The organism is Veillonella sp. 6_1_27 (genome assembly GCF_000163735.1).
GTDB classification, from domain to species: domain Bacteria; phylum Bacillota; class Negativicutes; order Veillonellales; family Veillonellaceae; genus Veillonella; species Veillonella parvula_A.
Map to the genome: position 1 here is coordinate 87,654 of NZ_GG770217.1, position 115,343 is coordinate 202,996.

Below are 115,343 nucleotides of genomic sequence, written 5' to 3' on the forward strand. Positions count from 1 at the left end.
ATTTGCATGTTCAGTAATAGCCTTTGTTAACAACTGAGCAACCTCTACATAGCGTTTAATCACGTGTTCTGTACTAGGCTTCGTTTTATAGTTAGTAAACAGCCAATTCAACTCTTTTGTGCCACCAAGGCCAAGTCTAATGGGGGCTCCTGAAGCTAATAGTACCAGCCCTGTTATGAGTCGCCCTTGCACATCAACGGCTACATCAAATTTATAAGGCTCTAATTTGGCCTTAAGATCCCACCACATGTGCCACATTGTAGGAATATGTAGTTTTTTAGAATGTGCCTCGTATTCATCCCGTTCCCAGGGAATTATTTTATCTACATAGGGATTGCCCTGCAGGAGCTCTACCATACTAGGCGTTACAATCCAATGCAACTTAGCATCAGGATACTGTTCCTTAATCCACCGCGCAGCAGGTGTAGCATGCAAAACATCACCTATGTAACTAAGGCGTACAAATAATATATTCATAGATATCCTTAGGGTACATACTATTATAGGAATAAAGCCTTTATAATGAAAGAACATTATAAAGGCTTTTTCTTAAGATTTCTTTTTACTACCACTACTATTTGATGATTTAGAAGATGTAGTATCTTCTGTTACCTTAGTAGTTTCTTCACTACCATTCTTAATGATGTTTTTTACATCTGATAATGTCAACTCATTAAATGTAGTAGGGTGGTTGTATTTGTAAACTGGATTGAAGCCTACACCTAATTTACCAGTGTAAACAGTCAATGCATTATTGTCCTCATCAACACGGGCGATATAGATAGTTTTGTCCATATCAACACCGATAAAGCGGAAACGCCCTTCAGGGTTGATAACACGCCATCCCCCTTCAATGCCGTTGAACATGAATACATCCCCAGTTCTCACATTATCGTAGAAGAAGTTATCTTCATCGTAGAATACACCGATATGACCGATATCAGTAGCTTGCATGTAAACGCGACGTGTATCGTAGTTAGCATCGGTACGATAAATGCGATATGTGTGTTCTTGAACTTTTACCTTCATATACACCACATTTGTCGCTTCAGAGTACGCAGCATCTACAATTTTACTGCCCCGAGGCAAGTCTTCAAGTTTCGTATCAACTTCGTGTTCTGGATCATCCGCATTAAGACGAGCCATGACAACATCTCTGGAGTCATATAAACCCATGACAGCATAGTTACGGTCTGGCATCCAGTTGAAGTAACTAATCGAGCGACCCTTCAAATCGATATTTGTGGGCTTGCTTTCATTAGCCTTGTAAATTTTCAAAGAGTTCTCTGTAACAACGGCCATAAATTGACGGTCATAAGATACATACTTAGTACCTTCCTTCACATCAGGGAAGTTTTTAGTATCATCTTTTGATGCGCCTGCTACGTTAAACTCTGTAGTCGGTGCAAATATATATTGATCAAGGTATAGGTATACCCCACCTTGCAGAAGAATACCTACCGCAAAGGCGCTCAGTACACGCGTAAAAGGTTTCATCTGTCCTCCTATTTCACGATAAACGCCGTTGGGATCATGCGTTCCCCTAACAAATCGGCAGGTTTATTTACGACTTTACCATTTAGGTACAAAGTAGAACTAGAACCGCCATCTAAATTTGCTGCAATGTAGCAACCCTTTTCAAAAAGAATATCTTGTACGTCACGCAAGGTAGCACCAATGGAATACCCTGGTTGACGACCATCGATTACGAGAAATAGCACTGTACCATCTTTCTTTTGACCGATAGCAGTACGAGGACCTACGCCCCAGCCACCATCACCTTCGGTAATCATCTTCTTACCATCAACGATAAGAGGTGGACCAAAGGTAATACCTTCCATGGCCTTCATATCACTAAGCTGAGTTTTATCATAGTTACCAGCGATAAGATTACCAGATTTAGAGAAACCTACAAAGTCTACGTCTTCATCAGGGCCTACATCCTTACCGATAACGTACTCACCATCATGCAAGATGAAACCATATGGCAAACGGCCTGTACCAGTACCATTAGGGTCGTGGAAACCACCGCCATTAATCGCTGCTACAGCATTATTCATTTTTGCAATATTACTTGTAGTATCGCCTTTTTCTTGAATATTAGCCGCTGTACCTACTTGAATACGACGAGGATCAGGAATTTCTAAAATATAGCCTACATAACGAGCAGACTGGATTTTTTCAAGATTTAAAGTCTTATCTTCACGAGCATTAAACTTGAACAAATCTTGGCTTTTAACAACCCCTACAGTCCCCAAAATAGATTGTAACTCGTCTTCATTAAACAACCATGTAATGTAATGAGGATGGCGAGATTGTAAGATAGCACCAATTACAGCGCGCTTTACATTATTAAATGGTCCAAAGAGCACCACGAAGGGTGATGTGACAACGGTAAATAAGAACACCATAATGATGAACTTTACCCAATTCTTTTTGAACAATGTATTTCTCCTTATAAATCAGTGAAATGTTCAGTGCTAATGCGTTCTTCAAAATGCTTGATATCCACCGCATTACCTACCCAAACACGCAAAATATTATATGGATTATCACCAGTATGAGCCCAGCCAGATTTCATAGCCATCCCCATTTTAATACCAGCTTTCTTAGATGCTGAGTCGGTGAATTCATTTTTATCTCCATATGGATAGCAGAACCAAGGATTATCCTTAATGCCTACTTCTTTAGCAAGTGCCTCTTGGGCCTTTGTAATATTTTCAATTTGTTTTGCTTCTGACAATTGGCCCATTTCTATATGTTGGAAACCATGGTTTGAAATAGTAATACCATTTTTGTGCATTTCACGCACCTGATCCCAAGTTAGACGCGTCCCAACATCGCCAGGATTGATAAATACAGTCGCCGGGAATCCATATTCTTTCATAATTGGATATACGATAGAATATGTATCTGCATAACCGTCATCAAAGGTTAAAACAACAGGTTTTTCAGGCACCGCAGCACCATTTACAACATAATCATACAATTGATCCATCGTCAATGGATTATAGCCATTATCCTTGAGGAACTTCATTTGTTCTCTAAACAAATCCTCCCGAATAACTGCATCATTATCTTTGTCGTCGCCGACTTTATGATACATAAGAACAGGAATACCCGTTGGATGTACCATCTTAACTTCTTTTGCAGGCGGTACTGAACTAGTAGGTTCTGTTTTTTGTGAAAGCAATCCACAACCTGCCACAACCATTGCCAATACCAAAACTAACAGTGTTACCAACGGAATCCGTTTCATAGGTCCTCCTCTATTAGAACACAATTATATACAGAATATTATAACATTTCCATGAAGAATAGTAAAAATTAACGCTTTATTAGTACTTCATCAATCGATTTTCGAGGTCTAGGATACATAGTTTCATCTGGAATACCTATAGCAATGATTGCCTGTACATCGTGAGGAATATTTAAAAAGGTTTTGCTTTCACACTGCATAAAATACACATCATTCATCCATAGTGTACCTAACCCAATTGCTTTTGCCCCCAATAAAATATGTTCTATAAAAGCGCCAATAGCTTGTAAGTCACTTTTCTCCCACACGCGAGTATAGTCAGGCAAGTGATCATAAGGATTAAACACAAATAGCAAGTCACTAGCAGTTTGCATAGCCTTAAGACTAATCTCTAAACTACCAAAATGTTCCTTATGTTCTTTATATTGCTCTAACACCTGAAAGCCTAAATTCACAAAATGTTCTTTCTCCACTGTCGTCACATGAATAACCTGCCAGGGCTGACGATTTTTAGGCGATGGAGCTCGCATACCAAGAGATACTAACTCCTGAATTATGTTGACCCCTACTGATTGAGTTTCTTTATATTTACGTACGCTAGTACGAGAGTTTATAACTTCTGTTAATTCCATAATATTTCACCAAAACATCTAAATTCATATAAATCTTCGGTATCTAAAATCATTCAAAACTTCTACGATTATTTAGAGCTATATTGTAATCCGTTCAATAATGCTTTAATATTCTAATTATAATACATATTTCTAAAATTATGCTTATCCAATAGACAAAGGATTTCTTATGAAAAAACGCTTAAGCCTTATACAAATGGACGTCTATGTAAACGAAGTGGAATACAATTATGCGCGCGTCCAAGAATTACTTTCACAAGCCCTATCAGAAAAGCCTGACATTATCGTCTTGCCCGAAACATGGAATACAGGATTTCATCCATCTAAGGATTTAATCAATATTTCTGACAGAAATGGAGAAAGAACAAAAGCTTTATTAAGTACATTCGCAAAAGAACACAATGTAAACATTGTGGGCGGTTCTGTAGCCGTAGCAAAAGAGGATTTAGTATTTAATACATCCTATGCTTACAACCGTGAAGGCAAGCTCGTAGGAGAGTATTCCAAAATGCACGGATTTAGTCCTGCTAAAGAGGACCAATACTTCGCTAGCGGTACGCATACCACTCATTTTGAATTGGATGGCATTCCTTGTAGTACGGTTATCTGTTACGACATTCGCTTCCCTGAGCTCGTAAGAATGGCTGCATTATCAAATACAGAGCTATTATTTGTACCTGCTCAATGGCCTACTATGCGTTTACGCCACTGGCAAGTATTAAACGAAGTGCGAGCTATTGAAAACCAACTCTTCTTATGTGCTGTCAACGGCTGTGGTACAGTAGGTCGAGTTCAAAGCACTGGTCACTCCGCTGTATACGATCCATGGGGTACAAACCTCCTCGAAATGGACACTAGGGAGGGCATCTCATCTGTAGATATCGACCTCACCGTAGTAGAGGATATTCGCAATAAAATTAACATTTTTAGAGATCGCAAACCTGAACTCTACAAACTATAAAACAAAGGCACATTGTTTTTAACTACCATCTTAAACAATTCATTTATAGATGGTCTGCGCATAAAACAATGTGCCTTTTTATTGTATGGAATTCATATACATTAAAACTCAATAAGCTTCCACATATCCTCTGGAACCTGTTCTAGAGGTTTATTTTTTGCAATTGCTTCTTTTAGAATATCAATAGTATCTTGCACCTCTTGTTTATCCTTTGTATCAGGATCATGAAGGATGACACGATTTAAAGAATCTTCACCAAATTGTTTTACATATTCTTTTTCCACTTGATTAAGTTCACGGCGTAAATATTTCATAGATAATAACCTCCCAATATATTTAATCTAATATATTAAGAAGTACTTGTCTATAATTCAAATATTTTCTATACACATTTTCAGCTAATAATAAGCAATTTAAAGTTACAAATTAATATTTTTATCTCATAAATCATTTACATGAATTCTATAGAAATGGTAGTATTAACAATGCAATAGGATTTAGTTATTAAGAAAGAAAGGTAATAACTATGTTTTCATTTCTACAACCTAAAGAGGCAAAATCATCAGTTCCACAAAGCATGATTATGAATCTATATTATAAATATAGATTGCAATCATTAATTGGTATTTTTATAGGTTATGCTGCGTACTATATTGTTCGTAATAACTTTGCCTTATCAACACACTTTTTATCAGATATCCTCCATATGAGCAAAACAGAAATTGGTTTGCTATCTAGTGGTATGCTTATCGCTTATGGTTTAAGTAAAGGCTTTATGAGTAGTCTTGCGGACAAAGCAAGTCCTGCCAAGTTTATGGCTTTCGGTCTCATTTGCTGTGCAATTATCAATATCTTTATGAGCTTTGCCGATAGTCTCGCCTTCTTCTTAGTTTTAGTAGTACTAAATGGCTTTTTCCAAGGATTTGGTGTAGGACCATCCTTTATCACCTTAGCTAAATGGTACCCAAAACAGGAACGTGGCCGTTATGGAGCTATCTGGAATATTTCACACAATCTCGGTGGTGGTATCGTAGCACCAATCGTAGCCGCCGCATTATATTTCACTACTACAGATCACTGGCAATTAGGGAGTTATGGTGTACCAGCGCTTATTGCAGTTATCATAGCAATTGCCATTTCTTTCTTAATCAAAGAAAGCCCTGAACGTGAAGGCTTACCACCAACAAGTGAAATCATCGCCGACACAGCTCATAAGGCGCACAGAAGTTCTGAAGCACCGCATATGAGCACAAGAGAAATCTTTGTAAAATACGTATTAAAAAATAAAAACGCTTGGTATGTATCATTAGTTGACACCTTTGTTTACATGATTCGCTTTGGTATGCTTACTTGGCTTCCAATTTATTTATTACAAGTAAAGGGTTTCTCCAAAGCAGAAATGTCTGTTGCCTTTTTATTCTTTGAATGGGCGGCTATCCCTTCAACTATTTTTGCAGGTTACATTTCCGATAAATTCTTTAAAGGTTATCGCATGCCACCTGCAATCATTGCTATAAGTATTATCTTCTTCTGTATATTTGGTTATTGGCAAAGCGAGTCTCTCTTATGGGTTACTTTCTTCGCTGCTATTGTAGGTTGTTTAATCTACATTCCTCAATTCTTAGCTTCAGTACAAACTATGGATATTGTACCACCATTTGCAGTAGGTTCTGCTGTTGGTCTTCGTGGATTCATGAGTTACATTGTTGGTGCAAACTTAGGTACAACACTATTTGGTGTTTTAGCAGATAAATTTGGTTGGAATGCAGGTTTCTATCTTTTATTAGTAGCATGTGTTCTTTGTATTACATTCTGTGTATTGGCTCATTTTGGCGCCAAAGAATTAGATGCTAAAGAAGCTGAACTTGAACAACTTCAACCAGCTGAAGCTAATAGCTAACCCCTAACAAATAAATCCTATAGTAAAAAGGTCGTAATATGTATTAAATACATGTTACGACCTTTTATTTACCCCACGAAAGGGACTCCTATATAACCGATGTGTTTTCATCAACGCATAGTTCTGGAAATAATGAAAGCACAAACCACAATGATACCAAGGACTATACTCCCAGCTACTATATAAGGCCAGGTAAGTACATCCCGTACATCATTCAATATTTTTATATCAAAGATTGGCATATAAAGTAGTAAGTTCCCCAAAATCCAACCGATTGGTCCTATGAACTTTAGCTTCTTAATCGTATCCATTTTATCTAGAATAGACTCGGTTACCTCTGAATCCTTTTCGACAGATACGTATTCTTTATTAATGTAAAAGCCTTTTGAATATTCCGTTTCAAAAGCCCACTCTTGAACAGAAAACGTAGCAGTACCATCAGCATTTTCATACTCTTTATATTTAGCAGTATCAGTAGTACCTACGTCTACCTCACCCCAAGTGCCCGTTACCATCTCATAACCACTATCTATGAGTTTCATATCGGCTGGTAGTGCTTTTCCACACAACTTGGAAAACTGGTACGCATCTCGCTTCTTATCCCAACTGAGCCAAAACTCTGCATTATTCTTATGTCTAACTAACTTATACTCATACCCAATTTTTCCATGAGTATCAATATAGCGTATCTTGCCTAAAATCGTATATAGATCCCTTCGGATACGTAACGTCTCACCATAATTAAAAACCATAATCTTCTCTCATATTGAAAACTATATATATAAATGTATATTACTAATTACTATGATTGTACACGGATTGTGAAAACCTGCCAACACTTCTCAGGTTTAAAAGGAGAAGATAAACTCATTAAATATATTTTAATATCAAAATAACGAAAAAAAGACCTACAGTAAACTGTAGGTCCTTATATTTGGTGCGGTTGGCGGGACTTGAACCCGCACGAGCGTTAGCTCACCACCCCCTCAAGATGGCGTGTCTGCCATTCCACCACAACCGCATGGAATACAAATGGTGCCTCAGGACAGAATCGAACTGTCGACACACGGATTTTCAGTCCGTTGCTCTACCAACTGAGCTACCGAGGCATGATTTTTTGTAAAAAAAAAATGGCGACCCCGATCAGATTTGAACTGACGATCTTCGCCGTGACAGGGCGACATGTTAACCGCTACACCACGGGGCCGCGTATCAACTCGCGTTGACTACTTGTACATAATATCATGGATTTTAGAGCAATGCAACTATTTTTTTAAAAAATATTATTACAAATCTATGAAAATAATTGATTATATTTGATAATCGTTATTTTATAGCTTTTATAAAAGTATCTCTATATTATATTACAGGAATCCACCCTTTATCGTCATAATTCGTCAGTTTTCGTAATAGTACAATTTTCTCTCTAAGCTATAATAGGTATACCCTTTACTAGAAATCATCCTATTCTTTACTCAATATGCTACAATATGTATATATTCAGTATGAAAATGCCTCTATAGAAACATGAAAGGATTCGCTGTGAATAAGTTCAATTCAAAAGGTGTTATTATCGCTCTTATCATAGCTATTGTAGGAGCGATGGCCGCAGCATGGTATTTCTTATGGTATGTACCACATACACCAGCCTACACATTAAAAATCATTCACCAAGCAGTACAAGATAAAGATGCAGACGAAGCATTACGCCACATAGATATAAAATCCATTGTAAAAAACATTGTAGAACGAGAAGGCAATAAATATGTCGATACATCTACCCCACTTGGTAAAGCTACAATAGCAGCTACCAAAACATTTGGACCAGCTCTTATCGAAGACGTAATACGAACATATATCGAAGATCCTGACAGCTTTAAATCTGAATCACCTACCAATAATACCACTACAGCAAATGATGATAATAAGTCTATGGTAGATCGTCTTGTAGAAGGTCGCCTATTTAAGGAACATGATGTAGAGGTTAAAAACCTAAAGTCAGAAGATAATGGTGATAAGGCTACTGTGACTGTAACGATACAAAATAATAAAAAGAATATGACAAAAGATATAAAAGTTTTGATGCGTCATTTAGGAGATGGAACATGGGTAATTTACGATATTCCTGATATTGAAGACCTATATACTATCACTAGAAAATAAATATCTTTGTCTTTCCTAACATTTTAAATTGCAGATCTTAAAAAACGTAAAAAAGAGCTATGTCTTTTTTCTAGACGAGCCATTTACATTGTAAATCCAACAAAGGACAGTATCTACTGAAAAGTAGATACTGTCCTTTTATTATCCTATAATCTTAACAATCGTAAGTTCTCATGTAAGACGAAATTATACATAACTTAATTAGCAAATATAACTAAATCCTTTAAAAATGGGATTTTATCTATCAAAATCTACAATAGCCAAGGTTACAGTCACTTGTGAAATAAGGCGTTGTGCATCATCTATCATATCAAAGCGCCATACATGGGATGTTTTGCCTTTCACTAGTAATGTTCCTAAGGCTGTTAATGTTCCTTCGCATTTCACAGGACGCAAGTGATTCGCAGTTATAGACTGACCTACTCCAAATTTATGAGAGCCTACCAGCTCATTGCTCATCATACCTGCAATAATTTCTGCAAAAGCTAATGTAGCACCACCATTTAAATAGCCTTGCGGTTGTTTATGAAATTCATTTAAATTCATTTTTGCAATACATGTAGTATCGCTCGTCATACGAGGTACATCGATTTGTAAGGATTCAATTAGATTCATAGTGTTCGTTTCTCCATACAATAAGTTTCTAGCCGGTCATCAAAAACTGTTACACCTAGTCCATCACCATCAGGGACCTGCATAACACCCTCATTAAAGGTTAAATCTGGGAAAATAAGATCTTGTTCAAAATATCGATTTGAATCGGACAAATCCCCTGCCATATAGGAATCTCCTAATGCGGCTAACTGAACATGAAGCATTTTAGAAACCCCTGATTCTACCATGCTACCAATCCAATATGGAATATGACGTTCTCTACATAGATTAATAGCTGCTTTTGTTGGAATAAGCCCCCCCATGCGCCCTACTTTTATATTAAGCACATCAATCAAACCATATTCGATAGCATAAGACAGGTCATCATATCCCAAAATGGACTCATCCAAACAAATTGGCGTATAAATTTTCCAATCACCATGATTAAGACGTTCCCACTTCCAATCTTTATAAGATTGAAGGTTTGTCATCGCAAAGGGCTCTTCAATACAAACTAGACCTAAATCATCATACTGACGCACCTTATCTATTGCTTGATAGGAATAGCTACGATTTGCATCAGCCGCTAAGACTAAATCAGGATACTGTTTGCGAACTAAAGCTACTCGTTCATAACCATCTATAGGATTTACCTTTAATTTAATCCGCTTACAACCATTTATTACATGATGAGCTACAACATCAAGTAATTGGTCTATTGGTACATCACCGACGACGACACCACTTTCAATAGTCTCTTGTAAAGGTTGATCCATAATGTAGGAAACAGAATTTACACCTAACCGTTCACAATGAAGGTGAATGAGCGCATTTTCTAGAGCCGCAATAGCCATAGGCATATTGTCTCGATTGAGCCAAAATTGTAATTGTCGTACATAGGTCATCAGTGGCTTAGGCCGCATCAAGCGCAGATTAAAGATATAATCATCTACCATAGCTTTCCAACAGGTTTCTACGGTCTCAAATGTGTAGAATGGATCTATGAAAGCTACGCATTCCCCATATCCTACATACCCTTGTTGGTCTTCAATGCGAACGACGATAGTCTCTCTTTCTTTCACCTCGCCCTTGGCAGTCTTAAAATTGAACTTCAGTGGCAATTTAAGGCGATATGTAGTTATACTTTTAAAGTTTAAAATATCATTCATAGGCGCCTCAATTTTATAATTTCAATTCATTACGCAATATTTTGCCAATTCCATTTCGAGGCAATGCGGTTAATACTTTTACATATTTCGGAATCTTATATTTTGCTAAAGAGTCCGTCATAAAGTCTAGAATATCCTCTGGTGGCAAACTTTTACCATCATGAAAGGCCACAAAGAGGGCTGGAACTTGTCCCCATTTAGCATCGAATACTGGTACAACGGCACATTCCTTCACTGATGGCAACGTATAGACCAAATCCTCTAGTTCCTTAGGGTAAATATTTTCACCCCCAGAAATGATGAGATCCTTACGACGATTCAAAATATAAACGAAACCGTCCTCATCGATGTAACCAATATCATCTGTATTAAAGTCTCCATCAATAGGTTCCTTGTTGATGTAACCAGTCATAACCATAGGGCCCGTCAAATGAATTTCACCTACCCCATCTGTATCAGGATTATCGATACGAACCTGCATGTCAGGCAGGGGCTTACCTACAGATTCTCGTTTATGAGGATACTCCAATACAGAGAAGGTCACACTTTGACTAAAGGTTTCCGTCATGCCGTAGGTCTTATAGATAGGCAAAGATTTCTTTTCACAAGCTTCGATGAGCGCCATGGGAATGAATTCTCCACCGAGCAATATAACACGTAATGCATGGTGCGTAATATGTGGCTCTAATTGAGTCAAAATAGTGGGCACTAAGGACATCATATTGATTTGCTCAGATTCTATAAGTTTGAGAACTTGAGCTTCATCATATTTAGGCAAAATAGTGATAGCCGTCCCGTTATAAAGAGACCTCATCAAGATAGATAAACCACTCACATGAAACAGAGGCAGTACCATTAGCCAATTATCCTGCTCTGTTTTCCCTAGTACCTCATGGGATGCTTGTACATGAGCTTTAATCTGCCCCCATCGAAGCGGTACAGACTTAAATTGCCCCGTAGTAGCGCTCGTATTCATGATAGCAGCTATGTCTGTGTCCACAAATACCCAATCAAAGGAGTCCTCGACCGCTAAATCCGATAGAATATCTTCTAGAGTTTCAAACTCATTTGTAACAATTGAATTAGAGGCCTTCGAATCAACGAAATGAGATAATTGATTACGTCGTTCTTTACTATGTAATACGGTGGTAACACCTAGTTGATCCAATTGGTTTTCTATTTCCTTTGGCTTAAGATGTACATTAAGTAAAAGTACCTCTTTATGAACTAGCATAGCAGCCAACACATACATTGCCATGGTCACAGAGTTATCAGACAAGATAGCCACACGAGATGCGTCTAAAGGCACTAAATTACGAGCTACATGGAGTACACCACGGTATATATCGTTATAGGTATATTCATTTATACATTTACGATTAGGGTAGTGCTGTGCACCATAACGTAACCACTCCATCATCTCACCTCGTATCTAAACCTAATGACTAATAAGTAATCACTAATTACCAATAAATAGTAAATAATAAGTAAAAACTAAAAAAATAATAATTGAAATATGATAAATAAAGAAATATTACAAGAAAGGCGCCTCCTATAGAGGCGCACTTGTCGTTTTAACCGTTAATATAGTCCGTCATATAGGACTGTATCGACTCCCGATTAAGGGAATTTAGGGAATTGTTTGAAGTTAGGTTTCCGTTTTTCTTTGAACGCGTCACGACCTTCTTTCGCTTCATCAATTGTATAGTACATCAATGTAGCGTCCCCTGCGAATTGTTGTAAACCTGCAAGGCCATCTGTGTCGGCATTGAAAGCGCCTTTCAACATGCGCAATGCCATTGGAGATAATTCAAGTATTTCGCTACACCATTGAACTGTTTCTTCTTCCAATTTGTCAAATGGTACCACAGTATTAACCATGCCCATTTCATATGCTTGAGCTGCTGTGTATTGACGGCACAAGAACCATACTTCGCGAGCGCGTTTGTGACCGATCATACGAGCCAAGTAACCTGCGCCATAACCAGCATCGAAGGAGCCTACACGAGGACCAGTTTGACCGAACTTAGCATTTTCAGAAGCGATTGTAAGGTCACATACGATGTGCAATACATGACCGCCACCGATAGCATAACCATTAACCATTGCAATAACAGGTTTAGGGATGACGCGAATTAAGCGTTGTAAATCGAGAACGTTCAAGCGAGGCACATTATCTTCACCTACATAACCACCGTGACCACGTACGCTTTGGTCACCGCCGGAGCAGAATGCCTCTTTATCTTCGCCCTTACCGTGGTTAGCACCAGTCAATACGATTACGCCTACTTCGTTATCTTCACGAGCTACTGTGAAAGCATCAATTAACTCCATTACCGTTTTAGGACGGAATGCGTTGCGCACTTCTGGACGGTTAATAGTAATCTTTGCAATGCCATTATATGTCTCGTAAATTACATCTTCATAATTACGATCCAATACTTTCCAATCAAATTTGCTCATGGACTTAACCTTTCTTCTGTAAAAAATCCAATACCGCTTGTTCAAAAATCTGCGGTTTTTCTATATGTACATTATGCCCCGCCCCTTCGACGATGACATGATTAAAACTTGGCAACTTGCCAAATACGTCTCTTCCTATTGTAGTATATTTTGTATCTAATGCGCCACTCACATATAAACCTTTAACAGAGAATTTGTCTAATTTATCCCCTACATAAGGCATGATACCCTGCCCTGAGCCACGCAATGTGCAGGCTAATGCATATGGGCTATTATTGGAACGGCGTAAATAAATTAATTCTTCTACCCCCTCTGAAAGCTGTTTTTGACTCTCAAAAATAGGTGCTTCCGCCCATCGTGCAGCAAACCAAGCACCATCATGCTCTTCGATATGAACTGCTAAGTCTTCATCCGCCTTGCGGCGTGCTTCTCGGTCAGCTTCAGAAGCGATGCCTACCGAGCCACTTTCAAGAATAAGACCTTGGATTTCACGTTCATATTGTAAAGCATAGGAAAGTGCAATACGAGCCCCCATAGAATAGCCCATGAGGTAATAGCTTTCACCAACCATGTGGTAGATAACTGTGTGCAAGTCCTCTATCATTTGAGGAATGGTGTAAGCCTGATTCTCATCAGGAATATCTGAATCGCCATGTCCAATCAAATCAATACGAACCACGCGATACCCCGGCAGATTAATAGCATCCCAAGTATAGCTCGATTCAGAGAAGCCGTGTAAACATACAATAGGTTCCCCTTCACCTACCACAGTCAAACCGTAGCGATACTCTCCCAAGTCAAAATACATGCGCTGAGCTGGATTACACAAAGCATTATCTACAATACTGCAAAAATACTGACTCATAGTAATGCCTCCATATCAACTGAAACGTTTGTATATTTCCTATGTAACTGACGACTATATTCCCGGTCTGTTGGTATTTCAATAATATGAACGCCAGATTCCTCGCTAACTTTAGCTAATACAGGGACCAATTCATCAGGACTAGAGATTTTAGTGTACCCACAGCCATAGAGTTTAGCAGCCCCACTATAATCTAAACCTTGTGACGTAGAGAACAAATAATCAAAATATTTCGTTCCCTTTTGCGGTAAATATTCAAAAATACCGCCTCCATCGTTATTATGCAAAATAATCGTCAAATTGAGATTGTGCGTTTTAGCGACCGCTAAACTGTTTAGATCATGGAATAAAGACAAATCACCCATTACGAGATATGTAGGCTGATGATTCGTTGCAAGTCCAAGCGCAGTTGAAACGGTACCATCAATACCATTAACACCACGATTACCGTAAAGAACAGCATCTGACTCCCCAGAGAACCAGAAGTAATCAAAGTCGCGAATGGTCATACTATTCGCCACTAGCACTTGGCTATTGTCAGAAATATGCTGTTGCAACTCGCGTATCGTGCGTCCTTCAAAGCAACTTGGTTCTTCTATGGCTGTACTTAGTTGAGCTTTACCAGCTACGTCTAAACATTGCCATCTATTAAGATATGCATTAGATTCGTTCTTTACAGCGAACAAATGCGTAAACATATCTATGCTTGCTTGCATGTGTATGGTGGTTTTCCCCATAGGGTTCATGGAGTCCATTGTGGGATTTACCTCAATATACTCCACATTATCCCAACTTGCCACCATTTGCTGTACCCGTTTTGACACAACGATTTGGCCAAACTGAATCACGCAATCTGGCTTTAGTACAGGCCATAGGTCTTTATCCGCTAAAAATGCATCATACGTAGAAATGACAACATCAGAGAAATGTTTTTTCTGAATCATATCTGTATCATTATTAAGATTGCTAGCAATTTCATGATTGGCAACAATAGCACCAGTCTTATGACAGCGTCTTACATTGGACAATGGATCCGCCAAGATAGGAGCTTGTAAATTCTCCGCAAAGGAATGAATAGACTCAACTTCATCTACATTAATTTGTGGACCAGCTAAAATAAGGACTCTCTTATACTGTGCAAGCAATAGATTAAAGTTATTAGCATTATTAGTGTTATTAAAGTTATTAGTGTTATTAGCACTATTATCAGTAGTATTTTTAGTATAGCTTACGTTACTTGCTTTACTTACGTTACTTGGATTACTTGTGTTATTACTTCTATTCTGATAGCTAAATACATCACCGTAATTAGGTTTAAATACTTTGTAAGGGCTACGTCCCGCTTCAAAGTGCTTACGATCTAGTTCAGGCACTAATGGCTCAAAGAGGGGTACATTGATATGAACTGGTCCCTTTTTGATGTCCATAGCTTTCATATACGCCTTGCGAGCTACTTGGCGTGGATATGTGTAGTAATGGTCCTCTTGCGGCACCGCTAATTCTTCGTAATAGTTTACGGCTGTACCAAAAATCTTTTGTTGATCTACTGTCTGTGGAGCCCCTACATGCAACAAGGTATGAGGTCGATCAGCAGACAATACGATAAGAGGTACCCCACTATATTGAGCCTCTAAAATAGCGGGCAAATAATGAGCCACTGCCGAACCAGATGTACAAACTAACACAGTTGGTTCTTTATAAGCCTTTGCAATGCCAAGTGCCATAAAGCTAGCAGAGCGCTCATCTATATTCATATATGTTTCAAAGCCTTCATACTCCGTGAAAAGCATAGCCATCGTCGTAGAACGAGAACCAGGGCTAAACACAGCATGCCGGACGCCGAGTTGGTAAAACTCATCTACCAAGGCAGCAATATATTCGTTCATTATATTCCCTTTCAACAACTCCTAAGGGTTTGGAAATTTATCATAATGCATCCAAAATGGTGCGCATTTTATTATTAGTTTCTGCGTACTCTTCATCCGCATCAGAATCGGCTACGACGCCACATCCTGCATAGGCATAAAGAACATTATCCATAATGAGGGCAGATCGAATAGCAACGATGACAATGCCGTCCCCCATATCTTTCATAAAGCCAAAAGGTGCTGCATACATGCCGCGCTCATGAGTTTCGTACTTTTGTAACAATGTCAACGCCTTTTCTCGCGGTTCACCACCGAGAGCCGGTGTAGGATGGAGCAACTTTGCCCATTCCACGAGGGATTTTGTGCTATCCTTTGCAGTAATAATGGTGCGCAAATGATATAGATGCGCCAGCTCCATGATACCCGTTTCACCTATTATAACCTCCGGAGTAATAGATTTCATGATATCCACAATACGGTCACGGACGATATTATGTTCAAAGAGATTTTTCTTATCTGTTAACAGTTGTTCCTTAGTCCACGCATTTGGTCCATGTTTAGGCGCTGTCCCCGCCAAGGCATAGCTGAGAATTTCACTACCTCGATGGCGAACTAGAATCTCTGGCGATGCACCCACAAAGGTGCGTCCATCCTTTTCGTAACCAAAGATAAAGCAATTTGGATTATTATCTACTAAATTTGCTAAAATACTTGCCACATTGTATGGTGTTTCACTAGTAAACTGTACCTCTCGAGAAGAAACGACCTTCGTCATTTCACCACTACTAATACCATCAGCGATAGCGTTCATCAAACTATCCCAAGCCGCCTTATCATCACTGGTTTCCTTGTAGTTATGGCGAACTCGAGGCACCTCGAAATCCGTAATAGGGACGCTTTCACCAGCGTGCAAGTAGAAAGACTCCCCATTTTCTACGATGTAATAATGGGTGAAAGCAATCATTTCATGACCCATGCCAGCCCATTTAGGGTCCTTAGAGTTCTCAAAAAAAGTATCTCCATAAAACACGTAAGCGTAATTATGGCGATCTTCATCATCTTTGACCGTCGCCAAACGTTTAGCGCCTACAACGATGCGGTCACTTTGACGATCCACCCAAAATACGCGTTCTTCGTTTGGAAAATTCAGCCAAAAGGCTACCGGACTATTCAGTTCTAACGGTTCTTTATTATATATCATAGTTGTATATCGCTATTAAGAAATAAAATAGACTATAGTAAAAACACCTAACGTGTAGAAGATTTACTTCTACACGTCAGGCGTCATCAATAAGTTTCCAAATTTTTGAGATGAGCCTAACGCCATCACACGTCGATGGGCCCTCTTTATATCTAATTTATTATATCATAGGTAACAGTTAAAAGGTAGAAAATAAAACCTCTACACCGCATGCGTCGTGCATGAATGTAGAGGTTTTCATTATATTCAAAATGTTGTTACTTTATTTAAAAGCCTTAGCCCCAATATCTGTACGATATTGCATGCCTTCAAAGTCGATATGCTCTATACGTTCATAGGCTCTATCAAGTGCCGTTCTAAGGTCTTTGCCAAGTCCGACAACACCAAGCACACGACCGCCATTAGTGACATAATTTTCACCAACAAGCTTTGTACCAGAGTGGAATACAATGGTTGTGTCATATTGTTTAATATCCCCACTGATGACATCGCCCTTAGATGAAGTTTCAGGATAGCCCTTAGAAGCAAGGATAACGCAAGCCGCTGAGGAGTCTTTCCATTTCACCATATTAGAGGTTAATGTGCCCTTAGCACAGGCCATCATAATCTCACCTAAATCACTATCCAGTAGCGGCAATACAACTTGTGTTTCAGGATCACCAAAGCGCGCATTGAATTCTACCACCTTAGGACCTTCGTCAGTAATCATAAGCCCCGCGTAAAGGCAGCCTACATACGGCATGCCTTCTTTTTCCATAGCCGCTACCATAGGTTCTAAGATGGTTTTCATCGCTGCGTCCCGCAATGCATCTGTAAGAACGGGGGCCGGTGCATAGGTCCCCATGCCACCTGTATTAGGCCCTTTATCACCATCAAAGATGCGTTTATGATCTTGAGAGGCAATCATAGGAACTACGGTCTTGCCATCTACAAAGGCTAATAAACTAGCCTCTTCGCCTTCCATAAACTCTTCGATAACAACGGTGCTGCCTGCATCACCGAATCGATTACCACTGAGCATATCTTCTACGGCTACATTCGCTTCATCGATGGTCATGGCTACTACAACACCCTTCCCTGCTGCCAAGCCGTCAGCTTTAACAACGATAGGAGCTCCTGTTTGAGCAATAAAAGCTTTCGCTTCATCTACCTTGTGGAATACACCATACGCAGCAGTGGGAATATTGTATTTTTTCATGAGGTCTTTAGCAAATACCTTTGAGCCCTCTAGTTGAGCGGCTGCTTTAGATGGACCAAAAACTGGAATCCCCGCCTTATTAAGTACATCTGCTAAGCCCGCTACTAAAGGAGCCTCAGGCCCAACAACACCTAAATCAACTTGATTATCTTTCAAAAAGCTAATTAAATGATCGCTTTGTTGCCAATCGATGCCAACTAGCTCTGCACAATCTGACATAGCCGCGCTACCAGGAATAGCATATACCTTTGTTACGCTAGGGCTGATGGACAATCGCCACGCCAATGCATGTTCACGGCCGCCGCTACCGATTACACATACTTTCATAAGTCCTCCATCGGCGCCTAAACGCCATCAAATCCATAATAATATAAACACATAACGGGCTTACTCCAAACATCAATAATTGTTGTGACCGTTCAATAGATATTTTGCCCTAATCGTGTTTAACAATCCGCTAAAAATTCTTAACTAGTTAATGTTTAAAGTGACGAATGTTTGTAAATACCATAGCGATGCCCGCTTCATCAGCCGCTTTGATGGACTCTTCGTCGCGAATAGAGCCACCTGGTTGAATAATAGCTGCAATGCCATGCTTTGCCGCTGTTTCTACGGTATCTCCAAATGGGAAGAATGCATCGGATGCTAATACAGCGCCTTTAGCGGCTTCCCCGGCTTGTTCAAGAGCAATTTTTGCAGAACCTACGCGATTCATTTGACCGGCCCCAACTCCAAGAGTACGCTTTTCATTAGAAATCAAAATCGCATTGGATTTTACATGTTTTACGAGTTTCCATGCAAATTCAAGAGCTTTCCATTGTTCCTCTGTCGGTTGTACCTTCGTAACAACTTTATAATTGGCGCGGTCTTCTAAGATATCGTCTTCTGTTTGCACTAATAAACCACCAGACACCTTCTTTACTGTCACTTGGCCAGATTCCGGCTTAGATAGTTCAATGAGACGAATATTCTTCTTAGCTTCAAGAATTTCTAATGCTTCTTTTGTGAAAGCAGGTGCCATAATAACTTCTAAGAAAATTTTGCTCATTTCCTCCGCTGTACTTGCATCTACTTCACGGTTTAAGGCTACGATACCACCAAAGGCGGATACGGAATCAGCTTCGTAAGCATTTACATAGGCATCATGTAATGTAGCTGCAGTAGCGGCACCACATGGGTTCGTATGCTTAATAATACATGCAGCTGGCCCAGTAAACTCCCATACCATATTCCATGCCGCTTCCATGTCTACAATATTGTTATAGGAAAGCTCTTTGCCATGTAATTGTTTCAATGCCCCCATGCCATGAGCTGTACCAATTTCTTTGTAGAATGCAGCTTGTTGATGCGGATTTTCGCCATATCTAAGATCTGTTACCTTCTCATAGGCACTCAAATATTCTGGAGGTGTAGGGCCTTCATTCAAAATTCCACTCATATAACTAGCGATAGCTACATCGTAAGCCGCTGTATGAGCAAAGGCTTCTTTGGCAAGTCCAAAGCGATATTCTTTAGTCAATTCACCTTGATCCTTGAGCATCGTAATGATTTCATCGTAATGATTTGGATTTACTACGATGCCTACGTACGCATGATTTTTTGCTGCAGAACGAACCATCGTAGGACCACCAATATCAATATTTTCAATGGCCTCTTCTAGGGACACATTAGGTTTTGCAATGGTTTCACGGAACGGGTAAAGATTCACCACAACAAGGTCGATTGGTTCGATACCATGTTCTGCCATAGCTTGTTTATGCTCCGCATTATCACGGATAGCCAAAATACCACCATGCACCTTAGGATGTAAAGTTTTCACTCGGCCATCCATCATTTCTGGAAACCCTGTCAAAGACTCTACAGCTTTTGCAGAAATGCCTGCATCGGTAATCGCCTTAAGCGTACCACCTGTAGAATAAATGGTTACACCTAAGTCAACTAAACCTTTTGCAAAATCTACAATACCCGTTTTATCAGAAACACTAAGCAATGCATTTTTAATCATGTAACCTCTCCATTTGCTTACGCATATCAATCTTCAATATAAACCGTACGACCTTTTATAGTGAGCTTATCCTCACAAAATAGTCGCAACGCCTCTTTATATGTTTTATGTTCAATAGGCAATAATCTATCACTCAGGGTATCCTCTGTATCCTCCGGTAATAAAGGAACCGTATTCTGCATAATGATAGGCCCCGTATCCATTCCGGCATCAACAAAGTGTACCGTACAACCGGTTACCTTTACTCCCGCATCAATAGCTTGTTGATGTCCATGTAGTCCCGGAAAGGATGGCAACAAGGCAGGATGGATATTTAAAATTCTATGCTCATAGTGCTCAATCAATGGAGTCCCTACAATGCGCATATATCCAGCCAAAACGATACCATCTACCTTATAGAGCTCTAACGCATCTAACTGGGCTTGTTCAAAGCTAGCTTTAGAATCATAGTCACTACGCTCGATGACAATGAGTGGAATATTCCAAGGTTTAGAACGTTCAACAATCCCTGCATCACCGTGATCTGTAATGATAACTACAAACTCACCATTAATATATCCTTCTTGCATGGCTTTATAAAGGGCTTCCCCATTGGATCCTCTACCGCTTGCGAATAGAGCTAGACGCTTTTTAGCTACGGAACTAGTCATTAAATACCGCCCCTTTTACAACAACTGGACCTTCGACTTTAACGATATGACCAATTTCATATACCGCTTCATTACGACTTTCAAGATTTGCCTTTACTCGATCCACATCCGCAGCGTCCACTATGAGGATCATGCCAATGCCCATATTAAAAGTGCGGTACATTTCATGCCAATCTACATTGCCCCATTCTTGTAGCTTTTCAAAAACTGGAAGGCGAGGCCATGTATCACAATCGATCTCTGCCGTTACTCCCGTAGGTAAGACGCGAGGAATATTTTCATAGAAACCGCCGCCCGTAATATGAACCATACCTTTAATTAAATCTTCTTTAATCAACGGTAATACAGCTTTAGGGTATAAGCGCGTTGGCGTTAATAATTCTTCTCCCAGTGTTTTGCCAAATTCAGGAATATCTTGACCAATGGAGAAACCCTTGTGATCAAATACAATTTTACGAACTAACGAGAAACCATTAGAATGAACCCCAGAAGATGGTAACCCAAGAATAACGTCTCCTGCCTTGATACTTTCACCAGTAATCAATTTAGGACGATCTACGATACCAACGGCAAAACCAGCTACATCATAATCCTCATCATCGTAGAAACCTGCCATCTCAGCAGTTTCACCGCCTAGTAAAGCGCAGCCTGATTCTTCGCACGCCTCAGCTACACCACGTACGATATCCGCCACTTTTACAGGCTCTAGTTTGCCAACCGCAATATAATCAAGGAAGAATAAAGGTGTAGCCCCTTGTACGAGGATATCATTAACACTCATAGCTACACAGTCTTGACCGATAGTATCATGTTTATCCATCATAATAGCGAGACGTAATTTGGTGCCCACCCCATCTGTACCAGATACGAGCATAGGATCAGACATAGCATGACCAGCTAAGGAATAGAGTCCCCCAAAACCACCTAAATCACCAACAACACCCTGTGTATACGTGCGTTTAACAGATTCTTTCATCAGTTCTACGGCGCGATTACCTGCATCGATATCAACACCTGCATCACGATAGGTTAAACTAGTTTTATTCGAGCACATATTTGACCCCTTCCTCTTGGTCCGCAGGAACCGCTACACTATAATCACCATTGAAACATGCAAAACATAAATCATCTGGCTTTACATCAGATACAGCACGACATAGGCCTTCACGAGACAAGTAATGTAATTTATCAGCCTTGATAAAATCTCTAATTTCATCCACTGTATGAGTAGCTGCTATAAGTTCTTTACGCACTGATGTATCAATGCCATAGTGACAGGAATACTCAATAGTTGGAGAACTAATACACATATAAATCTCTTTAGCACCAGCCTCTTTTAGCATTTTTACAATGATACCACTCGTAGTACCGCGCACAATAGAATCATCAATAAGGACGATACGCTTACCTCCAACAATATGTGGCAATGCATTTAGCTTCATACGAACAGCTAGTTCTCGTTCCTCTTGATTTGGTTTAATAAAGGTACGGCCGCTATAACGGTTCTTAACTAAACCTTCCGCAAAAGGGATACCCGATGCACGAGCATAACCTAATGCAGCTGTTGTACCGGAATCCGGAATGGACATTACGATGTCTGCATCATACTTAGTTTCGTTATATAGTTCGCGACCCATATTTAGCCGAGATTGATATACGGATTGACCATCGATATGACTATCGCCACGTGCAAAATAGATGTATTCAAAGACGCAAAGTTTTTTGTCGATTTTTTCTGGTTCCGCATACATAGTACTACGCACACCAGAGTCATCGATGATAACCATTTCACCAGGATCTATATGACGAATAAACTCTGCCTTAATCGCATCAAAAGCACAGCTTTCACTAGAGAGCACATAACCATTTTCAGTTTTACCTAAACAAAGTGGTCTAAATCCTTGAGGGTCTCGTACACCTACTAAAGAGTCGTTCGTAGTAATGACTAAAGAGAACGCCCCTTCAATTTGACGCGCCGCATCGGCAATCCGTTCCGCTTGTGTTTCTGCTTTAGAACGGGCTATCAAATTTACGATAACCTCAGAATCCATCGTCGTTTGAAAGATGGAACCATCGGCTTCAAGACGTTTTCGAATAGATAAGGCATTCGTTAAGTTTCCATTGTGAGCCACCGCAATTTGACCGCCTTGGTAGTGAATAACCAAAGGCTGGATATTACGCGGATTATTGGACCCAGTCGTAGAGTACCGCACATGACCAGTCCCCATATAGCTTGGCAAAGATGGTAATTCTTTGATAGCCTCGGTCAACAAGCCCATGCCTTTTTTCAGTTCAACATCATGACCATCGGTAACAGCAATGCCCGCACTTTCTTGACCACGATGTTGGAGAGCAAATAACCCCCAATATACATAGCGTGCTACATCAACGGTCCTATCATAGATGCCGAACACACCACACTCTTCGTGCCATTTATCAAAAACAGAATCGTAGTTCATCTTCCCCCCTATTAGGCACGCTCACCTGTAAGACGGAATAACATTTCCTTATATGCTTCTTCAATATTACCAAGATCTCGACGGAAACGGTCTTTGTCAAGTTTTTCACCAGTTGTAGCATCCCAGAAACGGCATGTATCAGGAGAAATTTCATCACCCAATAAAACTTCACCATTATGGGTACCAAATTCTACCTTGAAATCTACAAGGGTCACATTTTTAGTAGCCAAAAATTTCTTCAATATATCATTTACCTTTAAAGTAATTGTAGAAATTACATCAAGTTGTTCTTGAGTAGCCCAACCAAGTGCTGTGATTTGGGATTCATTGGCAAATGGATCGCCTAATTCATCATTTTTGTAGCAGAATTCAAGGATTGGATGTTTAAGTGGTGTACCTTCTTCAATGCCAAAGCGTTTAGCCATAGAGCCAGCCGCAATATTACGAACAATAACTTCAAGAGGAACTATTTTCAATGCAAGTACTGTTTGGTTGCGATCATCTTCACGACGAACAAAATGAGTTGGTACGCCTTCTTTTTTCAACAATTCAAAGAAGAAAGAGGAAATTTTATTGTTCAAAACACCTTTTCCAAGAATGGTATCATGTTTCTCGCCATTAAATGCAGTGGCATCATCTTTGTAATGAACGATGTACTCATCTTTGTTATCTGTTGCATATACTTGTTTTGCTTTGCCTTCGTATAATAATGTTAATTTTTCCAAATCGATGTTAGCCATGATCTTTCTCCTTTATCATAAATTAATGATACAAACTAATTAATGATACAAACTATGTAATAGATATCTAAATAAACTGTTTTTCTTAACCAATATTTAATCGCCGATGATTTACATGATTAAATATGAATAGCACCTTGTAATTCTGCATTGTCTGCTAAGACTTTTTCAGCCATATCTTTACGATATTGTTGATATTGTTCTTTCAGGTCTTTATTGAAAGCTGCTCCAATTTGTACTGCAAAGAGCGCTGCATTTTTAGCACCATCTACAGCCATAGTTGCTACAGGCATACCAGATGGCATTTGAACGATAGCAAGCAAAGAATCAATGCCTTTTAGAGCCGTTGCATTAAGAGGAATGCCGATAACAGGTAATGTAGTGAAGCTCGCCACCACACCAGGTAAATGAGCCGCCGCGCCAGCACCAGCAATAAAAGCGATAGCCCCTTCATCTTCAAGTCGTGTGACAAAGTTCTTCACAGCCTCTGGGGTACGATGAGCTGAGGCAATAACCATTTCATAAGGGATTTTGAATTCATCAAGTACGGCAGATGCCTTTTTCATTGTGTCTAGGTCAGACTTGCTGCCCATGATAATACCGACCTTCATAGATCCTCCTAATAAAAAAGCCCAGCCAAAACAGACTGGGACAAATACGCGCAAATAGCCTCCGTAGACTTGCTTTGAGTTTGTTGATTTGCATAGTTCACGGTGCTACCTCCTTCTTGTACTCAAATTGTAACACCTAACATTTACAAAATCAATACTATTTTCGAATATTTTTTTATTAAATATTTTTATCATTCGTTATATTCCGAACTATCGAAATAATATAGATTGCATCATATAAAATAATTTTAAATAAATCTGTAAAATAAAATACTGCCTTTTCAATCTTATAATAACACAAACTTACTCTATCAATTAAAATATTTATATATTTTTTCTTATCCATACAAAAAGAGGATAACCCATTTATAAACAGGTTATCCTCTTTTCATAATTCCGAACATTAGATCACTTAACTTGTATCTATTATTGATTAGTGAGTACCACTTTCAAAGGCAGCTTTCAATTCACCTACAGATTCAGGAATATAATCTACGATAGAAGACATTAACGCATACATCAATGCAGGCTCGAACGCATCATCACCACACATATATACGCAATCCAAGTATAGGCTAGAATCTTGTTCATCAATATATAGTTTGTAATTTTTATATGTCGCATTGTCTCGATTAATTAATGCATTCAAGACATTCATATTTTGTGCCGTTACCTTTTCAGGACCTAACACTAAACGAACTACACTATAAATACTGTTATCGAGAATGACGAATAAAGGCATATCCCATAAAGGAGACTTGATATAAGAACGATATACTACTGTACCGTCTTCATCATCAAAATCCTTCCGTTCAAAAGATATGATTTCTTCTTCTTTCAAAAACTTATCAAATAATAAGGATTTAGGATTCATAACAACCTCTATTAAGCTAAGCCAGCTACTTTAAGAATATCTTTATGTACAGTATCTAAATGCGGTTGAATAACTTCAAGCATAAGATTTACTACTACAGTAGGATCAAATTGTTCATTTAAACATGGTATAGACACATCCATATAAATGTTATTATCTTCATTGCTCACGTAATATTTAGATATCTTGTAATCTTGATTTAACGTGTTAAGTTCTTTCAATACCGCAGGAATCACTTTTTTATCAATAGATGTTGTTGTGATAGCGATGCGTACATAGGTGAACGCAGAATCGTCTACAACGATGAACACAGGCAAGCTATGCTCATGAACATCCAAACGACCATGATATACAACTGTGTTAAGATCGTCTGTCATTTCTTCCTTTGTAAACCAAGTGTTACCGCCTTTATTAAGGTCAGCAACGAGTAAGTCGAATTTTTCTGCTTTTTTATTCATAATTCCCTCTAACAATAATCAGACTAATTAGTCTTCGATAAACACACAACCATTATCTTTGAATTCTTTAATGCGAACTAAAGACTCTACACGGTAGCCCGCATTTTCCAAGCGTTCACGACCAGGTTGGAAGGACTTTTCGATAGCAATCGCAATGCCAACTACTTCATCACCTGCGTCTTGAACCAACTTAGCAAGGCCCATAGCCGCCTCGCCAGACGCCAAGAAATCGTCGATAATCAACACTTTTTCGCCAGCTGGTAAGAATTTTTTAGAAATAGTGATATCATAATTCTCTTCTTTTGTATAAGAGTACACAACACTATGATATACATCATCTACCATAAGGATGGATTTTTTCTTACGCGCAAATACCAATGGCACGTCTAGTTCAAGCGCGGCCATCAACGCCAACGCAATACCAGATGCTTCGATGGTAACAATACGTTGTACACCTGCATCACGGTAACGATCCGCGATTTCTTTACCAATCGCCTTAAACAATTGTGGATCGATTTGATGGTTTAAGAACCCATCTACTTTCAGCACTCGATTATTGAGGACAATCCCCTCTTCACGAATGCGTTCTTTTAATAATTCCATGTGCTCATACCTCCGCATAACTATCTTTAAATTTTAACGTAAACAACCCCTTAGGGTCAACCTATATCTAGTAAAAGTCTTATAATATACCCCATAAATATCATTGCAAATAAGACTTAAATATTTCATATATGAATTATATAACTCAACTGCTTTATAGGAATATAATATAGCACGGTAAAACTCACACTAATATATAAAAAGACACACTTTAAGAAATTTTCCTAAAGTATGTCTTTAAACATGTCTTTTTCTTATAAAACTTTATCTCGAGTACTTTCACGATTAACTAGCAAGGACGTAAATCTTGCAGCCCCTTCAGATTGAGGAACCAAGCGAGAACGCACAAGCACAATGTCGCGTGTTGGTACCGGAATATCTGTATCGATGCGCACAATAGTCCCTTCTTGCATTTTTTGTTGTACCACATGATTAGGTAACATGGAAATACCCATGTTGATTTCTACAAGATCTAGTAATACATCGACGCTACCCAATTCAAAGCGAGGCTTACGACAAGCACCATGTGTTACATCGTCAAAGAATGTACGACTAGCAGAGCCTTTATGCAAGAGTAAAATAGGCTCGTTAAGAAGGCGCCCTTGATCAAAGAATCCTGCCCCTTTATAGTCAGGACCGCCAACAAAGACATCTTGAATGGTAGCTAGCGTAGTTACCTCTAACTGAGGATTATCTCTCAAGCCCTCATAATCATTAACCACGGCTAATTGCGCCTCTTTATTGAGTACTAATTCTACACAATCAGGAGACGGACGATTAATGATATGTAAGCCAATTTCACTTTCTTGTAATTGCCATTTGTGGAAATAAGGCAATAGGAAATGGCGACACAAAGTATCTGTGGCAGCCAAATTTAAACTTTCATAAGCTTGACTAACCCGTTCTTGTAATTGGGTAACACCATTATCAAGAATGGAGAAAGCTTTAGCTACCGTATCAAACAATTCTTTACCTTCTGGCGTGAACCCTACAGATTTTGTAGTACGCACGAAGAGAGGCATATTAAGTTCTCCTTCTAATTGTTTAATACTTTGACTGATGGCGGATTGGGACACGCCTAATTCTTTTGCGGCACGGGAAAAAGATAAATATAAGCCTACCCCTAGAAAGGTTCTATATAAATCTGCAGATACTGCCATTTTATTCACCTCTGTTATATACTAATAGTAACGTCTTACTTTTAAATACACATATCATTACCTTATTATAACTATAGACTCTCAATATATAATGAATATGTAGAAATCTTCATGAAAGTTAGGTCTTATGACCTTCATGAACTTTTCATATTTATTAGTATTTCTAATCTTTTCATTAGTAAGATTATCTTTACTTATAAGTCTAGACCGACTATACTTAATTTGTCAATATCCCATAGGGAATTATATACATTACAGGAGGCTACAATGGCTATACAACGATTATTCGTAACAAAACGAGAATCTTTCAACCTAGAAGCGCAACGCATGTTACAAACCTTACAACAGGAATTATCTATGCCTGCTACAGATGTGACAATCTATGAGCGATACGACATCGAAAATTTAGATGCAAAAGATCTAGAGTCTGCTAAAAATTTAATTTTTTCTGAACCTCCTGTAGATACTGTATTAGAAGAAATTCCAAGTGTACAAGGCTTTGTATTTGCTGTTGAATATGTGCCAGGTCAATACGATCAACGTGCTGATAGCGCAGAGCAATGTATTTCTATGCTCACACTTACATCCGGCCACATCGTGCGTTGTGCTCGCGTATATGCTATCGAAGGCACCTTTACAAAAGAACAAGAAAATGTCATTAAGGCCTACTACATTAACCCTGTTGATTCCCGCGAAGCGAGCCTTGACGTACCAAATACCTTAGCTCTCGATTTAGAAGATCCAAAACCGGTAGCAACAATCGATGGCTTTACTACGATGAGCAATGATGATTTAGAAGCTCTCATCAAGAACTACGGTCTTGCTATGACATTAGCAGACCTTCAAATGATTAGACAACAATACGCAGAGGTGGAACACCGCGATCCTACGATTACAGAAATTCGCCTCTTCGATACATATTGGTCTGACCATTGCCGTCACACTACCTTTATGACCGAGTTAACAGATATTACCATTGAAGACAGCCGCTTCACCGGTTCTATAAAGGAAGCCTTCGAAGAATATATGGAAGGCCGTGCTGAGCTCTACACGACTAAGAAAAAAGCTCGCTCCCTCATGGACATGGCTACATTGGCTGTAAAAGAATTACGCCACGCTGGAGGACTTACAAATCTCGATGAATCTGATGAAATCAATGCATGTACAATCATCGTCCCTGTCGATGTAAATGGCAAGACTGAAGAATGGTTGTTACTATTCAAAAACGAAACCCATAACCACCCTACTGAAATCGAACCATTTGGTGGCGCAGCTACCTGCTTAGGTGGTTGTATTCGCGACCCATTGAGCGGTCGCGCTTATGTATACCAAGCTATGCGCATCACAGGCTCTGGCGATCCACATACAAAACTTGAAGATACATTGGAAGGCAAATTACCACAAAGAAAGATCACCCAAGAAGCAGCTCGTGGTTACTCCTCTTACGGCAACCAAATCGGCCTTGCTACAGGTGAAGTAAAAGAATATTACCATCCTGGCTACGTAGCAAAGCGCATGGAAATCGGCGCAGTTATCGGTGCTGCACCTCGCAACCAAGTTCGCCGTGAGGTACCAGTTGCAGGCGATGTGGTAGTATTGCTAGGTGGTAAAACTGGCCGTGATGGCTGTGGTGGCGCTACAGGTTCCTCTAAAGAACATACCGTTGAATCTCTCTCCACATGCGGTGCAGAAGTCCAAAAAGGCAATGCTCTTACAGAGCGCAAAATCCAACGCTTATTCCGTCGTGGCGAAGTAACGACACTTATCAAACGTTGTAATGACTTCGGTGCAGGTGGTGTATCTGTTGCTATCGGTGAACTAACTGATGGTGTATCAATCAATCTCGACTTAGTCCCTAAAAAATATGCTGGCCTCGATGGTACAGAGTTAGCCATCTCTGAATCCCAAGAGCGCATGGCCTGTGTCATCGATGCTTCTGATGTAGAGGCATTCAAAGCATACTGCGACGAAGAAAACTTGGAGTGTACAGTTGTGGCAGAGGTAACTGATACAAATCGCCTTGTTATGAACTGGAATGGCGAAGCAATTGTAGATATTAGCCGCGACTTTTTAAATACAAATGGTGCTAGTCAACAACAAGAAGCTATCGTAAAAGCACCTACAGATCGATCCTACTTCTTACGTGGTTCAGCTAGTGCAGATAACTTCAAGGAAAAATGGATCGCAGCCGTATCCGATTTAAATGCAGCATCCCAACAAGGCTTAGCAGAACGCTTTGACAGCACTGTGGGCGCCAATACAGTCCTCATGCCATTCGGTGGCAAATTCCAAAAAACGCCTACCCAAGGCATGGTTGCTAAATTACCGGTTCTAAACGGTGAAACTACAACGGCTAGTATTATGACTCATGGTTTTGTGCCTGAGTTATCTGCATGGAGCCCTTATCATGGTGCGCAATATGCAGTACTTTTATCTGTAGCAAAATTAGTAGCTCTTGGCGGTCGCCGAGAAGACGCATACTTAACATTACAAGAATATTTTGAACGCCTCAACTCTAAAGAATCTTGGGGTAAGCCAGTAGCAGCTTTACTTGGTGCTTATAAAGCACAAAAAGAACTTGAAATCGGCGCTATCGGCGGCAAGGACTCTATGAGCGGTACATTTATGGATCTTACCGTTCCCCCTACCCTCGTATCCTTTGCAGTTGGTACAGCTCATGTAGATAATATCGTGAGCCAAGACCTTAAAGGCGTAGATCACCGCCTCGTATTCTTCGATGTACCTCGTACATACGATGACACCCCTGATTGGGATCGATTCAAAGAAAACTGCGATACACTACAAGAACAAATTGAAAAAGGTCGCGTTTACTCTGCCTATGTAGTTGATCAAGGCGGCATTCCTGAAGCAGTCACAAAAATGGCCCTTGGCAACAATATCGGTGTTAAATTCGATAAATACGCTGAACGTGGTATCTTCCAACCAGCCCTTGGTTCCTTCATCGTTGAAGTAGATATTACGGCTGTTAATTATCTTTTAGAATTACCTGATGTGAAAGTTATCGGCGTAACCCAAGCCACACCTGTTATCGAATGGGAAGGTCAATCCGTATCGCTCAAAGAAGTACAAGCGGCCTATGAAGCACCTCTAAACGATATCTTCCCAATGTACGCATCAAACGGCTTTGGTGAAGCAGTCGCTTACATCCATGACCAACACGCTAAGCCTCGTAGCACATCCTTAGGTGCAAAACCAAAAGTTCTCATCCCAGTATTTCCTGGTACAAACTGCGAATTTGACTCTGCTCGTGCCTTTGAACGAGCTGGTGCAGAAACAGATATCGTGCTCATTCGCAACCAAACTCCAGAACAATTAAAAGAATCTATCGACGTAATCAAAGCTAAATTAGCAGAGTCTCAAATTCTTATGTTCCCAGGAGGTTTCAGTGCTGGTGATGAGCCAGATGGTTCTGGTAAATTCATAGCCACCCTCTTCCGCAACCCATACCTTGCAGAAGGTTTAGAAAACCTCTTGTATAAACAAGATGGCCTTGTATTAGGTATTTGTAACGGCTTCCAAGCGCTCATCAAGTTAGGCTTGTTACCTGGTGGACATATTGAAACGTTAACTGCAGATCATCCTACATTGACATACAATACTATTGGTCGTCACTTATCTCGCATGGTTAATACGAAAGTTATTTCCACAAAGTCCCCTTGGATGAGTGATGCTAAAGCTGGAGAAATTTACACGGTACCAATTTCTCACGGCGAAGGTCGCTTTATAGCGTCTCCTCAACAAGTGTTGGAGTTCAATAAAACTGGCCAAATCGCTACACAATATGTAGACTTTGATGGTATCGCCTCCATGGATAGTCACTTCAATCCTAACCAATCTGTAGCTGCTATCGAAGGTATTTATAGCCCTGATGGTCGCGTATTCGGCAAAATGGCACACTCCGAACGCTGTGGTGCAGGCATCAGCAAAAATATTCCTGGCCAATTAGAAATGCCAATCTTTACATCTGGTGTAAAATACTTCAAATAATTGGTCACTATGAACTTTCATGTGAAAGCCTACTTCTTCAAGTAGGCTTTTTCAATATTGATTTTTTTCGAAAATATTAGTATTATAAATTGATACTATATTTACAGACATGAGTTCTCATGTAAAGCTATACATACCTAGTGTGGGTTAAGAAAGGATTTTATTATGCATTGTGCTCAGAAAATGACTCATAATATCTACTGGATTGGTAGTAATGACTGGACAACAGAACGTTTCGAAAACTTATTCCCTATTCCAAATGGTGTTAGCTATAACAGCTATTTCATCGACGATGAAAAGACTTGTGTGGTAGACTCCGTAGATGCTGAAATTCGCGAAGAGTACTTCGACAACTTGACTCACCTCTTAAATGGTCGTGAACTTGATTACATCGTCGTAAACCATATGGAGCCTGATCATTGCCAAACATTATTGGAAACATTGGAACGGTATCCAAATTGTAAAATGGTAGGTAATGCTACAACATTCCGCATGTTTGAGCAATTCTATAACACTCCAAAACCAGAACAATACCATCAAATTAAAGAAGGCGATGAAATCTGTTTAGGTAAACATACTTTGGTTTCTTACACTATGCCTATGGTTCACTGGCCTGAAGTAACTTGTACATACGAAAAATCTACAGGCACATTGTTCTCTGCAGATGCTTTTGGTACATTCGGTACAGTTAATGGTAATATCTTTGCTGATCAAACCGATTTCGTAGCTACATACGAAGAAGAAGCTCGCCGTTACTATACAAATATCGTTGGTAAATACGGACCGCAAGTACAAAATGCACTTCGCAAAATTTCTAGCCTTGATATCAAACGCATTGCTCCACTTCATGGTCCAATCTGGCGCACCCCTGAATCTATCCAATATATCACGCACAAATACTTACATTGGTCCAGCTATACAGCCGAGCAAAAAGGTGTTGTCATCGCTTTTGGTTCCATGTATGGCAATACTCGTGCTATTGCTCAACAATTGGCTAAACAACTCTCCAAACGTGGCGTTACAGATATCAAAATTTACGATGTTTCCAAAACTAATGCTTCCTACATCATCTCCGATGCTTGGAAATATACTAACTTGGTAACTATCGCACCTACATATAACTTGAATCTATACCTTACTATGGAAAACTTTATCCATGAATTAAAAGCCCTTAACTTCCAAAACCATAAGATATCCATCATCGGTAACCACTCTTGGGCTTCCGCTGCGATGAAAACAATGGTTTCCCATTTCGAAAATGACTTCAAAGACATTGAAATCGTTTCCGAACCACTAGATATCAAATCCTCTTTGAAAGAAGAAGATCTTCCATTAATTGAAAAAATGGCAGACGATATCAAAGCATCCATTGAAGCTGCTGAAATTAAAGACGTATTCTAATACCTAATACAAGAGCCGCCTATTTAGGCGGCTTTTTTCTTTTTATATACTAGATTTTATACGCCTAAAACCAGGCTATGTTTTTTGGTTTATATCCATTTATTGAGATCAAATACTATATTTTAAAAGCCTTGTAAATATGCAATAATTCTACTATTTTTTTGCTTGACATAAATCTAACTTTTTCATATACTATACAAGTACCTGTTACACAACAGAATACATGGAGAGGTGTCCGAGCGGCTGAAGGAGCATGATTGGAAATCATGTGTGCGGTTATCCCGTACCCAGGGTTCAAATCCCTGTCTCTCCGCCATAGTAAAAGCAGTGCTTTCGCACTGCTTTTTTATTTGCATATAAAGAAAAAGCTATTCGAATTATACTCGAATAGCTTTTTGTATGTCACACTATATTAGTTGTGAATTTTCTTTGCAATATCACCGATAATTTCAGGTGTCGTTCTACAACAGCCACCAATGATTTCAGCTCCAGCTTTTCGCCATACCTCAACGTAGTCTACAAATGATGCAGCATCGCCATACCAAGTTTTAGTTTTACTATCATAGCTTTCACCAAGATTAGGATATACAGCAATTGGTTTATCTGTAACGGTACGGATATCTTTTATCAATGATTCTACATATTCCGGTTTACTACAATTAATGCCAATCCCCGTAATAGGATGTACCTTATCGATCATTTGTGCACATTTAATAATGGTTTCGCCACTAGAAACATGGTGCCCATCTTTACAGGAAAAAGCAATCCATCCGGGAATACCTTTTGATGTAAATGGATCAGACATAGCTCTCGCAATAGCAATCGCTTCAGCATAAGACGGTATAGTTTCAAAGGATAATATGTCTGGATGTTCTTCGCAGAATAATGCTAGCCGTGGAATATGGAATATCTCTAGATATTCTGTTTGCACATCAGGATAACCACGGTATTCAGAGCCATCAGCCAAGAAAGCGCCATAAGGTCCTACAGAGGCTGCCACCAACGGTTTAGGTAAAGCACCTTCAGAAAAATATCTAACCCCCTCAGGAGTCTCTTCACCGAGCTTAATACCATGCAATGTAAGCGCCCCACTCGCCTTTGCTTCTAAAAACTCATTACGAGCTTGCACGGCTAAACGAACAGATAGTTTAACGAGCTCTATCGCTTCTTCCGTTCCATAACCTAAACCTTTAAAGCCTGCTACTGTCGCTTGATAGCCAGAGCTTTGAATGATATCGGCACCCGCAGCTAAATAAGAAATATGTATTTTCTTAATGATATCTGGCTGATCCATGAGAACCTTAGCAGACCACAACTTATGTTGAATATCACAGCCATAACGCTCTAATTCGGTCCCTAAAGCCCCATCTAAGACGAGGGCGCCCTTTTCCTTAATAATATCTAAAAATGCACTTCGTTTAGCCATCATACCACCCATTCTATACATACCTCTTATAACACGAGGCTTACCTAGCATATTATATCAAATAATACATTCTGGTACTATCTACAAACTATCTTAATACCTCTGCTGGAGGCTCCTTACCAAACCATTTCTTATAAATTTCTGCATATTTACCGTTTGCTTTGATCTTAGCCAAACCATCATTGATTTTGTTAAGCAATTCTGTATTGCCTTTTTTCACAGCAATACCTAGTGGTGCCGCATCATAGTCCTCTCCAGTAACCTTTGCGATACCTTTGCCCTTACCATTAACATAATATTCGTTTACTGGTGTATCATTGATAACTACATCGACGCCTTTATTTTGCAATTCTAAGAACGCATCGACAATTATATTAAACTGATGTACATCGGCATTGGGAATCTTGCTAGCAATCTCTGCACCAGTAGAGCCGATGGATACACCAATGCGTTTACCTTCTAGATCCTTAAAGCTATTAATATTGGTGTTATCTATGTTCACAACGAGACCATTACCTGCAATATAGTACGGTTTACTAAAATCAACGGATTTTGCTCGTTCTTCAGAAATAGTCATATCCGAAATAGCGATGTCGATGGTATTACTTTGTAATGCTGGTAAAAGCGCATCAAAGTTTAGATTTTGAATATCTGCTTCTATACCCTCTTCATTTGCAATCGCATTGATAATATCAATATCAAATCCAGCTAATTTACCACTATCTTTGTCTTTAAAACCAAATGGTGCATAGGTCGCATCAGTACCTACGCGCCATGCCTTCTGACTATTCCCCTCCTGACCACAGCCTGCGATTAATAAACTACTAGCAATGGTGAAAGCCCCTAATAGAGCTGCTATTTTCTTAAATTTCATATTATTATCCTTACTTCTCTCTGTTCTATCTAGAAACAGAGTTCTTCTTAATCAACTAATATATCTATACTTACACTTATGAGCATAATAAAAATAATACCTCTAAAGGTATTATAGTTTTATGATAACATTCGATATAGTACGGGTCAATAAATCCAACTATACCAATAGGTATTGAATTGATATAGTTTTTAGCTATATCAAAAATAACATTCCTAAGTATATAAAAAGACCGCCTTTACCAAGCATAGATGAAACTTGATAAAGGCGGTCATCTCCAAAATGGAGGATTCCTGGTTATTTATAGAATAAATAAGCTATTCAATTCATTTAGGATATATAGTATGTAATTTATTTAGCATGTTTAGCTTTTATATACATAGCTACCTTGTACAAGAACGTACAGAGTAATAAATACATTACGATACTGAGATATGTCGCTTCAGGTGTTTCTACCCAAGCTTGAGCAAATACATCAACACCTGCAATACGAAGCACTGCACTAAACAAGGAGCCAATAGCACCACCAGCTACGAGACCAGAGGCAATTGTACTACCTTTGGAGAAGCGAAGATCTGCCAATTCTTTGTCTTTTGTACTATTTTGTACAAGATACGCAATCAAACCTCCGATAAGTAATGGTGTATTAATTTCCATTGGCAAGTATGTGCCCAAGGCAAATGCCAACGGTGGAACTCTTACCATCCACAAGATAATTGCAAATAATGCACCAGCCATGTATAGAGGCCATTGAGCACTACCACCAGTCATCATTGGCTCAATGATGGCAGCCATAGCGTTCGCTTGAGGTGCATTTAATGCGTGATCTCCTACAAATCCATAAGCATCGTTCAAAAGAATCATAACACCTACAGAAAGTACGGCACAAAGAATAGTACCAACGATTTGCCATTGTTCCATTTTCTTAGGTGTAGCACCTGTCATATGTGCCACCTTAAGCTCAGACATGAAGTTACCAGCCATCCCAATAGTAGTACCAATAAAGGATGCCATCATGAGGACTGCTATCATACCGACCTTACCAGTCATACCTGCTGCGGTTAAGCATACAGCGGAGATAATAATCATAAAGATTGTCATACCTGAAACCGGTTCTGTACCTGTATAAGCGATGGAGCTAATCCCCACTACAGACAATAGGAAGGACATAATAAGAACGATTAAGAACGCTACAATTGTTTGTCCGAAGCTTTCAGCATACATAAAATGGAAATATGCTGCAAATAAAACTGTACATAACAAGATACCAGCACCAATCCAAGATGTAGGTACGTCACGTTGTGTACGAAGCAAATTAACATCTACAGTTTTAGAACTAAAGATGTCAAGCACTGCATTTTTAACAACATTTGCTACCACTTTAGACATTGTAATTAGACCGATGATGCCTGCCATAGCGAGCATGCCGATACCAATATGACGAACATAATCAAGGAATACCTTGCGAATTGGGGCCTCCCCTAATGGAACTGCATGGCCGCCAATTTGCATGATATGTTCAGGCGCTAAATAGTACACAATCGGAATACATACAAACCAAGAGAAGAAAGAACCGGCTGCAATGATAGCCGCATAGCGAAGTCCCGTAAAATAACCAAGGCCAAGCAATGCTGCATCAGTATCTACCGCTGCGGTTAGCTTAGTTTGATCTGCAAGGGCTGCCCCCCACTTAAAGGTAGCAGTGCGAATAACCTCTTGCCACCACCCCAAACTATTGAGAATAAAGTCATACACAAGAGCAATTAAACCAGAGCCAAGCATGAGTTTTGCTTTGCTACCTTCATTACTCATCAATACTTCCGCTGCAGCACGACCACTTGGGAACGGATACACATAGTGCATTTCCTCAACGAAATAGCGACGGAACATAACGCATAATAAAACACCTAAAACGCCGCCAAGAATGATAGGAATCGCCATTTGTACAAAGGATACATCTGTTACATTCCAGATGTAAAGAGCTGGCAAGAAGAACATAGCCCCTGCCAATGTGTTCGTACTAGAACTAGCGATAGCTTGAATGTGTACCGTTTCGGCAAAAGCATTTTGCCGCTTTAAAATAACTGCTGTACCCATAGCAAGTACAGATACTGGTGCAAAAGCATCTACTGTTTGACCGATTTTCAAACATAAATAGCCAACAGCCAGTGTGAAAACTGCCGCATAGAACAAGCCCCAGAAGACTACATATGAGTTAATCTCTACGTAATCTTTCTTAGGATCTAACACCGGTTCTATGGGTGGAATGGAACGAACCTCGTCCGACATAGTAAAACCTCCTCACAGAAAAAGTACAAACGTATAACTATTCACCTTTATACTAACACGGTACTACACATGGTTCAATGGTTTTCTATGCACTATGCGAATAAAACAATACACCCTCTATAAATAATTATTTTGCATTTTTGGCGTCCCTGTTCTACAATGAAAGTATATTAAGAATCTCTATTATTATGTAACGGTATCGTATACTGCCCTGTATAACACGTATGTTTACTTACGAGGAGGCTCATTATGGAATCAATGGTCGAACGTTTTGTACGCTATACGAGCATAAATACACGGTCTAATGAGGAAAGTACAACCATTCCTAGTACTCAAACTCAAGTAGACTTTGCTACGAATGTGCTCGTTCCCGATTTAAAGGCAATAGGTTTAGATGAGGTTATTTACAATCGTGAAAATGGTTTTGTCATCGGCACATTACATGCTAACACTGATGAGAAAGCTCCTTCCATCGGCTTCATTGCCCATATGGATACAGCTGATTATAATGCAGAAAATATTAAACCTCGTATCGTAGAAAACTATGATGGTAGTGATATTTGCCTCAACGAAGAACACCAAATCTTCACCCGACGTGCCGACTTTCCAAATCTAAAAAATTACATTGGCAAATCTTTAGTCGTAACTGACGGTTTAACACTCCTCGGTGGTGACGACAAGGCTGGAATCTGTGAAATCATGGAAGCTCTCGCCTATCTCGTATCTCATCCAGAAATCAAACACGGTAAAATCATGTGTGCTTTCGGTCCAGACGAAGAAATCGGTACTGGTGCAGACCACTTCGATGTTAAACAATTCCCTGTAGACTATGCTTACACTATTGATGGTGAAAGCCTAGGTCAACTCGAATACGAAACCTTTAATGCCGCAGGCGGTACCGTTATCCTTAAAGGCGTTTCTGTTCACACAGGAACAGCCAAGGGCATTATGATTAACTGTGCTAAACTAGCTATGCAATTTGACGCTTTATTACCAGGAGCAGCTGTTCCTGAACACACCTGCGGTCGCCAAGGCTTCTTTATGCTCATGAGCATGGAAACACAAGTAGATACCGGTAAAATGAACTACATTATCCGCGACCATGATAAGGAATTGTTTGAAGCGAAAAAAGCATTTTTCTTACAAGCAGGTCAAACATTGAACGAAATATATGGTCGTGAAGTATGTGAAGTATCTGTAAAAGACCAATACTACAACATGTACGATGTCATCAAAGATAATATGGAATGTGTAAATGTAGCCAAAGCAGCAATGGAAAAAGCTGGGATTACACCTATTTGTGATCCTATTCGCGGTGGCACAGATGGATCCAAAATCTCCTTCATGGGCATTCCTACACCAAATATTTTTACAGGCGTAGAAAACCTACATGGCCGTCATGAATTCGCATGTATCGATGATATGAAAAAAGCTGTTGAAGTTATCGTTAATATTGTAAATATTGAAAAATAATAGCATTAGCAAAGCAGTAGTAGATAACCAAAAGGACTATACGAGCCTAGGCTCGTATAGTCCTTTTAATTTACATATTACGCAAGCTTATTATTACGCTTACGATTTCTAATTTCTTCCTCTTCAGCGCGAGCTTTTAAAGAAAGATCTCTTTCAGTCCCCACATAACGACCATATAATAAATAATAAGCAACTAGTGCAAGGAGCGCCACAACAACGGTTACATGGAACATACTAGTATAACCTACAACCTCTTTAACAGCACCTAAAATATAGGGGCCAAAGCCTAGCCCCATGTCCAAGGCAATGAAGTATGTGGATGTAGCAACACCAATACGATGAACAGGTACTATTTTAACAGTAACAGCTTGTCCGTTGGACATAAATGTACCATATCCAAGACCAACAAACACAGCCGATAAAAGCACAAGCCATGTGGAGTGAGCGATGGATAATAAGAAAATACCAAGTGCTAAGGATACAAAACAAGGATAAAGAACAAAGTTTTCCCCTTTCATATCAAACACAATGCCAAGCAATGGTCTTGTTATAGTAATAACTACAGCATATACAACAAAGAAGAAGGTACCTGCCATAATAAGATCTAGGTCTTTTGTGTAGGCTGCCATAAAGCCAATAACACCAGAGTAGGCAAAACCGACTAGAATGGAAACAAGACTGATTGAATTCATCCGTGGTTCAATGTAGTCCGAGATTCTAATGCCCTTATGTGCTTCAGATTCGATACCAAGTTTAGGTTCATTAAATTTCATGATTACTGAGCCAATACCACAGAGGATGATAAGTGCAACACAGAATGCGATGATGAAATCATAACCAAGACTATGAAGCATCAAGATACCTAAGAATGGCCCTACTGCAGCTGCTAGAGAGGTAGATAAACCATAATAGTTAATCCCTTCCCCACGGCGTGACGTAGGAATAATAGCAGCTATGATAGTACTTGTAGCAGTAGATGTAATACCATAAGCAAAACCATTTAAGAAACGAACACTATCAAGCATTAGTAAATTAGGTGTGTAGAAATACATAGCCGTTGAAATCAAGTAAATCAATACCCCTAAATAGAGCATCTTGCGACACCCTAGGATACTGATAAACCGCCCTGCCAACAAACGGGCTACAACGGTGCCAATAATATATATACCAACAGCAAGTCCCGCTTGACTAGCCGTAGCATGAAGATTATCTTTTGCTACAACCGCAATAATAACGATTAATAAATAATAAATTAAAAATACTAAGAAATTAATCAAAGTATCAAGGACAAAGGATTTTGTCCACAAGGCCTCCTTAGCCTTATCCATATTATCAACTCCATTTTTTAAATTATTGTCAACCAGTTTGCGACAACGGTTAATTATAAACCTCTCATTATAAAAAACAAGAATTAAAATATTATATATCTCATCAATTTTATTTATAACAAACTACATATTCACAATAAATATGCATTAATTTCCATTTTAATACCTCATATATTTTTACGATATAAAAGCACCTTCAATAGCGACAGATGAGACCAAAAGACTCAAAGCCAACTATTAAAGGTGCTACTTTAAATATTTATTTTGTTTTTAGACCACAAGCTTTGAAGAAATTCTTGTACGCTTCAGCCTTTTTCGGTAGGCTCAACGGATAGGCACGTGATGTAGATGGCAAACGTGTCAATGTCAATTCCCGACCATTAAATACAAAAGGAATTGTTTCACCAGTTTTAGGTAATTTAACCTTTTCTGGTAAAAGGCTCAATAAAATCTCCGTAGCCTTGCCGCCTGTTGTACCAATATGCTTACAGTCAGGGATTTGCTCCAGTACGTCCGCAAGTGGAACTGGTTCAACGACCTTAAGAAATGCATCAGATGCATTCCCTTTTTCGCGAATAGCTTTCAAAACAGTAGGACAAGATGCAATTCCAGCTTCAGACAAAAAGGCTTTAATCTTCTCAGGATCCATCGCTTTTTCCTCACCATTTCTAAAATGATCCTTTTCATCAAAGAATACGAGGCCAAAAACACGCCACATATCATTTTGGAAATTTGGATAATGGAATTCCATAGCACGTTTTGATTGTTCTGGAGGAAATGTGCCCATCATCATGACTGTTGCCTTCTTTGGTAAGAATGGAGGGAATGGTCTTGTTTCAATTGTTTCTGCCATATAGCATCAACTCCTTTCACATTCTAATATGAACTTAATTTTCAATACAATATATGAGATATATCACACATTATAATCCAATTAGCTCCTAGGTGAAAGCAACTAAAGAACTTATTAAAATATATCAACAGACTTACATTATCTATTATTATTGGCCAATTGGTTGAGAAACTAAGGTATTAATATGATCAAAACCAACTGGTGTCGGAGATACGAGATACAAGCAAATTACAGCAGCCACGGCAAAACCGATTGCTAAATAAGAGAAACTGCCATTCCGAGGAAATTCATACATACCAAAGAGGCGTATCCCTATAGCAGCACCAATAGCTGTAATCAAAGACGGTATAGAAAAAATGTTATAAAAGCCGAATACTACCATAAGGCCTGCATAGCCACCTACTACAGTAACCATAGGCAACATGCGATCCATTGGATTTGGAATAGATCGCGTAAGTGCAGCTGGATAATATGAAGCCTCTACGCCAAACATGCCTAAGAATATATTAAAACCAGCCCAAATGCTATCCCATACGCTTCTAAAAGCATCTCTATGCTTGCCGGCATACCATGCAAAGTCCGTAACGATTAAAATGGATAAGCCTACACAGACAAAATAGAATTCACTAGGAATTTTAGGACCTATATAAGCACCTACAGCTGTTGCAACAGCACTCAAAATCGATGCTACTATTACGCGCTGTAAACGAGGTCGTTTATTTTCAGGAATGCGTTTATACACAGTAGCCAATAACTCTAAAACAAAGCAAGCCATAAAAACAGCAATGCCTGCAGCAGGAACAAAGAACGCGCTTACCAAACTCAAAATGAAGGGAATGCACAAGCGCCATTTAGGGAATAAAACAAGATCTTTATAATCTAAACGAATATCTTGTGTTTCCATAGTGAAGTTATTGTACACCACAAAGAGCAACATAAAGGCGATTACGTCAACCGCAGTTGCACCCCAAATCAATAAAGTTGGTACTACAACCATAGATAAGGCTACCCCAGAAAGGCGAGATAAACCAGCAGCCACTAAGCCCAGTAATAAAAACGGGGTTAAAGCAGATATAATTTCGAGCATAATATTCCTCCCATCATTGTATAAATTTAAGTATATAGTATCTACCACACTACATCAAGGAGAGATATATTTTTTCATAGCTAGACGCTTTCGCACAGCAGAGGTAGAGCATCCCATCACCTGTGCAATCTTTGCAACTCCATAACCTTGTGCACGGAGTTTTTTAATCTTATTTTCGTCTAGATCAAGAGTATTTGCCCTTATTTCTATACCTTGCTCTCGCAAATACATCGCCACTGTAGAACCACGTATCCCATAAGCCAGTCCAATGTCATCTGTACTCATGTGATGATGAATATATAAATAAGCCATCTCTTCTACGCGCATAGGCTTTCGAACTTTAGGAAGTAAGCAATTCCCCATATGCCGCAATACATGGTGAACTTTCCATCGCGATATACCATACATACGAGCAATGGCATCTGTACTATTTCCACTTTTATAAGCCCTACATATACGTACTACATCTATAGAGACGTTTTTATTTGATTGCTGACAAGCCAATCCATATTCCTTCAAGCGATTCGCCATCGTCGTAATAGACACATCATAACGCTTTGCTAATGAATGGAGCGACCACTTACCGGTCTCATACAAAGCTTGTACATGAACCATATTGATTTCTTTCTTCAGAGGCCTCCGTTCGATATCGTACGCTTTCATACGGCGCATGATGGTATCTACACTACATTGAAAATAATCCGCCACATCGCGAACGCTCCATTGTTTCTCTATATATAATTGCTGCAACAGCTGTTTTGGTATAACACGCACATTACGATACATAATTTTGCCCTTCCTTATAAACGAACTCCTTCCCCTATTATTGTGAAAGTTTCACTAGGAAAAAACAATAAAAAAGAGGTTCCTAATAGTCACATAGGTGACCAATAGGAACCTCTTTCAATATGTAATTATATGCCCCACATTATGATATGTGACAGTATGGTTGCTATACCACATCAGTGCACAATCCGTTATTATTTATGTTCTAATAAAACCATAATTAGTTTATACGCTTATAAATAGATTGCTTCATTAGCGGTATCTACGTTCAAGAGCTTTAGGTTTACTTAAAATGATCGACCATTTCATGCCCTCTTTTAAAGCATGATTAGATTTACGCCCATGAGTTGAAGTCGCAGCTAGAGCAGTAGGCGCAGTTGTAATGCCTACATTTTCAACAAGAACTTGTCCCTCTTTAGCTGCTTTATCTCGTTTAAACTCAGCTAGTCTTTCACTTAAGGTCGGCCCCGTAACAGCTTCTCTATCTAAGCGAGTCTTACTGGTAGTATAACTCGGATTGCTACTGGAACTTTTCATTGATAAGGCCTCAATATCTCGTTGAGCTGCTGCAGCCTCTTCATTGAAATGTATGTCCTCCATAGTTTGCGATGGAGCTTCTGGTTGCTGATTTACAATCGGTTTATCTTCATAAGAGTCCCGATAAAAGTCATCAACCTTAGATAAATCACCCATAGACGGTTCATCTACCTTGCGTTCTATGGAGATGCCATATTCGCGCTCCATATCTTCCCAAGTTCCGCCACCAGAGCTTTCATACTCATCATATTCTTCAGACTCTTCAGTATTCTTATTTTTTATAATGGAAAAAGCAATGTACGCGATGATACCTAAAACAAAGATTGGATTATGCGAAAAGATGGATAGCACTGAAGACAAAATAGAGTCCATAGCTACTCCTATTCACCATCTGCTAAGTTTTCACGCATTTTAGTGTCTGCAATAATATTGTTCATATTGTAGTAATCCATAACGCCTAGATTACCATTTCTGAAAGCCTCTGCCAACGCTTTAGGAACTTCAGCTTGTGCTTCCACAACCTTAGCTTGCATGTCTTGTGTTTTAGCACGCATTTCTTGTTCTGTCGCAACCGCCATTGCACGGCGTTCTTCGGCACGAGCTTGAGCAATTTTCTTATCTGCTTCCGCTTGGTCAGTTTGCAATTGAGCACCGATGTTACGTCCCACATCTACGTCAGCAATATCGATGGACAAGATTTCGAATGCAGTACCCGCATCAAGGCCTTTACCCAATACAGTACGGGAAATGTGATCTGGATTTTCCAATACATCTGTATGTTCTTCAGAGGAACCTACAGTCGTTACGATACCTTCACCTACACGGGCAATAATTGTGGCTTCACCAGCACCACCAACGAGGCGATCGATATTCGCACGTACAGTAACACGAGCACGAACTTTCAATTCGATACCATTTTTTGCTACCGCAGAAATAATTGGAGTTTCAATCACTTTAGGATTAACGGACATTTGAACCGCTTCCAATACATCACGACCGGCGAGGTCGATAGCTGCGGAACGTTCAAAGGTCAACGGAATGGATGCCCGTTCAGCGGCAATCAAAGCATCTACAACGCGGTCAACGTCACCACCTGCTAGGTAATGAGCTTCCAACTGATTTACATTCACATCAAGCCCCGCTTTATTAGCTTTAATCAACGGCATTACAATTTGAGACGGATTTACGCGACGCAAGCGCATACCTACAAGTGTAAAGATACCAACATTAACACCCGCTGCTAAAGCAGATACCCAAAGCCCTAATGGCACAACATATAAAAATACCATAATACCAATCAGCAGAATGGGAATCAAAATTAAAATACCTACATCCATAATAACCTCCATAATTTACGACGATGTTGTGAAAGCTTAATCTCGCTTTCTAACAATATTGCGACCACCTACAACTCGAAGGACCACAATAGGTGAACCGGCATCGATGAAGTCACCTTCGGTTACAACATCTACCAAATTACCATTAATCTTAGCAATACCTGCAGGGCGTAGTGTTGTATGAGCTACGCCTTCCTTGCCAGCCAAATCTTCTAATACATCATTAGATACATAACCAGCTTTTGTCGTAGACCTTTGCCCTAAGGTAAACAATTTGCCTATCCACGTCTTTTCAAAGTGATTAAAGAACACAATGATAATGACAATTAACAAGGCTGTTAATCCTAGCACAGCATACAATGCTACCGTACCTTCCCCAAGAGCTACATAAACGCCCCATAGAAACGCGCAGTAACCGATAAGACCTAGAATACCGCCTGGTACTACGAGTTCTACAGCCATCAAAGAAACACCGATAGCCATCCATATTAAAAACTCCATAGGCCCTCCTCTCTAAAATTAATTTTATACAACTTATATGTTTATTATACAATATTGAAGATAAATTATAAAGATACTAAACAAAAACGACTACTTTCACAGATACAATCTGATTCAGTAGTCGTTTATTGTATTGAATACAAATCAATTCACTTTAATCTCAAGGTTCTATGCCAAGAGCTTAAAGTCGTATAAGGTTATACTTCTGTTTTTTTCAATTGGTCATTGCCAACGCCTGTTTTTTGAAGGATCAACAAACAAATGCTCATCGCCATACCTACTACAGTAGCAAGCCCCATCCCTTTTAAAACTACAGGTCCAACCGCAAGTTCTGCACCACTAAGACCTACCACAAGGATAACGGATGTAAGAATCATATTAACAGGGTTTGTATAATCCACCTTACGTTCTACAAGCATACGCAACCCAGATGCTGCGATAATGCCGAACAAGAGAATAGAAACCCCACCCATAACAGGTACTGGGATAGCATGAATAAGTGCTGCCACTTTACCAACAAAGGATATAATCATCGCAAGCACTGCAGCACCGCCAATTACCCATACGCTAAAACAACGAGTAATTGCAAGTACGCCGATGTTTTCACCATACGTCGTATTTGGTGTAGCACCAAAGAAACCAGAAAGAATATTTGCAAGGCCATCACCAAGCAAGGATCTTTGTAGACCTGGCTCTTTCATCAAGTCTTTAGCGACAATATTACTAGTAACAACTAAATGACCAACATGCTCTGCAAATACTACGAAGAGCGCCGGCATAATCATGATAATCGCATTGATATCAAACACAGGCATGCCGTAGAACTGAGGCAATGAAAGCCAAGGAGCAGCTTCTACTCCAGAGAAGTCAACAACTCCCATCACAGCAGACAATACATAACCGGATACAACACCAATAAGAACAGGAATAACAGCTAAGAAACCACGGAACACAACAGTTCCTAGTAAGGTAACAACTAAGGAAAACATAGAGATAATAACAGCTTGACTATGGCTCATGCCTAAATCTTGATTACCGATAAGGCCAGACATACTCATCGCTACTGGCGCTAATTCTAAGCCGATAATCGCTACGATAGCACCCATAGCAGCTGGCGGAAATAATTTATCAATCCAACGCGTACCAATATAACGGACGAGAACAGATAAAATAACAAAAGATAGACCAAATATAACGAAGGCGCCCTTTGCTGCTTCATAGCCAAGACCAGCAGATAATACACCTGCTACAGGCGCAATAAAAGCAAAGCTGGAACCAAGATATGCAGGAATCTTACCCTTACACACGAATAAGTATAATAATGTACCAATACCATTCATAAACAATGCTGTTGCAGGGTCTACTTTTAATAAATACGGTACCAATACGGTAGAGCCAAACATGGCAAATAAATGTTGAAAACTAAGTGGTAACATTCGGCCCCATGATGGGCGTTCTTGAATATCAATATAATCTTTCATCATTTCTCCTCACACACAATATAACGATGCTAAGTTCATATAGTACAGTCCTTAAATATACTCTATGAATTTACACAAACAGATTTATCTTATGATACATACGTTAGATATTAACGTTCAAATTTAGTCTATCTACGAGTCGACTTTTTAGAAGGCCGTGGTTTAAACGATCCAGGCATATTTGTCTTATTAGTACGCGTCGTAGCAGCAGGCTTAAAACGACTTTGTGTTTCTTCACGCAAAGATGGTAATGGTTCAGCTGTACCAACTTCTTTTACCCCTTCTACATTACGACGACCAATGCTTGCCAACAACCCAATAGCCATGAAATTCATCAATAATGAAGAGCCCCCATAACTAACAAACGGTAATGGTACCCCTGTTACAGGCATGATACCGCATACCATGGCGATGTTAAACAAAGCCTGACCACTGATAAGCAATGTTATGCCCATTGCTAACCATTTCCCGAATTCATCACGAGCCTTATTAGAAATGCGGAACCCAAAATAGGTAAAAGCCGCAATCAGAACGACAACAAACACTGCACCAATGAAACCCATTTCTTGGGCCCATACAGCAAAGGCAAAGTCCGTATGTGCTTCTGGTAAGTAAAAATACTTTGATGTACCTTGCATAAAGCCTTCGCCTAAAATACCGCCAGAACCTACGGCCAACAGCCCTTGAACTGTTTGATACCCCATATCCTGCGCATGAGGCCAAGGATCAAACCAAGATTGAATACGTTCCCAGCGATATGGTGACATGCGAGCTGCAATAAAGCCAAGAAATCCAGCTATCGCAAACGCTCCGCCAAAGAATTTTCCATCAAAGCCCGCTAAGTAAATGAGCACAAAGGAAAAGCCAAAAATCAGTACGGTCGTGCCCATATCTGGTTGCAAGATTGTTAAGCCTGCAAATATAATTGGCCATATTAACATGGGCAACATATAACTTATACGTTCACTAAAATAACCTTGTAAATTAATGAGAGGGTTAGTATGCTTTGGTTTTCCCCATTTCCGCATGGTACTCAATTTAGCCGACGTCCATATCAAGGCAGCCAATTTCGCAAATTCTGAAGGTTGAATCGATACAGGCCCAATAACAATCCAACGACGCGCACCATTAATGACTGCACCAATCACAAGAACCAAAATCATACCAATTAGTGTAGCAATCATAATTCTTTGCAACATGTGAGGCTTCTGTAACTTACGGTAATCGTAACGATACAATATAACACCAGCCGCCATAGACAAAAACAAGAATGTCATATGTTTTAAAAAGTATCCTAGTAATCCCGTATTTTCATAGATAGAGCTGATATACGTAGCACTAAAGATATTTACACTGCCTATAATTGTAATGAGAAGAATAGGTAAGAGCATACCTTGTAAATCATTTTTAAAGAGTGAGCCCCACCGACTATCCCCCTTATTCGGTGTTTGCATGTTAAGCCTCCTTTTGAACTTTTGGCTTAATTGCTTCTAAGCGAAAAATAGGTTGTCCTTTTTTACTAAATTTCTCTTCATACTCAGTTTTTACATTTGGAAGGTCTGTGCTATGTAAATCATACGTTACATTTTTAAGCTCCCAACCACACGCTTTAAACTCTTCAAGAGAGAACATGAACAACCCTTCATTATCTGTCTTAAAGTGAACTTCTCCACCATCTTTCAAAAGGCGGGCATAACGATCAAGGAATGTGTGATATGTAAGGCGGCGTTTTGCATGTTTAGCCTTAGGCCAAGGATCACAGAAGTTAATATAGAAACGATCAACTTCTCCAGGTGCCACTATCTCTTCGATACCTGCAATATCAAATAGAGAGACCTTTGCATTGTTTCGCTCTCCTTCAAAGATTTTTTGTGCTGCATAATAGATAACACCCATTTGTACTTCAAAACCTACGAAGTTAGCATTTGGATACGCTTCAGACATCCCCGCAATAAAGCGACCTTTCCCCGTCCCTAGTTCCATATATAATGGGTACTCAGGATGTTCAAATAATTCACGCCACTTGCCTTTAAACTCTTCTTGGCCAGACAAAATGATGTGAGAGTCATATTCGTGAATAGCTTCATCAATCCATGGTTTTCTACGAAGGCGCATACTTTCTCCTTACATCTATTTTTAATAATATATTTATATTTGTTTATATTTATTATTACAGGTCATATACCTATCTTATTAATTATAGAAAAGGGGACCTTAAACGTCAATTACATTCTATGGATTTAACCCTAATCATTAAAACTGTGAAAGTAGAAGCCATAAAAAAAAACCTACTTCCGAAAGAAGTAGGTCTACATTTTATTGGAAAATCATAGCTTCTAAATTTTCAATTTGATATTGACTTAAGCCAAGTTCAGATAAACTCTTTTCAGCTGCAGTAAAAAGATTATTTTTACCAACTCGAGTACCTAGTGCTGCCGCAGCGACCAATTCACGGTCCAATTTACCTAAACGTGAACGATTACGATTTTGAGGTTTTGGTTTTTTCATACGGAACGTATTATATTGAACCCCCTCTTTTGTTTCCTCAGCTTTCGGCTTTGTTAAAGGTGCCCCATTAGTGCCATTCCCCAATAAAGCACTAAGTCCTGTTTGCTTTGGAACCAATTTTTCGTACTCATCGCCAAACTCAGGGCGTTCATCACGTAATTGATCAAATGTAGCTAAAGCAGCATTCATTTGTTTCAAGCCAGCAGCAGAGTAAAGTTGACGAATGGCAATACTCACCTCTTGTGGCGTCAACGTGCCTCGCTCAATAGCAGATGCAATTACACTCTTTAATGCACCTTGATCACCAGACGCAGTATAGCGGCCGATTTCAACCAAGTCTTTCTGACGTGCATTAAGCTCTTTTGGCGTATATATATTTATCTCAGATATAGATGGTGCCTGTTTAGAAGGTTGTTCTCCCGCCCCATTAGCCTCAAACATATAGCCACCGGCAACGATGGCCACGGCTAATGTTAAGGTTAATACTCTTTTCAAAGTCTTACAATCTCCCTTATCATTAATACTAATTGTATAATACTGCAATAGTAGCGTACATTATCAATGGATTTATTTTACTGTTCTACTGTAATACATACTGTAGATATTATTATATAATACTTCATCTAATTTTTATAGTCCTATTCGAAAAAAATCTATAATCTTTTAATAAATTATATATATTTATCTATAAAAATTATATATTTATAAACCACACTTAATTATAGAATGAAATTGAACAAATAAAAAAATAACACAGTAGAAATCTGCCAATTCCAGATTTCTACTATATTTACAGAGAATTATTTATTTAATATTTTATCAAACTAAACAGATAACACTTGTTTTGCATCCGCCACAATCTGATCTAGAGAAACGCCATTTTCTCGTAACAATTCAGTTGCATCATAACGATCGTGGAATTCTTTAGCAATACCATAATTTTTAACACGCATATTAGATGGACCATAGAAGCTAGCTACACGCTGACCCCAACCGCCTTCAACGACACCATCTTCTAACGTAAATACTACAGAATGATTTGCTTTCAATTCTTCTAGTAGTTCTTCATCAAGTCCAGATGCAAATTTAGGGTTTACTACAGTTACATGGATACCGTCTTTAGCCAATTCATCAGCCACTTGATTAGCCAAATGGTAAAAATTACCAAGACCTAATAAAGCAATCCCTTCACCACGGCGAGTCACTTCAGATTTATTCAAGATGCTATAATCCGTTGTATCCGCTACACCTGTAGTTGTGAATTCACCTACAGGAACACGAATTGCTACAGGATGCTCATGTTGATGAACTGCATACTCGGTCATAGCTAACAATTCTTCATTATTAGTAGGTGCTAAGTATACTAAATTAGGAATGCTAGTAAGCATAGGAATATCAAAGAACCCTAAATGAGTTACATCATTCATACCATACACGGAGGCATAGTGATTGATAATAACAGCACTATTGTTATTTACACAAAGATCTTGTACCAATTGGTCATAAGTACGTTGTAGGAAGGTACTATATACATTAAATACTGGTTTACCACCATTTTTAGCGATACCAGAACTCATTGCGATGGCGTGTTCTTCTGCAATACCTACATCGATGTATTGTTTGCCTGCCGCCTTGCGCCATTCAGGAGTAAAACCAAAACCTCCTGGTGTACCTGCATTAATAGCTACTACCGTTGGGTCTACCTTAATTTGATCCATCAAGTAATTAGCAATGGTACCAGCATACGTTGGACCATTCTCCTCTTCTTTTGGTTTGCCTGTTTCTAAATCAAAGGGCATTGTCCAATGGAAGGCTTCTTTATTTTGCTCTGCAATAGCATAGCCCTTACCCTTTTGCGTAACTATATGTAACACGATTGGATGATCAATGTCTTTTACAGCCTTAAATACATCAATCAAGGTTTCCAAATCATTACCATCTGCTACGAAGCGATAATCCAAACCAAGAGCCTTGAAAATATTGTTAGGGCTTTCACCGTTAGACTCGCGCAATTCACGAAGGCCACGATACAAACCACCATGGTTTTCTGCAATGGATTGGTCATTGTCGTTGACGATAATAATCATATTACTGTTTAATGTTGCGGCATAATCAAGACCTTCAAAGGCTTCCCCACCAGATAAAGAACCATCACCAATGATAGCAATAATATTTTCAGAGTCTCCCTTTAGATTTCGAGCAGTAGCCAGGCCAGATGCTAAAGAGATCGATGTAGAGGTATGACCAATGTTAAAGAAATCATGGTCACTTTCAGTTGGGTCCGTATAGCCTGTTACATCATCATAATGATCATGATCTAAGAACGCTAAGGCACGTCCTGTAACCATTTTATGTACATACGATTGATGGGATACATCATATACGATTTTATCTACAGGAGAATTAAATACATAGTGCAAGGCCATAATTATTTCTGCTGCACCCATAGGTGGACCAAAATGGCCGCCGTGCTCAGAAACCTTTGTCATGAGAGCTTGACGAGCTTGTGCTGTCAAATCTGTTAATTCAGAAATAGATAAGCCTTTTAAATCGGCTGGGGATTTTATATCAATTAAGTTCATGGTAATCCTTTCAATACAAATTATAATTACTTCAACTACAATCACTATACATCAAATAGTATAAAGATTATAAAGATTGTCACTAAAAATAACTAGTGTTATACTTCAAGTATGTACCTAGTATAAAACTTAAAGTTAGGTTTAAGTCAATACACCTTACATTTACAATTTTTATATCCATCTATAAATGACATATATATTAGGAGCTTCAATGACATATACTGTTGGCGAAATCGCAAGAAAAACTAAATATAGCACCTTCTGCTTTGCGTTATTACGACAAGGAGGGCTTATTGCCCTTCGTAGAACGTTCTAGTGGAGGTATCCGTATATTCCGCGAAGAAGATATGGATTGGCTAGAATTAATCGAATGTATGAAACGTACGGGTATGCCTATAAAAGAAATCAAACATTTTATCGACTGCTGCGTTGAAGGCGATAGCCGCATCAACGATCGATTATCTATTATTAAAAATCAACGAGATCGTGTGCTAGCAGAAATTGAGCACCTACAAGCTCGCTTATCTATGCTAGAGTTTAAAACCTGGTTCTATGAAGAAGCACAACGTCGAGGCACTTGCAGCTTTTATGAAACAGCAACCCCTAATGATATCCCACTTGAGTATCATAAATATTTCGAACGCAAGTGGCGCGCCGATAAAGAAGCCGCCGAAAATGGTGAACCACCTAAAAAATATAAAGCTGTATAACAAAGAGGAGCTATCCAACGGATAGCTTCTTTTTTTGTATAGCAAAAAGGCGGCACAACCAAATGGTTGTACCGCCTTGATTCATCAATTATTCAGCAGTGAATGGCAATAAAGCAATTGCACGTGCACGTTTGATAGATGTAGTCAATTTGCGTTGATGTTTTGCGCAAGTACCGGAAATACGACGAGGTAAGATTTTACCGCGTTCAGTCGTAAAACGACGAAGTTTAGCAACATCTTTATAGTCGATTTGATCGATATGGTCTGCACAGAAAACGCATACTTTTCTTCTTGGCTTTCTGCCTCTATCTCTTCTCATTGCGAATCCTCCTTTTCGAATTAGTAGGAGTCCCTGACACTAGAACGGGATGTTTTCGTCATCGCCGCCTGTACTGAAACTATCAAAATTGGACCCACCTTCGAAAGAATTAGTATTCATATCAAGGGATTGGCCCACAAAGTTCGCTACCACTTCAGTAACGTACCGTTTTTGACCGTCCTGAGTCTCGTAAGAACGAGTTTGCAAACGACCTTCTACAAAGCAACGACTGCCTTTACGAAGATTGCCTACCGCTTCACCAAGTTTACCCCAAGCAACGCAGTTGATGAAAGCAGTTTGTTCTTTCGTCTCATTTGTTGTGGAATCAATATAGGTATTTGTGGCAGCTACTGTGAAAGTTGCTACCGCACGACCAGTTTTGGTATAGCGTACTTCAGGATCACGAGCTAAATTACCTAGAATTTGTACAGAGTTCATGTTTTCCTCCAGGCTTTAATTATGCTTCGTGTTTAACAATTAGATGTCTTAGGACTTCATCGTTGATTTTCAATACACGATCGATTTCTTTGATTTCAGCAGGTGCTGCTTCAAAGTTGATCAATACATAGAAACCGTCAGTGAATTTCTTCACCGCGTAAGCAAGACGACGCTTGCCCCAACGATCTACCTTTTCTACTGTGCCGCCTACACGAGCAATTAAAGCTTCTACTTTTTCAATAACAGCGTTAGTTGCTTCCTCTTCAGCTGGTTTCACAATAAACATGACTTCGTATTTGTTCATACAAAATCACCTCCTCTTTCGGACTAATGCCCCTATCGACACATAGGGGTAGGAAGTGCTTACCATCAATAAGCCTTACTATTATAACCTAAAAAAATGATGAAAGCAAGGATTCAAATTAAAACCCTCGCTTTTACCAATATTATATACGATTATATTTTTCATCCTCAGGAAAGGCGATAATAGCGCAGATAATTACAAATATGGCTATTACCCCCATCATAGGATAGGCCGTATCATTTGGTAAAAAGGTAAGTATCAACGATGACACAATACCACTACCATATTGCATGGCACCTAATAGTGCCGCCCCAGATCCAGCCATTCTACCTGCTCTATCTAAAGCTAATGCATTAGTTACAGCGGCAATGATACCATTCATGGAGAAGAATAAAAAACAACCAATAACGATTAACCACAATGAATGGTAACCTAAGAACATCAAGCCCATAACAATGGATACACAAACAGCAGCAAATAGTGTGGCATATTTCAATAGTCTATCAAGGCGTATAGCACTAACAATACGACGATTAATGGCACTTAACAACATAACACCAATAATATTAACAGAAAAGAGATAACCAAAATATTCTTTGGGCACTTCATACACATCTATATATACATAAGGCGATCCCGTTAAAAACGCATAAATGGCAATATAAAATGAGCTAACACATAGGGTATATTTCATAAAACCTTTATTGCGTAATAAAATCCAATAGTTATTATAGGTATGACCTATGGACTTTTTGCTCCTCTTCTCTACGGGATGTGTTTCCGGAAGCACTAATACGGCAACGAGCATTAAAAGTCCTATACCAACAAGCAACCAGAATATAGAATGCCATGTATACCATACAAGTAAATGTCCGGCTAACATTGGGCCTGCTATAGGCGCTATAGCCATAACAATGGCCAATGTAGACAACATTTTAGCCGCCTCAGTCCGACCATATAAATCCCGAATCATAGCCCGCGATAGCATCGGTCCTACACAGGCACCAAATGCCTGAAACACACGCCAAGCCAACAACTCCATCATAGAGGAACTCAAGGCACAACCTACAGAACCAATACTAAATAAAACTATCCCTATAATCAGTGGCTTCTTACGACCAATTTTATCGCTAACGGCGCCCCAAAAAAGCTGAGCTAGCGCAAACCCAATTAAGAAACCCGTCAACGTAAGCTCCGCATCACCATTGAGGTCACGCCCCATCTCAGGCATAGCCGGCAAATAAATATCCGTCGACAACGATGTAAACGCCATCAAAGCACTTAATATAGAAGTAAAAAGCCATCCTTTATTGCTAATCGTCAGCATAAAGACACCACTTTCATATAAAATCGCACTATAATATGTATTCATTTAGATTATATCAGAAATAAAATTAATGCTATATAAAGTTTTGATTTTTTCAATAAAAAAGCGTAGTAAAATACTACGCAAAAATTGGTCTATAGTAATATCACTCTTTGCACTATTCAAATAGTATAAAGACAAAAGCCTAACGCAACAGAGTATTCAAAATACTCGCACGCTAGGCAACCCTTAAAAAGTATTTATAAGATGAGCCTAACGCTACCACACGTTGATGGCTCTCTTTTTATCTATTATACAACATAAATAGAATTTCTTAAACGAATTATATGATAAATGGCTCTTTATCATCAACGACATAAACATTTCTATTAGGTAGTATTCTCTTTAGTTTTTCAGGGATATCAGTATGAACCTGAATAACAATATCAGGATCAACCATTTCTATGAACTGAACTAAATCGTCCTTTGAGACATGACCACTGGCATGACATATATAAGATGAATATGTATCTAACAATTCTTTCAATGCTAAATTCTCCTCAATATATCCTATCCACATGGAATATATAATACGTACATCATCTTTAGGGAACTCTTTAATTTTAGAAATAAAATTTTCTGTCCCTCTTACTAAAGATACAAATCCATGTTCCATATAGTATTTAGGATACATTCCTTTATCAATAACTAATGGGCTATCATGTCTACGATACAAAGAACTTTCATAATATACATTATTAATCACAGTATCTAATATTCTTTTCTGATAAGCATCACAAATGAGTACTTTATCAGTTGGCATATTCTGCCAAATTCCCATAATACGATCAATATTCGTAGATGAACACATAACAAAAACATATTTTCCATCTTGAATATATGAAGAAATATCATCTAATACGGCCGCTTCAGATATACAATCATCTGCGTCTCTAGACAATGAGGTGCCCTCTGTAATTAATACATCAACCTCACCTATATAGGTGTTAACTAATTTGTCTAATACGTGATGGCGCAACCCATGCATCCGGAAATCACCTGTATATAAAATGCGTTTACCTCCGGCCTCAACAACAAACATATAACTATCAATAGCACTATGGTCTATAACCAAAGGTCTAATGCGTATGTCGCCAATAGAAAAAGCTTCTCCTCCACGAAATGTATTAGCACCTAATAGTCGTAAGTATAAATCTTTGTCTTGATATTCAGCACCTATTAGAGCGATTTCCTTGCTTAACTCACCCATATATAATGGAACGTCTGGTATTGTAGAGGTTAATTGGCCTAAATGATCCATATGATAATGAGAAATCACAATACCGTCACAATCCGGCTTTCCTTTTGTAACGCCGTCTATATCCAGATTTATAGGTGTGTACTTTTCATCTAAACTTAATTCATTACCAAAATCTAACATAATGCAAGTAGATGCTGTACTAATTTCTATAGCACTACCACCAATCTGATGTGTGCCACGATGAACAACAATATTCATATTCAACCTTTACTTAGAAATGGTAAGCAATGTTTCTGCTCGATATAAACGATCTAAACTTTCTGACCAATTATCTACTTTATTTTTATAAGGTGCTTTACTTACTTTTTGAGCTTGTAATACAACAAAACGAATTTGTTTTAATTCAGGCTCTTGTTTCAAAATATTTTCACATAAATTTCGTAACTGCTTACGTTTGCCAGAATCTATCAGTTCTTTGCATTCTTTAAACTGTTGTGACACAACAGTTTTGGATGGATAACTATCTTCCGTTACTGCCTTTGAATCAATACGAAGCATCAAATTAGTTTCTATTCCACCGTCATCTTTGGTACAAGATTTTTCATCAAACAAAATGACTAGCTCAGCTTCATTCGTATATTTATATTCAGGTAATTTCTTTAAATCCTGTATACCATCATGGCTGACAGCAGATTCAATCTGTTTTATATCAAGCAACTTATAATATGTATATGCCTCTAAAACGCATCGTAGTAAAGTTTCCTCACTGCCAGAAGGTCGATATTTTAATTCAATGACAGAATAACATTCATCATCTTGGTTATAGCCTAATAAATCTATTTTTCCATAAGAATCATTTTGTGTCTCTTTTAATGGTGTTTGATAATCAAAAATATATCCTAGCCCATCAATATTACCTTGATAGAATAATAACTTGGCTAATATTTCTTCTTTTCGATTTGTGATTTTTATGCTTTCCAGGCTTTCATCTTTATGCGAATGATTTATCTTAAAATGTTCTGGTCTTACAGGTATTAAATTTAACCAGTCCTTTATAAAATTATCATTCACAAGGGTTTCGGCAATAACTTCACTATAAAGGTTCTTAGAGTCTTTTACACAGCCTTTGTAATTTACAACAGCTGACTTATAAAAATTTGCTGCAAATTTCGTACTCTCCTTTTCATCAGGAACAGTTAAGCCATAGGTCGTTTTAAACTCTTCAAACTTATCAACTCGCTTAATCCGATCAAAAATTTTCTTAATAGACATCTTACAATCTACCATAATGATATGCCTCCCTAAAAGCAATTTATACCCCTTAACAAAGCCAATAATTTAGCTCTTATCACATACAAACAATCAAGGTTTTTAATCTTAAATTCATTATATCAACAACTATTTTATGAGTAAATAATGAAAAGATTAATTAAATACTAATAGTCTCTTTATCTATATATACTTTATTACAATCAATGAGTAATAATTTTCCCATATTTTAATCTATTTTATTAAAAATATTTACACTATTTGGATTAATGGAAAATTCTATAGAAAATCCTTGCGTCATTATTCTATATAATTTACTATATATAGAGAAATCTGATTATAAAAAGGAGTCATTATGGCTAATATCAATGAAAACTACTTAAACCTTCAAGGTTCTTATTTATTCGCTAATATCGCTAAAAAAGTAAATGAGTACCAAACAGCTCATCCAGATGCAGATATCATTCGTCTTGGTATCGGCGATGTTACATTACCACTTGCTCCAGCAATTATCGATGCTATGAGCAAAGCTGTTCAAGAAATGGGAAAAGCTGAAACATTCCGAGGTTATGGCCCTGAACAGGGATATGATTTCTTACGTCAGGCTATTGTTGATGGCGATTACAAACCATTGGGCGTAGATATCGCTATTGACGAAGTGTTCGTTTCCGATGGTGCAAAATCTGACGTTGGTAATATTCAAGAATTATTCAGCGAAGATAACATCATTGCCATTACTGATCCTGTATACCCAGTATACCTTGACTCCAATGTTATGGGTGGTCGTACTGGCGAAGCTGTAGATGGCATCTTCCAAAAGGTTGTATACCTCCCTACTTATGCAGAAAATAACTTCTCTCCAGAATTCCCGTCTGAACGCGTAGACATCGTATATCTTTGCTCGCCTAACAATCCCACTGGTACTGTTTTGAGCCGTGCTCGTTTGGCAGAATGGATCAAATGGTGTAAAGATAATGATGCCATTTTGATGTTTGACTCCGCTTACGAAGCTTTCATCAGCACAGAAGATACTGTAAAATCTATCTACGAAATCGAAGGCGCTCGCGAAGTGGCTATCGAGTTCCGGTCCTTCTCTAAAACTGCAGGTTTCACTGGTACACGTTGTGCTTATGCAGTAGTACCTAAAGAGGTCACTGGCAAAACTAAATCTGGTGAACGCCAACCGCTAAACCCTATGTGGAACCGTCGTCAATGCACTAAATTCAATGGTGTTCCTTACATCATCCAACGTGGTGCAGAAGCAGTATACACAAAAGAAGGACGTGAACAAACACGTGCAAACATTGCGTACTATAAAGAAAATGCCCGCATCATCAAAGAAGGTCTTGAATCTATCGGCCTTACTGTATACGGCGGTGTTGACGCTCCATATATTTGGCTAAAAACACCTGGCAACATGACTAGCTGGGAATTATTCGACATCTTGCTCGAACAAGTTCAAATCGTATCTACACCAGGCTCTGGCTTTGGCCCTCATGGTGAAGGTTACCTTCGTTTAACAGCATTCGGCAGTCGTGAAAATACAATTCGCGCCGTTGAAAGAATCAAAACATTACAATTCTAATATGATTATGTCTATATTTAGGTTTAGATTTATATCTTGATTTATATCTTGATTTATATTTAGATTACATTAAATCTGGATTATGTGATTTAAAATAGTTTATATCTATAAAACCAAAAGACCGATTACAGTCCTTCAATAGGAATGTAATCGGTCTTTTTATATACCCTTACATATATGAATATTTAATTCTAGTATTCCTTAACACTATAGTACTAACAAATAACATCCCCATATTATTTGTGTCCGCTATATTTACCATTAATTAAAAGTTATGACGAATCCCTGCGTCAATGCGATAGGAATTGTCTACGATAGCACCAAAGTTTTTAGTGAAAGTCCCATAAATATATGTATTAGGACGTACACTCCATGAACCACCTAACTCAAGATCTAACCATGTATCTTTAAGGTTCACTTCACTGCCTGTAGTTGGCTCACCGGTCATGCTATAAGTAGCTTTCATTTTACCAGAGAATTCATGCGCTAATGTTGCTTTGAGGAAAAGGTTGCTATTCTTACTTTCCTTGCCAATGCCTACACCAATACGACCAATAACGGAGTTTACCGCATCAGAGTTAATGTGCACTGTGCTACCTGTATTTGTACGAGCATCAAAATTTACACCAGACAATCGACTAAGCGTCAATTCTGCGTTAGGATCGATGTAAAAACCATTGTCTTTCTTGATTCGTTTACCATATTCAACGCTCAAAGAGGTACCTGTATTGTGGTAATCTCCGCTCAAACTTGTACCCAAGCTATTGCGTACAGTGAAATCATTTTTCAAACGACTTACTTTACCAATCACATCCAAATAACGACCATCATTATATTGTTTTGCACCGTATAATGCTAAACCTGCGGTTTTACCGGATCCAGAACCTAAAGCGTAATCGCTATTGCTTGTACCATATAACAAGGCCCCACCAATAGTCCAATCGCCACGCAATATGTCATAGCCTACTTGTGCCATGTTATAGGTTTGATTTACATAGGCGCTGTCCGTAATTTTAGATTTACCACCGATGTATTTTCCCCATACACCATGCTTATTGGAGTTGAGTCGCACATCACCGAGGCGACGTTGTAAATCATTCGTATCGGCTCTCATTTGCATCACAGAGGAGACTAACGCACTCTTAGCACCAGAAACAACTTCGCTTTCACGAGCTGTCACAACCGCTTGGTCAGTAATACTAGGTTTCCCATCAACAGTAAAGCTACCTGTACCAAGCTTAGTGGAATATGCAGGGCTAATAAGGCCTGAATCGACTTGAATATTCACATTTAAATTACGTTCACCCTTAGTAAAGCCGGTATATGTTAATTTATTAGCCAACTGCTGCAAAGTGCCTCGTGGGTTGTCTATATTTGCATACCCTTTAAGTGCATCTGCCGAACTCCGCATAGTCACAGAAGAACCTTTATCAGCATGGTTGATAACGACTTTGCCCTTACCTTGTGCAGTCGCAGGGGCTCCCTTTTCATAGTCGATAGCTGCATGACCAGCATAGTTGTTAATAGTAATAGGTCGTGGATCTACGGCTTGGATAATACCTTGACTATTTATATCTTTACCACCAATGAAATGTTCTACACGACTACCAGTATATAAATAGTTTGCATTATTAGGGCGACCTTGTGTAGGATATACGCGTTCAGCTCCTAACCATTCATTGCGCCAAGTCGCACCATTTTGTAAGTACAATCGCAAACCACCATGGTACGGATTGTTGTTGCTTTCATCAAATTCATTAAGTACGCCCCCTACCAATTTAGAATTTGATGTTGTTAAACCTAAAGAAATTTCAGATCCATGGTTATGTGGATTCTTGTCGATACCATAGTTTTTATCTAAAAATCCTATATTACCATACATCTTCACATCATTCGTTCCCGGATGTAAGCCATCCATACCTGTATTTACATAAACAAAACCTTCTTCAGATAATGCAGAATAGGTATCAGAGGTATCTAAAGGATATGTTTTTATATCAGCCCCACCTAGTATGCGAATATATCCATCTTTATTGGCTTGCAAACCAACGCCGACAACATCGACTTTAGCATTACCCTTTACGGTAATTCGAGTATCATCGTTATTTCCATCATTAGTAAGTCCACCATAACCAGCATAAATACCGCTCATATAATAATGTGCCAAATCAGGTCTACGTTTCGCGCCACTTTCTGCAGGCGCTGGATTTTTAACTGTTACAGTTACATTTTTATCGATAGCAACTTGTGTCCCATCAAGGGCATAAATACCTGTAACATTATTATGATATTTTGTTCCATTTACACCTAAACCTGATACATTAACAGTTAAGTCATCTGTATAATGTCTCTTTTCCCCCCACAAATTAAGACCAATGGATTTCCCATCTGTATGACTTTCCACAGTTGTGGCTGATACCATGGTAAAAGCATTAGCACCTGTTACGATTAATGCAGCAATAACAGTAGTTTTTACATTTCTTCTCATGTTATACCTCCTTAACACTTCAACTATGAACATAACTAGCTAATATAACCAATTTAATTGTATCTAGATTCAGGGTATATGTGTCAATTTCTACTCATATGATTTATTATTTGTCCCCTATAACAACACGCTATGTATCGATATAGTTGTGCACAAATTACTTATTTAAATTAAATATGAATTATTCTCTATACCATCTAATAAACTCTATAGAAAAATATTAAAAGCTATTAATTTTATGCTATAATAAATATGTTAATTATTAAATTTCAACTTATATAGGAGGCTAATATGAATATTCGTATTGGTATCGTTGGTTACGGCAACTTAGCTCGTGGCGTAGAAGCATCTGTTCAGTTACAACCTGATATGGAGCTCATCGGCGTATTCTCTCGCCGTCAAGGTATTGAAACTGTATCTGGTGTACCTACTTACACGATGGAAGATATTCCTAACTTTAAAGGCAAAATCGATGTAATGGTTCTTTGCGGTGGTTCTGCAACAGATCTTATCGAACAAACACCGATGGTAACAAAATACTTTAACTGTATCGATTCCTTCGATACACATGCACGTATTCCTGAACACTTCGCTAATGTAGACAAAGTAGCTAAAGAGGCCAAAACTGCTACATTAATTTCTTGTGGTTGGGATCCAGGCATGTTCTCTTTGCAACGCGTTTACGCGGAAGCAATCTTACCAAAAGGTAAATCCTACACATTCTGGGGCCGTGGTGTATCCCAAGGTCATTCCGATGCCATTCGCCGTATCGATGGTGTTCTTGATGCTCGTCAATATACTGTGCCTAAAGAACAATACCTAGAAGCTATCCGTAACGGCGAAACTCCAGATGTTGATGGCTATAAAGGTCACCTTCGTGAGTGCTATGTAGTAGCGGCTCCTGATGCGGACAAAGCTAAAATCGAAAACGAAATCAAAACTATGGAAAACTACTTCGTAGGCTATGAAACTGTAGTCAACTTCATTTCCCAAGAAGAACTTGATCGCGACCATAAAGGCATTCCACATGGTGGCTTCGTTCTTCGCTCTGGTGAAAGTACAGAAGGCACACGTCACGTTATTGAGTACTCCTTGAAACTTGACTCTAACCCTGAATTTACAGGCTCTGCACTTGTTGCTTACGCTCGTGGTCTCTACCGACTTGCTAAACACGGCGGCACAGGTTGCTATACAGTATTCGACATTCCACCAGCTTGGATTTCCACACAATCTGCTGAAGAATTAAGAGCACATTCTCTATAATAGAGCGAGGTCCTCATCGACTTAATAGTTGAGGGCCTTTTTTATACCAAAAAAACTATCAGAAACTCTATTACCGGATATTTTTACATATTTTAACTTTATAATATTCTTCTATATGTACATAAAAATTAGGAATTAGAAGTTTATTTTTTAAAATGCTAGGATAAGTTTATTTCATTTATATCCATCATGGAGGTGCCGTATGAAACTGAAAAATTTTATACACAATAGTCTTATGGCAGGATTATTAATATGTCCCCTACTATTTGCCGGTTGTACTAATTCTGTTGGTCCAAATGATACAACCAAAGACAATATAAAAGTCGTTACAGACTTAACCGGTACAGACGTATCTATGAAGAAGGAAATTAATCGTATCGCTATCGTCCCTATCCCATGGACCTCTATTGTATATGCAGTTGATGGTAGCGATAAAAAAATAGTAGGTATCCATCCATCAGCTAAAAAATCATATGAAGCCAGTATATTTAAGACGTTAGCGCCTGATTTAGAAAATGTTAACTCATCATTTGTAGACAACAATTTCAATGTTAATTTTGAAGAAGTTGCTAAGCTAAAGCCTGATGTTGTCATCATTTGGGATTATCAACCAGAAGTAGCAAAAAAACTTAAAGAGCTAGGTATACCTGCTGTATCCATAAAGTATGGAACATTGGAAGATATTCAAAACGGAATTCGTCTATTAGGGAAGATTCTAGATAAGCCGGAACAAGCTGAAGCCTTAATCTCATACCATAAAGATTCAGAAGCATATTTTAAACAAAAAAATGCTTCTGCGTTACCAAATAAGCCAAAAGTATTATATTTACAAAATAAGAATTTAACTGTTGCAGGGAACAAATCTGTCAACCAACTCATGATTACTATGACAGGTGGTGAAAATGCTGCAAAAGATACAAAAGGTAGCTGGACTAAAGTCTCAATGGAAGAAATCATGACCTGGGATCCCGATATAATTATATTAAGCAACTTTGATTCTATTACACCTGATGATATTTATCAGGATAAGCTTGAAGGTCAAAATTGGAGTAACATAAAAGCTGTAAAAACGCATCGAGTTTATAAAGCACCTATGGGAATCTATCGTTGGGATGCACCTAATGTAGAAACACCATTAATGATGAAATGGATGGGACAACTCATTCAACCTGACACTTTTAATGACTATATATTACGTGACGATTTAAAACAATTTTACAGTACCTTCTACCACTATAATCTCACAGATAGTGAAATTAATACCATCTTAAATACTTCTATAAATAACACTCCCACATTTTAACTAAGGAGTACTCATGAGCTCTCAAAATAAATATCTAGTTATATTTTTCTGCCTTTTAGTATTTCTCGCTCTTACTGTATTAGTATCCTTGATGACTGGACGATATATGCTAATGCCTACACAAGTTATAAATATTTTATCAAACGGAAACTCTGCCGCTGCATTTGATATGGAATCCGCCGTAATTTGGAATCTTCGTATTCCTCGAATTTTACTAAACATACTTGTCGGTGGAGCTCTTGCAATAGCTGGAACCGTTTTTCAAGGTATTTTCAGAAATCCATTAGTCAGTCCGGATATATTAGGTGTTAGTTCCGGTGCAGCCTTTGGCGCTGCACTGGGAATATTAATTTCTGGAATAAATATATATGCTACGGGATTTGCACTTATCTTTGGTATTGTCAGTGTTTGCCTCACATATAGTCTAGCTCGACTAAGGAACCAAATCACGTCATTATCACTGGTTTTATCAGGAATGATTGTTTCTGCTATTTTCGGAGCATTAATAGCTCTAATTAAATATGTAGCTGATCCATATGACAAATTACCAGCAATTACATATTGGTTAATGGGTAGTTTTTCTACAGCTTCCTACGAAAATGTTTCACTCGTCTCTATTCCTATCATCTTTGGATGCGCTGTGCTATACTTTTTACGTTGGAAAATCAACATTCTCTCTATGGGAGATGAGGAAGCTACAGCACTTGGGGTGAACCCTTTTAAGTTACGCCTAATTATCATTGCTATGGCCACGTTAATAACTGCAGCCTGCGTAACCATCACAGGAATTATCGGTTGGGTAGGACTTGTCATTCCACATATTTGTCGCATGTTAATAGGTGTAGATCATCAGAAACTACTTCCTATCTCCATCATTGTCGGAGCTATTTTCATGATTATCGTGGATTTAATCGCACGCTCAGCTATTGCTGCAGAAATACCAATAGGAATAATCACCGCCTTAGTAGGGGCCCCATTCTTTGCTTGTCTTTTTTACCGTACACGAGGTGATTGGAAATGATTTTTGAATTGAGAAACGGCTCATTTGCTTATAATAAAAAAGATTATATTTTCAAAGACATTTCTTTCACAATAAAATCGGGCGAAATATTGACTATTTTAGGCAGGAACGGGATTGGAAAAACAACATTAGTAAAATGTATCTCCCGTATACAGCAGTTGCAAGAAGGCAACATATACATAAATAATAAACTAGTTAGTCCCCATGATAATGCTCCTATTGGCTATGTTCCGCAAGCAAGAGAGTTATCATTTCCTTATACGGTAGAAGAAATCGTATTAATGGGACGCAGTAGACATATTGGTATGTTTTCTGTACCTACAGATAAAGACTATGAAATAGTCCACTCTGTCCTAAAAAGAATAGGTATTTCCTCACTCGCTTCCAAAATAGCATCAAGCTTAAGTGGAGGTCAGTTACAATTGGCATTTATTGCCAGAGCACTAGCGAGTGAACCACAACTGCTCATTATGGACGAACCAGAATCACATTTAGATTTTAAAAATCAGTATACCATGCTTTCACTTATTCGAAACATCGTAGATGAATCTAATCTTGCTTGCATTATGAACACACATTATCCTGATCATGCACTTCAAATATCTGATAAAACTTTAATGCTAAAACCTAATAACTATATTTTAGGTACCACCAAGAATACTGTAACAGAAAATAATCTGAATGATTTCTTTGATGTTCGTACCAAAATCATTGTAGGAAAAGAGGATAATAAATCCTATTCAGGGTTTATAGTACTTGGCACTAAAGAATGATAAAGTTCTTTTACAATTATATATGATATTCATTCAATAAAATTTTTAACGAAACTTACAGAACGTGCTTTCGATAATCTACAAATATAAAATAGTTACAATGCCGCTAATTAAAAGAGACCATCTTAAGATGGTCTCTTTTTTGTCCTATAAGTCTATTTTTACTCTTACTTAATACCAACGTGTTAACGGCAGCTCGTTCGTAACACCTTTTGTCATCAGAATTTGATGCAAGTCCATATTACCGATGTAGAAACCTGCCGCACATCCACAAAGATACAGATCCCACATGCGTACGAATTCACTGCCTCGTTTCGCTTCTACTCGCTCACGGACGCCTTGGAAATTGTTATACCAATGCATTAGAGTCTTATAATAGTGATACCGTAAACTTTCAATATCAATGACATTCATATCATAGTCATAAGCGAGGCTGACCATTTCGCGGAGGGACGGCAAACATCCACCCGGGAAGATATATTTACGAATCCAAGCACTTGTTTCCTTTTCAGAGGGATCACTAATATAGTGAAGCAGGAACAAACCTCCGTCTTTAAGCATATCCGATGCGTCCTCCATATACAGAGGAAAATTAGGCCGACCTACATGTTCAAGCATGCCGATGCTGACAATACGGTCAAAGGTACGTCCGGAAGCTGCTACGTCGCGATAATCTATAAGTTCAATCTCAACCTGTCCTTCAAGGCCATATTCTTTAATGCGTTCCTGTCCTTTTTTCCATTGTTCTTCGGAAAGAGTACACCCATAGCCCTTAACACCGTATTTACGAGCCGCTTCAATGAGAAGGAATCCCCATCCGCAACCGATATCAAGTAAAGTCATTCCCTCTTTTAAATACAATTTATCAAGAATATGATGAACCTTTTGATATTGCGCATCTTTGAGACTATCATTCTCATGCTTAAAATACGCACAGGAATAGCTCATGGTTTCATCGAGCCACAATTTATAGAATTCATTGCCTAAATCATAATGGGAAGATACTTGTTGTTTTTGATCTTTCTTTTTAAGACCCGCATTAAAAAGCGAGCTAAGTACCTTACGATTGATAGAGTCCTTACCTACATGACCAAGGACTACACAAAGGGCTTTAAACAAATCCCCTTCAATTTCGATATCTTTACGCATATACGCTTCACCGAGGGCGAGTTCTGCGGATATTAACAAATCTTTCTTGGGAATATCGCGATTAACGATGACGGTAAACTCGGATTCTCCGTCACCGATTGTATATTCATTATCTCCAATTTTTACGGTGAAACAATGATCATTGAAACGTTCTAAATAATGGACTAAGAAACTATCAAATAGCTTGGAAAACATACTGAACTTCCTTTCCTATTAGCTTTCACTATATAGGTTTAAAAATATATTCATTAACATGATTGGATACATTCCATACCCTATTAATATATACACCTATAAATTATATCTATATAGTTACGGCGAATAAAAATCTATATTAATCCTATATTTTAATATGAACTTATCACATTATTTAAGTAATATATTTAACTCTATTTATATTATAGCACTTTGAAATAATCTATTTTATATTTATTGAGTAATTCCATCCTATTAGTATGGTATAATATTTATTTGATAAGGTTTATAACAAACTATTGCTATAAACTTTCACAAAGAACGAAATCAATTTGTTAATAAAAGGTGGTACCATGAGCACAAATTTAGAAGTAGGCATCGTAGGCCTTCCAAATGTTGGTAAAAGTACATTATTCAACGCTATCACAAAAGCGGGCGCTGAAGCTGCCAATTATCCATTCTGTACAATTGAACCTAACGTAGGTGTCGTTGATGTTCCAGATAATCGTTTAGCTGTATTGGCTGAAATGTTCGGTTCCAAACGCATCCTTCCTGCTGCTATGCGCTTCGTAGATATTGCTGGCCTCGTAGAAGGTGCATCCAAGGGCGAAGGTTTAGGTAATAAATTCCTTAGCCATATCCGCCAAGTAGATGCGATAGCACAAGTTATTCGTTGTTTCGATGACCCTAACATCACTCACGTTTCTGGCTCTATTGACCCAATCCGTGACATCGAAATCATAAATACTGAGCTTTGCCTTGCAGACCTTGAGTCCGTAGAAAAACGGAAACAACGTATTGAAAAAATTGCTAAATCTGGCGACAAAGATGCACGTGCTGAATTACCATTGTTAGAACGCATCATCGAAGGTCTTGGCGAAGCGAAACCTGTTCGTGCACAAGGTCTTGAAGAAGAAGAATTGGAAATGATTAAAGAGTTAACATTGCTTACAGCAAAACCATCTCTTTATGTAGCCAATATTTCTGAAGATGAAGTATCTGATTATTCTTCCAACGAATATGTAAAACGCGTAGAGGAATATGCGAAAAACGAAGGCGCTGGCATCGTTGTTGTGTCCGCTCGTATCGAATCTGAAATTGCAGAGTTATCCGAAGAAGAATCTGCTGCATTCCTTGAAGATCTTGGTCTTGAAGAATCTGGCTTAACAAAACTTATCAAAGCAAGTTATGCACTTTTAGGTCTTATCAATTACTTCACAGCTGGTGAAATGGAAGCTCGTGCATGGACAATCGTAAATGGCACAAAAGCACCTCAAGCTGCTGGTAAAATTCACTCGGATATTGAAAAAGGCTTTATCCGCGCTGAAATCGTATCCTTCGATGACTTACAAGCTTGCGGTAGTCAAAACGCGGCTAAAGAAAAAGGCCTTGTACGCCTTGAAGGTAAAGACTACGTTATGAAAGACGGCGATGTAACCCATTTCCGCTTCAATGTATAAACAAACTTATATAACAAAAACCAGTAAATCTCAGGATTTACTGGTTTTTTATTACTAATTATAGCCTTTGTATAATATTATTTATCGTCTTTATGAAGAACATTTTTGACGCCACTAATCGCACCATCTACAGCATCTTTAACATCTTCAGCTGCTTTTTTGAGATCTTCAGCAACATCATGTGCAGCGTCTTTAACTTTTGCAGCTGTATTTTCTACAGCACCTTCTGCTTCCAATTTTTTGTCCCCAGTCAATTTACCTGCATTTTCTTTTAATGCACCTTTAGCTTGGTTTAATTTATCTTCTAATGCCATAATTATGATCCTTTCATATAAAATCCTTTTAGCTATTTAGCTATATTTTTACAAATAAATTGCAATCATTTCTTCCCGAAGAAAAACGAAACAACAGCAACAACAATTACAGCACCAAGAACAGAAGGAATTAATGCCATGCCAGCTAAGCTAGGACCCCATGTGCCAAATATTGCTTGACCCACAGACGAACCAACTAAACCAGCAACAACATTGGCAATAACGCCCATTGCTCCACCTTTGTTAGTGATGGCTCCTGCCAGAAAACCGATAAAACCACCAACAATAATTGACCATAACATACGATCACTCCTTCCTATTTAATCAATATATTTATAATATCCTACCAAATTATACGGGCTTTATAAATATTATAAATAATCTGTATATTTATAATATAACATTCATTTCTAAAGATTAAATGAAGAAATTCGATATAGTTATAAAAGTCGCAATCGATTAAACTACTGTAACAATTTCATCCATTGTGCGACGTGTTTTATTGCGATGCGGTTCTTCATCGCGATAACCAAAAGCAGCCATAACGGCAATACCAAAATGTTTTGTATCAAAGAGCCCTAGTTCATCACCTAAAAAAGCTGTCATCTTATCTTGATTAAAGCCTTCCAATGCACAGGAATCAAGGCCTTCATAAGCAGCCATAGTCATCATGTTAGCCATTACAATATACGCTTGCTTAGAAGACCAATCAAAGGCAGCACGATCAGACTCAAAAGTTTTATAGTCTTCAGTTGTGAACTGAGCATATTTTTCTTTATAGATAGCATCGACTTCAGCAGGTAATTGTTTCACCTCTTCTTGAATGTAGCGTACATAAGGAGAATCAAATTCCAAATCCACCTTTTTACGTGTTAAGAACACTACGAAATGACTCGCTTCAAGACCAGCTTGAATACCCCAACCATAAGCTTTCATCTTTTCACGGATTTCAGGATTTTGAATAACTAATAATTGGTAAGCTTCAAAACCTAAGGAGGTTGGAGACAAGCGCGCCGCTGTTAAGATACCTTGCCAATCATCATCAGAAATCTTTTTAGCGCTATCAAATTTCTTACATGCATAACGATATGTCATAGCGTACTCTAAATCTTTACGATCAAATTTAGGGGCTGTTAATTTTACATTTTCTATTTCATATTTGCTCATATATAACTCCTTATCTAAATGACATTACATAATAAAGGACTTACTTTATCATATTCCCTTTGTAGGTTCGTCCCCAGTCACACATGGCCATGATAATAGGACGTAGCGTTTCGCCAAATTCAGTGATACTATATTCCGTCTTTGGTGGCACCACTGGATAAATCTCTTTGTGGATGATACCTTCTGCTTCTAAATCCTTCAATTGTTGTGAAAGCATCTTAATCGTCGCTTGAGGAATGAGTTTTTGTATCTCATTAAATCGCAACGTTCCATCTGTCATCAAATGATACAGAATAATAGATTTATACTTACCTCCTACTACACTGAGGGATGCCTCTACAGGACAATTAAATAATTTTTCTTCCATAGAAACCTCCTCATTTAATAGTATCACGAGCCTTAATTAGCAACAAATAGTTTCTATTATTTATTAACACTTTTAGCAGCACTTACCAGACCATCAAGCCAATCTTGATGACCATTAAGCATCGGATTTGGTTTAGCTATATGTAATTCTTTCGCAGGCTCACCTACTTGTGTTTCTTGTGTCAAAATACGAACTACACCATAATCAAGCTCTTCCACAAGCCATGCATGAATAACATCTAGTCGCTCAGCAGTGCCAACTTCACCAGCCCAACCATGCCAAGAAATTCGACCAGGTTGATTTTCACTAGGTGCTACATATTCTACAACCTCTGCATCCACAGGGAAACCAAAGGTTTTAAAGAAGAAACGTGTATTAGATATAAGATGTGTATCTTCTTGATTAAGCATCTTAATATCGCTAGAGTTGCTGTAGTAAGAAGGCCATGTAGCAGCATTTGTTAAGTATTCCCATACAGCCTCTACAGTGATACCTTTTACAATCACCTCATTAGATACATAGTTATCAGTTAAACCTGGTAAGTATTCTTTTGGCCAGTTAATAGCATTCATTGTTGTATTCATAATAAACTCCTTTTATAGTATCAATTTTATTAGTTTTCAGCTGATGATGTCAGTATAAACCATATGGTATATTCCAACAAGAACACACAAAAAAGTCACATAGTTACAAAAAAGTAACTATGTGACTTAATTTTTATCTACTAAGCTTCATATGGTACGGCCAGTTCGCCTTTTTCATACCAAAACAGTCCCGACGTACTAATCTTATGTTCTTTTAAAATAACCTTAACTTGCTCAACAATACTCGGATCTATTTCTATAGATAAACCACACATATCATAAAGCTCTGGAGGTGTAGCCATCAATTGATGAGGCACATCTAATTCTATTAATACCTTGTCTGCCTTATCTCCAAAATAATAGGATGTAAAGACTATAAGTAATTTTTTATTTTCCAATGCCTCACCTCCTACCAAAGTAGATACGATTAAATGTCTTTCATCTCAATGATTCATTCTAGAAATAAGAAATCTACTTTAAATCAGTAGCTCTAAATCGATATATCAAAATAAAATACTAATATTATAGCTTAACAATATTATCTCCAAGGATTGCATCTGTAATAGCGTACATATTTGTAATACTACCTACGCCAACATTTTCTTTTTCACCATAGAAATCTAGGCAAATGCCACAGGCTGCAATTTCAACACCTGCATCAGCTAGCTTTCTAATATTTTCCAAATGAACAGAATCGTTAGTTACCATCTTAACACTGCTATTAATGAAATAGATCTTAGATGGTTTCACATCGGCTTCTACCATGCACACCCAGAAAGTTTTCATCAAATTTCTACCGAGCTCTTCACTACCTTCACCAAGGTAATCCTTTGTCATCAAAATGACGCGACTTCCATAGTTCATAGGTTCACAACTTACTTCCGTTACCGGATTTGCATTTGGTGTCATAGTAAGATAAAAATCCTTGCCATCTTGGTGAACTGCCACACCATAACCACGAGACTTACCAAACTTCGCTACATTATCGCGGCTCACTTCATTATCTACAATTGTAGTAATAACAACATTTGGATTCGCATCACTTACCTTCTTAGTTTCAATAACAGGTTTTGGACACAAGCTACCGCGCACATCTACCGTTAATTCTTTTGTATTGCTCATCATACACCTCTATATACATCATATAATTTGTGAAAGTATCAGCTATCAGCTATCAGCTATCAGCTATCAGCTATCAGCTAATAATAATTTAATTAAATATCTATCCTCAATAGTATAGACCTGATTTTTATAATTTTATTCTGTAACGCGTACCGCTAAACCACTGAAGCTTTCAACAGTACCCACAATAGCAGCACAGTCAATGCCCGCCTTATAAAAGGCCTGAACAAGCGGCTCACCTTCGCTAGCAGGAACAGAAAATAGTAACCCGCCAGAGGTTTGAGGATCAAATACAATATCCGTCCATACAGGATCCAAGTCCTCATCAACTTGTACTTCAGTTATAGCCTTGCGATTACCATAAGATGCAGCCGGAACTAACCCCATTTGAGCCGCCTCAATGACATCATCAAAAAGAGGGATATCGTAAACTTTAATATGAATCGTCACATTAGAAGCACTCGCCATTTCTACGGAGTGTCCCATGAGGCTAAAGCCCGTAACATCTGTACAAGCATGAACTGTAAAGTTATGTGCCACCTCAGCCGCTGCACGATTTAAAGTACTCATACTAGTAACGGCCTGTTCCGTGCCTACAGGGAATAAATCTGCTTTCAACGCATTATTCATAATACCTGTACCAATGCGTTTTGTTAGCACCAATACATCCCCTACTTGAGCACCTTTATTTTTCCAAATCTGATTTGGATTTACTTGACCAGTCACAGACAGCCCAAAGATAGGTTCCTTATTTTCAATGCTGTGTCCACCTACAATGGCTGCACCAGACTCGGCTACAATCGAACCAGCCCCATTTAACACATCCGTCAAAATACCTTGCTCGACGAGAGGAACCGGAAAGCCTACAATATTCATCGCGGTTAAAGGGGTTCCACCCATAGCATACACATCGCTTAGTGCATTGGCAGCTGCAATTTTACCAAATAAACCAGGATCATTAACCATAGGTGTAAAGAAATCTAAGGTTTGCACCAATGCAAAGGTATCAGAGATTTGATATACACCTGCATCATCAGCACCAGTCATATCTGCGAGAACATGCTCGTTAGTAACGGGTGTTACAGCTTTTAGCACACGGTTCAATATATGAGGCCCAATCTTACACGCACAGCCTCCACTTGTCACATAATCAGTAAGTCGTACCATAATTTCTCCTTACTCATTTTCCGGCAATCGAGAGACGATTTTCTTAACAGCCTTTTCAAATTTAGGGCGCGGCATCAAGAGTTGATGACCACAGCCATTACATACGATGAGAAAGTCTGTGCCAATTCGCTTAACTTCCCACTCGTCACTGCCACAAGGATGTGATTTTTTCATCTTCACTACATCGCCTACGTAATATCTAACAAATGCCATGGCGCCTCCTTTAACTTCTGTCAGTATTTATATATTTATTATACATAAAATAGTTGGTTCTATAAATATATCCTGATTCTATAGTTCAATCGTCTATTATATAACCATAAAATTTTCGCCCTAAATATATAATGTACAGATTTGATATGTCTGCTGTTCTTATAATTAAAACCATAACACAAGAAAAATACTATTATATAATCACCAAAAGATCACAAAAATGTTTAGTTTAATCATTATATTTTATAGGGAAATATTAGTGCATCTAAAGAAATTAACATTAATAACTAAACAATAATGATTTTTTATTTAGTTATCATTCTCAATATCAAAATAGAGATTTTTTATAAATCCCATACTATTCAATCTTTATAAACCCACATTTTTACTGCATTGATAATATTTATCATTTAGAAAATTTTCGAAATAAATTTTACAAAAAGACTTGCATTTCTCATTTAGTATGTTACAATATAGTCAACAATGATTATTCGTTAAGTATACGGATAACACATTGTATATAAAACTGTTAAGACGGCAAGTGCCGAAATACACAAATAAGTAAGTACTATTTTAAGAGTTAGGCAAGTGTCTATTTGATCTAAGAATAAGTTTTCTTACTAAGGCGAAGTCGCCCTCGAAATTGATAGAATAAGTATTCTATTCCATTGCATTCACAACCAAGTGGTTATGAATATATACGTTAAGTAACAATTTTGAAAATTATCGTAAGTACAAAGGAGTATTAAAATGGCAGAATTAAAAGGTTCTAACACTGAAAAAAATCTTCAAGCAGCATTTGCTGGCGAATCCCAAGCATTCCAAAAATATACATTCTACGCTAGTGCAGCTCGTAAAGCTGGCATGAACGAAATCGCTGACTATTTCGAAGAAACAGCTCACAACGAATCTGCACATGCTAAATTGTGGTTCAAAGCTCTTCATGGTGGCGATATTTCCGCTGATATCGAAGCTAACCTTCGCGATGCAGCAGCTGGTGAAAACTACGAACATACTACAATGTACAAAGAATTCGCTGACGAAGCTGAAAAAGAAGGCTTTGCTAAAATCGCTTTCCAAATGCGCGAAGTTGGTAAAATCGAAGCTCGTCATGAAGCTCGTTACCTTGCATTAGCAGCTCAAGTATCCGGTAACAAAGTATTCCACAATGACGAACCAGTAGCTTGGATCTGTGCTAACTGTGGTTACGTACACGTTGGTGAAGAAGCTCCAAAAATTTGCCCTGTATGTGCACATCCACAAGCTTTCTTCCACCGTTTCGTTGAATCCATCTAATCTGTAAGTACGACACTAACTAGATTAATAACCTGTAAGTACAGATTTTAATAAAACTATACCTGTAAGTATAATCTAAACTTACAGTAAGTACTGACAACTTCCTTAACAAAAAGACGATGACATTTGTCATCGTCTTTTTTTGCATTCTTTTGTTAGATTTTTATTTTGTCTACTATATTTTATTCTATTCACTATAATATGTTTTTTATTTCCTTTGTATAGTGCTTATTATTTACTATTGAGTTATAAAAACATATCACTTAATATTATCTACTAAATTTTTAAATTCTTCTGCTGCTTCATATGGATTATCTGCATGAGCAATAGCAGATATTACGGCTACTCCACTGGCACCAGCTTGCAAAACAGGCGTTGCGTTATCTAAGGTAATACCCCCAATACCAACGCACGGTAATGTTAGACCTTCTGCTCGTAACTCAGTAATACGATCTGGTCCGCATGGCTCTTGAGCATCAGGTTTGCTACTTGTGGCATACATAGGACCTACACCGACACAATCTGCATACACTACATCAGTCTTATGAAGTTCCTCCACAGAATGAATGGATATACCAACAACCTTATTTCCTACAAGATTACGAACGTCTTCTAAACGCATATCCTCTTGTCCTACGTGAACACCATCAGCATTAACAGCCACTGCTAAATTTACATCGTCATTAATAATATAAAGCACATTATACATAGCACAAATTTCTTTTAACTGCTGAGCTAATTCTAGTTTCTGTTGCCCTTCTAATGTTCCTGTGCCCTTCTCTCTAAACTGAAAGCATGTCACGCCACCCCGACAAGCAGCTTCAACAGTTTCCAATAAATGTCTTTCATTAAATCCTACATCCTGTGTACCACTAATAAAATATACCTTTAATTGATCGGGTACAACTACGGGCCGTATTCTATTTCCAGATAAAAGCATCGCATCATCGAATTCATATAAGGCATCCATAAATGCCACACTAAAGCTGCCAGGTTTTACACCGCTCACCTTAACCGCACTTTCACCAGCAAGTCCATAGTAAGCCAGTGCATACGCAAGAAACTCACCGATAGACATGTTATGCATGAATGGATAATAGGAACTAAAGAATGCAGCTAAGACAGCCCCTAATAGACAGCCGGTCCCTGTTACCGCTGTCATGATTGGATGACCATGAGGAACTGCAAATACACGAGTTCCATCAGAAACGTAGTCCTCTTCGCCCGTTGCGACAACAGGACAATTAATTTGGCGTGCAAGACGATACGTTATAATTGCGCTATCCTCAACTTGTGCCCCATCTACGCCCTTACCAGAGAGAGAACTGTCAATCTTATGATTTGTATTAAGAGCATCATAGATGGCTTTAATTTCACTTTGGTTCCCTCGTAGCAACGAAATAGCACCGGTTTTAATCAAGTCTAAAACAACAGATAATCGATAAGCTCCGGCGTGACAGCCCACAGGGTCTAGCACAATAGGTACCTCATGAGCCTTCGCTAATTTAATAGCCTCTTTGTAATAGGTAACCTTATCTGGTGTAACTGTCCCAATATTAATGAGTAGAGCCGCAGCATGAACGATAAGATCTTTTAAATCTTCGCTACACTCACTCATTACGGGTGATGCACCGATGGCTAGTAAACCATTAGCCGTAAAGGTCCGCACCACATCATTGGTAATACAAATAACAAGAGGATTTTTTTTGCGTAGAGTCTCTAATATATTCAGTTCGGGCCAATTTGAACCATTTATATTTGGATTGTTGTAGATCATATAACTATCTCCTCTAGTCATTTTTCAAAAGTTCATCCATCGTTTGAGGGCCATTTACCAATAAACCATAAGCCATATGATTAACAGGTCCACAGCCATGACCAAGTGCAGGGTTATGTTTAATAGCTAGAGCGATATAGTCCTTTGCAATACCAATAGCATCCATTACATCACGTCCTTTAGCGAGCTCTGCCGTAATAACTGCTGAGAAGGTACAGCCCGTACCGTGAGTATGAACAGTATCATATTTAGGACTCGTCCACGTACGCACATCTCCATCTTTGGTGAAAGCATAATCCGTAGCATCATCTCCAATATGGCCGCCTTTTATAATAACCACTCGAGGTCCTAATTCATGTAAAATACGCTTAGCTGCTATTGTGATGTCACTTTCACAAGAGATAGACATGTCTGCTAACACCTCTGCCTCGCTACGATTAGGTGTAATGACTGTGGCGACCGGAATGAGTTTAGATTTTAAGAAATCGACGGCCTCATCCGATACAAGTCGATCACCGCTAGTGGCAATCATAACTGGATCCATCACATAAGGGATGTTCTTACTCACATACGGATAGATGAGATCCATCATCTCTGGTAAAGCAATCATGCCTGTCTTAACGGCTTGAGGAAGAATATCTGAATATACATCGTGTAACTGTTTTTCTATGCTTTCTAGCGATAAGTGTTCTACGTGGTGAACCCCTGTTGTATTTTGGGCTACTACGGAGGTAACCACTGCCATACCATATACATGGCGGCTTTGGAATGATTTTAGATCGGCCATAATGCCAGCGCCACCACTAGGGTCAGTACCGGCAATTGTCAATGCAGTATGTAATTTCATTATGCCTCCTTGTGTAGCAGATTACGTCGAGATAAGATTTGTAATACCACGAAACCAATACAGGCGCCTCCAATAGAACTCATGGAGAAGGATGTAATCAAGGTCAACAAGGCCAATGGTTTGCCTAATAGGAAATGAGCAATCGGATAGCTCACAAGAGCACCAATAATCCCTGTACCGATGATTTCTCCTAGAGCCGCCGCCCATATGGCATTGTACTTCTTATATAGATACGCAGATAACCAAGCGCCAATCATACTGCCTGGAAAGGCTAAGGGAGAACCTAGCGCTAGTACATTACGTAAACAAGAGGTACTAAAGGCTGCGCCTACAGAGAATCTCGCCCCAACTATAACGGCTAAGATCACATTTATCATATGTTGAAATGGAAAAATTCGGGCCGGGCCAATGGGAATCGACGTAGTTGATAAGACGACACCTAAGGCTACACATATACTAGCAATAATCAGTTTTTTCATAATACCTCCAACTAAATAAAAATGAGACCACCTCAAATGGAATGGTCTCGTAATAATTTAGTATTATGTTTCACTCCACTTCCCTACGCCAGTATTATCTGGATCAGGTCTAGGGTTTTGAATGGTCAATCTCAGCAAAAGCACCCCTAGTGGCAATATATATTTATACTCTAGTTATAACATCATTATACAATCTATGCAACAAAAGAATTGACGGTTCCCGCACCACCTCGTATAATGAAACCATAATGGGGTGCTCACAAGAGTGGGCTGAGAGTAAGCTAATGCTTTAACCCATAACCTGATTTGGATAATGCCAACGTAGGGAACATAGAGGATTAATAGCCGAGTTCCTGTGAGCTCGGCTTTTTCTATGACTTCCTGGCAAGGAGGACGTATGAAAGATACACACATTACACAATCACAGTTTGCCATGATATGGTTTGGTGCCGCCCTATCTATAGCAGAGATCATGACCGGTACCTATCTGGCACCCTTAGGCCTCACCCAAGGACTATATGCCATCATCTTAGGCCATATCATCGGCGGTATTCTGCTCTTTGGAGCTGGCCTCATCGGTGGCCGCTTGCGGCAAGGCAGTATGAACACGACAGCCTTTAGCTTTGGCCCACTAGGGGCAAAGGGCTTTGCCTTTTTAAATATGATCCAACTCATCGGTTGGACTAGTATCATGATTTACGATGCCATGCTTGCCTTACAAGAACTGGCGCCTCTATCTCCTATGATTTGGACTATTGCTATTGGGGCGCTCGTCATTTTATGGCTCTTCATCGGTCTTCACAATACAGGCTATATTCAAGCCATCGTATCTGTTTTATTACTAGGCCTCACACTCTACATGGGAGTTCACATGATTTCTCAATGGCCTAGTGACAGTAGCCTCATGACTAACGGCAATATGAGCTTTATAGCAGCCCTTGAGCTATCAATCGCTATGCCCTTATCTTGGCTACCTCTCATCAGTGATTATACCCGTGAAAGTAACAATCCTTTCTCCGCATCACTAACAAGTGCTACCATCTACACCGTAACGAGCGTCGCCATGTACACCTTAGGTCTTAGCGCGGCGATCTTCGGCGGTGGGGACTCTATCATTACTATTATGATGAACGCAGGCCTTGGTCTTACAGGGCTCATCGTCATCATCTTCTCAACAGTAACTACGACCTTTATGGACGCTTACTCAGCTGGTGTATCTAGTACGACCATCTATAATGGAGCATCTAGCAAAGGTGTAGCTGCTATCATAACCATTGTCGGCAGCATTGCAGCTATCCTATATCCGATGGACGATATTACAGAATTCCTATATCTCATCGGATCCGTCTTTGCTCCAATGATTGCCATCTTGTTGGCAGACTATTTTGTCAATCGCCAACCAGTCAAAAGTTTGTCCGCCTATCTCCTACGAGGTCTAATCTGGGCTGTATCCGTTGGCTTATATCACTATATGTTACATAGTGAAAGTACAATAGGTGCTACGCTTCCATCCTTTGTTATGGCATTCATCGTAACCGTTATCGTAGGCTGTATAAGCAAAACAGCTAATTCAACTATAGAAAGTAAACTATAATAGAAAGAACCTCCTTCATTACTTATGAAGGAGGTTCTTTTATATTAAATAAAACTTGAGCATATTACAATAAACGTTAATATCTATATTCCTAAAGTATAACTCCTAAAAATAAACCATGGTTATTTAGAAATCACAATGAGCCCGTCTTCACAGGTCCAATGTCTATCTCCTACAGCTTCTACTTCGCTTTCATCATGGGTAACCCATACACATGGCACATCCCATTCGCGAATAATGGAAACAAGATCCTCTCGAACATGCTTACGTAAATTCCAATCTAGTGCAGATAATGGTTCATCAAGAAGCAAGATGGTTGGTTTAGAGTAAAGAGCACGCCCCAATGCAACGCGTTGCTGCTCACCGCCAGATAAGCTACCTGCTTTCGTTTTACGATATTTCTCAAGGCCTAAACGTTTTAATAAGCTATCACACATCTCTGGCGTGCCTCGTTTACTATAGGTAATATTATGTTCCACCGATAAATGTGGAAATACGATATTACCTTGTGGCATATAGCCAACCTGACGTTCTTGAGCAGGTACCCAGATTTTTTTGTCACGATCAACCCATATAGTTTCATCATGTTGAATGCTACCTGTAGTCGGTTTTACAAGCCCTGCAATACACTTAATAAATGTACTTTTACCACTGCCAGATTGGCCTGTTAACACGGTAATACCAGAAGAAAGTACACCATCAGCTTTCACAGTTACAGAAGGCCTAGCTACAGTAAAGGAAAATGTAATCATCAGACCTCCTAATTATTATCAATGTGGCGGAATAAAGAGCCCTTTGTGATGAGGTGAATCCCGCTCAACAACGCCAATGTAAGAACACATATATATATAACTAATTCAAAGGCATCCATGTACTGCCCTGCCTCTACATAAGAGTAGATAGCAAGTGGCATGGTGCGTGTTACCCGTGGAATATTACCGGCAATCAAAATTGTAGCTCCAAATTCGCCCATAGCACGACAAAATGCTAAAATACTGCCCGTCAAAATGCCTTTCCAAGCGAGTGGTACAGAAATAGTAAAAAAGATACGTAACTCTGAAGCACCCAATGTGCGCGCTACGTCCTCCATATTATGATCGACAGATTGTAATGCAGAACGCACCGTCTGATAAAATAATGGAAACGCAATAACTGAAGATGCTACCACCGCCCCAGATGCGGCAAACACAACGCTCATCCCATGCGCCTCAAGCCATGCGCCAAAGGCATAGCCTGGCGTAAACACCATGAGAAGAGCAAAGCCAACAACAACTGGTGGCAATACAAGCGGCAAGGTAATAAGTGCATCAATAATAGCCATGCCACTCCATTTACAGCGATTCATCCAATAACATGCGGCTAAACCACTTACAATCACTATGATAAGAGCTATACTTGCTACCCATAGCGATAGCCATAATGGACTCATGTCACGCTCCCTTTCTATACACAACAACTCTACAATATGTACTATATCCATTAATTCCAAAATATTTTTAAGCAAATTATATGCCTATAATCATATACTAGATCATAAACTAGATTATGTAACAGTCATCACTACAAATGAGTTAAAAATAGCATACCGTTAGAAATAATGTTATTAATAATACCAATAATGTCTCTATTGTATCATAAGAAAACGCTAGCCCTGAAAGCTAGCGTTTTACTCTTATTTAGAAGTAGAGAAACCGTATTTCTCTAATACTTTTTGGCCTTCTGGGCTCATTACGTATTGGTAGAAGTCTTTTGCCAATGCGTTGTCATATTTTTTGATAATACCGATTGGATAGATAACTGGATCATGGGAGTCAGCCGGTGTTACAGCAGAGATTTCAACTGCATCGCCAGCTGCAATAGCATCAGTTTTGTAGATGAAACCAACATCACCAGCACCTTGACTAATAGAAGCAGTTACAGCTTTAACGTCTTTCGCATACACTACATTAGGTTCTACTTGTTCCCAAACGCCTAATTTTGTTAATACCTGTTTACCATAGTTACCAGCTGGTACTGTTTCAGGATTCCCCAACACGATACGTTTTACGGAGGCGATTTGATTCAATTCAACTTTAGGTTGGCCTTTTGGAACAACAAGAACAAGTTCGTTAGTCACGAATGGTTTTACTTCAGTTACCAAATCCTTTTCTTGTAACATTTTCATATTTTTCTCGTCAGCAGAAATAAACAGACTAGCTGGCGCACCTTGTTCGATTTGTTGACGTAATGTACCAGAGCCAGCAAAGTTAATAGCAATTTGATCATCTGCTAAGTTATGGCTTTTTTTGTATGCATCTGCCAATTCGGTAAGAGCACCTTTAAGACTTGCTGCAGCTTGTACCGTAATCTTTTCAGATGTACTTGGTTTAGCCGACTCAGCTTGTTTACTCGTATCATTACCACAACCCACTAAAAAGGCAAGCATGAAAACGCTCATTAACACTAATAAAATTCGTTTCATAATTCCTCCTGTGTATCCCTTAAAACGCCACACTGTAAAAGCTATGGTAATACCTAGAGACACTTCGTATACTAACAAACTAAAATATACAATATATTCATATTATACTATAAATTGATGGCTAAAGTCGTATATCTAAAATCACATATTGCATAGATATTTCTGATGATTATGATAAGTAATCATAATCAATAATTTTTTAAATCCCAAAAAATACATACTATGGTATGATAATATTATAAAAAATAAGCACATTTCGTAACGCTTGTTCACTTTTAGCTTATATAAAATAACTGTATTTTTGCTATATAGTTATACGATACATTTAAACTATGCCTTTATATTAATGAGAAACTCTAGGTGAGATGATGAATCTATTCGAATTAGTAGGACATATCTTTATGAACTCTATGGTACCTATCCTAGTACTTATAGGGGTAGGATTTGTATTAGATAGAAAATTTAAACTCGATCTATATACGTTGAGTAAACTAAACTTTTATATACTACTGCCTACCTTTATATTTCGAGCGATGTACGAAGCCAAACTTAACTCAGGTACCTTGGAAATTGTATTCTGTGCACTCTGTGTGCTCATACTAAACTCCATCCTTTCAGATGTGATAGGAAAGATGCAAGGTTATGATGTGGCTAAGATTGCAACCCTGAAAAACTGCGTCATGTTCAATAATGTTGGGAACATGGGGGTCGCTCTTGCTATCTTTGTATTTACTAACATTCCTTACGTCATCGATGGTGCTACACCCTATGCTAATCTAGGTTTAGTGAGTGTTGTATCCATCATGATTATCCAAACTATTAGCAGTAATACCTATGGTTTCTACCAAGCGGGAGCAGGACGATTAACCCCTCGGGATGCACTAAAAGTCGTCTTTCACATGCCTATGGTATATGCCATTCCACTGGCACTACTTTGCCACCTACTCCCTTTTGATTTACACGGTCTCTTCTTCTTTGCACCGCTCAATATATTTGCCAATGCCTTCGTTGGCGTCGCTATGATTGCCTTAGGTGTACAGATTAATAGAACACCGCTAAACTTCTTCAAGATGGATGTCATGCTCGCAACGACCTTACGACTCATTGTGAGCCCACTCATAGCCGCCGGTATTACCATACTATTTATAATGTTCTACGGTCCTATGCATCCAATAGCGGCACAAACTATCATTATAACCTATAGCGTACCAACGGCTATTAATATGTCACTCATCGCTATTGAAATGAAAAACAACCCAGAATACGCTACCCAAATCGTTATGGGCACCACTATTCTATCAGCTATAACAATGCCATTATTTGTAACAATTGCTTACTATCTTTTCCCATTATATTAAAATAGATAATTATAGTTATAAAAAATCACTCATAGTCGTATGACTATGAGTGATTTTTTTATTGCCTTAGCATTTAGACTTGTTAAACAAGTTACACAAGCAGTACCAATTATAGCACCTATAATCTCATTCAAAGTTAAATTATGATTAAGAACAACAACATCTAAACTTAAAGTAACTATCGGCCCCATTGCACTAATAATGGCTGCAAGAGAGGCATTAATTCTTTTAAGGCCAAAGGACATTAAATAAGATGGAATTATGGAGCAAAAAACGGCCAAAAGAGCTAAATAAATTATAGTATAAGTTTGAAGATCTGAAAACGTAGTAAAGGTTGCACCATTAATTATAGCTCCAAAAAATAAAATTACTGTAGTTATGCACATATATGTACTAGTAAAAATAGTAGGACTAATGTTTGAAACAGCTCTTTTACTATAAATAATAAATAACGCCCAAAAGACTGCAGAAAGTAAAACTAGTGAAATACCTATTAGAGTATCCGTAAGGTAGTTATCAACGGTAGGATTAAACATAATTGCTAACCCTAACACAGTAGATACAATTAAAACTACTTTTGAAACTGTAATGCGTGATAAATCTGATGATAACAGAAAAACGTAAATTGGAAATGTAAATAAAACGGCACGTTCTAATGAGGCAGATATATATAATAATCCTATAAAGTCAGCTATAGATGAAGTTAAATAAAGAACTGCTCCCCCAAAAGAGTATTTAAAAACATTACTTTTATTCACACTATTCCAATCAAAACGAATCATTGGTATAAGAAAAAAAGGCAATGATAAAACAGCTCTACACACAAGAACATTCAAGGGGCTCAATGAATCTAAATAAATAAGTTTTGCCCATATAGATTTTGTTGATAAGAATACAGTCGCTAAAAATACCACTAATATTCCTATATTTTTCATTAATAGATTCACTTTATATACTTCTCCATAACCAGATACAACTCAGATTAAATATAAAAACACATTTCCTCCTAAATAGGACGAAATGTGTTCATGATACTAAAATGTAATTATTGATGAGCTACGTGTTCCATCCCCATGCGAACTAAACATTCAACATGATCATCGTTTAGAGAATAGTATGCTGTTTTCCCATCTTTACGATATGTAACAAGGCGTGCTTGACGCAATACACGCAATTGATGAGAAATAGCAGATTGTCCCATCTCCATGGTTTCTGCAATGTGATTAACACACATTTCATTTTCTAGTAATAGCTCTACTATTTTAAGGCGTGTAGGATCACCCAAGATTTTAAACAGTTCTGCTAGCTTCAGCAATGATTCTTGTTTGTCGGTCATATAATCCCCCTTTTTCAATCCTATCCATTCTTTTTTGTAGCTCTTCTGTGTCACTAATCGATACGTCTTAACGTATAACGCCAATATGTATGGCATACATATAAACATTATATCATTTTTAACATAAAAAAGAGACTTTGAGAAACCAAAGTCTCTTTTTTTATCATATCTATATAAGATATAAATTATTTAATGATTAATACAGGGCAAGTGGAGTGGCTAGTTACATAGCTACTTACGCTACCCATGAATAAGCCTTTCAAAGGGCCAAGACCACGGCTACCCATTACGATGAGATCAGCATTGTATTTTTTTGCCACTGCAAGTAGTGCAGGACCAGGGGAGCCAACTTCGAAAACACTTTTAACTTTTACGCCTGCAGGAATTTCTTTCACTACATCATTAAGAATTTCCTTACCAGTTTCTTCCATATCCTCAGCAATTTGCTCAGATACGTATCCACCAGAAATTGGTGTTTGATCAAAATTGGAAATAGCAGACACAATATTTGCAACGTGAACAACAATCAATTCAGCTTGGTTGCGATCCGCTACAGCGAGAGCATGTTCCAACGCACGTTTAGCATTTTCAGAACCATCAGTAGGTACGACAATAGTTTTGTAGGTAACCATAATAACCCCTCCTATTCCTAATCCCTCAAAGGGGATATGATCAAATATCGTTTAGCCTATACTAATATATTCTAGACCATCAAGGAAAACTCCTCTTTTTTCTGAGGATTTATTACATTATAGCACAAATCATACAGAATTATACAAATAAAAGAATATTATGTGTATATTAAAGAACTTGAGACGATTGGTTTGTATTGAGTGTAGTAGTCAATTTAAAGCCATCTAATATATCTATAAGTTCCTGAGTAGCAAGATTACTACCGGATGGACCAATCATTCGAGCTACTGCTACATTACCTTCATTGCCAAGAATAATTGTTGCGCCAAAGGATACTGGTTCCGCTACAGATGTATCAGACGTATTTGGATTTTTCATATGGCCCGCCAAATAGAACATCACATTACCGTCAATGATATGCGTTTCATAACGAGTAATCGTAGCCTTGTTCACATCAACCAATTGTTTAAGATAATAGTCACCAAGCATCTGCTTAGCCATCATAGTTGGCATGCCGGAGCTAACAGCTTGTACTGGGATTGTGAAGGACTCAATGTCGAGGCGTACATTATGTTTAGTGAAAGCAATCTTACCCTTTTCATTAAGACGGGTAAAGCCTTTCGGATAGGTAAATTTGATACCTTCTGCAACACTGATATCGCTTGTGCCGGTTAGTATTTTTTTAACCCCTTTAATAGCATTAGAACCACGCTTATTGATTAGTTCAAAGGATGGAATGGTATGCTCCATCAAACCTAGCTCCATAAACTCCGCACGAACAGGAGCATAGGTACTAGACAAATTGTACCGATGAGTTGGATCTTTCTCCATAATAAACTCGGCTTCAAATACAGACTGAACCGGCTCTGTAGATGTCATGTCCGCATAAGATTTTGGTGTACTCTTATCCCAGCGTGCGGAAACTGCACCTTTCTTAGTAAAGAACCCACCAACAATATCGTTATGCTCAAAGTTATTGCTATGTTGGCGCCAAATATTCAAATACTCCTCATTAGACATGCCCTTAATAGGTACACCATACCAAGTTGTATTCCATTCTTTTTGAGATACTCCTTCTTGCGGTGTATTATTGCGCTTAGTAAAAGATACTGTATAGGAATCCTCTTGCGTAGGACCCGCTAAATTAAAGGAATACCCTTGAATATGTTCGCTTTCACTACGCACATCCATATCTATCATAACACCATCAGCTACACGCCAAGGAATCGAGAACATATAACCATTTTTGTAATCCTTTACCACCGTGTTCATCTTAGTAGCATAGGATTTGTATTGTTCTGGCAAAATAGATGCGGAATCCTTCTGAGATTCCACAATAGATAAAGGTGTATCAGGCGTCTTCTGTAAACCTTCCGCCATAATAGAAGTCGTTCCCAAAGCTATAACAGCTAAGGTTGCCGCAAATAAACGTAACTTCATAGAACCTCCTATAACATATTATCCAAAAACGCTTTCGTTCTTTCGTTCTGCGGATGATTAAAAATTTGTTCTGGTGTTCCTTCTTCTTGGATAACACCATCAGCCATAAAGATAACACGATCCGATACTTCTCGAGCAAAGTTCATTTCATGGGTTACGATAATCATCGTCATGTGATCGTCCGCCAATTGTTTAATCGTCTTAAGAACCTCACCAGTAAGCTCTGGATCGAGAGCAGATGTAGGTTCATCAAAAAGCATAATTTCAGGATTCATCGCTAACGCACGAGCAATAGCTACACGCTGTTGCTGACCACCAGACAAGCGAGATGGATACATATTACGTTTTTCCCATAGCCCTACTTTATTGAGTAGTTGCTCCGCAATCGGTGAGATTTCATCATCTTTCATACCTTTTACCATACGTGGAGCAATCATAATATTATCTAATACCGTCATATGTGGAAACAAGTTAAAAGATTGAAATACCATCCCCATACGAAGCAATAATTCATGCTGAGTTTGAGGAGAAGCGTATTTTACAACCCCATTTTCAGTACTAGCAAGAACCGTACCATCAACTGTAATAGAGCCTCCATCAATCGTTTCTAACTGGCCCAAGCAGCGTAAAAATGTGGATTTACCTGAACCAGAAGGTCCAATAATAGAAACGATTTCTCCTCTATTCATTTTAAGCGACACATCGCGCAATACTGATTGATTATTAAAGCGTTTTTCAATACGCTCCATATTTACAAATGTCATAAGTACCTCTTACGTCGTCATATTAAGTATATAACTAGCACCTCAAGTAAAGATATCTCATCTACAAAATCGCATCTATAGACATCAAATAAAAGTATCTCACCTATAAAACTAGCTATATCATTACATACGACAAACTATCATAGAATTAGATTAATCTTCGTATACGGCAAATCTTCGTTCTAAGTAGTTGAAGATATTCGTTAAAATAAAGGTAAAGATCAAGTAGAATAATGCTGCCACGAGGAATGCAGAAATATCAAAGTCACGTTGTACGATAGATTTTGTAATACGCAAGATATCATTCATCGCCAATACATACACGAGAGATGTATCTTTCAATAAATTAATCGTCTCATTCGCAAGAGGAGGCAATACACGTTTAAACATTTGTGGCAAGATGATCTTACGCATAGTTTGTGCATAGGTAAAACCAAGCACCTTCGCCCCTTCGTACTGACCTCGAGAGATAGATTGAATCCCCCCACGGAAAATCTCACATAAATAAGCTGCGTAGTTTAATACGAAGGTAAGAACTGCAGCTGTGGCATCATCCATTTGAATAGCACCGTCTGTGATGATTGGTAATGCATAATAGACGAATAAAATTTGTAACATCAACGGTGTGCCGCGCATTAAATATACGAACGCATCAACAAGCTTATCTACTAAAGGCAATTTAGATAGGCGTAACATAGCCATTAAAATGCCACCAGGAATAGATAAAATCCATACAATACAGAAAAGCGATACGGTTACCTTTAAACCATCAGCGATGGTTGGGATAATCTGCAATAAATAATCTAACATGAAAGACTCCTTCAAAACACGACTAGAGAAGGGCCATCTGGCCGCTTCTCTAGTGTACATTTCGTTCTTTAATTATCAGTTGTACCTACTGACCATAGTACTATTAGTATATCACGAATTGTACTATTTAGCATCGCTCTTATCTAAGTCTGCGCCTGAGCCTAACCATTTTTCAGCAATTTTATCAGCAGTACCGTCTTTTTTCATTTCAGCTAAGATACCATTAATTTTGTCACGCAAAGCAGTATCATCTTTACGGAAGCCAACAGCGAAATTATCAACACCGTAGTCAGTACCTTCTACGATTTTGTATTTACCAGGTTCTTTTGTCATAAGATAACGAGCGATTACACCGTCAGCAATAACCGCATCAACACGACCAATACCAAGATCCATGAAGGCACTTACAAAATCCGCATAGGATTTTGTTTCTTTAACAGTCTTACCGCTTGGGTCGTTTTGCAATGCTGCTTCACCAGTACTAGCTTGTTGCACGCCTACTACCTTACCAGCTAAATCGGCTTTACCTTTAATGGAGTCATCGTCATTACGAACAATGACGTATTGTTTATCCTTCATATATGTATTGGAGAACAAAATATTCTTCTCCCGCTCAGGAGAGACTGTTAAACCATTCCACAAAGCATCAATTTTTTTAGATTTTAGTTCCGCTTCTTTACTAGACCAGTCGATAGCTTTGAACTCTACATCCATGCCAGCACGTTTAGCTGCTTCTTTAGCCATGTCGATATCAAAGCCAACGATTTCTCCTTTTTCATCTTTAAAGCCCATTGGAGGGAAACTATCATCTAAACCGATAACAACTTTCTTAGGCAATTCTGTATTAGCTTTTTTAGCGTCACCACCACAACCTGTTACAAATGCCATCATAGACACGGCTGCAAGGCCAACGGCCATCATCTTTTTCCAATTCATAACTATCCTCCACGGCGATTATCGCCCATTTACTACTTAATAATATGTTCAATACAGATTTAGATTCCGTACTTAATGATTGTATTATACTTTAGTTCATTAAAGTTGTAAATAGTTAATTCGATGAATTTTGCATTTTTTATTTTACAGACTCTCCACATATATAGTTTATGATTCTAGATTCATTTGCTTTATGTTTCTGTAGTCCTATATTTATATTTCTGTATGCCTATATTATATGACGCTTCGTACTTACACTTTATGACTGCGTATGTTTATGGATAGCCTCAATCATCGCCATTTTATCCTTATACGCCACCTGATGCAGATCAAGTGGTATCACATAAATCCCACCATGACCATTCATCGCTTGCAACTCACGCCATTCCTCAGTGAATCCAATAATATGCTCATAATCAACAAAGACAAAATATTCATCCCCATAGAATAAACTGTGAAAGTATTCTTTCACAGAAAAGGGCCTACGTTTTAACACGAGGCCCTTTTCACAGATAAAAGCTTGACTTTCACCTAATCTATGAAGGGTCCATAATATCACGAGCAACAACAGATAATACCATACACGTTCCGCCCAGTCTGAGGGCATATATTTTACAATCAACGCACACGCAACTAGACCGATGATGCGACCGGTCCACTGTATACCGCGATGTATTTCTAAGCTCTGTTGTACGGCACCTGATGAAAAGCGTTCCATCGCCTCTTGTTTCGTCATGGTTTACCTCACAAATTGAAAGTCTACTATATGATTTTATTTACGGCACAAGCCCATAGCTTGTTCTACCTTACGGTACATTGCACTTGCTTTAGCATGCGCCTTAGCAGCCCCTTCATCAAGGATTACATCCAGTTCAGGGCTTGTAATCAATTCATTGTAACGTTGTTGAATTGGTTCAAGGGTTGCTACTAATAGATCGGCAATATCGGATTTAAATACACCATAACCTTTGCCTGCGTACATTTCTTCGATAGCTTCATAGCTGTCTTTTGTGATAGCACGGTAAATGCCCATCAAGTTAGAAATGCCAGGTTTATTTTCTTTATCATAGCGAACCGCATTATCAGAATCAGTTTGAGCTCGTTTCAACTTTTTCACGATTAAATCTGGTGCATCCAAAAGACGGATTGTAGCATTTTGGTTATCATCAGATTTACTCATTTTCTTAGTTGGCTCTTGTAAGCTCATAACGCGAGCACCGCCTTCGCCTATCTTAATATCAGGTACTACGAAAGTTTCACCAAATCTACGGTTAAAACGCTCTGCTAAATTACGAGTCAACTCAAGATGTTGCTTTTGGTCTTCACCTACAGGAACATAATTCGTACCATATAGCAAAATATCTGCCGCCATCAACGGTGGATACGTAAGCAATGCAGTTGGAATAGAATCTCCTTGCTTTTGAGACTTATCCTTGTACTGAGTCATACGCTCTAATTCGCCAACATAGCTAATAGATTGCATAACCCAACCGAGCTTAACATGCTCAGGTACTTCGGATTGAACAAACAATGTTACCTTTTTAGGATCAAGGCCAACCGCAAGGTACAACGCAGCCAAATTACGAGTGTTTTGAAATAATTCTTTTGGATCTTGCGGTACCGTAATCGCATGTTGGTTAACGATACAATAGTAACATTCATCAGTATCTTGATAGTCTAAGAAATTACGTAAAGCCCCCAAATAGTTACCAAGTGTTAACTCCCCACTTGGTTGGATGCCGGAAAATATAACTGCCATAATAGTCTCCCTATATTGAAATAAACCAACAGTGCCAAAGCACTGTTGGTTATATATTATTCTACGGTTACAGATTTAGCCAAATTACGTGGTTTATCTACGTCTGCACCGCGTGTAATTGCTGCATAATACGCCAATAGTTGCAATGGTACAACTGCTAAGATTGGAGCGATAAATTTATTCGCACGAGGCACATAAATTGTGTGGTCTACGTGTTTAGATAATTCTTCGTCACCTTTCATGCCAATACCGATTACAATAGCTTCACGAGCTTTTACCTCTCGGATGTTGCTGATCATCTTATCGTAAACATCCTCTTGTGTAGCCAATGCGATAACAGGTACGCCCTCTTCGATAAGAGCCAATGTACCATGTTTCAATTCGCCACCAGCATATGCTTCAGCGTGGATGTAAGAAATTTCTTTCAACTTCAAAGCACCTTCCATCGCTACTGCATAGTCGATAGCACGGCCCAAGAAGAATGCATCAGATTTGAAGCCATAATGTTTAGCAAAGGCTTTCATATCTTCGTCTACTTCAAAGATTTCATGAATCAAGGATGGTAAGTTTTTAACCCCGCTAAGAATTTCTTCGGCTAAGGCTGGATTCAATTTACCATTTAATTGACCTAGGTATACGGCGAATAACAAGCCCGCTACTAATTGAGTAGTGTACGCTTTTGTGGACGCTACAGAAATTTCAGGGCCAGCCCATGTGTAAACTTTGTTATCTGCTTCACGAGAAATGCTGGAACCAACAACATTGGTAATGGCCAAGGATTTGGCACCAAGGCGTTTAGCTTCTTTCAAAGCCGCCAATGTATCGGATGTTTCACCGGATTGACTAATAACGATACATAATGTTTTATCATCAGTCAACGGGTTGCTGTAACGGTATTCAGATGCTATTTCCACATCAACTGGAATACGCGCCAAGTTTTCAATATATTGTTTTGTTACAAGACCTGCATGGTATGCAGTACCGCATGCAACGATGAGAATTTTATTGAAAGCGGCTACATCTTCAGCAGTCCAATTTAGCTCATCAAAAATTGCTGTTTTACCATCTTCAGCGATATGTGTACCGAATGTATCGCGAACAGCTTTAGGTTGATCATGAATCTCTTTCAACATGAAATGCTCATAACCACCTTTTTCTGCTGCTTCCGCATTCCAGTTTACATGGAATACTTCTTTATCAACAGGGTTACCTTCACGGTCGAATACGGATACATTATCACGAGTTACGATAGCTAATTCACCATCGCTCAAGATGTATGTATCACGTGTGTAGTTAATGATAGCTGGAATATCGGATGCTACAAAGTTTTCACCTTTGCCAAGGCCGATAACCAATGGGTTTTCTTTTTTAGTACAAATTATTTTATCTGGCTCATCGGAGCAGATGATTTCGAGAGCATACGCACCATCAACACGAGCTAGCATGCGGCGTACTGTGCCCACGAAATCGCCATCGTACATATCCTCTAACAAATGAGCTACAACTTCTGTATCAGTTTCAGATTTGAAATGGTACCCTTTTGCAATAAGCTCTTCTTTTAAAGGCATGTAGTTTTCAATAATGCCGTTGTGTACAACAGCAAATTTACCATCTTCAGATGCATGAGGGTGGGCGTTCATGTCGGATGGACGACCGTGTGTAGCCCAACGTGTATGACCAATGCCTACAGTTCCTTCATTAGGATCTGCTTTCACAACTGCCTCAAGATTAGCAAGACGGCCAACCTTCTTTTGAATTTTAATTACATTTTCAGGGCCGATAACAGCAATACCTGCAGAGTCATAACCACGGTATTCTAACTTTGCCATACCGTCCAACAAGAAATCAGATGCTTGATTAAAGCCAATGTATCCTACGATACCGCACATACGTATATCCTCCTATAACTGGGGGTATTTCTAGCCCCAGCAAAAACTAAGGCTAACTAATTAATGTTCTAGATTAATATTCTATTTAATGTATTAAATATTAGTTCAATACAATCCATTCAGATATACTTTGTCCCCATCGTTACCGATGGGCTTTTTAATACCTGTTACGACATGAATATGCCGGAAGAGCATCCGCTGATGACTCGATCACTCTTCACCTCGTCTACCCTAACGACTGCCTTCGCGGGTACTTGCGCTATTCGCCTTTACGAATTTGGAATTCCTTTCTGTGATATACGGCAGAATCAGTACAAAATAAAATATGTACTGACGTATATTATACTAAAAAAATCGATAAAAAGTAAACCACCACAGATAATTCAAAAAGAATAGAAAAGATTGTTTCTATGCTTCACGTCCTTTTCATTGTAAGAAATTATACTTCTATCATTCTAAATTTTACACAATTAGATTTTGTTGTATTTTCAAAATGTTGTATATAATTTGGGAGATGATAATCATGAATAAAACAACTATAAAGAAGCAACATAAAATTAAAAAGAACAGTTTGTCATATAGAAAATTGCGTCGTTGGGTATTACCTGCAGTCCTTGGTGCAGCTCTGTCGACATTAGCGGTTATCCCAACCTTAGCCGCAGAGACTCAAACTAGTACTAACGTAGCAGTTGTAACCTCAACAGAACAAACTAAAACAGTACCATCCGCACAAGGAAGCACACCTCCAAGCGGTGCACCTCACGGCAAACCACCTGCAGGTCAATCACCTACAGGCACGTCTAACCAAATACCTCCAAATGGAAATCCTCCTTCTGGCACTCCTAACGGTATGCCTCCAATGGCTATGCAGAATGGAGCCCCTAATGGAATGGCACCACAAGTTGAAGTAGATCCTAGTACTTTTAAAGGCACAACTATCGTTACAGAAAACAAATCCATTGCTCACGAATCGATGACAAACACAACGGCTGATCAGAATGCTTTCATCGGTAAAAATAAAGCGGTAATTGATATTGAAAATAGCGTTTTCGATAAAACAGGCGACACTACAAGCGATGACAACAGCAATTTCCGCGGTCAAAATGCAGTAGTCCTCGGTATCGAGGGTAGCCAAATTAACATCAAAGGTAGCAATATTACATCTAATTCTAAAGGGTCTAACGCAGTCTTTGCCACTGGTGAAGGCTCTGTTATCAACGTAGAAAACACTAATATTCACACAAAAAGCGATTCCTCTCGTGGCTTAGATGCCACTTACAAAGGCACTGTAAATGGCAAAAATCTAACTATCACCACTGAAGGTGCTCATTCTGCCACACTTGCTACAGATCGCGGAGAAGGCACTATCACCGCAGAAGCAGCCAAACTTACAACATCTGGCGAAGGCAGTCCTGTTATCTACTCCACGGGTAATATTATAGTGAACAATGTCAACGGCATAGCGAATAACAGTGAAATTGGCGTCGTAGAAGGTAAGAACTCCATTACCCTTACAAACTCCAATGTAACAGGCTACAAAGATAATGGTTTCATGCTATATCAAAGCTTCTCTGGTGATGCTGAAAGTGGTATTGCTCGTCTGAAAGCAGAGAATAATACACTTACAACTCACGCTACAGGTGCGTTCCTCTATGTAAACAACACTACTGCTGAAGTAGACCTGTCTAACAATGCCATCTCTATGCCGAACACTTCTACCCTAGTGAAAGCAGCTGCCGACTCCCGTTGGGGAAAAACTGGTGAGAACGGCGGTCATCTTACACTCCGCACATCTAATCAAGAACTAAGCGGTAATATTATGGCTGATTCAATCAGTACCATCGCTCTAGACATGACAAATGGATCTAGCCTTGTAGGCGCTGTAAACACAGACAATGCTGCTAAAGAAGTAACTGTAAAACTCAGCAAAGACTCCAATTGGATACTCACAGGCGACAGCTATGTAAAATCCTTGAACAACGAAGACACAACCGGCAGTAACATTCACTTAAATGGATACAAACTCGTTGTGGCTGATAAATAATAATAAAAGCACTACTTTGAATTATTCCAATCCAAAGTAGTGCTATTCTTTTTCAATCAAAACTATAAAACTTCAACTATATAAATATTCTTTAGCCCTATCACTATGAAGTTAGCGTATTATAAGTTATGAGTTAAACAGTCTATCAAATAGCAGCCATATATAGGCCACAGTTTTAATTCAACCATAGGCTTGTAGTTTTCATCTTTAATTTTATGTTCCAACAAATTTAGATTCTCTAAATCATCTTCCCAGCTTTTGATATAGTCCTGCTTTTCTTCTTCGCTATCAAAGTCTTCGTCCATTTTTGCATTTTCAATGCATGCCAATATTTCTGTTCGTTGCTTGTCCACTTCACGATGGAACATATCATGTTGATTCATAATCCAAAGACCAAAGTAATAAGGGCCATCACTTAAATCACAGTGCTCTTTAGCCTTTTCACATTCATCTAAAAATAGGCCATACTCATCTAATATATAATAGGCGTCAATGATATCTAACTCAAAAACTTCATCATTACTTAAATGATATGCTACATCGCCTCCAAGCTTAATTTGCTTCAAACGATCAAGGGCTTGCTTTTTATTACCTAAATACACATCACAATAAGTAATACAAACTAGTAACCTCATCCTATTTTGATAGCTTTTTAATAACTCTTCAAAAATGACCTTTGCTTTCTCATATTGCTTAAGCTCAAATAAACACACTGCATAGCCAAAGTTCATTTCATAACCATCGGATACTGTTCTTCCCTTTTCAAAAGCATGTAAACTTCTCTTTAAGTCCTCTGCAGAACCTTTCTCTCTATAAACTGAAAAATGATATAAAGCCAAACCTCTGTAAGTCTCTATATATGGAGAATTGAGCTTTACAGCTGCAGATAGATAGTCATATTCTTTTATATTTCCCTCATCGGTATAATAAAAAGCTAGATTAGTATAAACTCTTGCTTTATCGGTATCACTCAGTTCATCTATATATTTTCTGAGAAACTCTTCTAATAGTTGTATTGAATTTTCTTCATGCCTCAACACCTGTTCAACAGTTGCTAAAGTACAGACCACATCCACATCATTTGAATACTCACACATCAAAGTAATTAAATACGTTCTAAAACGCTCTGCGTATTTCTTTAGCACATCATAATCACTAAATATAGACGCATTATATGTAGCTTCATATTCTAATTTAAGATTTTCCCAATACTCTTTTATAGCAAGCTTCATATTACACCTTTACTATCACCGAACATGTTTTAGAGCATATGTTTATAATAACATAAGTTATAAGTTATTACTTATATACTTTTATGCCTATAATAACGCCGCTCATATAAATTCAAACTATACAAAAAGATTTCCTTTAGTCTCTAGCTAGTTCTAATTGCATAAAAGCAACCCTCTATTAGATATTCTAAAAATGAATAAAATATCTAATAGAGGGTTATTTTACTAAAACAAAAGACTATATTATGCTCTATCAATAGAAATTAAAGCCGCATTTTTTGCATGTATCAATGTAGTATCAAATAAAGGTATATCCGTATCATCTTGTTTAATAAGTAGCCCAATTTCAGTACAGCCTAAGATAACACCTTGTACACCAGATTTTACCAAATCACCAATAATATCTAAGTATTGTTGTTTAGATTCATTAGAAATAACACCTAAACACAATTCATTATATATAATATCATTCACAAGTTCGACTTGATCTTCGTTAGGTATAACAACATGAATCCCCCGATTTTCCAAGATACATTTATAAAAATCTTGTTGCATCGTGTACTTGGTACCGAGTAGACCTACCTTTGTAATACCTGATTTTTCCAACTCTACTGCAGTCATTTCCGCAATATGAAGAAGTGGAATGTGAATATGTCTTTTTATTTCATCCGCTACTTTATGCATTGTATTCGTGCATATAACAATATAATCAGCACCAGCCTTTTCTAAAGATTGAGCAGCATCGGATAAAATTTCAGCACTTCTGACCCAATCTCCATTTGCTTGACACTTTTCTATCTCTTCAAAATCGACACTATATAAAATACATTTTGCTGAATGTAAGCCACCCAAAACTTGCTTAATAGTTTCATTCAAGACTTGGTAATACGTAATCGTACTTTCCCAGCTCATTCCCCCAATTAAACCTATTGTTTTCATAATTTCACCCTCTAAGCTTAGAATAAACCAAAATAAAAAGATTATTCATTATGATTATTCAATTTTAAATATCACTCATCTCTAAACCTCCTATATATGTTCCTGCAGCGACTTTACGTAGGACGGAGCAAAGGGACATATATAGGAGGGGATACCTTTAATATCAAATTGTAGAATGGATTCACAATTATTAAAATCCATAGGATTAATCTCAGTAAAGATGGTTTCTCGCTGTGGATTTTGCTTTCCGAAATCTTACACTCGGAACAAAGTGATGTGTGGGCTTCATCGTCGCAAGCTCCTCTGCCGCCTCACACCCTACTTTTATTCAGCCAACCCTTGTTCTCTACCGATAATATCAGCAATTTCTTGGCACAGGGATTGTAGTTCTTCTTGGTTAGGACCTTCAGCCATGACACGAATGAGTGGTTCTGTCCCGGATGCACGTACTAAAACGCGACCTTCATCACCAAGTTCTCCTTCAGCTGTTACGATAGCAGCTTTGATGAGGTCATTGTCTTCCCAGCCAGTTTTTGTAGCTACACGAACATTTACAAGAACTTGTGGGTATTTTGTCATAATGCCGGCCAATTCAGAAAGAGGTTGCTTTTTCTCCTTCATAAGAGCTGCCACTTGAACAGCTGTTAACATGCCGTCACCAGTGGTATTGTGATCTAAAAAGATTACGTGACCAGATTGTTCACCACCAACGGAAAGATTATGTTCACGCATGTATTCCAATACATATCGATCACCAACAGCAGTGGAAACTGTTTTCATACCAAGTTCTTCTGCTGCTTTATGGAATCCAATATTACTCATAACGGTACCAACTATGGTATCCCCTTTAAGTTTGCCTTCTTCTTTCAACTTAAGGGCACATAGCAACATGATTTGATCACCATCGAGGACTTGACCTTTTTCATCAACCAATAAACAGCGGTCAGCATCGCCATCATTAGCAATACCAAGGTCTGCATTATGTTGTTGTACGGCTACTTGTAAGCCTTCAATATGTGTGGAACCACAATGATGATTGATATTCAAACCATCTGGATTCACGTTAATATTGATGACTTTAGCCCCTAGTCCAGACAAAATTTCCGGACCTACACTGGATGCTGCGCCATTAGCACCATCATAAACGATAGTCAACCCTTCAAGGGACGTATCGATTGTGTGACGTACAAAATGAGCATATAAATGAGCCAAGTTACTATTGAACTCAATTTTACCAATACCATCACCCGTAGGACGCGCCAATTCATTATCTGCGCTTTGACGAACATATTTTTCCAATTCATCTTCCACTTCATCAGGTAATTTATAGCCATTACCATCAAAGAATTTAATGCCATTATCTGGATATGGATTGTGAGATGCAGAAATAACAGCACCCGCATCAAAACCTTGTTGACGTACAAGGTACGCTACTGCTGGAGTTGGGATAACGCCTGCAATTACTACATTGCCACCAACAGAGCAAATGCCCGCCGCTAATGCACTTTCAAGCATAGAACCAGAAATCCGTGTATCGCGACCAATCAAGAACGTAGGGTGATCCTTTTTCTTACCAAAATGCGTTCCTGCCGCACGACCTAAATGATAGGCTAATTCCGGCGTTAAAAACTCATTAACAACACCACGTACACCATCTGTACCAAATAAACGAGCCATAATTATCCTCCTCTAAGGATTTGTGAAAGTTTCACAAGTCTATATATCTACCGTGTGTATCATTTCAATAATTACTGTTGTGTATTATATCATAATATAGAAAGCATACCTACTATAAAGTCACATCTATATTACATAAATAGTATGAATCTATACTGTAATTCAATTCATCAGTATAATTCCCCACTAATTAGGTTTTGCGTATTTTGCCATACATAAAATGGCTGTTTCCGCACCATCAAGGGCAGCACTCATAATTCCCCCTGCATAGCCAGCCCCCTCACCCATAGGATAGAAACCTCCTACAGTAGGAGAAATGCGCTCTTCATTGCGTCCCATACGGAGCGGCGCAGAGGTACGCGTTTCAACGCCTGTCATACACACCGCAGGATCATCAAACCCTCGGATGCGACGCCCCCAGTATGGCAAGGCCCGCTCTAATACGGATGTGACGAATGATGGCAAGCAATCATGTAAATCGCAATTTACAATACCTGGCTCGTAACTATATATACTATTTTGTACGCTAGGTGCCTGTGAAAGTCCTAAAAACTGCCCTACAGTTTGTGCTGGCGCATGGAAGTTAGAACCGCCCAACTCATAGGCTTTGCGTTCCCATTCTCGTTGAAATGAAACGCCATCTAATGGATGAGTACCAAAGTCATCTGGACCTACGTTGACTACGATAGCACTATTAGCAACACCGCTATCCCGAGCGTATAAACTCATGCCATTTACGACAACGCCACCCTCTTCAGAAGCAGATGCTACTACTTGACCTCCTGGGCACATACAGAAGCTATATGCAGTACGGCCTGATTCTTTATCGTGGTATACGAGAGAATATTCTGCTGCACCGAGGCCCAAACTAGATGGTTCTACACCATATTGGGACTCATCGATTACAGCCTGATCATGCTCAATACGAACACCGATAGCAAATGGTTTTGCCGTCATTTCCACATTACGTTTATAAAGCATTTCATATGTGTCACGTGCACTATGGCCTACACCAGACAAAACAACAGTCGTATCAATACGCTCACTACCATTAACTTCAACGCCTACGATACGGTCATTTTCAATAAATAAATCCGTTACCTTAGAACCAAAGCGGACTTCACCGCCCCATTCGATGATGCGCTCACGCATGGCTTTTACCATGGTACGCAATTTATCTGTACCTACATGAGGTTTATGTTTATATAAAATTTCTTCAGGCGCACCAAACTCTACAAAGTATTTAGATATTTCATGTAACCGCGGATGGGTAATGCGAGTTGTCAACTTACCATCGGAAAAAGTTCCTGCGCCGCCTTCCCCAAATTGTACGTTGGACTCAGGCTTAAATATGCCCTTTTTCCAAAATGTCTCTACATCATGACTACGTGTATCTACATCTTGACCGCGTTCAAGCACGATTGGGCGATAGCCTTCACGAGCTAAGTAAAAGGCTGCAAGCATCCCCGCAGGGCCAAAGCCCATAACAACAGGACGATGTGCTAATGGTACAGCCCCCAAAACGATAGGTTCTGGATCTTCTGCAGCAAATACAGATACATCCTTTTCTTTACCAAGCTTTTTCATGACTTGAGCTTCATTATGAACCTCAATGAATAGGGTATATACAAAAACAATGTTTGGCTTCTTACGGGCATCTACGGCACGTCGAACAACATGAATCGTTTCGATAGCACCACGTAACGGGGGATATTTCTTTTCTACAATACTTTTGATATCCGACTTAACCGTAACAGCCACGCGGAGATTTATTATTCTAATCATATCTTTCCTATTAAAGCCTCCCTTTTAGGCGAGCCTACTTCTTTAATCTTTGACCAAAATTCTTTACCACTTGATCTGTAAGAAAATAGTCATACATCTTTATTATACAACACTACTATAAAAGCTAATATATAAATCATAAAAAGGCCCTAATAGAGAAACATTCACTCTATTAGGGTCTTCGTCGCAAGATCTCAAAGCCTCACAAAAAACTTATCATCCATTAAGTACTTTCTTTTGTATTTCTACTTTCACCCGTACCGTTGTGGTATTGCTATTAACCCCATTCGGTAATACTAAATTATAGTTACCCTGTACAGTTTCAGTAGCACCCGATACATCGATAGGTTCCGTTTGTATTTCTGTAACGGAATTAATCATTTCTTCACGCCCTGTAACTGTTAATTGCGTTGGTGTAGCAGACGTGGATTTAACTTCATAACCTTCTGCTACTGTACCAACAGTCGGAACAGTAATAGGAACCGCCTTTTCTTTACGTAATAAGTTGAGTTCATATTGTGCTTGGCCTTGGTTTGGATTAATATGTACATCCAGTACATTACCTGCCGTATCCCAAGCTTCTAAAGTACTAACAGCGCTAAAGTTCTTCGTTTGACCAGCCACATTGACTTTCATCACAACCTTGCTCACTGCATTAACTTGTTGCTTACGACCAGAAACAGTTACCTCTTTCGGCACAATCGTTACCGATTTCAAAGCAATATCATCAGAGAACTTGCCGATTGGAACTATTTCAACAGGAATCGTTTTCTCTGCATATTCATCAACATTGATGGTGATGTTATCTGGTTTAACCTCCACAAGATTCATCCCTACTGGAGGAGTAAAATTAATAGTTACATTATTTTGACCTGGTTTTACACCAGATGCATCAATATAAGCCCGTAAATTATCTGATTTCATAGACATAATGGTATCACGTGGACCAGCCAGAACAACACGGACCACATCTGGTGCATCTTCTATGATATAGCCAGAATTGAGATTTTGAACCTGTACAGGTATTGTATAGGTTACTTCCATCACAGGGTTCTGATCGCGCATAATAAAGAACCACATAACGATAGCTGCTAACAAGGATAATAATTTAGCAGGCCAATTGCGTTTCAAATGAATCATCATTTATTTGCCCTCCATTTCCACATACTAGTAATGGTTTGACGAGGGCGTTCCATAAAGGTGCGCAATGCCTCTTTAATTTGATCCTCTGGTAAATGGCGATAAATATGACCCCCATATGTATAAGAGATGGTCCCTGTTTCCTCACTGACAACGACTACCACAGCGTCTGTTTGCTCAGATAAGCCAATAGCTGCACGGTGACGTGTACCTAGTTCGGTACTCAATGTGCGGTCCTCAGTCAACGGCAACAAGCAGCCCGCTGCACGGATTCGCCCATCACGAATAATCAAGGCCCCATCATGAAGCGGTGTACTAGGAACAAAGATATTTTTAATCAACTCGCGACTCAATACAGCATCGATAAGAATACCAGTATCTACAAAGTCATTGAGACCTACTTCACGTTCAAAAACGATAAGTGCCCCCGTATGTTCGCGAGACATAACGCGAGCTGCAGCCATCACTTCATTAATGGCCATATCCATTTCTTCTTCGTTTACATTTTGTGCCTTGCTGAAAATTCGGCCACGCCCCAATTGTTCTAGAGCACGACGCAATTCAGGTTGGAATACAACGGGTAACGCAAAGAGAAGAACGGTCATACTTTGTTGCAAAATCCAGTTGATAACGTATAGATTTAACAGATGACTCAATAAATTAAAAATTGCCAATATAACGAGACCTTTTAAAAGAGAAACGGCCCGTGTATCTTTAAGCAATTTATATAAATAGTAAATACCAATAGCAACGATTATGATATCAACAATATCAAGAAGCCTAAAGGTATGTATAAGTGCGTCAATATGCATAAAAATAGCTCCTTATACAAAATAATAAGGTACAATCAATTCTTTGACTGTACCTTATATTTTAACTCATTTTGAGAGTACTGTAAATTTATAAACAAACGCTGAATGAGATTTTTATTAGATGTTTTGTGTTTCAATCCAAACATCCATTTGGCCCCCACAAACCATGCCTTCTTTAACAGCTACGTCATCATCGAGATGAACATCGATACGACGGTGAGCTTCTTTTTTATTCAAAGAGTCCACCGCACTTAGGCGGATTTCATTTTCCGCACGTCCGCCGCCGATAGTACCAAAAATAGATCCATCTGGAAATACAACCATAGATGTACCAGCTTTACGAGGTGTGGATCCACAGGTATATAAAATAGTGGCTACTGCTAAGGTTTCGTTTTTACGTTCACTAAGGTATTCAATAAACTCACGATTCATGGATCACTCTACCTTTCCGCAATGAGCCGCCTTTTTTTCCACGCACCACTGCCAAATATTCACTAACGATAGATAATGCAATTTCCTCAGGCGTTTGAGCTCCTAAATCTAGCCCAATAGGCGCATATACCATATCTAACTCATCTTGAGTCCATCCCTGCTCACGCAACACTTCAAAAGCGTGATGGATGCGTTTTTGGCTGCCCATAACGCCCATATAGGTAGGCAAGTACCCTCGTAATTGTTCTAAGCATATATTATCGTACTCATGAGCACGTGTCACAATGATAAAACCAGTATATTCATCAAGAGGTAAATCGTTCTTGAAGTTTTCTAAAGGTAAGCATTTACGTATGACACGTTCATCAAAGAATTCAGGAACTACATATTCTGGACGGTCATCTACGACTGTAACACGACATCCAATAAACAGCAGCAAATCTGTAATCGCTCGGCTAACATGACCTGCGCCTAATACGAGAACTGACGGATCATTTTCTACAGGTTGTACGAAACACTCCATTTCGCCTACCATGCATAGAGAATTTAGCTTTGCTTTATCTACAGTAAACCCTTCAATAGGAGTTCCGTATAGAACCCTTCCATCTTCAGCATAAATAGTCTTATCCCCTTGACGAGGACCGGATAGAACAGTAACCATCACAGTAGTTTCAGTAACCTGTAGACGATCTTTCATCACATCATAAATTGTTTCCATCTAGATTCCTTTCATAATCCCAAGCGGTAACAGCCTCTAATACACCTCCACCGACAGCAAGGGATTTATCTGAAATACTATAGCAATGAGACTCTTCACAACGAGCATCCACATCAGCCAACTTAAAATGATCTGATACGATGAGCCCACTTTTTAAAATGCCTCGTAGAATACCTGTAATTTTCGCTCTTACTGGTTCTTCATCAACATAACCAATTACTTCATTAGCTTGTACAGAATCCCCAATATGACGTTTTGCTGTAAATAGTCCAGCCTTTGGAGAATGAATAACGCGCTCATGAGTGTAGCCACCTACATTTCCAGGGATACCTGTATTAGGTTGAGCTGGTCCATCATAGATACAGCGACCTAATGAATGACCACGCATCGTTTCAATGACTACATCTACATCTTCTCCAGCAATAAATCCAGGGCCCACACCGATAACTAGATCTGCATCATCCCGTTTTGTACCAAGATTCTTTTTACTCAAAATAGCATCGACTACAATCTCTGGTTTTAAAGTGTCCAATAATTCCTCATATGAGCTAGTGACAACGGGGATGATTTCCTGTGCCAATGTATCCTTCACTTCACTAAGAGACACATGACGAGCAACAAAACGTTCCAAAATCATTTCTCCACGATGAACCGCATTACCGTAACATACTTCGCGGCGAATCATGGTAGGAATCGCTATTTCACTAATTACAACGGGATAGCCCGCCCGTCTCAATCTATATACAGCGCCGGAAGCAATGTCTCCGCCTCCACGCATAAGTACCAATGGTTTCATAATGCCTCACTTTCACGATGTTTCAAACGCTCAAAATCATCGGGTGTATCGATATCGTCGCCAATATCATCACTAATCCATAATTTCACGACATGGGCTTTACCATCACCATGAATAATGGTCTTACCCCCTTGATCCCCTTGAATCTGTTGTAAATAATCAAACCAATGAGAACCAAAGAGAACGGGATTTCCCGAGTGATAATTTGCCCCATAATGTGGAACGACGATAGTTTTCGGATGAAAGTTTTCATTAAACGCACGAATGACCTCGTGTACAACAGCACTCGTCAGAAGTGGTTGATCTCCTACTGAACAGAGAATACCGTCTAGCGGTATGGATAACGTATTCATCAAATGACGTACTCCCATCGCTATGGATACGCCTTGCCCTAGTTCAGGATGGTCATTTCGAATGGCTTCAAAACCATAGTTTGTGACAATTGGTTCTAATTTCTCATGATCATCACCAGTAACTGCCACAAAAGGTAGCTTACAGGACATAGTAGAAGCTACCTGTCCACCCCATCCACCTTGAAGAGCCCCACAGACCGCATCTAGAACAGTCTTACCACGCCAGGGCAAGAGCTGCTTATTACATCCCATGCGCTTGGATTGCCCTCCCACAAGGAGGACAATGCCAATATGCAAAGGATGACGGTCTATGGGGTCTCTCATGGGACTAAAAGCGGTGTTACAATTTGCTTTCATAATAGTCATGAGTACCTACCGACATTGAATAATGCGACGGATTTCACAACTTGCTTTATATCCATCAGCCAAAATGATAGCCGTAATATCACTATCAACAATATGATCAATAAAATCATCGATAATGCGATGTTGCACTGTTTCATAACCAGTACAGAATAATATTTTCTTACCTCTACTGTATTGGAATAAACCTTGCCTATGTAAAACAAGATCAGCCAACATACGAGGAGTTACAATAGCCCCCATATCGCGTTTTACAATATCTTGAACAAGCTCGATATTATGTACGTGCTCATCATCTAATGGGGCCCCTAGCATTTGTAGATTCACGAGGCCAATCGTAGTCTTTGTAAGAGATGGAATGACAGGTTCGGTCGTCTTAGGTGCCTTGAGCCATTTTTCCTTCGCCCCATCTGCTTCTACAACAATTTGCCAATTGGGATGTAACTTGGATAAACCATCGATAAGATCACAATCTAAGGAGTCTACTTTTGTTCCTGTAATTCCAGCGAACCACGCACCACAATAGCCATGTAAAAGTCGGTCAGTACAATACTCATCAGCTTCATTAATATTATGAGTATAAATCGGTTCATAATGAGCCACCTGAGACTCATAAAGTCGAGTCGTAGTCGTAACTACGATGGGCTGACCTTTCAGCCGTCCATATTCTACTAGTTTTGAAAGCACAGTCGTTTTACCGCCTGCCCCAACAAGGGCAACGATTCCCGGCTGAATCAATCGATTCCAATAGGATGTTTGTGATGTCATAGAACCAGGCCTCCTTAGAAAGTAAAAGGAACTAGAAATCTCTATACTTTATATTTCTCGTCCATAGCCATAAATACCTTCTCAGGTGTCATAGGTAATGTACGAATATCCGCACCAACTGCATTTTTAATGGCATGTTGAATAGCAGGGCACCCCGTATTGATGACAACCTCACCAATAGATTTTGCTCCGAAACCACCTGTAGGCTCGTAAGATTCTACAAAGTCTGTATGTAATTCACCAATATCCTGACGGGTTGGGATTTTATAAGTCATAAGATTGTTTGTTTCCAAGCGACCATTGCTTGAATAGCGTACATCTTCATATAAAGCCATGCCGATAGCTTGTACCACACCACCCTCAACTTGAACACGAGCCAATTTAGGATTGATAACAGTACCACAATCAACACAAGAGTAGAAATGAAGAGGAATAACCTTACCTGTTTGTTTATCTACCTTCACCTCAGCAATAGATGCCATAAATGGAGGTGGGGACGTATGACTGCCCCATGTAGCAAAACCAGACAATTGCTCCGCATTAACACCAACTAATAATTTTGGTGCCAATTGATGGATATCCATTGTTTTAGCACCATCTTTTGTGGTAGCTACAACGCCGTCAAAGTCAACGTTTTCAACGTCAGTTTCAAAGAATTGAGCGAATTTAGCAATAATCTTAGTGCGCAATTCTTCTGCCGCCATCTTAGCAGCAGTACCTGTTACATAGGTTGTACTAGATGCGTAAGACCCTGGATCGAATGGTACGATATCTGTATCTGATTCAATAACAGTCATATATTCCATAGGACAGCCGATTACTTCACAGGCCATTTGAGTCAATACGGTATTAGACCCCATGCCCATATCAGAAGACCCAGTATACAATGTATAATTACCATCGTCACCAAGGCGAATTTCAACGGATGCCACATCGATATTTGCGACACCAGAGCCTTGTAATGCTAAAGCCATGCCAAGTCCACCGCGGTAGCGCTCATCGATATCCCAAGAATGAGGGCGTTCATCCCAACGAGCCATTTCTTTTACGCGATTTACAGTATCTTGGAAAAGACCAGAATCAAGATATTCATCTGGAGCATATACTAAGCTTTGTTCACCTTCCGCTATTAAGTTCTTCTGACGTAATTCAGCTGGATCAATCCCCATCTTATCAGCTAACTGGTTTACTGCACATTCTAATGGCCACAATGCTTCTGTTGCACCATATCCACGGAAAGCACCACCCGGAGTTTGATTAGTATACACACCTTCTGTACCATAATGAACAGCAGTCGCTTTGTTGTACAAAGGTACAGATTTATGTTCGCCAGCCGTTGTAGTAGTGAAGCAATGAGTTGCATGTGCACCAGCGGCTGTGATGGAGTCCATATCAATAACTTTAATAATGCCATCTTTTGTAGCACCTACGCGGATTTTCCATTCACGAGCATGACGTGTAGTAGAGCACGTTTGTGCTTCTGTACGATCGTATAAGAGATAACAAGGTTTTTTCAATGTCCACGCTACAAAGGCCGTCATAATTTCTGTACAAGCCGTTTGTTTAGAGCCGAAACCGCCGCCGATACGAGGCTTAATAACACGGACTTTTGTGGCCGGAATACCGAGTGCACGAGCGATGTGACGGCGTACATGGAATACGATTTGCGTCGAGGATACGATAACTACACGACCTAGCGCATCTATATATCCAAAGCTTTGGAATGGTTCCATCGCTGTTTGGCGTGTGGCCTGGTCAAAGTATGTGCCTTCTGCCACGTAATCACATTTAGCAAGTTCTGCTTCCACATCTCCTACCCGTTTGTGATAGGATACGCAAATATTGCGTTTGTAATCTTGTCCTACAGGGATATTATTGTGAATATCATCTTCAGGATGTACTATAGTTTCATGGTCGATAGCAGTGTGCATATCAAGTACAGGTTTCTGTACTTCGTATTCAATCTTGATAAGCGGCATTGCTTTAAGCGCTGTAGCCTCATCTTTTGCTACGATAAGAGCTACTTCGTCTCCAACATAACGAACTACAGGGTCCAAGATGAGTGCATCATAAGCGGATGGCTCTGGATATGTTTGACCTGCTAATGTGAATCGCGTATTAGGCACATCTTCATAAGTAAAAATAGCTTCTACGCCAGGAATCAATTTGGCTTTAGATGTATCAATAGATTTGATGCGCGCCTGAGCATGAGGGCTACGAAGAGCCTTAATAACGAGCGCATCTTTGGGAACAAAATCGCCAGTATAAGACGGCTTACCAGACAAAATACCTTTTGAGTCAACTTTGTCATAAGATTTACCAATATGCTTGTTCATCATTATAGGCCTCCTTCTAAGAATTTACGAACTCCTCGAAGTTGTGATTCATAACCAGTACAGCGACATAAGTTACCTATGAGGTATTCGCGAATCTCATCATCGCTAGCCTTTGGATTTTTGCGTTTCAAATTAATAGCACTCATCATCATGCCAGTTGTACAAAAGCCACACTGATCTGCGCCTTCACTTGCGATACAAGCCGCTAATAATTCAGCTTCCTCTTGTAAGCCTTCTAATGTAGTAATTTTATGTCCTGGCGCACGAAATGTAGGGTATGCACAGGACAAAATAATTTCGTCATCCACCCATACAGTGCAAAGGCCACAGTTTGTAGTATCACAGCCACAGCGGACACTGTAATAGCCAAGATTACGCAATGTGTCTAGCAACATCTCATCAGTTGGCACATTAACAGTTACATTTTTGTTATTAATATTAAGTACGAGTTCCATTATTGTGCCACCTCCTTAGCTAAGCGTTGAACCATTGCTTTTACCATTTCCATGCGATATTCTTTGGACGCATGAGAGTTAGATTGATACACTAGTTCTTCAGATGCCAATTGACCTGCTTCTTTTGCGGCAGATAATCCTTTTTCTGAAAGCAAGGCACTTGCTTTAACAGCTAATTGAGGTACACCAGGTCTTGTACCGATATACAATTCAACGCCTTTTTCATCATGACGAAGAGCACCTGTCAATAACGGGAAATCACCACGAGAAATGCGAAGGGCTTCAACAGCTACAGCTACATCTACTTTAGGGATGCGAATTTCCACGAGAATATCACGTTCTCTATAAGTCATATAATCTTGCATGGACATACGACCGCCTTTGAAGGTAACGATGTCTGCATGCACTGCCAATAGCGCAGGGATGATATCAGAGAAGCCAAACTTACTTGCTACAGAACCGCCCATGGTAGCAGTATTTCTAAATTGAACGCCAAGAATCTCCTTAACGCCTTTAACTACGGCACCGCCGCAGAATTGTTGTAAAGGCTCAAAGCGTTCCACATCTCCTTGTGTCGCCATAGCGCCAATTACAAACTCCTTATCTTCTTCACGAACATAACGCAAATCAAGACTCGCCATATCAATCACTGATGGCCAAGTTCGTCGTCCTAGACGCAGCCAACAGCCGCCTGCTAGCATAGGAGCAGTTTTGTTCTTTGTGGCTAATTCATAAGCCTCTTCCACCGTCTTCGGTTGTAATACTTTCATAAATGCTAACATAATCTGTCCTCTCAATGGTATACTAATACTAACAGAATTACGGTGCTAACTATAAAAATACAGTTCTCACCAAACTACAAACTTAACAAAAAACTATAGAATCTCGTGCATTTCTTATACTTTTATTTTACCAATTATTTACCACTAAATCTACGATGAAAGATATAAATTTACAGGAAATTTGCAAAGAATTACATATTTATGAATTTGGAATTGCCTCATGGCCACTACCTGAACAGGCCAAAACTATTTTATTTGAAAGCAACCCCTGCCCCTTCACTACGGCAGATGTGGAGGCAAGACTACTAGGAACGACTCAGTTTATACCAAAAAGTGCCATCGTTTGTCTATTCCCGTACCATGTACAACACAAAGGCCATGCCAATCTATCGCGCTATACATGGTCAACAGATTATCACCTGGTCATTAATGAATATTTAGAACGTCTTATTGAAAGATTACAAATAATTGATGACTCGGCTCAGTTCTCCATTCATTGCGACACCTCTCCTTTAGCAGATCGGTATATGGCCTACTTAGCAGGCCTTGGCTTTTACGGAAAGAACAACTGTTTTATCAGCCCTAAATGGGGTTCTTATGTCGTTATTGGTACGATTTTAACAACACTAGAACTCAAACCAAATGCCCCTCTTGAGCAGTCCTGTATAGGATGCAATCGTTGTATTACAGCATGCTTAGGCCAATGTTTGGGCCATGACGAATTTAAATTCGCGACTTGTAAAAGCTACTTAACTCAGAAAAAAGGAGAACTTACCGATGAAGAGGAACAGATTCTCGCTAAAACACCACTCGTATTTGGTTGTGATGTGTGCCAAGAGGTGTGTCCTCATAACAAAGATATTCCAACTACGCCCATCCCAGAATTCCAACAGATAGAACCGTATATCAATATAAACGAACTAGAAACACTAACGAACAAAGAATTCAAAGCAAAATACGGTCATCGAGCCTTCTCGTGGCGAGGTAAAAAAATACTAATGAGAAATCAAGAGATTATAGATAGAAAAAATAAACTATAATATTCAATAAAGCATAATAATTAACAAATACGCTTATAATAATTATTATTAAACAAACTAACAAAATTTGATAAAGCATTAGCAACATAATCTACAAATCTTTAAAATCAAAAAGAGACGGCCCAAATGAACTATACCTTCAAAATTGTGTGCAAATTTTGGGGTACAGTTCAAGAAGTCGTCTCTTTTAATAGTTATTTAATTTCGTAATAGTTCAACTCATCCAAGCTCTTACCAAGAGCAGGGATATATAATTCAATAAACATATCTACCTCAGGCATATTTAGAGTTTTCAACTTAGCTAAGATAGAGTCATGTGCCTCTTTAAACTCATCATTTCCTGCCTTGAGCTCTTTGACGCATTTCATATAGGCTGAAATTGTATCGGCAGCCTTAACAATAGGCCATTCTGGACTAGCCTCTGCATCAACAAGTATAGGCTTATAAACAGATTGTAACCGGTCTGGCAAGGTTGATAGCATTTTTTCTTGCGCCAAAGTTTCAACCTCACCATACAGTTCACGCAACTTTGGATCAAAATACTTGATTGGTGTCGGCATATCTCCTGTAAAGATTTCACTCACCTCATGATACATGGCTATGACAGCTACCTTATTAATATCTACATTTCCACCGAAGTATTCATTTTTTATAGCTCCCAAATTGTGGGCTACCATGGCCACTTCAAGGCTATGTTCTTGAATATTTTCTATTTCCGTATTTCGCATGAGGCTCCATCGATTGATAAAGCGCATGCGTTTTAAAAATGCAAAAAATGAACTCATATATCCCCCATTGCACAATAGGTCCTTAAATTACCCCACGGAGTTTAAAGCCATAATCAAGGAATTGCACCGCTTCATCCCAACGGTTATCATCGTTTAACATGACTACAATCATAGTATGACCCTTACGTGTGGCAGACGCAATCAAACATTCTCCTGCTGCATTTGTAAAACCTGTTTTCAAGCCATTTGCACCAGGATATTTGTTGCGAATGAAGTGGTTTGTAGTACGAATTGTTTCTGGTGCGCGGTTTTGGTACGGCACCTTGTAGTAATCATTGGCAACCTTGTCACGGAACATTTGGTATTTCATACCGTACGCGGCAATCATCGCTAAATCACGAGCCGTAGAATGGTGACCCTTTTGTGTTAATCCATGAGGATTCAAGAACACACTATTCTTTGCCCCCGCTTTTGCAGCAATGCGAGTCATATCTTTAGCAAATTTATCCACAGAACCACTTACATTTTCGGCTACTACAATGGCCGCATCATTACCACTAGCAACCATCATACCTTCAAGAACACCTTCCAATGTAATCTGATCGCCTACGCGAACCCCAAGGTTTGATTCTTCCATGCTCGTTGCATAGCTACTTATAGTAGCTAATTCATCAAGCTGTGTGCCCTTTAATTCTAAGGCAGTTAACAAGGTGACCATTTTTGTAGTACTAGCTGGATGCATCCACTTATCTGGGTTCTTTGCAAATAAAATTTCTTTTGTATCTGCATCAATTAGGACTACGGCCTCACCAACAGTAGAAGGAGGTGTAATGTATGCAGCTTGAGCAACACTAGCACCTATAAATATGATTCCTATAAAAGTTATGGCCAATACCAATTTCTTATAAAACATATGAATATTCGTCGTTAAAAGTGTCATCACTCTCGTTCTACCTTCCAGTATCTTAACTTTCAAGACTATCATCTAGTGCTACATTTGTAGTAGTTGCTTTCTTTTTTGTCCCTTTAATTTCACCTGTCGATGTATCTACATTTTGAATATATACTACACGTTGAGGATATGGAATATCGATACCATATTTATCAAAGGCATCTTTTACATCAGACATGATGCTATATTGAACATCGAGAAAATCATTCGACTTAACACGAGCATAAGCAGCAATTCGTACAGAATTATCTCCAAATTCAGAAATACCTATTTCCATATTCTTCGGATTAAGGACACGTTTATCTGCTGCAAAAATATTTTTTAAGATTTTTATTGCCTCATGATGATCATTATTATAACCAATGTCAAACGTAAATGGGATAACCCGTTCTGTAGTATAAACAATATTAGTTACAGCTTGGGATGTAAGAAGAGAGTTAGGAATGTATACATTCTTTTGATCTTTTGTAGTAATAACTGTATACATAAATTGGATTGATTTAACACTGCCGACTACATCACCCACCTGAATAACGTGACCCGCTCTAAAAGGTTTGAAGATAAGAATCAATAAACCAGATGCTAAGTTAGAAAGGTTATTCTGTAAGGCGAGACCAATACCTAAACCAAAAGCACCAAAAGCAGCTATAAAGGATGTTGTAGGAATACCGATTTGGTTTAAGCAAATCAATACTAACCCTACTAGCAAGGCATAATTAATAATTTGAGTGATAAAGCTCATCGCTGCTGAGTCATAGGAAGCTTTTGTCATAATGCGAACGGCAAAAGCTTTTACCCATTTAATAGCATATCGCCCTATCCAAAATAAAATTAGTGCTAATAAAATATTTCCAGCTTGTGCAAAAAACCAGTCCCTTATTTGAATTAATATATTAGCGTCTTTAAAAAGAAATTCAGAAACAGCACTTAAGAAATTAGCCATAGTAACCATCCATAATATAAATCTAAACAATCACAAATATCTATCACAACATAATAGCAATATAATAACGGTAAATATATATGCTATAATTTTACATATGCATTTGCAATACGATAATAAAGATATTATATCTTTATATTCCATATATAACAATCATAAAACTAGGGAGACTTACATGTTCAAAAATCTATACGAAGCACCCCAAGAGCTCGCTACTGGAGGCTATGTAACTAGAGAGTTACACTCCGTTACGGTACACTTTGACGATATCCACTATTCTCTTTCGAGCGGACAATTAAATGGTGGCTATCACCATACGCTAGCGGTACGCAACCAACAGCTAACATATCAAATCGAAACAGAAAAAGATTTACCCGGTGGCTCTGTAGCCGATTATTTGGCTCAAGAATTTGAACATATTGATACTCCTGTTCATTTTAGTACAGCACTTCTCACGTCTGCCACAATGCATCTACACGCCTATGCCAAAGTTGAAGAACATGATACTATTGTGGAAACTATCGTGACTGCAGGCTATGAAAAAACGGCACATCGCGCAGGTACAGGCTATTGTTACGAAGAGCGGGATGGAGACTTCATAGTGCCAGGCACAATCAATATCCTCGTATTTACAAATAAAGCTTTAACAGATAGCGCTATGGTAAAAGCTGTTATGACAATTACCGAAGCAAAAACCGCAGCCCTTCAAGATTGGAATGTTGAAAGCGTACGCCTCCATCCGTTTATTAATGAAGATATTCCTGATGCAATTACAAAAGAACGAAAAACATCTGCCACAGGTACCTCTACAGATGGTATCATTCTCACCATTGATACAAATGGAGATATCTTAACAGATGCTGGTTCCTTTTCACTATTTGGAGACACCTTAGCCAAGGCCGTCTATGTAGGCGTACAAAGAGCACTAGAAAATGCTATCGGCGCTGAATAATCCTATTTTGTAATATACAAAAATATCTAGAATAATACCCCAAAAATTATCATTCAATACCCCACTCATATATGAAAAATATAATACAAATGAAAAACCGCACATCCTAGGCGATCGGAATGTGCGGTTTATTGCATATAAAACTGTTACATATAGTATAATTTTTGAAAATGAATATCAAATTAAAATTTGAAATATTTTCTCAAATTTTTCAAATTAATTATTAGATTCAAAGAATTATTATGTTTCATATGTTCCATGAGTATTATGTGCCTTTAATATTCATGGAAGAATTGTTGTAACTTTTTAAGATTTTTAGTTTTTGTAAGCCCTAGCATCAATAGAATACGAGCTTTTTGTGGACTTAAAGTATCACATACGAGATAGTTTGCCAGTGCATCTTGTGGCACTGCAGATACCATGCCACTACCAGTACGAGAAGCACGTACCGTTGGAAATTTTGCATTCTGTGTAATCTGACGTACATTTTGTGGAATTGTACCATGACCAAGCCCTGTTAAGATCAAACCGTCAGGATTTGTAGCAACTACACTCATAGGCACCATATCATCCATACCACCGTAGCAAGTCATTATAACTACACGAGGCAACTCAGATAATTTACTCACATCAAA

General features: G+C 38.7%; 110 protein-coding genes, 4 tRNA genes and 2 riboswitches (2 of these 116 cut by a window edge). Of the genes, 20 read left to right on the forward strand and 94 right to left on the reverse strand.

Annotated elements, in window-relative coordinates; all coding sequences use genetic code 11:
• The 5 genes from HMPREF0874_RS07430 to HMPREF0874_RS07450 all read right to left on the reverse strand — a co-directional run.
• A protein-coding gene (locus HMPREF0874_RS07430) for a glycosyltransferase family 9 protein (protein WP_008602785.1) crosses the window boundary here: on the reverse strand, positions 1-477 show its start. 699 nt of this gene lie to the left of the window's left edge; only the first 477 of its 1,176 coding nucleotides appear in the window; it begins with the start codon at positions 475-477; its stop codon lies beyond the left edge, outside the window.
• 72 nt (positions 478-549) lie between these two features.
• On the reverse strand, positions 550-1,497 hold the full coding sequence (locus HMPREF0874_RS07435; protein WP_004693675.1) for a hypothetical protein: 948 nt from the start codon (positions 1,495-1,497) through the stop codon (positions 550-552).
• A gap of 8 nt (positions 1,498-1,505) precedes the next feature.
• A complete protein-coding gene (locus tag HMPREF0874_RS07440) occupies positions 1,506-2,444 on the reverse strand; it encodes a phosphodiester glycosidase family protein (RefSeq protein ID WP_004693677.1) in 939 nt (312 codons plus the stop codon).
• 11 nt (positions 2,445-2,455) lie between these two features.
• A complete protein-coding gene (locus HMPREF0874_RS07445; protein WP_004693679.1) occupies positions 2,456-3,259 on the reverse strand; it encodes a polysaccharide deacetylase family protein in 804 nt (267 codons plus the stop codon).
• A 68-nt stretch (positions 3,260-3,327) separates the two neighbouring features.
• A complete protein-coding gene (locus HMPREF0874_RS07450; protein WP_004698371.1) occupies positions 3,328-3,891 on the reverse strand; it encodes a nitroreductase family protein in 564 nt (187 codons plus the stop codon).
• Positions 3,892-4,060: 169 nt separating this feature from the next.
• On the opposite strand from HMPREF0874_RS07450, the gene HMPREF0874_RS07455 reads away from it, so the two are divergent.
• Positions 4,061-4,852 (forward strand): carbon-nitrogen family hydrolase, encoded by a 792-nt coding sequence (locus HMPREF0874_RS07455; protein ID WP_004698326.1) that lies wholly within the window; start codon positions 4,061-4,063, stop codon positions 4,850-4,852.
• Positions 4,853-4,953: 101 nt separating this feature from the next.
• Here HMPREF0874_RS07455 and HMPREF0874_RS07460 read toward each other — a convergent pair whose 3' ends face one another.
• Positions 4,954-5,166, reverse strand: coding sequence for a hypothetical protein (locus tag HMPREF0874_RS07460; protein ID WP_008602789.1), 213 nt, complete (start codon positions 5,164-5,166; stop codon positions 4,954-4,956).
• Between the two features lie 212 nt (positions 5,167-5,378).
• On the opposite strand from HMPREF0874_RS07460, the gene HMPREF0874_RS07465 reads away from it, so the two are divergent.
• Positions 5,379-6,752 carry an MFS transporter gene (locus HMPREF0874_RS07465; RefSeq protein ID WP_004693689.1) on the forward strand — a complete coding sequence of 458 codons (1,374 nt, stop codon included), beginning with the start codon at positions 5,379-5,381 and terminating at the stop codon, positions 6,750-6,752.
• 110 nt (positions 6,753-6,862) lie between these two features.
• Here HMPREF0874_RS07465 and HMPREF0874_RS07470 read toward each other — a convergent pair whose 3' ends face one another.
• The 4 genes from HMPREF0874_RS07470 to HMPREF0874_RS07485 form a co-directional block, all read right to left on the reverse strand.
• Positions 6,863-7,504, reverse strand: coding sequence for a hypothetical protein (locus tag HMPREF0874_RS07470; protein WP_008602791.1), 642 nt, complete (start codon positions 7,502-7,504; stop codon positions 6,863-6,865).
• 183 nt (positions 7,505-7,687) lie between these two features.
• Positions 7,688-7,773 (reverse strand) — tRNA-Leu (locus HMPREF0874_RS07475).
• Positions 7,774-7,785: 12 nt separating this feature from the next.
• A tRNA-Phe gene (locus HMPREF0874_RS07480) sits at positions 7,786-7,861 on the reverse strand.
• A 22-nt stretch (positions 7,862-7,883) separates the two neighbouring features.
• A tRNA-Asp gene (locus HMPREF0874_RS07485) sits at positions 7,884-7,959 on the reverse strand.
• A 320-nt stretch (positions 7,960-8,279) separates the two neighbouring features.
• Between HMPREF0874_RS07485 and HMPREF0874_RS07490 the strand changes: the two genes are divergently transcribed.
• Positions 8,280-8,915: a hypothetical protein gene (locus HMPREF0874_RS07490; protein WP_008602793.1), complete on the forward strand. Its 636-nt coding sequence runs from the start codon at positions 8,280-8,282 to the stop codon at positions 8,913-8,915.
• Positions 8,916-9,152: 237 nt separating this feature from the next.
• Here the strand turns inward: HMPREF0874_RS07490 and HMPREF0874_RS07495 are convergent, their stop codons facing one another.
• The 18 genes from HMPREF0874_RS07495 to HMPREF0874_RS07580 all read right to left on the reverse strand — a co-directional run bounded on the left by HMPREF0874_RS07495 (position 9,153) and on the right by HMPREF0874_RS07580 (position 27,833).
• Positions 9,153-9,530 carry a PaaI family thioesterase gene (locus HMPREF0874_RS07495; protein ID WP_024061370.1) on the reverse strand — a complete coding sequence of 126 codons (378 nt, stop codon included), beginning with the start codon at positions 9,528-9,530 and terminating at the stop codon, positions 9,153-9,155.
• Positions 9,527-10,678: an o-succinylbenzoate synthase gene (gene menC, locus HMPREF0874_RS07500; RefSeq protein ID WP_008602799.1), complete on the reverse strand. Its 1,152-nt coding sequence runs from the start codon at positions 10,676-10,678 to the stop codon at positions 9,527-9,529. Before menC ends, HMPREF0874_RS07495 begins: the two co-directional genes overlap by 4 nt.
• A gap of 13 nt (positions 10,679-10,691) precedes the next feature.
• On the reverse strand, positions 10,692-12,098 hold the full coding sequence (gene menE, locus HMPREF0874_RS07505) for an o-succinylbenzoate--CoA ligase (protein WP_039965357.1): 1,407 nt from the start codon (positions 12,096-12,098) through the stop codon (positions 10,692-10,694).
• Between the two features lie 200 nt (positions 12,099-12,298).
• On the reverse strand, positions 12,299-13,141 hold the full coding sequence (gene menB, locus HMPREF0874_RS07510) for a 1,4-dihydroxy-2-naphthoyl-CoA synthase (protein WP_004693709.1): 843 nt from the start codon (positions 13,139-13,141) through the stop codon (positions 12,299-12,301).
• 4 nt (positions 13,142-13,145) lie between these two features.
• On the reverse strand, positions 13,146-14,006 hold the full coding sequence (gene menH, locus HMPREF0874_RS07515) for a 2-succinyl-6-hydroxy-2,4-cyclohexadiene-1-carboxylate synthase (RefSeq protein WP_008602804.1): 861 nt from the start codon (positions 14,004-14,006) through the stop codon (positions 13,146-13,148).
• On the reverse strand, positions 14,003-15,892 hold the full coding sequence (gene menD, locus HMPREF0874_RS07520) for a 2-succinyl-5-enolpyruvyl-6-hydroxy-3-cyclohexene-1-carboxylic-acid synthase (RefSeq protein WP_008602806.1): 1,890 nt from the start codon (positions 15,890-15,892) through the stop codon (positions 14,003-14,005). Before menD ends, menH begins: the two co-directional genes overlap by 4 nt.
• A gap of 40 nt (positions 15,893-15,932) precedes the next feature.
• Positions 15,933-17,075, reverse strand: coding sequence for an isochorismate synthase (locus tag HMPREF0874_RS07525; protein ID WP_008602808.1), 1,143 nt, complete (start codon positions 17,073-17,075; stop codon positions 15,933-15,935).
• Between the two features lie 262 nt (positions 17,076-17,337).
• Positions 17,338-18,600: a phosphoribosylamine--glycine ligase gene (gene purD / locus HMPREF0874_RS07530; protein ID WP_008602809.1), complete on the reverse strand. Its 1,263-nt coding sequence runs from the start codon at positions 18,598-18,600 to the stop codon at positions 17,338-17,340.
• A 148-nt stretch (positions 18,601-18,748) separates the two neighbouring features.
• Complete coding sequence (gene purH, locus HMPREF0874_RS07535; protein WP_039965358.1) at positions 18,749-20,278, reverse strand: bifunctional phosphoribosylaminoimidazolecarboxamide formyltransferase/IMP cyclohydrolase; 1,530 nt, start codon at positions 20,276-20,278, stop codon at positions 18,749-18,751.
• Between the two features lie 26 nt (positions 20,279-20,304).
• A complete protein-coding gene (purN, locus tag HMPREF0874_RS07540) occupies positions 20,305-20,928 on the reverse strand; it encodes a phosphoribosylglycinamide formyltransferase (protein ID WP_039965360.1) in 624 nt (207 codons plus the stop codon).
• The gene (purM, locus tag HMPREF0874_RS07545) at positions 20,921-21,982 is read right to left on the reverse strand and encodes a phosphoribosylformylglycinamidine cyclo-ligase (RefSeq protein WP_008602811.1); all 1,062 of its coding nucleotides are present in this window, start codon (positions 21,980-21,982) and stop codon (positions 20,921-20,923) included. The genes purN and purM overlap by 8 nt, the downstream gene beginning before the upstream one ends.
• Positions 21,969-23,387 carry an amidophosphoribosyltransferase gene (gene purF, locus HMPREF0874_RS07550; protein WP_008602814.1) on the reverse strand — a complete coding sequence of 473 codons (1,419 nt, stop codon included), beginning with the start codon at positions 23,385-23,387 and terminating at the stop codon, positions 21,969-21,971. Before purF ends, purM begins: the two co-directional genes overlap by 14 nt.
• A gap of 11 nt (positions 23,388-23,398) precedes the next feature.
• Complete coding sequence (gene purC, locus HMPREF0874_RS07555; RefSeq protein WP_004693728.1) at positions 23,399-24,127, reverse strand: phosphoribosylaminoimidazolesuccinocarboxamide synthase; 729 nt, start codon at positions 24,125-24,127, stop codon at positions 23,399-23,401.
• Between the two features lie 119 nt (positions 24,128-24,246).
• Positions 24,247-24,738 carry a 5-(carboxyamino)imidazole ribonucleotide mutase gene (gene purE / locus HMPREF0874_RS07560; protein ID WP_004697975.1) on the reverse strand — a complete coding sequence of 164 codons (492 nt, stop codon included), beginning with the start codon at positions 24,736-24,738 and terminating at the stop codon, positions 24,247-24,249.
• Positions 24,739-25,171: 433 nt separating this feature from the next.
• Positions 25,172-25,612, reverse strand: coding sequence for a hypothetical protein (locus HMPREF0874_RS07565; protein WP_008602822.1), 441 nt, complete (start codon positions 25,610-25,612; stop codon positions 25,172-25,174).
• Between the two features lie 11 nt (positions 25,613-25,623).
• On the reverse strand, positions 25,624-26,070 hold the full coding sequence (locus HMPREF0874_RS07570) for a hypothetical protein (protein ID WP_004693736.1): 447 nt from the start codon (positions 26,068-26,070) through the stop codon (positions 25,624-25,626).
• A 27-nt stretch (positions 26,071-26,097) separates the two neighbouring features.
• Entirely contained in the window at positions 26,098-26,673 is a 576-nt protein-coding gene (locus HMPREF0874_RS07575) for a xanthine phosphoribosyltransferase (RefSeq protein WP_008602825.1), read from the reverse strand.
• A gap of 254 nt (positions 26,674-26,927) precedes the next feature.
• Complete coding sequence (locus tag HMPREF0874_RS07580; RefSeq protein ID WP_004693739.1) at positions 26,928-27,833, reverse strand: LysR family transcriptional regulator; 906 nt, start codon at positions 27,831-27,833, stop codon at positions 26,928-26,930.
• A 267-nt stretch (positions 27,834-28,100) separates the two neighbouring features.
• On the opposite strand from HMPREF0874_RS07580, the gene HMPREF0874_RS07585 reads away from it, so the two are divergent.
• The 3 genes from HMPREF0874_RS07585 to HMPREF0874_RS07595 all read left to right on the forward strand — a co-directional run bounded on the left by HMPREF0874_RS07585 (position 28,101) and on the right by HMPREF0874_RS07595 (position 33,558).
• Complete coding sequence (locus tag HMPREF0874_RS07585) at positions 28,101-31,841, forward strand: phosphoribosylformylglycinamidine synthase (RefSeq protein ID WP_039965361.1); 3,741 nt, start codon at positions 28,101-28,103, stop codon at positions 31,839-31,841.
• Positions 31,842-32,006: 165 nt separating this feature from the next.
• Positions 32,007-33,242 carry an FprA family A-type flavoprotein gene (locus HMPREF0874_RS07590; protein WP_008602831.1) on the forward strand — a complete coding sequence of 412 codons (1,236 nt, stop codon included), beginning with the start codon at positions 32,007-32,009 and terminating at the stop codon, positions 33,240-33,242.
• A gap of 225 nt (positions 33,243-33,467) precedes the next feature.
• Positions 33,468-33,558: transfer RNA gene (locus tag HMPREF0874_RS07595), tRNA-Ser, on the forward strand.
• Positions 33,559-33,654: 96 nt separating this feature from the next.
• Here HMPREF0874_RS07595 and mmuM read toward each other — a convergent pair.
• The 3 genes from mmuM to HMPREF0874_RS07610 all read right to left on the reverse strand — a co-directional run bounded on the left by mmuM (position 33,655) and on the right by HMPREF0874_RS07610 (position 37,831).
• Positions 33,655-34,680, reverse strand: coding sequence for a homocysteine S-methyltransferase (gene mmuM, locus HMPREF0874_RS07600; protein WP_083791386.1), 1,026 nt, complete (start codon positions 34,678-34,680; stop codon positions 33,655-33,657).
• A gap of 76 nt (positions 34,681-34,756) precedes the next feature.
• Complete coding sequence (locus HMPREF0874_RS07605) at positions 34,757-35,542, reverse strand: basic amino acid ABC transporter substrate-binding protein (protein WP_004693747.1); 786 nt, start codon at positions 35,540-35,542, stop codon at positions 34,757-34,759.
• 351 nt (positions 35,543-35,893) lie between these two features.
• Entirely contained in the window at positions 35,894-37,831 is a 1,938-nt protein-coding gene (locus HMPREF0874_RS07610) for an OPT family oligopeptide transporter (RefSeq protein WP_004697976.1), read from the reverse strand.
• Positions 37,832-38,080: 249 nt separating this feature from the next.
• Here HMPREF0874_RS07610 and pepT point away from each other — a divergent pair, with 249 nt between their 5' ends.
• The gene (pepT, locus tag HMPREF0874_RS07615) at positions 38,081-39,304 is read left to right on the forward strand and encodes a peptidase T (RefSeq protein ID WP_004693751.1); all 1,224 of its coding nucleotides are present in this window, start codon (positions 38,081-38,083) and stop codon (positions 39,302-39,304) included.
• 77 nt (positions 39,305-39,381) lie between these two features.
• Here pepT and HMPREF0874_RS07620 read toward each other — a convergent pair whose 3' ends face one another.
• The 12 genes from HMPREF0874_RS07620 to HMPREF0874_RS07675 form a co-directional block, all read right to left on the reverse strand.
• Positions 39,382-40,668 (reverse strand): MFS transporter, encoded by a 1,287-nt coding sequence (locus HMPREF0874_RS07620; protein WP_369759116.1) that lies wholly within the window; start codon positions 40,666-40,668, stop codon positions 39,382-39,384.
• 223 nt (positions 40,669-40,891) lie between these two features.
• Entirely contained in the window at positions 40,892-41,485 is a 594-nt protein-coding gene (locus HMPREF0874_RS07625) for a DNA glycosylase (protein WP_008602839.1), read from the reverse strand.
• Between the two features lie 148 nt (positions 41,486-41,633).
• Positions 41,634-42,572, reverse strand: a complete 939-nt coding sequence (locus HMPREF0874_RS07630) for a hypothetical protein (protein WP_039965362.1) — start codon at positions 42,570-42,572, stop codon at positions 41,634-41,636.
• A 54-nt stretch (positions 42,573-42,626) separates the two neighbouring features.
• Positions 42,627-43,358 (reverse strand): sortase, encoded by a 732-nt coding sequence (locus HMPREF0874_RS07635; protein ID WP_008602843.1) that lies wholly within the window; start codon positions 43,356-43,358, stop codon positions 42,627-42,629.
• A gap of 252 nt (positions 43,359-43,610) precedes the next feature.
• Positions 43,611-44,267 carry a hypothetical protein gene (locus HMPREF0874_RS07640; RefSeq protein ID WP_008602844.1) on the reverse strand — a complete coding sequence of 219 codons (657 nt, stop codon included), beginning with the start codon at positions 44,265-44,267 and terminating at the stop codon, positions 43,611-43,613.
• Positions 44,268-44,275: 8 nt separating this feature from the next.
• Positions 44,276-45,232 (reverse strand): flotillin-like protein FloA, encoded by a 957-nt coding sequence (floA, locus tag HMPREF0874_RS07645; protein WP_004693762.1) that lies wholly within the window; start codon positions 45,230-45,232, stop codon positions 44,276-44,278.
• A 36-nt stretch (positions 45,233-45,268) separates the two neighbouring features.
• The gene (locus HMPREF0874_RS07650; RefSeq protein ID WP_004693763.1) at positions 45,269-45,733 is read right to left on the reverse strand and encodes an NfeD family protein; all 465 of its coding nucleotides are present in this window, start codon (positions 45,731-45,733) and stop codon (positions 45,269-45,271) included.
• A 197-nt stretch (positions 45,734-45,930) separates the two neighbouring features.
• Complete coding sequence (uraA, locus tag HMPREF0874_RS07655) at positions 45,931-47,214, reverse strand: uracil permease (protein WP_008602848.1); 1,284 nt, start codon at positions 47,212-47,214, stop codon at positions 45,931-45,933.
• A 128-nt stretch (positions 47,215-47,342) separates the two neighbouring features.
• The gene (locus HMPREF0874_RS07660) at positions 47,343-48,668 is read right to left on the reverse strand and encodes an FtsW/RodA/SpoVE family cell cycle protein (RefSeq protein WP_039965363.1); all 1,326 of its coding nucleotides are present in this window, start codon (positions 48,666-48,668) and stop codon (positions 47,343-47,345) included.
• A 1-nt stretch (position 48,669) separates the two neighbouring features.
• Positions 48,670-49,329, reverse strand: a complete 660-nt coding sequence (trmB, locus tag HMPREF0874_RS07665; RefSeq protein ID WP_008602852.1) for a tRNA (guanosine(46)-N7)-methyltransferase TrmB — start codon at positions 49,327-49,329, stop codon at positions 48,670-48,672.
• Between the two features lie 201 nt (positions 49,330-49,530).
• Entirely contained in the window at positions 49,531-50,217 is a 687-nt protein-coding gene (locus HMPREF0874_RS07670; protein WP_038125785.1) for a carboxymuconolactone decarboxylase family protein, read from the reverse strand.
• Positions 50,218-50,546: 329 nt separating this feature from the next.
• Positions 50,547-52,304 carry a 1-deoxy-D-xylulose-5-phosphate synthase gene (locus tag HMPREF0874_RS07675; RefSeq protein ID WP_008602856.1) on the reverse strand — a complete coding sequence of 586 codons (1,758 nt, stop codon included), beginning with the start codon at positions 52,302-52,304 and terminating at the stop codon, positions 50,547-50,549.
• A gap of 293 nt (positions 52,305-52,597) precedes the next feature.
• On the opposite strand from HMPREF0874_RS07675, the gene HMPREF0874_RS07680 reads away from it, so the two are divergent.
• A complete protein-coding gene (locus HMPREF0874_RS07680; protein ID WP_008602858.1) occupies positions 52,598-53,014 on the forward strand; it encodes a MerR family transcriptional regulator in 417 nt (138 codons plus the stop codon).
• 88 nt (positions 53,015-53,102) lie between these two features.
• Here HMPREF0874_RS07680 and rpsR read toward each other — a convergent pair whose 3' ends face one another.
• The 6 genes from rpsR to HMPREF0874_RS07710 form a co-directional block, all read right to left on the reverse strand.
• The gene (gene rpsR, locus HMPREF0874_RS07685; protein ID WP_004693795.1) at positions 53,103-53,333 is read right to left on the reverse strand and encodes a 30S ribosomal protein S18; all 231 of its coding nucleotides are present in this window, start codon (positions 53,331-53,333) and stop codon (positions 53,103-53,105) included.
• Between the two features lie 39 nt (positions 53,334-53,372).
• Positions 53,373-53,771 carry a single-stranded DNA-binding protein gene (locus HMPREF0874_RS07690; protein WP_008602866.1) on the reverse strand — a complete coding sequence of 133 codons (399 nt, stop codon included), beginning with the start codon at positions 53,769-53,771 and terminating at the stop codon, positions 53,373-53,375.
• A gap of 19 nt (positions 53,772-53,790) precedes the next feature.
• On the reverse strand, positions 53,791-54,075 hold the full coding sequence (gene rpsF, locus HMPREF0874_RS07695) for a 30S ribosomal protein S6 (protein ID WP_004693799.1): 285 nt from the start codon (positions 54,073-54,075) through the stop codon (positions 53,791-53,793).
• A gap of 142 nt (positions 54,076-54,217) precedes the next feature.
• Positions 54,218-55,402, reverse strand: coding sequence for a multidrug effflux MFS transporter (locus HMPREF0874_RS07700; RefSeq protein WP_008602868.1), 1,185 nt, complete (start codon positions 55,400-55,402; stop codon positions 54,218-54,220).
• Positions 55,403-55,724: 322 nt separating this feature from the next.
• Positions 55,725-56,900 carry an MBL fold hydrolase gene (locus HMPREF0874_RS07705; RefSeq protein WP_008602870.1) on the reverse strand — a complete coding sequence of 392 codons (1,176 nt, stop codon included), beginning with the start codon at positions 56,898-56,900 and terminating at the stop codon, positions 55,725-55,727.
• Positions 56,901-56,909: 9 nt separating this feature from the next.
• Positions 56,910-57,929, reverse strand: coding sequence for a hypothetical protein (locus tag HMPREF0874_RS07710; protein ID WP_008602872.1), 1,020 nt, complete (start codon positions 57,927-57,929; stop codon positions 56,910-56,912).
• Positions 57,930-58,266: 337 nt separating this feature from the next.
• Here HMPREF0874_RS07710 and HMPREF0874_RS07715 point away from each other — a divergent pair, with 337 nt between their 5' ends.
• Positions 58,267-59,496 carry an LL-diaminopimelate aminotransferase gene (locus HMPREF0874_RS07715; RefSeq protein WP_008602874.1) on the forward strand — a complete coding sequence of 410 codons (1,230 nt, stop codon included), beginning with the start codon at positions 58,267-58,269 and terminating at the stop codon, positions 59,494-59,496.
• Between the two features lie 265 nt (positions 59,497-59,761).
• Here the strand turns inward: HMPREF0874_RS07715 and HMPREF0874_RS07720 are convergent, their stop codons facing one another.
• Complete coding sequence (locus HMPREF0874_RS07720) at positions 59,762-61,984, reverse strand: autotransporter outer membrane beta-barrel domain-containing protein (protein WP_039965364.1); 2,223 nt, start codon at positions 61,982-61,984, stop codon at positions 59,762-59,764.
• Between the two features lie 291 nt (positions 61,985-62,275).
• Here HMPREF0874_RS07720 and HMPREF0874_RS07725 point away from each other — a divergent pair, with 291 nt between their 5' ends.
• The 4 genes from HMPREF0874_RS07725 (at position 62,276) to HMPREF0874_RS07740 (ending at position 66,344) form a co-directional block, all read left to right on the forward strand.
• Positions 62,276-63,247 (forward strand): diaminopimelate dehydrogenase, encoded by a 972-nt coding sequence (locus tag HMPREF0874_RS07725; RefSeq protein WP_008602878.1) that lies wholly within the window; start codon positions 62,276-62,278, stop codon positions 63,245-63,247.
• A 202-nt stretch (positions 63,248-63,449) separates the two neighbouring features.
• Positions 63,450-64,550: an ABC transporter substrate-binding protein gene (locus HMPREF0874_RS07730; RefSeq protein ID WP_039965365.1), complete on the forward strand. Its 1,101-nt coding sequence runs from the start codon at positions 63,450-63,452 to the stop codon at positions 64,548-64,550.
• 13 nt (positions 64,551-64,563) lie between these two features.
• On the forward strand, positions 64,564-65,571 hold the full coding sequence (locus HMPREF0874_RS07735; RefSeq protein WP_008602881.1) for an iron ABC transporter permease: 1,008 nt from the start codon (positions 64,564-64,566) through the stop codon (positions 65,569-65,571).
• Positions 65,568-66,344, forward strand: a complete 777-nt coding sequence (locus HMPREF0874_RS07740; protein ID WP_008602883.1) for an ABC transporter ATP-binding protein — start codon at positions 65,568-65,570, stop codon at positions 66,342-66,344. The genes HMPREF0874_RS07735 and HMPREF0874_RS07740 overlap by 4 nt, the downstream gene beginning before the upstream one ends.
• A gap of 171 nt (positions 66,345-66,515) precedes the next feature.
• Here the strand turns inward: HMPREF0874_RS07740 and HMPREF0874_RS07745 are convergent, their stop codons facing one another.
• A complete protein-coding gene (locus HMPREF0874_RS07745; RefSeq protein WP_008602884.1) occupies positions 66,516-67,688 on the reverse strand; it encodes a cyclopropane-fatty-acyl-phospholipid synthase family protein in 1,173 nt (390 codons plus the stop codon).
• Positions 67,689-68,041: 353 nt separating this feature from the next.
• On the opposite strand from HMPREF0874_RS07745, the gene ychF reads away from it, so the two are divergent.
• Positions 68,042-69,148 carry a redox-regulated ATPase YchF gene (gene ychF / locus HMPREF0874_RS07750; protein ID WP_008602886.1) on the forward strand — a complete coding sequence of 369 codons (1,107 nt, stop codon included), beginning with the start codon at positions 68,042-68,044 and terminating at the stop codon, positions 69,146-69,148.
• A gap of 77 nt (positions 69,149-69,225) precedes the next feature.
• Here ychF and HMPREF0874_RS07755 read toward each other — a convergent pair whose 3' ends face one another.
• The 9 genes from HMPREF0874_RS07755 to HMPREF0874_RS07795 all read right to left on the reverse strand — a co-directional run bounded on the left by HMPREF0874_RS07755 (position 69,226) and on the right by HMPREF0874_RS07795 (position 74,082).
• Positions 69,226-69,462, reverse strand: a complete 237-nt coding sequence (locus HMPREF0874_RS07755; protein WP_004693815.1) for a CsbD family protein — start codon at positions 69,460-69,462, stop codon at positions 69,226-69,228.
• 65 nt (positions 69,463-69,527) lie between these two features.
• Complete coding sequence (locus HMPREF0874_RS07760) at positions 69,528-69,764, reverse strand: GlsB/YeaQ/YmgE family stress response membrane protein (protein ID WP_008602888.1); 237 nt, start codon at positions 69,762-69,764, stop codon at positions 69,528-69,530.
• A gap of 157 nt (positions 69,765-69,921) precedes the next feature.
• Positions 69,922-70,629, reverse strand: coding sequence for an NAD(P)H-dependent oxidoreductase (locus tag HMPREF0874_RS07765; RefSeq protein WP_008602890.1), 708 nt, complete (start codon positions 70,627-70,629; stop codon positions 69,922-69,924).
• 40 nt (positions 70,630-70,669) lie between these two features.
• Complete coding sequence (locus tag HMPREF0874_RS07770) at positions 70,670-70,996, reverse strand: helix-turn-helix domain-containing protein (protein WP_008602892.1); 327 nt, start codon at positions 70,994-70,996, stop codon at positions 70,670-70,672.
• 56 nt (positions 70,997-71,052) lie between these two features.
• Complete coding sequence (locus HMPREF0874_RS07775) at positions 71,053-71,580, reverse strand: hypothetical protein (RefSeq protein WP_024061402.1); 528 nt, start codon at positions 71,578-71,580, stop codon at positions 71,053-71,055.
• 140 nt (positions 71,581-71,720) lie between these two features.
• Positions 71,721-71,978, reverse strand: a complete 258-nt coding sequence (locus HMPREF0874_RS07780) for a DUF3343 domain-containing protein (protein ID WP_008602895.1) — start codon at positions 71,976-71,978, stop codon at positions 71,721-71,723.
• Between the two features lie 124 nt (positions 71,979-72,102).
• On the reverse strand, positions 72,103-72,702 hold the full coding sequence (yedF, locus tag HMPREF0874_RS07785) for a sulfurtransferase-like selenium metabolism protein YedF (protein ID WP_039965367.1): 600 nt from the start codon (positions 72,700-72,702) through the stop codon (positions 72,103-72,105).
• Between the two features lie 135 nt (positions 72,703-72,837).
• A complete protein-coding gene (gene selD, locus HMPREF0874_RS07790) occupies positions 72,838-73,869 on the reverse strand; it encodes a selenide, water dikinase SelD (protein ID WP_008602898.1) in 1,032 nt (343 codons plus the stop codon).
• A 9-nt stretch (positions 73,870-73,878) separates the two neighbouring features.
• Positions 73,879-74,082: a DUF951 domain-containing protein gene (locus tag HMPREF0874_RS07795; RefSeq protein WP_004693828.1), complete on the reverse strand. Its 204-nt coding sequence runs from the start codon at positions 74,080-74,082 to the stop codon at positions 73,879-73,881.
• Between the two features lie 750 nt (positions 74,083-74,832).
• Between HMPREF0874_RS07795 and rbr the strand changes: the two genes are divergently transcribed.
• Entirely contained in the window at positions 74,833-75,378 is a 546-nt protein-coding gene (rbr, locus tag HMPREF0874_RS07800) for a rubrerythrin (RefSeq protein ID WP_008602900.1), read from the forward strand.
• Between the two features lie 259 nt (positions 75,379-75,637).
• Here the strand turns inward: rbr and thiM are convergent, their stop codons facing one another.
• The 3 genes from thiM to thiW are packed head-to-tail and all read right to left on the reverse strand — an operon-like array spanning position 75,638 to position 78,481.
• Complete coding sequence (thiM, locus tag HMPREF0874_RS07805; RefSeq protein WP_008602902.1) at positions 75,638-77,155, reverse strand: hydroxyethylthiazole kinase; 1,518 nt, start codon at positions 77,153-77,155, stop codon at positions 75,638-75,640.
• Between the two features lie 13 nt (positions 77,156-77,168).
• The gene (gene thiD, locus HMPREF0874_RS07810; RefSeq protein WP_008602904.1) at positions 77,169-78,002 is read right to left on the reverse strand and encodes a bifunctional hydroxymethylpyrimidine kinase/phosphomethylpyrimidine kinase; all 834 of its coding nucleotides are present in this window, start codon (positions 78,000-78,002) and stop codon (positions 77,169-77,171) included.
• On the reverse strand, positions 78,002-78,481 hold the full coding sequence (gene thiW, locus HMPREF0874_RS07815) for an energy coupling factor transporter S component ThiW (RefSeq protein ID WP_039965368.1): 480 nt from the start codon (positions 78,479-78,481) through the stop codon (positions 78,002-78,004). Before thiW ends, thiD begins: the two co-directional genes overlap by 1 nt.
• Before the next feature lie 63 nt (positions 78,482-78,544).
• Positions 78,545-78,639, reverse strand: a riboswitch (TPP riboswitch).
• An 81-nt stretch (positions 78,640-78,720) separates the two neighbouring features.
• A riboswitch (TPP riboswitch) is annotated at positions 78,721-78,826 on the forward strand.
• A 52-nt stretch (positions 78,827-78,878) separates the two neighbouring features.
• Between thiW and cytX the strand changes: the two genes are divergently transcribed.
• Positions 78,879-80,075, forward strand: a complete 1,197-nt coding sequence (gene cytX, locus HMPREF0874_RS07820) for a putative hydroxymethylpyrimidine transporter CytX (RefSeq protein WP_008602909.1) — start codon at positions 78,879-78,881, stop codon at positions 80,073-80,075.
• A 122-nt stretch (positions 80,076-80,197) separates the two neighbouring features.
• On the opposite strand, the gene HMPREF0874_RS07825 is transcribed toward cytX, so the two are convergent.
• From HMPREF0874_RS07825 to modA, 3 genes are all read right to left on the reverse strand, one after another.
• Positions 80,198-80,827 (reverse strand): ATP-binding cassette domain-containing protein, encoded by a 630-nt coding sequence (locus HMPREF0874_RS07825; RefSeq protein WP_008602911.1) that lies wholly within the window; start codon positions 80,825-80,827, stop codon positions 80,198-80,200.
• 8 nt (positions 80,828-80,835) lie between these two features.
• Positions 80,836-81,504, reverse strand: coding sequence for a molybdate ABC transporter permease subunit (gene modB, locus HMPREF0874_RS07830; RefSeq protein WP_039965370.1), 669 nt, complete (start codon positions 81,502-81,504; stop codon positions 80,836-80,838).
• A gap of 243 nt (positions 81,505-81,747) precedes the next feature.
• Positions 81,748-82,536: a molybdate ABC transporter substrate-binding protein gene (gene modA, locus HMPREF0874_RS07835; RefSeq protein WP_008602914.1), complete on the reverse strand. Its 789-nt coding sequence runs from the start codon at positions 82,534-82,536 to the stop codon at positions 81,748-81,750.
• A 368-nt stretch (positions 82,537-82,904) separates the two neighbouring features.
• Between modA and HMPREF0874_RS07840 the strand changes: the two genes are divergently transcribed.
• A complete protein-coding gene (locus HMPREF0874_RS07840) occupies positions 82,905-83,894 on the forward strand; it encodes an AEC family transporter (protein ID WP_008602915.1) in 990 nt (329 codons plus the stop codon).
• 29 nt (positions 83,895-83,923) lie between these two features.
• Here the strand turns inward: HMPREF0874_RS07840 and HMPREF0874_RS07845 are convergent, their stop codons facing one another.
• The 10 genes from HMPREF0874_RS07845 to glmS form a co-directional block, all read right to left on the reverse strand.
• A complete protein-coding gene (locus HMPREF0874_RS07845) occupies positions 83,924-84,841 on the reverse strand; it encodes a DMT family transporter (RefSeq protein ID WP_008602916.1) in 918 nt (305 codons plus the stop codon).
• Between the two features lie 98 nt (positions 84,842-84,939).
• A complete protein-coding gene (locus HMPREF0874_RS07850) occupies positions 84,940-85,230 on the reverse strand; it encodes a metalloregulator ArsR/SmtB family transcription factor (protein WP_004693850.1) in 291 nt (96 codons plus the stop codon).
• Positions 85,231-85,415: 185 nt separating this feature from the next.
• Positions 85,416-85,862 (reverse strand): universal stress protein, encoded by a 447-nt coding sequence (locus HMPREF0874_RS07855; RefSeq protein ID WP_004693853.1) that lies wholly within the window; start codon positions 85,860-85,862, stop codon positions 85,416-85,418.
• 169 nt (positions 85,863-86,031) lie between these two features.
• Positions 86,032-87,303 carry a hypothetical protein gene (locus tag HMPREF0874_RS07860; RefSeq protein ID WP_008602918.1) on the reverse strand — a complete coding sequence of 424 codons (1,272 nt, stop codon included), beginning with the start codon at positions 87,301-87,303 and terminating at the stop codon, positions 86,032-86,034.
• An 8-nt stretch (positions 87,304-87,311) separates the two neighbouring features.
• Positions 87,312-88,067 (reverse strand): amino acid ABC transporter ATP-binding protein, encoded by a 756-nt coding sequence (locus HMPREF0874_RS07865; protein WP_004693856.1) that lies wholly within the window; start codon positions 88,065-88,067, stop codon positions 87,312-87,314.
• Between the two features lie 153 nt (positions 88,068-88,220).
• A complete protein-coding gene (locus HMPREF0874_RS07870; protein ID WP_004693858.1) occupies positions 88,221-88,877 on the reverse strand; it encodes an amino acid ABC transporter permease in 657 nt (218 codons plus the stop codon).
• Between the two features lie 123 nt (positions 88,878-89,000).
• The gene (locus HMPREF0874_RS07875; protein WP_004693860.1) at positions 89,001-89,813 is read right to left on the reverse strand and encodes an amino acid ABC transporter substrate-binding protein; all 813 of its coding nucleotides are present in this window, start codon (positions 89,811-89,813) and stop codon (positions 89,001-89,003) included.
• Positions 89,814-90,072: 259 nt separating this feature from the next.
• Positions 90,073-90,549: a hypothetical protein gene (locus tag HMPREF0874_RS07880; protein WP_008602920.1), complete on the reverse strand. Its 477-nt coding sequence runs from the start codon at positions 90,547-90,549 to the stop codon at positions 90,073-90,075.
• Between the two features lie 36 nt (positions 90,550-90,585).
• On the reverse strand, positions 90,586-91,572 hold the full coding sequence (gene trpS, locus HMPREF0874_RS07885; RefSeq protein WP_008602921.1) for a tryptophan--tRNA ligase: 987 nt from the start codon (positions 91,570-91,572) through the stop codon (positions 90,586-90,588).
• Positions 91,573-91,628: 56 nt separating this feature from the next.
• A complete protein-coding gene (gene glmS / locus HMPREF0874_RS07890) occupies positions 91,629-93,461 on the reverse strand; it encodes a glutamine--fructose-6-phosphate transaminase (isomerizing) (protein WP_008602922.1) in 1,833 nt (610 codons plus the stop codon).
• 523 nt (positions 93,462-93,984) lie between these two features.
• On the opposite strand from glmS, the gene HMPREF0874_RS07895 reads away from it, so the two are divergent.
• Complete coding sequence (locus HMPREF0874_RS07895) at positions 93,985-95,505, forward strand: hypothetical protein (protein WP_039965371.1); 1,521 nt, start codon at positions 93,985-93,987, stop codon at positions 95,503-95,505.
• Between the two features lie 119 nt (positions 95,506-95,624).
• Here the strand turns inward: HMPREF0874_RS07895 and HMPREF0874_RS07900 are convergent, their stop codons facing one another.
• From HMPREF0874_RS07900 to HMPREF0874_RS07965, 14 genes are all read right to left on the reverse strand, one after another.
• The gene (locus HMPREF0874_RS07900; RefSeq protein ID WP_008602924.1) at positions 95,625-96,737 is read right to left on the reverse strand and encodes a hypothetical protein; all 1,113 of its coding nucleotides are present in this window, start codon (positions 96,735-96,737) and stop codon (positions 95,625-95,627) included.
• 243 nt (positions 96,738-96,980) lie between these two features.
• On the reverse strand, positions 96,981-97,676 hold the full coding sequence (locus HMPREF0874_RS07905; RefSeq protein ID WP_004697879.1) for an aspartate/glutamate racemase family protein: 696 nt from the start codon (positions 97,674-97,676) through the stop codon (positions 96,981-96,983).
• A gap of 324 nt (positions 97,677-98,000) precedes the next feature.
• Positions 98,001-99,353, reverse strand: a complete 1,353-nt coding sequence (glmM, locus tag HMPREF0874_RS07910; protein WP_008602925.1) for a phosphoglucosamine mutase — start codon at positions 99,351-99,353, stop codon at positions 98,001-98,003.
• 186 nt (positions 99,354-99,539) lie between these two features.
• Entirely contained in the window at positions 99,540-101,138 is a 1,599-nt protein-coding gene (locus tag HMPREF0874_RS07915; RefSeq protein ID WP_008602926.1) for an NAD(P)/FAD-dependent oxidoreductase, read from the reverse strand.
• 216 nt (positions 101,139-101,354) lie between these two features.
• On the reverse strand, positions 101,355-102,281 hold the full coding sequence (locus HMPREF0874_RS07920; protein WP_008602927.1) for a YbbR-like domain-containing protein: 927 nt from the start codon (positions 102,279-102,281) through the stop codon (positions 101,355-101,357).
• On the reverse strand, positions 102,278-103,090 hold the full coding sequence (gene cdaA / locus HMPREF0874_RS07925; protein WP_008602928.1) for a diadenylate cyclase CdaA: 813 nt from the start codon (positions 103,088-103,090) through the stop codon (positions 102,278-102,280). Before cdaA ends, HMPREF0874_RS07920 begins: the two co-directional genes overlap by 4 nt.
• A gap of 117 nt (positions 103,091-103,207) precedes the next feature.
• On the reverse strand, positions 103,208-103,522 hold the full coding sequence (locus tag HMPREF0874_RS07930) for an XdhC family protein (RefSeq protein WP_004693881.1): 315 nt from the start codon (positions 103,520-103,522) through the stop codon (positions 103,208-103,210).
• On the reverse strand, positions 103,512-104,240 hold the full coding sequence (locus HMPREF0874_RS07935) for an XdhC family protein (protein WP_008602931.1): 729 nt from the start codon (positions 104,238-104,240) through the stop codon (positions 103,512-103,514). Before HMPREF0874_RS07935 ends, HMPREF0874_RS07930 begins: the two co-directional genes overlap by 11 nt.
• Positions 104,224-105,036 (reverse strand): selenium-dependent molybdenum cofactor biosynthesis protein YqeB, encoded by an 813-nt coding sequence (gene yqeB / locus HMPREF0874_RS07940; protein WP_008602932.1) that lies wholly within the window; start codon positions 105,034-105,036, stop codon positions 104,224-104,226. The genes HMPREF0874_RS07935 and yqeB overlap by 17 nt, the downstream gene beginning before the upstream one ends.
• The gene (locus tag HMPREF0874_RS07945) at positions 105,033-105,755 is read right to left on the reverse strand and encodes an NTP transferase domain-containing protein (protein ID WP_008602934.1); all 723 of its coding nucleotides are present in this window, start codon (positions 105,753-105,755) and stop codon (positions 105,033-105,035) included. Before HMPREF0874_RS07945 ends, yqeB begins: the two co-directional genes overlap by 4 nt.
• Before the next feature lie 6 nt (positions 105,756-105,761).
• On the reverse strand, positions 105,762-106,520 hold the full coding sequence (gene yqeC, locus HMPREF0874_RS07950; RefSeq protein ID WP_008602936.1) for a selenium cofactor biosynthesis protein YqeC: 759 nt from the start codon (positions 106,518-106,520) through the stop codon (positions 105,762-105,764).
• A gap of 41 nt (positions 106,521-106,561) precedes the next feature.
• A complete protein-coding gene (locus tag HMPREF0874_RS07955) occupies positions 106,562-108,859 on the reverse strand; it encodes a xanthine dehydrogenase family protein molybdopterin-binding subunit (RefSeq protein WP_008602938.1) in 2,298 nt (765 codons plus the stop codon).
• On the reverse strand, positions 108,859-109,311 hold the full coding sequence (locus tag HMPREF0874_RS07960) for a (2Fe-2S)-binding protein (RefSeq protein WP_004693892.1): 453 nt from the start codon (positions 109,309-109,311) through the stop codon (positions 108,859-108,861). The genes HMPREF0874_RS07955 and HMPREF0874_RS07960 overlap by 1 nt, the downstream gene beginning before the upstream one ends.
• The gene (locus HMPREF0874_RS07965; protein ID WP_008602942.1) at positions 109,311-110,093 is read right to left on the reverse strand and encodes a xanthine dehydrogenase family protein subunit M; all 783 of its coding nucleotides are present in this window, start codon (positions 110,091-110,093) and stop codon (positions 109,311-109,313) included. The genes HMPREF0874_RS07960 and HMPREF0874_RS07965 overlap by 1 nt, the downstream gene beginning before the upstream one ends.
• 155 nt (positions 110,094-110,248) lie before the next feature.
• On the opposite strand from HMPREF0874_RS07965, the gene HMPREF0874_RS07970 reads away from it, so the two are divergent.
• Positions 110,249-111,133: an epoxyqueuosine reductase gene (locus tag HMPREF0874_RS07970; RefSeq protein ID WP_008602944.1), complete on the forward strand. Its 885-nt coding sequence runs from the start codon at positions 110,249-110,251 to the stop codon at positions 111,131-111,133.
• Between the two features lie 194 nt (positions 111,134-111,327).
• On the opposite strand, the gene yfbR is transcribed toward HMPREF0874_RS07970, so the two are convergent.
• Genes yfbR through HMPREF0874_RS07985 form a run of 3 tightly spaced genes read right to left on the reverse strand, consistent with a single transcriptional unit; the run spans position 111,328 to position 113,756 of the window.
• Positions 111,328-111,918 (reverse strand): 5'-deoxynucleotidase, encoded by a 591-nt coding sequence (gene yfbR, locus HMPREF0874_RS07975; RefSeq protein WP_039965374.1) that lies wholly within the window; start codon positions 111,916-111,918, stop codon positions 111,328-111,330.
• A 25-nt stretch (positions 111,919-111,943) separates the two neighbouring features.
• A complete protein-coding gene (locus HMPREF0874_RS07980; RefSeq protein ID WP_050760780.1) occupies positions 111,944-112,801 on the reverse strand; it encodes a D-alanyl-D-alanine carboxypeptidase family protein in 858 nt (285 codons plus the stop codon).
• 25 nt (positions 112,802-112,826) lie between these two features.
• A complete protein-coding gene (locus HMPREF0874_RS07985) occupies positions 112,827-113,756 on the reverse strand; it encodes a mechanosensitive ion channel family protein (RefSeq protein WP_008602951.1) in 930 nt (309 codons plus the stop codon).
• 175 nt (positions 113,757-113,931) lie between these two features.
• On the opposite strand from HMPREF0874_RS07985, the gene HMPREF0874_RS07990 reads away from it, so the two are divergent.
• Complete coding sequence (locus tag HMPREF0874_RS07990) at positions 113,932-114,708, forward strand: adenosylcobinamide amidohydrolase (RefSeq protein ID WP_004697710.1); 777 nt, start codon at positions 113,932-113,934, stop codon at positions 114,706-114,708.
• 275 nt (positions 114,709-114,983) lie between these two features.
• Here HMPREF0874_RS07990 and HMPREF0874_RS07995 read toward each other — a convergent pair whose 3' ends face one another.
• A protein-coding gene (locus HMPREF0874_RS07995; protein ID WP_039965375.1) for an asparaginase crosses the window boundary here: on the reverse strand, positions 114,984-115,343 show its 3' end. 618 nt of this gene lie beyond the right edge of the window; 360 of the gene's 978 nt are visible here — the last part of the coding sequence; its start codon lies off the right edge, out of view; the stop codon is at positions 114,984-114,986.

What these genes read in the sequence shown, in the direction of transcription:
- HMPREF0874_RS07435 (WP_004693675.1), bottom strand. Translation starts at nt 1,497, where the DNA reads ATGAAACCTTTTACGCGTGTACTGAGCGCCTTTGCGGTAGGTATTCTT.
- HMPREF0874_RS07445 (WP_004693679.1), bottom strand. Translation starts at nt 3,259, where the DNA reads ATGAAACGGATTCCGTTGGTAACACTGTTAGTTTTGGTATTGGCAATG.
- HMPREF0874_RS07450 (WP_004698371.1), bottom strand. Translation starts at nt 3,891, where the DNA reads ATGGAATTAACAGAAGTTATAAACTCTCGTACTAGCGTACGTAAATAT.
- HMPREF0874_RS07455 (WP_004698326.1), top strand. Translation starts at nt 4,061, where the DNA reads ATGAAAAAACGCTTAAGCCTTATACAAATGGACGTCTATGTAAACGAA.
- HMPREF0874_RS07460 (WP_008602789.1), bottom strand. Translation starts at nt 5,166, where the DNA reads ATGAAATATTTACGCCGTGAACTTAATCAAGTGGAAAAAGAATATGTA.
- HMPREF0874_RS07465 (WP_004693689.1), top strand. Translation starts at nt 5,379, where the DNA reads ATGTTTTCATTTCTACAACCTAAAGAGGCAAAATCATCAGTTCCACAA.
- HMPREF0874_RS07470 (WP_008602791.1), bottom strand. Translation starts at nt 7,504, where the DNA reads ATGGTTTTTAATTATGGTGAGACGTTACGTATCCGAAGGGATCTATAT.
- HMPREF0874_RS07490 (WP_008602793.1), top strand. Translation starts at nt 8,280, where the DNA reads ATGAAAGGATTCGCTGTGAATAAGTTCAATTCAAAAGGTGTTATTATC.
- HMPREF0874_RS07495 (WP_024061370.1), bottom strand. Translation starts at nt 9,530, where the DNA reads ATGAATCTAATTGAATCCTTACAAATCGATGTACCTCGTATGACGAGC.
- menC (WP_008602799.1), bottom strand. Translation starts at nt 10,678, where the DNA reads ATGAATGATATTTTAAACTTTAAAAGTATAACTACATATCGCCTTAAA.
- menE (WP_039965357.1), bottom strand. Translation starts at nt 12,098, where the DNA reads ATGATGGAGTGGTTACGTTATGGTGCACAGCACTACCCTAATCGTAAA.
- menB (WP_004693709.1), bottom strand. Translation starts at nt 13,141, where the DNA reads ATGAGCAAATTTGATTGGAAAGTATTGGATCGTAATTATGAAGATGTA.
- menH (WP_008602804.1), bottom strand. Translation starts at nt 14,006, where the DNA reads ATGAGTCAGTATTTTTGCAGTATTGTAGATAATGCTTTGTGTAATCCA.
- menD (WP_008602806.1), bottom strand. Translation starts at nt 15,892, where the DNA reads ATGAACGAATATATTGCTGCCTTGGTAGATGAGTTTTACCAACTCGGC.
- HMPREF0874_RS07525 (WP_008602808.1), bottom strand. Translation starts at nt 17,075, where the DNA reads ATGATATATAATAAAGAACCGTTAGAACTGAATAGTCCGGTAGCCTTT.
- purD (WP_008602809.1), bottom strand. Translation starts at nt 18,600, where the DNA reads ATGAAAGTATGTGTAATCGGTAGCGGCGGCCGTGAACATGCATTGGCG.
- purH (WP_039965358.1), bottom strand. Translation starts at nt 20,278, where the DNA reads ATGATTAAAAATGCATTGCTTAGTGTTTCTGATAAAACGGGTATTGTA.
- purN (WP_039965360.1), bottom strand. Translation starts at nt 20,928, where the DNA reads ATGACTAGTTCCGTAGCTAAAAAGCGTCTAGCTCTATTCGCAAGCGGT.
- purM (WP_008602811.1), bottom strand. Translation starts at nt 21,982, where the DNA reads ATGTGCTCGAATAAAACTAGTTTAACCTATCGTGATGCAGGTGTTGAT.
- purF (WP_008602814.1), bottom strand. Translation starts at nt 23,387, where the DNA reads ATGAACTACGATTCTGTTTTTGATAAATGGCACGAAGAGTGTGGTGTG.
- purC (WP_004693728.1), bottom strand. Translation starts at nt 24,127, where the DNA reads ATGGCTAACATCGATTTGGAAAAATTAACATTATTATACGAAGGCAAA.
- purE (WP_004697975.1), bottom strand. Translation starts at nt 24,738, where the DNA reads ATGAAGGTCGGTATTATCATGGGCAGCAAGTCTGACCTAGACACAATG.
- HMPREF0874_RS07565 (WP_008602822.1), bottom strand. Translation starts at nt 25,612, where the DNA reads ATGAATCCTAAATCCTTATTATTTGATAAGTTTTTGAAAGAAGAAGAA.
- HMPREF0874_RS07570 (WP_004693736.1), bottom strand. Translation starts at nt 26,070, where the DNA reads ATGAATAAAAAAGCAGAAAAATTCGACTTACTCGTTGCTGACCTTAAT.
- HMPREF0874_RS07575 (WP_008602825.1), bottom strand. Translation starts at nt 26,673, where the DNA reads ATGGAATTATTAAAAGAACGCATTCGTGAAGAGGGGATTGTCCTCAAT.
- HMPREF0874_RS07580 (WP_004693739.1), bottom strand. Translation starts at nt 27,833, where the DNA reads ATGGCAGTATCTGCAGATTTATATAGAACCTTTCTAGGGGTAGGCTTA.
- HMPREF0874_RS07585 (WP_039965361.1), top strand. Translation starts at nt 28,101, where the DNA reads ATGGCTATACAACGATTATTCGTAACAAAACGAGAATCTTTCAACCTA.
- HMPREF0874_RS07590 (WP_008602831.1), top strand. Translation starts at nt 32,007, where the DNA reads ATGCATTGTGCTCAGAAAATGACTCATAATATCTACTGGATTGGTAGT.
- mmuM (WP_083791386.1), bottom strand. Translation starts at nt 34,680, where the DNA reads ATGGGTGGTATGATGGCTAAACGAAGTGCATTTTTAGATATTATTAAG.
- HMPREF0874_RS07605 (WP_004693747.1), bottom strand. Translation starts at nt 35,542, where the DNA reads ATGAAATTTAAGAAAATAGCAGCTCTATTAGGGGCTTTCACCATTGCT.
- HMPREF0874_RS07610 (WP_004697976.1), bottom strand. Translation starts at nt 37,831, where the DNA reads ATGTCGGACGAGGTTCGTTCCATTCCACCCATAGAACCGGTGTTAGAT.
- pepT (WP_004693751.1), top strand. Translation starts at nt 38,081, where the DNA reads ATGGAATCAATGGTCGAACGTTTTGTACGCTATACGAGCATAAATACA.
- HMPREF0874_RS07625 (WP_008602839.1), bottom strand. Translation starts at nt 41,485, where the DNA reads ATGGCAGAAACAATTGAAACAAGACCATTCCCTCCATTCTTACCAAAG.
- HMPREF0874_RS07630 (WP_039965362.1), bottom strand. Translation starts at nt 42,572, where the DNA reads ATGCTCGAAATTATATCTGCTTTAACCCCGTTTTTATTACTGGGCTTA.
- HMPREF0874_RS07635 (WP_008602843.1), bottom strand. Translation starts at nt 43,358, where the DNA reads ATGTATCGTAATGTGCGTGTTATACCAAAACAGCTGTTGCAGCAATTA.
- HMPREF0874_RS07640 (WP_008602844.1), bottom strand. Translation starts at nt 44,267, where the DNA reads ATGGACTCTATTTTGTCTTCAGTGCTATCCATCTTTTCGCATAATCCA.
- floA (WP_004693762.1), bottom strand. Translation starts at nt 45,232, where the DNA reads ATGGATGTAGGTATTTTAATTTTGATTCCCATTCTGCTGATTGGTATT.
- HMPREF0874_RS07650 (WP_004693763.1), bottom strand. Translation starts at nt 45,733, where the DNA reads ATGGAGTTTTTAATATGGATGGCTATCGGTGTTTCTTTGATGGCTGTA.
- uraA (WP_008602848.1), bottom strand. Translation starts at nt 47,214, where the DNA reads ATGAAAGATTATATTGATATTCAAGAACGCCCATCATGGGGCCGAATG.
- HMPREF0874_RS07660 (WP_039965363.1), bottom strand. Translation starts at nt 48,668, where the DNA reads ATGCAAACACCGAATAAGGGGGATAGTCGGTGGGGCTCACTCTTTAAA.
- trmB (WP_008602852.1), bottom strand. Translation starts at nt 49,329, where the DNA reads ATGCGCCTTCGTAGAAAACCATGGATTGATGAAGCTATTCACGAATAT.
- HMPREF0874_RS07675 (WP_008602856.1), bottom strand. Translation starts at nt 52,304, where the DNA reads ATGAACTTAATTGATATAAAATCCCCAGCCGATTTAAAAGGCTTATCT.
- rpsR (WP_004693795.1), bottom strand. Translation starts at nt 53,333, where the DNA reads ATGAGAAGAGATAGAGGCAGAAAGCCAAGAAGAAAAGTATGCGTTTTC.
- HMPREF0874_RS07690 (WP_008602866.1), bottom strand. Translation starts at nt 53,771, where the DNA reads ATGAACTCTGTACAAATTCTAGGTAATTTAGCTCGTGATCCTGAAGTA.
- rpsF (WP_004693799.1), bottom strand. Translation starts at nt 54,075, where the DNA reads ATGAACAAATACGAAGTCATGTTTATTGTGAAACCAGCTGAAGAGGAA.
- HMPREF0874_RS07700 (WP_008602868.1), bottom strand. Translation starts at nt 55,402, where the DNA reads ATGCTGACGATTAGCAATAAAGGATGGCTTTTTACTTCTATATTAAGT.
- HMPREF0874_RS07705 (WP_008602870.1), bottom strand. Translation starts at nt 56,900, where the DNA reads ATGAATATTGTTGTTCATCGTGGCACACATCAGATTGGTGGTAGTGCT.
- HMPREF0874_RS07710 (WP_008602872.1), bottom strand. Translation starts at nt 57,929, where the DNA reads ATGGTAGATTGTAAGATGTCTATTAAGAAAATTTTTGATCGGATTAAG.
- HMPREF0874_RS07715 (WP_008602874.1), top strand. Translation starts at nt 58,267, where the DNA reads ATGGCTAATATCAATGAAAACTACTTAAACCTTCAAGGTTCTTATTTA.
- HMPREF0874_RS07720 (WP_039965364.1), bottom strand. Translation starts at nt 61,984, where the DNA reads ATGAGAAGAAATGTAAAAACTACTGTTATTGCTGCATTAATCGTAACA.
- HMPREF0874_RS07725 (WP_008602878.1), top strand. Translation starts at nt 62,276, where the DNA reads ATGAATATTCGTATTGGTATCGTTGGTTACGGCAACTTAGCTCGTGGC.
- HMPREF0874_RS07730 (WP_039965365.1), top strand. Translation starts at nt 63,450, where the DNA reads ATGAAACTGAAAAATTTTATACACAATAGTCTTATGGCAGGATTATTA.
- HMPREF0874_RS07735 (WP_008602881.1), top strand. Translation starts at nt 64,564, where the DNA reads ATGAGCTCTCAAAATAAATATCTAGTTATATTTTTCTGCCTTTTAGTA.
- HMPREF0874_RS07740 (WP_008602883.1), top strand. Translation starts at nt 65,568, where the DNA reads ATGATTTTTGAATTGAGAAACGGCTCATTTGCTTATAATAAAAAAGAT.
- HMPREF0874_RS07745 (WP_008602884.1), bottom strand. Translation starts at nt 67,688, where the DNA reads ATGTTTTCCAAGCTATTTGATAGTTTCTTAGTCCATTATTTAGAACGT.
- ychF (WP_008602886.1), top strand. Translation starts at nt 68,042, where the DNA reads ATGAGCACAAATTTAGAAGTAGGCATCGTAGGCCTTCCAAATGTTGGT.
- HMPREF0874_RS07755 (WP_004693815.1), bottom strand. Translation starts at nt 69,462, where the DNA reads ATGGCATTAGAAGATAAATTAAACCAAGCTAAAGGTGCATTAAAAGAA.
- HMPREF0874_RS07760 (WP_008602888.1), bottom strand. Translation starts at nt 69,764, where the DNA reads ATGTTATGGTCAATTATTGTTGGTGGTTTTATCGGTTTTCTGGCAGGA.
- HMPREF0874_RS07765 (WP_008602890.1), bottom strand. Translation starts at nt 70,629, where the DNA reads ATGAGCAAATATGAAATAGAAAATGTAAAATTAACAGCCCCTAAATTT.
- HMPREF0874_RS07770 (WP_008602892.1), bottom strand. Translation starts at nt 70,996, where the DNA reads ATGGAAGAAAAATTATTTAATTGTCCTGTAGAGGCATCCCTCAGTGTA.
- HMPREF0874_RS07775 (WP_024061402.1), bottom strand. Translation starts at nt 71,580, where the DNA reads ATGAATACAACAATGAATGCTATTAACTGGCCAAAAGAATACTTACCA.
- yedF (WP_039965367.1), bottom strand. Translation starts at nt 72,702, where the DNA reads ATGAGCAATACAAAAGAATTAACGGTAGATGTGCGCGGTAGCTTGTGT.
- selD (WP_008602898.1), bottom strand. Translation starts at nt 73,869, where the DNA reads ATGGTACGACTTACTGATTATGTGACAAGTGGAGGCTGTGCGTGTAAG.
- HMPREF0874_RS07795 (WP_004693828.1), bottom strand. Translation starts at nt 74,082, where the DNA reads ATGGCATTTGTTAGATATTACGTAGGCGATGTAGTGAAGATGAAAAAA.
- rbr (WP_008602900.1), top strand. Translation starts at nt 74,833, where the DNA reads ATGGCAGAATTAAAAGGTTCTAACACTGAAAAAAATCTTCAAGCAGCA.
- thiM (WP_008602902.1), bottom strand. Translation starts at nt 77,155, where the DNA reads ATGATCTACAACAATCCAAATATAAATGGTTCAAATTGGCCCGAACTG.
- thiD (WP_008602904.1), bottom strand. Translation starts at nt 78,002, where the DNA reads ATGAAATTACATACTGCATTGACAATTGCCGGTACTGACCCTAGTGGT.
- thiW (WP_039965368.1), bottom strand. Translation starts at nt 78,481, where the DNA reads ATGAAAAAACTGATTATTGCTAGTATATGTGTAGCCTTAGGTGTCGTC.
- cytX (WP_008602909.1), top strand. Translation starts at nt 78,879, where the DNA reads ATGAAAGATACACACATTACACAATCACAGTTTGCCATGATATGGTTT.
- HMPREF0874_RS07825 (WP_008602911.1), bottom strand. Translation starts at nt 80,827, where the DNA reads ATGATTACATTTTCCTTTACTGTAGCTAGGCCTTCTGTAACTGTGAAA.
- modB (WP_039965370.1), bottom strand. Translation starts at nt 81,504, where the DNA reads ATGAGTCCATTATGGCTATCGCTATGGGTAGCAAGTATAGCTCTTATC.
- modA (WP_008602914.1), bottom strand. Translation starts at nt 82,536, where the DNA reads ATGAAACGAATTTTATTAGTGTTAATGAGCGTTTTCATGCTTGCCTTT.
- HMPREF0874_RS07840 (WP_008602915.1), top strand. Translation starts at nt 82,905, where the DNA reads ATGAATCTATTCGAATTAGTAGGACATATCTTTATGAACTCTATGGTA.
- HMPREF0874_RS07850 (WP_004693850.1), bottom strand. Translation starts at nt 85,230, where the DNA reads ATGACCGACAAACAAGAATCATTGCTGAAGCTAGCAGAACTGTTTAAA.
- HMPREF0874_RS07855 (WP_004693853.1), bottom strand. Translation starts at nt 85,862, where the DNA reads ATGGTTACCTACAAAACTATTGTCGTACCTACTGATGGTTCTGAAAAT.
- HMPREF0874_RS07860 (WP_008602918.1), bottom strand. Translation starts at nt 87,303, where the DNA reads ATGAAGTTACGTTTATTTGCGGCAACCTTAGCTGTTATAGCTTTGGGA.
- HMPREF0874_RS07865 (WP_004693856.1), bottom strand. Translation starts at nt 88,067, where the DNA reads ATGACATTTGTAAATATGGAGCGTATTGAAAAACGCTTTAATAATCAA.
- HMPREF0874_RS07870 (WP_004693858.1), bottom strand. Translation starts at nt 88,877, where the DNA reads ATGTTAGATTATTTATTGCAGATTATCCCAACCATCGCTGATGGTTTA.
- HMPREF0874_RS07875 (WP_004693860.1), bottom strand. Translation starts at nt 89,813, where the DNA reads ATGAATTGGAAAAAGATGATGGCCGTTGGCCTTGCAGCCGTGTCTATG.
- HMPREF0874_RS07880 (WP_008602920.1), bottom strand. Translation starts at nt 90,549, where the DNA reads ATGACGAAACAAGAGGCGATGGAACGCTTTTCATCAGGTGCCGTACAA.
- trpS (WP_008602921.1), bottom strand. Translation starts at nt 91,572, where the DNA reads ATGGCAGTTATATTTTCCGGCATCCAACCAAGTGGGGAGTTAACACTT.
- glmS (WP_008602922.1), bottom strand. Translation starts at nt 93,461, where the DNA reads ATGTGCGGTATCGTAGGATACATTGGCTTTAATCAAGCATCTGATTTC.
- HMPREF0874_RS07895 (WP_039965371.1), top strand. Translation starts at nt 93,985, where the DNA reads ATGAATAAAACAACTATAAAGAAGCAACATAAAATTAAAAAGAACAGT.
- HMPREF0874_RS07900 (WP_008602924.1), bottom strand. Translation starts at nt 96,737, where the DNA reads ATGAAGCTTGCTATAAAAGAGTATTGGGAAAATCTTAAATTAGAATAT.
- HMPREF0874_RS07905 (WP_004697879.1), bottom strand. Translation starts at nt 97,676, where the DNA reads ATGAAAACAATAGGTTTAATTGGGGGAATGAGCTGGGAAAGTACGATT.
- glmM (WP_008602925.1), bottom strand. Translation starts at nt 99,353, where the DNA reads ATGGCTCGTTTATTTGGTACAGATGGTGTACGTGGTGTTGTTAATGAG.
- HMPREF0874_RS07915 (WP_008602926.1), bottom strand. Translation starts at nt 101,138, where the DNA reads ATGATTAGAATAATAAATCTCCGCGTGGCTGTTACGGTTAAGTCGGAT.
- HMPREF0874_RS07920 (WP_008602927.1), bottom strand. Translation starts at nt 102,281, where the DNA reads ATGATGATTCATTTGAAACGCAATTGGCCTGCTAAATTATTATCCTTG.
- cdaA (WP_008602928.1), bottom strand. Translation starts at nt 103,090, where the DNA reads ATGCATATTGACGCACTTATACATACCTTTAGGCTTCTTGATATTGTT.
- HMPREF0874_RS07930 (WP_004693881.1), bottom strand. Translation starts at nt 103,522, where the DNA reads ATGAATCGTGAGTTTATTGAATACCTTAGTGAACGTAAAAACGAAACC.
- HMPREF0874_RS07935 (WP_008602931.1), bottom strand. Translation starts at nt 104,240, where the DNA reads ATGGAAACAATTTATGATGTGATGAAAGATCGTCTACAGGTTACTGAA.
- yqeB (WP_008602932.1), bottom strand. Translation starts at nt 105,036, where the DNA reads ATGAAACCATTGGTACTTATGCGTGGAGGCGGAGACATTGCTTCCGGC.
- HMPREF0874_RS07945 (WP_008602934.1), bottom strand. Translation starts at nt 105,755, where the DNA reads ATGACTATTATGAAAGCAAATTGTAACACCGCTTTTAGTCCCATGAGA.
- yqeC (WP_008602936.1), bottom strand. Translation starts at nt 106,520, where the DNA reads ATGACATCACAAACATCCTATTGGAATCGATTGATTCAGCCGGGAATC.
- HMPREF0874_RS07955 (WP_008602938.1), bottom strand. Translation starts at nt 108,859, where the DNA reads ATGATGAACAAGCATATTGGTAAATCTTATGACAAAGTTGACTCAAAA.
- HMPREF0874_RS07960 (WP_004693892.1), bottom strand. Translation starts at nt 109,311, where the DNA reads ATGGAACTCGTACTTAATATTAATAACAAAAATGTAACTGTTAATGTG.
- HMPREF0874_RS07965 (WP_008602942.1), bottom strand. Translation starts at nt 110,093, where the DNA reads ATGTTAGCATTTATGAAAGTATTACAACCGAAGACGGTGGAAGAGGCT.
- HMPREF0874_RS07970 (WP_008602944.1), top strand. Translation starts at nt 110,249, where the DNA reads ATGAAAGATATAAATTTACAGGAAATTTGCAAAGAATTACATATTTAT.
- yfbR (WP_039965374.1), bottom strand. Translation starts at nt 111,918, where the DNA reads ATGAGTTCATTTTTTGCATTTTTAAAACGCATGCGCTTTATCAATCGA.
- HMPREF0874_RS07980 (WP_050760780.1), bottom strand. Translation starts at nt 112,801, where the DNA reads ATGACACTTTTAACGACGAATATTCATATGTTTTATAAGAAATTGGTA.
- HMPREF0874_RS07985 (WP_008602951.1), bottom strand. Translation starts at nt 113,756, where the DNA reads ATGGCTAATTTCTTAAGTGCTGTTTCTGAATTTCTTTTTAAAGACGCT.
- HMPREF0874_RS07990 (WP_004697710.1), top strand. Translation starts at nt 113,932, where the DNA reads ATGTTCAAAAATCTATACGAAGCACCCCAAGAGCTCGCTACTGGAGGC.